The sequence below is a fragment of the Citrobacter farmeri genome (genome assembly GCF_019048065.1).
GTDB lineage: Bacteria > Pseudomonadota > Gammaproteobacteria > Enterobacterales > Enterobacteriaceae > Citrobacter_A > Citrobacter_A farmeri.
Genome location: NZ_CP077291.1, coordinates 2,125,575 through 2,240,917 on the forward strand (window position 1 = coordinate 2,125,575; position 115,343 = coordinate 2,240,917).

Here is a 115,343-nt window from a genome sequence, read left to right on the forward strand (position 1 = left end):
TGTTAATTTTTGCTCCTGACAGGTAGAATGCACGCCGTTTACCCATTTGCCCCCTTAGCAAGAAGGCCTGGTTATGACGTTAACTGCTTCATCTTCTCCCCGCGCTGCTACCGATTCTCCTGTCGTTGTTGCTCTCGATTATAATAACCGCGATCGCGCCCTGGCGTTTGTCGACCGAATCGATCCGCGCGACTGCCGTCTGAAAGTAGGGAAAGAGATGTTTACCCTGTTTGGACCTCAACTGGTTCGCGATCTCCAGCAGCGTGGCTTTGATATCTTTCTGGATCTGAAATTCCATGATATCCCAAACACCACGGCCCATGCGGTGGCTGCCGCAGCGGATCTTGGCGTCTGGATGGTCAATGTCCACGCGTCAGGTGGAGCGAGAATGATGACCGCAGCGCGTGAAGCATTGCTGCCGTTTGGTAAGGATGCGCCGCTGTTGATTGCGGTCACCGTGTTGACCAGTATGGAAGCCAGCGATTTAGCGGATATAGGCGTGACACTGTCACCTGCGGAGCACGCTGAGCGCCTGGCGGCATTGACGCAGAAATGTGCGCTGGATGGCGTGGTCTGTTCCGCCCAGGAAGCGGTGCGTTTTAAGCAAGTGTTTGGACATGATTTCAAACTGGTCACCCCGGGTATCCGCCCGCAGGGCAGTGCTGCTGGCGATCAGCGGCGGATTATGACCCCTGAGCAGGCGCTGGCGGCAGGCGTTGATTTTATGGTCATCGGGCGGCCGGTGACGCAGTCTGACGACCCGGCGCAGACGCTGAAGGCTATTAACGCGTCACTGAAACGGGAGGCGTAATGAACGATTCGAACAGTCGTCTGGTTTATTCCACGGAGAGCGGACGGATTGATGAACCCAGAGCCGCACCTGAACGCCCGAAGGGCGATGGAATCGTCCGTATCCAGCGCCAGACCAGCGGGCGTAAAGGAAAGGGTGTTTGCCTGATTACCGGCATCGATCTGGATGATAGTGAGCTCAACAAACTGGCCGCAGAGCTGAAGAAAAAATGTGGCTGTGGCGGTGCTGTAAAAGACGGCATAATTGAAATTCAGGGTGATAAGCGCGATTTAATTAAGTCGTTGCTGGAAGCCAAAGGTCTGAGAGTGAAACTGGCGGGCGGTTGATGAAAAAGCCACGATAGTTATATCGTGGCTTTAGTTTCTACTGCTAAATAAATTGTGTAGTGCTGCAGACCAGAAAAAAATAATCGTATTATTATATCGAGCCGGACAACCGTAGATTATTTACGATTATTTACCTACCTGGTGGCCGATAATACCACCGACAGCGGCACCACCCAGTGTACCCAGCGTGCTGCCATCTGTTAAGACGGCACCGCCTAATGCACCTGCACCTGCACCAATAGCAGTGTTGCGGTCACGTTTAGACCAGTTTGAGCAGGCGCTCAGAGACATTGCCAGGGCAATCGCCAGTACGGCGGCGGTCATTTTTTTGCTCGTAACAAACATAATACTTTCTCCTGAATTAACGATTCACGGAAGTAAGCTCTCTTTAACTATAGTTAAAATATCTGTCATTAAAGAGGCATCCGTAAAACCTTATTGCGCAGGGTAATATCACGCAGGTGATAGTCACTTCCTGTTATATCGCTAATATTAATTTTACGACTTTCGCCTGTGAACAACAGGTAAATAGTCTTAATTCGGGAGTCAGAATAGTCTCAGAGCGCAAATGATCTGCGGTGAGCAAATCATTTGCGGATATTTTACTCAGCGTCGACGATATTAACGGTCAGGCCGCGATGTTCCATTAGCTTACGGTCGCTGGCACTGATTTTGGCATCAGTAATTACGCGGCTAAACCGCTCGATAGGACCCAGCGTATACGGATGGACCGCGCCAAATTTAGAACTGTCGGTCAGAACAATGGCTTCCGACCCTTTCTCCAGCACGGCATTAACCACATCAGCGCGCATCATATCGCGACCCGTGAAGCCCGTTTCAGTCTGCCAGCCATCAATACCAATAAACGCTTTACTGAAATGGACCTGTTGAATGAACTGACGGGTAAGCGGTCCCACCATGCTTTCGCTCTTTTTCTGATAAATACCACCGAGCAGGATCACTTCACAGGGAGTCTCTTTCAACAGATGCGCAATGTAACTGCTGACCGTAATGATGGTAACGTCTTTTTGTTCCGCCAGCGTTCTTGCCAGCAGGGCATTGCTACTGCCATTTTCAATGAACACCGTTTCGCCAGGATTGACCAGCGACGCCGCGAACTCAGCAAGCTGACGCTTCAGGGTGTAGTTGGTCATCATTCGGGTTTCCACGTCTTCGCTATCCAGTGAGACGGCGAAACCGTGCGCACGGCGCAGAAAGCTCTGTTTCTCGAGGGTGTTCAGATCCTGTCGAATGGTGACTTCGGAAACGCCAGTGATTTTGGCCAGCTCAGAGACACTCATCTGGCCTTTATCAATGACCATTTGCAAAATTTTTTGTTGTCGGGAGTTCATAGCTTTAGTTTTTATAGCGGTAATACTACCGCGAAGATTAAACACATGCGGCGGTGCGACATCCTGGCGACACACGCCGGTAAACCGCGCGCGAAAAAATCAGATCTCCCACGGTGCCCGGGGTTTGTTCGGCGATGATACGATTTCATCCTGTACGTTACTCAACAATTCCGCCTTCAGAATTTCGAGATTATGGATAGCTGAGTGGACATCACCGGCCACCAGGATATCAAGCACGGTATCAATACGCTCGGCAACCCGTTTAGCATCGATATCAGACATGGGAGGGTCCTTTGTCAAAGAGTGAGAGAATTCAATGATGCAAAAAATGATGGCAAAAGAGAAGGGAAAATTCAGCCTCGCCAGAACCTTTAGGGAATATTATATATTCTGCTATTACATACAGATATGTATAAGGCGAAAAGCGAAACTTTCTGTTTCGCCCGGGGGAATCTTCTTAGCCACTTAACGCTTTTTCTTGTTGAGATAACGTCTGTACCAGCGCTCAAACACGGCGGCAGGCATCGGTTTGGCAAATAAAAAACCTTGTCGTTCATTGACGCCATTTTTTGTCAGAAAAGCATCCTCTTTGGCACTCTCCACCCCTTCGGCAATCACCTGTAAATTTAACGCCTGCGCCACCGCGACGATCGCACGGACCATTGACTGCGATACCGATTTTTTATGAATGTCATGGACGAAAACCTGATCCAGCTTGATGGCATCAATCGGGAACCGCGTGAGTTGCGAAAGCGAGGAATAGCCGGTACCAAAGTCATCGAGGTGTACCTGGGCGCCGAGTTGGCTGAACTGTTGAATGACGGACAGCGCAAGCGCTTCATTTTCAATCAGGCAACTTTCTGTCAGCTCGACGTCAATAGGGCAATATTCAAAATTGAGTTCGTGCAGCACTCGCTTCAGGTCGGTGAAAATTGTCTGATCGGCCAGTTGGCGGGCAGAGATGTTAACTGCCACGCGCAGGTTAATACCCTTATCACGCCATTTCGCCACCTGGCGCACCACGTCGAGGATCACCCAGCGGCCGAGTGGCACAATCAGCCCGGACTCCTCGGCGTAAGAGATGAACTCCAGCGGCGGGATAAGCCCGCGTTCTGGGGACTGCCAGCGCACCAGTGCCTCAAGACTGCGAACTTCACCTCGCCAGGTCACTTTCGGCTGGTAGTGAATCAGCAGCTGATCGTTTTCCAGTGCTTTGCGCAGGTTGGTGTCCAGCCACAGGTATTCGAATACGCGCTCGTTCATCTCCGGCGAGAAAACGCAGAACTGGCCGCGTCCGCCTTCTTTTACGGTGTACATCGCGGTATCGGCGTTGCGGATCAGGTCGCCGCTGCTCTCGCCGTGCTGAGGTGCCATTGCGATACCGGCAGAACAGCCTGTATAGACTTCTATCAGGCCGATACGGAAGGGCTGACGCAATCGGGTAAGGATCCGCGAGGCGACCGCCTCAAGCGAACTCTGCGACGTCTGGCTGGCCAGTACAATGAACTCATCACCGCCGAGACGCGCCAGCACTTGATTCTCTTCCAGGCAACTCAGGATCGCTAACGACACTGCCTGTAGAAGCTGGTCACCGAACATATGACCATAGGCATCATTCACCTTCTTGAAATTATCCAGGTCGAGATAAACAATGCCCACCTGGCTATCACCGGCTTTCCCGATAGCGTCATTGATCAGTTCATGGATAGCATTGCGGTTTGGCAGACCGGTAATCGTATCGGTATTCGCCAGCACGCGTAACCGCTCCTGCGCGCGCCGCTCTTCAGTGATATCAGTGCCGGAGCAGATCAGATAGATTTCATTCTTCCCGCTGCCGCTGTGGACAAATTTATTGCGGAACAGAAACAGTCGCTGGCCTTTGCGGGTTTGAACCCAGAGCTCAACTTCATACGAATTGCCGTTGCGAAAGAAGCCGCTGATGTTGCGACGTGAGGCGGCGGCCTCCCGACGACTCATAAAAAGTTTGAAGACGCTCTGGCCAATGACCTCTTGCTCTTTCAGCCCGGTGTACTCTTCACACAGGCGGTTGAAGCGCTGAATATTGCCCCGACTGTCGAGGATCACGATGGCTGAGTTGGCTTCAGACACCACCTGTTCAGCAAACGACAGTCCTTTGACCAGATCGCGCGCCACAGAAGGCGTATCATGCCAGGCCGATGCGCTGCCTGCCCATTCATGTTTACTGATTTTACGGCCCACCAAATGCACCGGAATATCGTTGTCATCAAAGGGGAGCGTCATCATCAGGCTGGATGTGATGACGGTCATTTCGCGGATCCGTTCGGCTTGCTCGGGCGCAAGTTCAACGCTCTCCGTACGATCGGTCGCTTCGGTAACGGACAAATGTAGGGTGTTGGAATCTTCTGACAAACGCCAGTAAGGCGTGTGAGTGCCCATATAGCTATACAACGTTGCGGACTCCAGAATGTCTTTCACAATGAACACCCTCCCGTAAAAGCACGAACAACCCTCATGGAAGGGGGTAGCTACCGTTCAGTTAAACTCGTGATGGCTGAACATCTTGTTTTGTTTATGTATTTATTTGTAATTCAGAACCGGGAAAAAGCATAGGTGCGCTTGAAAATATATCCGGCTGACAGTCAGAGTGTAGTGAGAGAATGGCGATTTGGGGAAAAGAAACGGCCTTTCCTGAAAAGAAAAAGGCCGTTACAGAGTGGGTTATCAGGCTGCCGGACGGGCGATGATGCTGCGGGTTTCCATCCGGACTTCGGCGATGGTGACATCAATCACATCAGTCACTTTATAAACGGCTTCACCCTTAATCTGGATGGTGCCGTTCTCCTGGCTGCAAACCAGTTCGTCGCGCACGGCGTGCAGGAATGGGGCAGGGATGAAAGCAACCGCGCCGTTATCCACCAGACGTACACGCATCCCGCCACGGCTGACATCGATAATCTCCGCCGCGAAGCGGGTATCCGTACCGGCCTTATCGCTCAGGAAACGGGCGTACAGCCAGTCACCAACATCGCGTTCTGCCATACGGTTCAGGCGACGGCGTTCTGCCATCTGCACGGTTACCTCTTCCTGCGGACGGCTAATGCTTTCGCCTTTGATGACGGCTTTCAGCAGGCGATGGTTGATCATATCGCCATATTTACGAATCGGTGAAGTCCAGGTGGCGTAAGCCTCCAGGCCCAGACCAAAGTGCGGACCTGGCTCAGTGCTGATTTCCGCAAAGGACTGGAAGCGACGAATACGGCTGTCGAGGAATCCCGACGGCTGTGCATCCAGTTCACGACGCAGTTTACAGAAGCCCTCCAGGGTCAATACCTCTTCGGCGTCCACATGCATCCCGTGGGATTGCAGCAGCGCGGCCAGCGCATCAGCATTAGCCGGATCAAAGCCAAGGTGAACGTTGTAAATGCCAAAGCCGAGCTTGTCGCGCAGTACGCGTGCGGCGCAGATGTTGGCGGCAATCATTGACTCTTCGACAATCCGGTTCGCGATCCGCCGCGGTTCCGCAACGATATCGAGCACTTCGCCTTTTTCGCCGAGAATAAAACGGTAGTCAGGGCGATCTTTAAATACCAGCGCATGGTGGTGACGCCACTCGCCGCGGCTCAGGCAGATACGCTGCAGCAGACGAATCTGCTGGGCGATTTCATCGCTCTCAGGCTGCCAGCTACCGCTATTTTCCAACCAGTCAGAGACGTTGTCGTAAGCCAGTTTTGCTTTTGACTCAATCGTCGCGGCGAAAAACGTGATGTCATCTTCAATGGTGCCATCTGCGGCTATGGTCATGCGACAGGCAAGCACCGGGCGCACTTCATGGGCGCGCAGTGAGCAGAGGTCGTCAGACAGTTCGCGCGGCAGCATCGAAATATTGAAACCCGGCAGATAGTTGGTGAACGCACGGATTTTCGCGGCGTGATCGAGCTTACTGCCTTCGGCGATCCAGGCAGTAGGATCGGCAATCGCCACGGTCAGTTGCAGCTTGCCGTCGGTCAGTTCTTCGGCATACAGCGCATCGTCCATATCTTCAGTGCTGGCACTGTCGATGGTGACAAAATTCAGTGCAGTAAGATCCTGGCGTTCCAGACCTTCATCCAGCATTTCTGTCGCCACGCCGTCCGGCGCTTCTTTTTCAAGATTGTGTCGCGCCAGGGTGACCCACCACGGCACGAAGTGGTCGTCAGCGAAAGTGATGAACTGGGTTAGTTCGGCGTAGAAAGTGCGGTCGCCTTTAAGTGGATGACGACGCATTTCAGCAACGGCCCAGTCACCCTCTTTAAATTCATGGTCCACACCGCGCGCGGCGCGGCAGGGGATAGCGTCTTTCAACAGCGGATGATCCGGCACGATGGACAGGCGATCGTTCTTACCCTGCACTTTACCGACAAATCGGGTCAGGAACGGCTCAACCAGTTCTTCCGGCTCCGCAGATTCACGATCTTTTTCAGTGTGGATAACGGCGATGATACGGTCGCCATGCATCACTTTTTTCATCTGCGGCGGTGGGATGAAATAACTTTTTTGCGCATCGACTTCCAGGAAGCCAAAGCCTTTTTCCGTGGCTTTTACCACCCCTTCGGCACGCGGCGTCTGGGAATGCAGTTGCTGTTTAAGCTGCGCTAGCAGCGGGTTGTCCTGAAACATATTTGTCTATTTTCGTGGCCATAAGAGCGGCTGACAGTTTTACGCGAAAGTACCTGATGCGGCAAGTGCTCTTTATGGCAATGAAGGGGTTAATGCGTCTCGCCCAGCGCGATTTTCAGACGATTTATCCATCCGCACAAACCCGACCAGGCTAACAGATTGATTGCCTGTTCAACGGACGTACAGTATTCGCTGAGCGGGTTGAACTGAGCGGCACTGAAACGATCGGGGGCGCGCGTCAGCCATTGTATCGCCTGGAACAACGGACGCTCAACCGGCTGTTGCCGTTCCCGACGCTCAATCTCATGTTCGCTCTGTCGCAGTGATTCAGCGATTTCCGATGATTTCGCATGTTGGTTAAAGCAGCTTGCACTACCGTTAATTCGAGACGTCAACAGCGTGGTGAAATCGTGCGCGGGGGACTCAACAGACAATGTGCTATTCAATAAGGTGCCGAGCAGAGTGAGTAATGTTGGTTGGTGAAGCAGACTGGGGGCGATCGGCTGAAGGAAAGTAATGGGCTGATAGCGTGACAGACACTCAAGCTGTTCCGCCGTTGCATAACGCAGTTCAATCTGTTCGTGCGCCGGATGCCAGGTCGCGTCGGGGTGCAGGAATAGGCCGACGTCGGCGAATGACTGTACGTCCAGGCCTGGCACCCAGCGCACCGGTCGTCCTAGCCATGCCTGAAAGGTAGCGACGACGCGCGCCTGAAAACCGATATAACCGATGATTTGGTTTATCAGCACGATATCCCAGGCGGAGAGACCCACGTCGCGTAGGTGCTGGCGTGCGCGGTTATCAATCACCGAGGGGGAACTGGCAAGCTGGCGGGCGTACTGGGTAATTTGTGCCAGTCGGTGATTACTCTCACGTGACGAATCGGGGCCGGGAAGCGGCGTCAGACGGGCGGCATAATGGTTACAGAGTCGCTGCACGCCGTACACCTGGGCGACCGTTAATGCGGTACTCATGCGTTCATAGGCGCTAAAGGTATGCAGGCGGTTTGGCAAAACGGTATCAGGGAACAGTTCGTGAGCCAACTGGCGGGCCGGTTGCAGCCAGGACTGAAAGGGAATAAGCACATCTTCAGGTATCACCAAATCCAACAGAAAGCGATCGTCAACGTGCGCGGCTTCGGGCACCAGCGGTAACACGTCCTGCGGGCCAGTGCTGGACTGGGTTTCATGATACCAGTGGCTTTTGCCGGTGAATCGGCGTTGTTCCATGGGCGTTCCTTGGTCTGTATGTGGCGACCCGGACACGTCGTCGTCGAATCACGCCGGATCGTTTTCGCTGCTTTATCCTGGCGTAAGCGGGGGAAGGGATGAAAGATTGTTGCGTGATAACAAAGATCAAAAAGCTATATTGCGGAGAAAGCGAGGGAACATGGGCGGCAGAGCGCCGCCCACAGAGGAAATCTGACCGATTATTTCAGTTCCAGTTCGTTCATTGCAGCGATGCTAAAGCCACCGTCAACATGAACCACTTCACCGGAGATACCGCCAGACAGATCGGAGCACAGGAACGCCGCAGAGTTACCCACATCTTCGATGGTCACAGTACGACGAATCGGGGTGACAGCTTCGCAGTGCGCCAGCATCTTACGGAAATCTTTAATGCCAGAAGCCGCCAGCGTGCGGATTGGACCCGCAGAGATCGCGTTCACACGCACACCTTCCGGACCCATCGCATTCGCCATGTAACGGACGTTTGCTTCCAGAGACGCTTTCGCCAGACCCATCACGTTGTAGTTCGGGATCGCGCGCTCAGCACCCAGATAGGAGAGCGTCAGCAGGGCAGAGCCCGGATTCAGCATAGAACGGCAGGCTTTTGCCATCGCCACAAAGCTGTAGGCGCTGATGTCGTGAGCGATTTTAAAACCTTCGCGGGTGACCGCGTTCACGTAATCACCGTCCAGTTGGTCGGCAGGGGCAAAACCGATAGAGTGAACGAAACCGTCAAATTTCGGCCAGGTTTTGGCCAGCTCTGCGAACATGGTGTCGATGCTTTCATCTTCTGCCACATCGCACTGCAGAACGATGTTTGAACCCAGCTGAGCAGCAAATTCTTCCACGCGGCCTTTCAGCTTTTCGTTCTGGTAGGTGAATGCCAGTTCCGCGCCTTCGCGGTGCATCGCCTGCGCGATACCCCAGGCGATGGAAAGTTTGCTGGCAAGACCGGTCACCAGAATGCGCTTACCGGAAAGAAAACCCATAGCTTAAATCCTTATGTTATTGCTTATTTTGGCTTTGTATTCATATGGTTATGGTATGAAAAGCCATAATAAATAGAGAGCAGGCCAAAATTATAGCCCACTATACGCATGAATTGTCACGTGATTTTTACATCGTGCTGAAAGTGGTTCGCGCCAAAGAGCAGAAAACCAGCACTTTTCTATTATACCAGCTGTCGCTGTCTGTACTGATCCAACCTCATTCAATCAATACTTTCTCCACGCATCCGCCGTTAAGGCCTCCCCAAAATGCCCGGCTATCAGGCGTTTCGTCAGTTCATGCAGCGGAGAGGCCAGTACATCCGCGGTACTGCCGCGTTCGACGACTTCCCCCTGGTGCATCACCAGCACCTGATCGCTGATGTGTTTCATCATGCCAAGATGCTGGGTGACGTAAATATATGAGATGCCCTGTTTCTCCTGCAATTCCAGCATCAGGTTGATTAACTGCGAGCGCATCGACATATCGAGTGACGCCAGCGCCTCGTCGGCAATAATCACTTTCGGACGCAGAATCATCGCGCGGGCAAGTCCCAGACGCTGTTTTTGTCCCGGTGCCAGCATATGTGGATAGTAGCTGACGTGATCGGGCAGCAGTCCCACCATCCGCATGGTCTCGATGATCTGTTTGCGTCGCTGTTCCGGCTCAAGATCGGTATTCAGGCGCAGGGGAAAATCGAGGATTTGCGAAATACGCTGACGGGGATTCAGCGAGGTTGACGGATCCTGGAAAATCATGCGGATACGCTGACTGCGAAACGAATAGTCACCAAATTCGAGCGGATGATCGTCAATCAGTAACTCACCGCCGGTCGGCTCCACCATTCCCGCCAGCATTTTGGCCAGCGTCGATTTACCGGAGCCGTTCTCACCAATGATAGCCAGCGTCTGGCGCTCGCGTAGTGTAAAACTCAGCGGCTTTACCGCTTCCACGGTCTGGCGACGAAACCAGCCCGTCCGATAGCGGAAGGTTTTACTCAGATTGCGGACTTCGAGTAAGGTCTCGACCATCTCACTCTCTCTCCATGTTTAGCGGGAAATGACAGGCGTAGAGATGGTTTTTCGCCCCGGTCAGACGCGGCGTTTCAATACATTCGCGCTGTGCATAGGGACAGCGCGGCCCCAGACGACAGCCGATGGGCAATTGTTCCAGCAAAGGGATGGCTCCGGGCATCGTGTTAAGACGACTTTTGTGCGGCATGGCGCTACCAAAGTCAGGAATAGCGCGGATCAGCGCCTGGGTGTAGGGATGGTGCGGCGTCGTCACCAGCTCTTTGCTCAGGGCGGTTTCTACCGTCTGACCACAGTACAGCACGTTAATTTTATCCGCCCACTGGCTGAGCATTTGCAGGTCGTGGCTGATCAGCAGAATGGTGGTATTGCTGTTCTGATTCAGTCGTGTCAGCAGACGGAAGATCTGCGCCTGGGTGGTTGGTTCCATCGCGTTGGTGGGTTCGTCCGCAATCAGCAGTCGCGGCTGATTCGCCAGTGCGATGGCGATCATCACCTTCTGACATTCACCGTCGGTCAGTTCATAGGGGAAGCTGCGCATGGCGTCTTTATGATCTTTAATGCCCACCCGGTGCAGCAGTTCAATGGCGCGACGTTTTCGCCAGCCAATGCGCTGCCACCAGCGGCCTTTATAGGTCCAGGCCGGAATGTTTTGCATCAACTGGCGACCCACACGCTCGGAAGGATCCAGACAGGACTGCGGCTCCTGAAAGATCATTGAGACGTTATGTCCCACCAGCTTGCGTCGTTCGCGGGGCGAAAGGCGCAGCAGGTCGATATCGTCAAAACGCATCCGGTCGGCGGTGACGCGCCAGTTGTCCTTGGCGACACCGCAGATGGCTTTGGCAATCAGGCTCTTACCCGAGCCTGATTCTCCCACCAGGCCGCGAATCTCACCTTCGCTTAAGGTCATGCTGACGCGGTCGACGGCTTTGACCCACTCTTCACCGGCTTTAAATTCAATGGTCAGGTTGCGGATATCCAGTAACGGCATTATTCCACCCCCGCAATGATGGCGCGGCGAACGCCGTCACCCAGCAGGTTAACCAGCAGGACGCTGATCATGATCGCCGCACCGGGCAGCATCACCGTCCACGGCGCAACGTAAATCAGCTCCAGCGCATCGCCCAGCATGGCCCCCCATTCTGGAGAGGGGAGCTGCGCGCCAAGATCGAGAAAACCCAGCGCGGCGATATCAAGGATCGCCATCGACAATGCGCGGGTGATTTCAGTAATCAGTCCGGCGGTAATATTGGGCAGAATGGCGAACCAGAGAATGTTGAGCGTTGAGGCACCATCAAGACGTGCCGCGATGACGTACTCTTTTTCCAGTTCGTCATGCACCATACTGTAGACCGAACGCACCATGCGCGGCAGCAGCGCCAGCCAGACGGCAAACATGGCGTGGGTCAAATGCGGCCCGGCGAAGGCGACGACGATAATCGCCAACAGCAGAGACGGAATCGACAGGAGCGTATCAAGAATATGGTTCAGCACCGCGGAACGCAGACCGTGCGTTGCCCCCGCGACGACGCCAAGCAACAGTCCGCACAGCGTTGCGGCGAGCGTAACGACAAACGCGCCGCCCACCGTGGGGGCTGCGCCGCTGAGCAGGCGGCTCAGGACATCACGTCCCAGATCGTCGGTGCCGAGGAAGAAGGAGACTTCGCCATAGCGTGACCAGGACGGCGGCAGCAACTGATAGCCGAGGAACTGCTGATCGATGCCGTACGGCGCAAACCAGTTGCCGAACACGCATAACACCACCAGTCCCGCACATCCGTACAGGCCGACCATTGCCGTGGTATCGCCGTAAAACTTGCGCCAGGCGGTGCGCAGCGTACCTGGCGGGCGCTTTTCGCTATAAACGCTATCGTAAGGCATACCATTCCTTATGTTTCAGAGGGTTAGCCATAGCACCCAAAATATCGGAAATCACGTTGACGATGATGACCAGCGAGCCAATCACCATCACGCCAGCGGAAATCGCGGCGTAATCCTGCTGGCGGATGGCGTTGATCAGCCAGCGCCCAAGACCAGGCCAGCTAAAAACCATTTCGGTGATCATTGCCAGCGTCAGCATGGTTGAAAACTGCAGGCCGAGACGCGGGATCACTGGCGGTAACGCATTATGCAGCACATGGCGGCGCAGGATCGTAAACCGTGACAGACCGCGCGTAGCCGCTGCCTTAACGTAGTTTTGATCGAACACCTCAATGGTACTGATGCGCATCAGGCGAATCACTTCCGTGGTCGGCGCAACTGCCAGCGTTAGCACCGGCAATACCATATGACGCACGGCGCTCATCAGCATCTCATCACGCCAGGGGGAGTCAGAGATCCAGGCGTCAACAATGGCGAGACCCGTGACCGGTTTAACTTCGTACAACAGGTCGAAACGGCCAGATACCGGCAGCCAGCCGAGGTTCAGCGAAAAGAAAAGGGTCAGCAGCAGTGCCAGCCAGAATACGGGGATCGAAAAACCGAGCAGGGCGAGGGCGCTGATCAGGCGATCCTGCCATTTGTTACGGGTGATACCCGCCAGCATACCCACCGGAATCCCCACCATCAGCGCAAAGCCGAACGCCAGCGTGCACAGTTCCATGGTGGCCGGGAACACTTCTTTGAGCTGTTCAGAGATAAGCTGTCCGTTGATGCTGGAGACGCCGAAATCCCAGTGGATGAGACCATTGAACCAGAACACCCACGCATTCCACAACGATGCCCCCTGAAGCGGCGCATGCGGCGTGAAATAGCTGAGACTGAAGCCGATAAAGGTCAGAAAAAACAGCGTGACCATCAACAACAGCAAACGACGCAGGGTGAAGATAATCATGGTTTTTTCACCTCATCGCTTTTTTCGCGCGACACGCCGGCGAAAGAGGCGTTACCAAATGGACTCAACACCAGACCTTTAATGTCATATCGATAGGCCTGCAGACGCAGCGACGAGGCGAGCGGTAGGATCGGCAACTCTTTGGCGAGGATGTTCTGCGCTTCATCATACGCATCAATACGTGCAGAAAGTTGCTGAGAAGAGAGCGCTTTGCGCAACACGTTGTCAAATTCCGGATCGCACCAGTGGGCGAAGTTGGTTTGTGAATTGATGGCCGCGCAGCTGAGTAACGGGCGGAAGAAACTGTCCGGATCGTTACTGTCGGTTGCCCATCCGGACAACGTCAGATCATGGTTCATGTCCATCAACCGCGCCTCCTGGAAACGACCTTCAACCGGTACAATCACCACTTTCACCCCAACCTGCGCCATATCCGCCTGGATCAGTTCCGCCGTTTTCAGCGGACTGGGGTTCCACGCCTGGGAGCTGGTTGGCACCCAAAGCCGCAACGTCAGATTCTCCAGCCCCAGCGCTTTAAGCTGCTCGCGGGATTTGGCCGGATTGTATTCTGTAATTTTAGCCTCGTTGTCATACGCCCACGAGGCGCGAGGTAGAATAGAGGCCGCTGTTTCCGCTGTGCCGTAATAAATGGACTGCATCAGGCGCTGGTTATTAATGGCCAGCGCCAGCGCGTGGCGAACCGCCGGGTTATTCAGCGGGGGTTTGTCAGTGTTAAACGCTAGGTAGGCGATGTTCATCCCCGGACGCAGTGTCAGACGCAGGCGCGGATCGTCACGCAGAATAGTCAACTGGCTGGCGGCAGGCCAGGCCAGGACGTCACATTCGCCGGTGAGCAGTTTAGATAAACGCCCGGTTCCGCCAGAGCCCAAATCCACCACCACCTGTGGCATCAGCGGTTTGCCCCGCCAGAATTTTTCATGCCGTTGCAGGCGAATATACTGTCCGGCGCGATACTCGGAAAGCTGGAACGGACCGGTACCGACCGGTTGGCGGTCAAGCTGTTCCTGGCGATCCTGTTTTGCCAGTTGTCCGGCATATTCAGCCGACATCACGGAGGCATAGTGGGTTGCCAGGTGCCATAAGAAAGACGCGTCCGGTTTCGTCAGACGAAATTCCACGGTGTTGCTGTCAAGCTTACGCACGCTCTGCACGTTATCGGCGAACTGTAGACTGTCGAAATAGGGGAAATTACCGCCGTTAACGTTATGCCAGGGATGGTTGCGATCAAAGATGCGCTGGAAGGTAAAAACCACGTCGTCAGCATTCAGTTTACGTGTTGGCGTAAACCAGGCCGTTTTTTGAAACGCGACATCGCGACGCAGATGGAAGCGGTAAGTTGCGCCGTCATCCAGCACTTCCCAGCTTTCAGCCAGTTCCGGGACCAGACGATAGGTATAGGGATCGACATCCAGTAGTCGGTCATAGAGCTGGGCGGCGAGGGTGTCAACAATAAGCCCGCTGCTCACTTTTTGCGGGTTGAAGGTATTGACCTGTCCACTTACGCAATAGACAAAACCACTGTCGCGGATGTCTTCCTGTGGGGCTGTTTCAGGCGCAGCAGCGGCCTGACCACTCAGAAGTCCAGCCATCACGATCAGAGACGATATAACCAGGCGCATAATTTTTAAGGTTTTTAGATACGATTTGCAAAGTGTATCGCACTATCGCCTGCCAGGTACAAATGTCTGCGGATAACTGGCGCAAATATGCGCAATCAAGAGGCGGAAAGCGCTAAATCTGATGTTTTTTGAGCAATGCGCGCAGTTGGTGATAGGTCAGGCCCAACAATTCCGCCGCCCGTTTCTGATTAAATTTTGCCTGTTGCAGGCTCGTTTGCAGTAATGTTTTCTCCTGCTGCTGCTGAAACTCGCGTAAATCGAGGGGAAGTGAAGGGCCCGGTGTCGAGGTTTCTGCGGCGGGCGGTGTCGGCATGTGGCGTTTAAACGGATCGATCACAATCTCATCAAGCGGCACCTCGCTAGTACCATGTCGGTATACCGAGCGCTCCACCACGTTCTTTAATTCACGGATATTCCCCGGCCAGGCATAGTTCAGCAGCGCCTCTCTGGCATGCGATGTGAAGCCGGGAAACAGCGGCAGGCGAATTTCACGACACATCTGAATGGCAAAGTGTTCCGCCATGAGCATGATATCGGCCTGACGCTCGCGCAAGGGCGGCAGTTGCACCACGTCGAAGGCCAGACGGTCCAGAAGATCCGCGCGGAAGGTACCTTCGTTGACCATCGCCGGAAGGTCCGCATTGGTGGCGCAAACCAGACGCACGTTCACCTGCAACGGTTGGCTGCCGCCGACGCGCTCCAGTTCGCCGTATTCAATGACTCTGAGCAGTTTTTCCTGCACCAGCATTGGGGCCGTGGCGAGTTCATCCAGAAAAAGCGTGCCGCCGTCGGCCCGTTCAAAGCGTCCCGGATGGCGTTTTTGCGCGCCGGTAAACGCGCCGGCTTCATGACCGAACAGTTCGCTGTCGAGCAGATTTTCATTCAGCGCTGCGCAGTTGAGTGAAATAAACGGTCCCTGCCAGCGAGAGGAGAGATAATGCAGGCGGTTGGCAATCAGTTCTTTACCGGTTCCGCGCTCGCCGATGATCAATACCGGCTTGTCCAGCGGTGCCAGACGGGAAACCTGCTCCAGGACTTCCAGAAAGCTGTTGGCTTCCCCTAACAAATTATCTTTGTATTCTGCCATGATGAATTTCGCCACATGTTGGTGTATTTCACCACTTTACGCTGTTTTCTTGTCGAGGTAAAACTGTACATCTTTTTCCAAATCAATGGATTAAAAAGTTGGCACGCAGATTGTATTAGTGAATCAGCAGGGCATCGCCCGACATCAGAAAAATGTGAGGATAGAATTATGGGTATTTTTTCTCGTTTCGCCGACATCGTGAATGCCAACATCAACGCGCTGCTTGAGAAAGCGGAAGATCCGCAGAAGCTGGTTCGTCTGATGATTCAGGAAATGGAAGATACGCTGGTGGAAGTGCGTTCCAACTCGGCACGTGCGCTGGCGGAAAAGAAACAGTTATCACGTCGCATCGAGCAGGCGACGGCTCAGCAAACTGAGTGGCAGGAGAAAGCGGAACTGGCGCTGCGCAAAGAGAAAGACGATCTGGCCCGTGCCGCCCTTATTGAGAAGCAGAAACTGACCGATCTGATTGGCTCTCTGGAACATGAAGTGACGCTGGTTGACGATACGCTGACACGCATGAAAAAAGAGATTGGCGAGCTGGAAAACAAGCTCAGCGAAACTCGCGCTCGTCAGCAGGCGCTGACCCTGCGTCATCAGGCGGCAAGCTCATCCCGAGACGTGCGCCGTCAACTGGATAGCGGTAAGCTGGATGAAGCGATGGCACGTTTTGAATCTTTCGAGCGTCGTATCGACCACATGGAAGCTGAAGCGGAAAGCCACAACTTTGGCAAACAGAAAACGTTGGATCAGCAGTTTGCCGACCTGAAAGCGGATGATGAAATCAGCGAGCAACTGGCACAGCTGAAAGCCAAAATGCAGCAAGACAAGCAATAATAATACCTGGCGGTGCCCGAACGCGCCGCCGCTCATCACCTGTAAGGAGTACTCATGAGCGCGCTATTTCTGGCCATTCCGTTAACCATTTTCGTGCTGTTTGTGTTACCGATTTGGTTATGGCTGCATTACAGCAACCGTTCCAGTCGCGGGGAGTTATCGCAAAGCGAACAGCAACGCTTAGTTCAGTTGACCGACGACGCGCAGCGTATGCGTGAACGTATCCAGGCGCTGGAAGATATTCTTGATGCGGAACATCCGAACTGGAGGGATCGCTAATGGGCGGTATTGATCTGAACAAAAAATTATGGCGCATTCCGCAGCAAGGCATGGTGCGGGGCGTATGCGCAGGGATCGCGCAGTATCTGGATGTGCCGGTAAAACTGGTACGCATTTTAGTGGTGTTGTCGATCTTCTTTGGGCTGGCCTTTTTCACTCTGGTCGTCTACATCATTCTGGCGTTTGTGCTTGATCCGATGCCAGACAATCTTGCCGCAGGTGAGCAGCAACCATCCAGCGGTGAACTGCTGGATATCGTCGATAAAGAGCTGGCGGCGGGGGAGAAACGCTTACGTGAAATGGAGCGGTATGTCACCTCGGATACGTTTACCTTGCGTAGCCGTTTCCGTCAGTTGTAAGTCATTAAAGAGGGCTGAGATGAACAATCGCTGGCAACGCGCCGGGCAGAAGGTAAAGCCCGGAATGAAAATAGCAGGTAAGCTGGTGCTTTTAACTGCACTGCGCTACGGCCCGGCGGGTGTCGCAGGGTGGGCGGTGAAATCCGTCGCCCGCCGCCCCCTGAAAATGTTACTGGCCCTGGCACTGGAGCCATTTCTAAGCCGCATGGCGGCGAAAATATCAAAACGCTATTCCGGAAGTTAATTTCCACCGCCTTCTTCTGTAACAATTAAATCACATCTAAGTTATTAATTTGCGGCAGCTCACAAAGTCGACTGTTGAGCTGCTGAAATTGTTTTAATTCCTCCTCTAAACCCCATTCACTGCATTGACAGCTAATTTTTGCAGGAGTAGTCTCCCTTTTCATGGGACCGCTACCACGGAAAAATAAAGTGAACCAGAAAATTAAAAGATGCCTCAGTAATGTCTATGGTGATACATGGACGGCGCTCCACAACGAGTCATTGAAAACACGAATTGAAAGGTCGCGTAAGATTATTAATAAAAAGCGTAAGCCACACTGGGATGAAAGTGATGTGGTACTCATTACGTATGCCGATCAATTTCATGGTGAAAAAGAAAAACCATTGCCGACATTTAATCAGATTTGGAAACATTGGTTTTGCTCTGTATTTTCACACGTCCACCTTTTGCCATTTTATCCCTGGTCATCAGATGACGGGTTTTCCGTTATTGATTACTATCAGGTTGCTCCCGGGACAGGTGAGTGGAATGATATTTCCGATTTAAACATGTCCTGCCGTTTGATGTTTGATTTTGTTTGCAATCATATGTCAGCGAAAAGTGACTGGTTTAACGCCTATTTGCAGCAGGCACCAGGATATGAAAACTTCTTTATTGCGATGGATCCTGCAACCGATTTACATGCCGTAACGCGTCCACGGGCATTACCGTTATTAACGCCGTTTACCTTACAGGATAAATCGGTTCGTCACTTATGGACGACGTTTAGCGAAGACCAGATTGATCTCAACTACAGTAATCCGGACGTGCTGCTCGCCATGATCGACGTGCTGTTGACTTACCTGGAGCGCGGGGCCGATTATGTTCGACTGGATGCTGTTGGCTATATGTGGAAAACACCAGGTACTACCTGTATTCATCTGGAAAAAACACATCAGTTGATCAAGCTGTTCCGTGCGATAGCTGATGAGGTCGCTCCTGGTACGGTCATCATTACTGAGACCAATGTCCCGCATAAAGACAATGTTTCCTACCTGGGCAATGGGCAGGATGAAGCGCACATGGTTTATCAGTTTTCTCTGCCGCCGCTTGTCCTGCACACCCTACATCGACAGGATTGCCGGGCTTTGTGCCAATGGGCGCAGTCGTTAACATTGCCTTCTAATGAAACAACCTGGTTTAATTTTTTGGCCTCGCATGATGGTATTGGATTGAATCCTCTGCGGGGATTGTTAGCGGAAGACGATATTCTGACACTGGTGAGTGCTCTGCAGAAAGAAGGGGCATTAGTGAACTGGAAAAATAATCCAGATGGTACCCGAAGTCCGTATGAATTAAATGTTACCTGGATGGACGCAGTAAGTCATAAGAACGACAGGGATGAAGAGCGGCTTGCAAAATTTATCCTCACCCATGTTCTTCTGTTAACCTTTCCCGGCGTTCCGGCTATTTATATTCAAAGTATTTTGGGATCGCGCAATGACTACCAGGGCGTCGAAACACAAGGGTATAATCGGGCCATCAATCGTAAAAAATATCAGCGAACAGCAATTGAAGAGGAGTTGATGGTTGAGGGTTCTCTTCGTCATGATGTTTATCACAAATTATCACGACTAATTGTCATTCGCAGAAGTAATAAAGCCTTTCATCCTGAGAGCTTTTTTGACATTAGCAGCCTGACGTCTTCTGTTTTGCGGATTATTCGTTCGGCCGATGAACATGAAACAATCAATGCATTTTTTAATTTTAGCGATCGCATACAAATCATTGATGCCGGTATTTATACGGGACTTGATTTAATTAGCGGGGTTAATGTTTCCGGAGAGACAATAACGCTGCAACCCTGGCAGGTTATGTGGATTAAAAAATAAAAAGGAACATCTGATGCTCAAAACTAAAATTATGCTGTTATCAGCACTGGTTTCCTGCGCCCTGATTTCAGGATGTAAGGAGGATAAATCCGCCCATGTCTCAATAGAGTTTATGCACTCTTCTGTTGAACAGGAGCGTCAGGCCGTTATTTCGAAACTGATTGCGCGGTTTGAAAAAGAGAACCCGGAAATTAGCGTCAAACAAGTACCGGTTGAAGAGGATGCTTACAACACCAAGGTGATTACGCTGGCAAGAAGCGGATCGCTACCAGAAGTTATCGAGACCAGTCATGACTACGCCAAAGTGATGGACAAGGAAGCCCTTATCGATCGTGATGCGGTGACGAGAGTGATCCATTCGGTAGGTGAAACGGCATTCTATGATGGCGTGTTGCGAATTGTTCGCACTGAGGATGGACGTTCGTGGACCGGAGTCCCCGTGAGCGCCTGGATCGGCGGTATCTGGTATCGCAAAGATGTACTGGCGAAAGCAAATCTCGAAGAACCCAAAAACTGGCAACAACTGCTGACGGTCGCACAAAAATTAAACGATCCGGGGAATAAAAAATACGGTATCGCGCTACCTACCGCGGAGAGCGTGCTTACCGAGCAGTCTTTCTCACAGTTTGCGCTGTCCAATCAGGCCAACGTTTTTGATGCGCAGGGAAAAATAACCCTCAATACAGCAGAAATGACCCAGGCGCTGGAATACTACCGGTCGCTTGCAGAGAACACGATGCCGGGTTCAAACGACATCATGGAAGTGAAAGATGCGTTCATGAACGGCACGGCGCCAATGGCGATTTATTCAACCTACATCCTCCCTGCGGTAATCAAAGAAGGTAATCCGCAGAATGTGGGGTTCGTGGTTCCGACGGAGAAGAACGCCGCCGTTTACGGCATGCTGACCTCACTCACCATCACGGCGGGTCAGAAGTCTGAAGAGACGGAAGCGGCTGAGAAGTTTGTCACTTTTATGGAGCAGGCGGACAACATCGCGGACTGGGTGATGATGTCGCCAGGTGCGGCCCTACCGGTCAATAAAGCCGTAGTGGAAACCGCCACATGGAAAGATAACGCGGTGATCAAAGCCTTAGGAACGCTGCCTGATCAACTCATTGCCGAGTTGCCTCATATCCAGGTGTTTGGGGCGGTTGGCGATAAAAACTTTACCCGGATGGGTGACGTCACCGGTTCCGGCGTGGTGAGTACGATGGTGCATAACGTCACAGTCGGAAAAGCCGATCTCTCAGCGACTATCAAGACCAGCCAGAAGAAGCTGGATGATCTTATTGCGCAGCACTAATGGATAAGTGGAACGCCGTGATGAACAGGTTCTTTTCAGGTCGCTCTGATATGCCGTTTGCCATGCTGCTCCTGGCGCCCAGTTTGCTTTTGCTGGGCGGCCTGGTGGTCTGGCCGATGCTATCGAATATTGAAATCAGCTTTATGCGGTTGCCGCTCAATCCACGAATTGAAGCCACATTTGTCGGGTTGAGCAACTATATCCGCATCTTATCCGATCCCGGATTCTGGCATTCGCTGTGGATGACCGTCTGGTATACCGCACTGGTGGTGCTGGGAAGTACGGTACTCGGACTGGGCGTCGCGATGTTTTTCAATCGCGAATTTCGTCTGCGTAAGACGGCGCGCTCACTGGTGATCCTCTCCTATGTCACGCCGTCCATTTCACTGGTCTTCGCGTGGAAGTACATGTTTAACAGTGGGTATGGCATCGTGAATTATCTCGGTGTCGATCTCCTGCATCTGTACGATCAAGCACCGCTGTGGTTTGACAACCCCGGCAGCAGCTTTGTTCTGGTGGTGTTGTTTGCCATCTGGCGTTACTTCCCGTATGCCTTCATTTCGTTCCTGGCGATTTTACAGACCATTGATAAATCGCTGTACGAAGCAGCCGAAATGGACGGCGCGAATGTCTGGCAGCGTTTTCGAATTGTCACTCTGCCCGCCATTATGCCTGTGCTGGCAACGGTCATTACGTTACGCACGATCTGGATGTTTTACATGTTCGCCGATGTTTATCTGCTGACCACGAAAGTCGATATTCTCGGTGTGTATCTCTATAAAACAGCATTTGCCTTTAATGACTTAGGAAAAGCCGCCGCGATTTCCGTGGTCCTCTTCGTCATTATTTTCGCTGTCATCCTGCTGACCAGAAAACGGGTGAACCTCAATGGCAACAAATAAGCGCAAGTTAGAACGTTTCGGTTTTTACTGCGGATTAATCGCTTTTTTGGTCATCACGCTGTTTCCTTTTTTTGTGATGCTGATGACGTCGTTCAAGAGTGCTAAAGAGGCGATATCGCTCCATCCCACGTTGTTACCGCAGCACTGGACGCTGGAACACTATATCGACATTTTTAATCCGCTGATTTTTCCCTTTGTCGATTATTTCCGTAACAGCCTGGTGGTGTCCGTCGTCTCGTCGGTGGTGGCTGTTTTTCTTGGCGTGCTCGGTGCCTATGCGCTCTCGCGTTTGCGCTTTAAGGGGAGGATGACCATTAATGCCAGTTTCTACACCGTATACATGTTTTCCGGCATTTTGCTGGTGGTGCCGTTGTTCAAAATCATCACGGCGCTGGGCATTTACGACACAGAAATGGCGCTGATCGTCACGATGGTGACCCAGACGTTGCCCACTGCGGTGTTCATGCTGAAAAGCTATTTCGACACGATCCCGGATGAGATAGAAGAAGCGGCGATGATGGACGGCCTGAATCGCCTGCAAATTATCTTTCGCATTACCGTGCCGCTGGCGATGTCCGGATTGGTGTCGGTGTTTGTCTACTGCTTCATGGTGGCCTGGAACGACTATCTGTTTGCATCAATTTTTCTCTCCAGTGCCAGCAATTTCACCTTACCGGTCGGTCTGAACGCCTTGTTCAGCACGCCTGACTATATCTGGGGACGCATGATGGCGGCGTCACTGGTTACAGCATTGCCGGTTGTCATTATGTATGCGCTTTCTGAACGTTTTATTAAGAGTGGTTTGACCGCTGGCGGCGTGAAAGGCTAAGGCGGCCTGTTTAATCAAGGAGTTGTGCATGAAAAAGTTAGTAGCTACTGCGCCGCGTGTTGCTGCACTGGTGGAGTATGACGATCGCCCGGTGCAGGCAAATGAAGTGAAAATTCGCGTGCAGTTCGGTGCGCCGAAGCACGGTACGGAAGTGGTGGATTTCCGTGCTGCCAGCCCGTTTATTGATGAGGACTTTAACGCGGAGTGGCAGATGTTTATGCCCCGTCCGGAAGGGGCACCGCGCGGTATCGAATTTGGCAAGTTCCAGCTCGGCAATATGGTTGTCGGTGAGATTATCGAGTGTGGCAGCGATGTCACCGATTACGCCGTAGGCGACAGCGTTTGCGGTTACGGTCCCTTAGCCGAGACGGTCATTATTAACGGTGTGAACAACTATAAACTGCGCAAAATGCCGCAGGGAAGTTCATGGAAGAATGCCGTCTGCTATGACCCAGCCCAGTTCGCGATGAGCGGCGTACGCGATGCCAATGTGCGCGTAGGGGATTTTGTTGTCATCGTCGGGCTCGGGGCTATTGGCCAGATCGCGGTACAACTGGCGAAAAAAGCGGGCGCATCGGTGGTTATCGGCGTGGATCCTATTGCACACCGGTGCGACATTGCCCGCCGACATGGCGCAAATTTCTGTCTGAACCCGACAGGAACGGATGTCGGTAAGGAGATCAAAGCGCTCACGGGTAAGCAGGGTGCGGACGTGATTATCGAAACCAGCGGCTTTGCGGATGCGCTGCAATCGGCGCTACGCGGACTGGCCTACGGTGGCACGATCTCCTACGTCGCGTTTGCCAAACCATTTGCCGAAGGATTTAACCTGGGACGCGAAGCGCATTTCAACAACGCCAACATTGTTTTTTCCCGCGCCTGCAGCGAACCAAACCCGGACTATCCGCGCTGGAGCCGAAAACGCATCGAAGAAACCTGCTGGGAATTGCTGATGAACGGTTATCTGAATTGCGACGATCTCATCGACCCGGTGGTGACCTTTGCCAACAGTCCGGAAAGCTACATGCAGTTTGTCGACAGGCATCCGGAGCAGAGCATCAAAATGGGCGTCACTTTTTAATTGTCAGGGAGAAAACAGATGAAAATCGGTACTCAGAATCAGGCATTTTTTCCGCAAAATATCCTGGATAAGTTTCGTTATATCAAAGAGATGGGTTTTGATGGTTTTGAAATTGACGGCAAATTGCTGGTTAATCATCTCGATGAAGTCAAAGCGGCTATCAAAGAAACGGGTCTGCCGGTGACAACCGCATGCGGCGGCTATGACGGTTGGATCGGTGATTTCATTGAAGAACGTCGCCTTAACGGATTAAAGCAAATCGAACGCATTCTGGAAGCGCTTGCTGAGGTGGGTGGGCAGGGCATTATCGTTCCAGCCGCATGGGGCATGTTTACGTTCCGGCTGCCGCCAATGGTCTCGCCGCGGAGTCTGGAGGGCGATCGCAAAGCGGTCAGCGACTCGCTACGTTATCTCGACAAGGTGGCGGAGCGGACGGGGACCACTGTTTACCTGGAGCCGCTCAATCGCTATCAGGATCACATGATCAACACCCTGGCGGATGCGCGCCGCTATATCGTGGAAAACGATCTGAAGCAGGTAAAGATCATCGGCGATTTCTATCACATGAATATCGAAGAAGACGACATGGCGAAAGCATTACACGACAACCGCGATCTGCTGGGTCATGTACACATCGCGGATAACCACCGTTATCAGCCGGGTACGGGGACGCTGAATTTCCGCGAACTGTTTGATCAGTTGCGCGACGATCGTTATCAGGGTTACGTGGTGTATGAAGGTCGGGTCCGCGCAGAGAACCTGCCTGAAGCCTACCGTCAGTCATTGGCCTGGTTGCGTACCTGCTAAGAGGTTACCGTGAAAAGTGCAATGACAAGCTTTCCACTGCGCGTCGCGATAATTGGCGCCGGACAGGTCGCGGATAAGGTTCATGCTTCGTATTACTGCACTCGTGAGGAGCTGGAACTGGTGGCTGTCTGTGACAGTCACCTGTCTCAGGCACAAGCGCTGGCAGAGAAATATGGTCAGGCGCAGGTTTGGGACGATCCACAGTTGATGCTGCAAACAGTGAAGCCCGATATCGTCAGCGTCTGCTCGCCGAATCGCTTTCACTACGAACACACGCTGTTGGCGCTGAAAGCGGGTTGCCACGTGATGTGTGAAAAGCCGCCGGCGATGACGCCGGAGCAGGCGCAGGAGATGCGTGATACTGCCCGTCGCATGGGCAAAGTGCTGGCTTATGATTTTCATCACCGTTTTGCACTGGATACACAGCTGCTGCGCGAACAGGTCACAGCGGGTGTGCTCGGTGAAATATACGTGACCAACGCCCGAGCGCTTCGCCGCTGCGGCGTGCCCGGTTGGGGTGTCTTCACCAATAAAGCGTTACAGGGCGGTGGGCCACTGATCGATCTTGGTGTTCATATGCTGGATGCGGCGATGTATGTGCTGGGCTTCCCCCTTGTGAAACGAGTGTGGGCACATAGTTTCCAGAGAATCGGCACCCGGAAAAATTGTGGACAGTTCGGTGAGTGGGATCCTTCGCGTTACACCGTTGAGGACGCGTTGTTTGGCACCATTGAGTTTCATAACGGCAGCATATTGCGACTGGAAACCTCCTTTGCGCTGAATATCCCTGAACAATCCATCATGAATGTGAATTTTTGTGGCGACAAGGCGGGAGCAACCCTGTTCCCGGCACAAGTGTATACCGACAGAAATGGCGAACTGGAGATATGTTGTGCGCGGGAGCAGGCTGATGATCATCGTCATTTTCGCAGTATGGAGGCTTTCGTGAACCATGTGCAGGGCGTACCGGTCACCATCGCGGATGCCGAACAAGGATTTGTGATACAGCAGTTGGTTGCGGCGCTTTATCAGTCAGCTGAAACAGGGATGTGTGTGGAACTATGAGCAAACCAGTCACCTTATCAGAACCGGGTTTTAGCCCGCACCAGTTGAATAAATACGCCTCTTTGCTGGCGTTGGGTAACGGTTATATGGGGATCCGCGCCAGCCACGAGGAGGCTTATACCCAACAGACGCGTGGAATGTTTCTGGCGGGTTTGTATCATCGGGCGGGTAAAGATGATATCACCGAGCTTGTGAATCTACCCGACGTCACAGGGGTTGACATCTTCCTGAACGGAGAGCCTTTTTCATTACTCAGTGGAACGCTTGAAGGCTGGCAGCGGGAAATGGATTTTTCCAGTGGCGAACTGATGCGGTCACTGATATGGCGGGCATCTGACGGCGCGCGATTTGCCATCGAAAGTCGTCGATTCGCGTCTGCGGAGCAGTTGCCGTTGCTGGCGATGACGTTATCCATTACCCCACTCGATGGTGATGCCTCTATCGCCCTTTCCACCGGTATTGACGCGACAATCACCAACCACGGTCGTCAGCATCTGGATGAAACGCAGGTACGGGTCTTCGGTCAACATCTCTTACAGGGGATCTATACGACCCAGGATGGTCACAGTGAGATCTCTGTCTCGACGCACTGTCTTATCAACGGGGAAGAGCAGTCTTGTTTTACCGCCAAAGAACGGCGGCTTATGCAACATACTCACGCGCAGGTGAAAGCGGGTGAGCGGCTGACGCTGGAAAAGCTGACATGGGTGGAGTGGACAACAGGACGCGATGTATCGCTGGAAACATGGGGGCAGCAGGGGCTTCGCCGTCTTGAAGCGTGTGTGGCGCAGGGGTATCAGGCGTTGCTGACGCAATCGGCGGTGAACTGGCAGAACTGGTGGCAGCATCGTCGGGTGCAGGTGAGCAGTGTAAACGAAGACGATCAGCGCGCCCTGGATTTTGCGCTCTATCATCTGCGGATCATGACGCCTTCCCATGATGAGCGTTGCAGTATCGGCGCGAAAGGGCTCAGCGGGGAAGGCTACAAGGGACATGTTTTCTGGGATACCGAAGTGTTCCTGTTGCCCTTTCATGTGTTCACTGAACCGGCTATCGCCCGGAACTTATTGCGTTATCGCTGGCACAACCTGGCGGGGGCACGCGAAAAGGCGCGCAAGAACGGCTGGCAGGGCGCACTGTTTCCGTGGGAAAGTGCGCGTAGCGGAGAGGAGGAGACGCCGGAGTTCGCCGCCATCAATATTCGAACCGGGTTACGTCAGAAGGTTGCTTCCGCACAGGCAGAACATCATCTGGTGGCCGATATCGCCTGGGCCGTTGTGAATTACTGGCAGGCGACAGGTGACGAACCTTTCATGTCCCGTGAAGGAGTCACGCTGCTGCTGGAGACTGCGCGTTTCTGGATCAGTCGTACCACTGACGTGAATGGCCGACTTGAAATTCATGATGTTATTGGACCGGACGAATATACCGAACACGTAAATAATAACGCCTTTACCAACTACATGGCGTATTACAACGTAAGTCAGGCACTGTATTTCGCCCGCCGCTATGGCTGTGGGGATGAGGCATTTATCCATCGTGCCGAGCACTTTTTGCAGCACCTGTGGCTGCCCGGCGCACAGACTGACGGTATTTTGCCACAGGATGACTCCTTCCTCAGTAAGCCCGTGATTGACCTGGCGATGTACAAGACAAAGGCCGGGAAGCAAACGATCCTGCTGGATTACTCTCGGGCAGAAGTTAATGAGATGCAAATCCTGAAGCAGGCGGACGTGGTGATGCTCATGTATATGCTCTCTGAGTTATTCACACCGGTGGTTTGTCAGGCCAACCTGAATTTCTATGAACGCCGCACCATTCATGATTCCTCTTTGAGCAAAGCCATTCACGGTATCGTGGCGGCACGTTGTGGCAATACTCATCAGGGATATCAGTTCTGGCGCGATGGCGCACGAATAGACCTTGGGGATGATCCGCACAGTTGCGATGACGGCATACACGCTGCCGCTACGGGGGCTATCTGGCTGGGGGCAATTCAGGGCTTTGCCGGGCTGAACGTGTGTAATGGCGAATTGCATCTCCATCCTCAGTTGCCTGAAGAGTGGCAAAAACTGACATTTCCTCTCTGTTGGCAGGGAAGTGAGATAACGATCGCCCTGAGCCAACAGAGTGTGCATATCGAGAGCTCGTCGCCGGTAACACTTTTCCTGAAAGGGACACCGGTGACCGTTGTGGATAAATACAGCGCTTCACTCACTGATTTTATTTCGGCTGTAAATGGGACCGCTACCACGCACAAGGAGGATGAATGAAACCCCTGGCAATCGTATTTGATCTGGATGGTGTGATCACGGATACCGCGCATTTGCACTTTCTTGCCTGGCGGAAAGTTGCCGGTGAGTTGGGGATTGTCATCGATGAGGTGTTCAACGACAGCCTGAAAGGCATCAGCCGCGGAGAATCACTGTTACGAATTTTGCGCCACGGCGGAAAAGAGGGGGCTTTCACCCGGGCAGAGCGCGAGCAGATCGCAGCGCGCAAAAATGCGTTGTATGTCGATTCATTGCGGACGCTGACACCACAAGCGGTACTGCCGGGCATCCGGGAACTGCTTAGCGCGTTACGTTCTGAACAGATTAAAACGGGGCTGGCGTCAGTTTCACTGAATGCGCCCGCGATCTTACAGGCGCTACAGTTAACGCCTTATTTTGATTTTTGTGCCGATGCCGCACGAATCCAACGCTCAAAACCCGACCCGGAGATTTTTCTGGCAGCGTGCAACGGTCTGCATGTTAGTCCGCAGGCATGCATCGGAATAGAAGATGCGCAGGCGGGAATTGATGCGATCAACGCCAGTGGAATGCGCTCGGTGGGCATTGGTTCCACCTTAACCGGCGCAGATCTGCTACTTCCGACAACGGAATTTTTGACGTGGCCGCGTTTATCGGCTTTCTGGCAACTCGACAAATAAAGGAATCAACATGGCACAGCTTTCGTTGCGGCATATATACAAAATCTATGACAACCAGGTGCATGTGGTTAAAGACTTCAATCTGGATATTGAAGATAAAGAGTTTATTGTCTTTGTCGGTCCGTCGGGCTGCGGAAAATCAACCACACTTCGCATGATTGCAGGTCTGGAGGAGATCAGTGCCGGCGAACTGTTGATTGACGGTAAGCGGATGAATGATGTTCCCGCAAAGGCGCGCAATATTGCGATGGTCTTTCAGAACTATGCGCTGTATCCGCATATGAGCGTCTACGACAATATGGCGTTCGGCCTGAAGATGCAAAAGATTGATGCGGGCATTATTGACGAGCGAGTCAACTGGGCGGCGCAGATCCTCGGTTTACGGGATTATCTCAAGCGAAAACCTGGCGCATTATCGGGTGGTCAACGCCAGCGTGTAGCCCTGGGACGCGCGATTGTGCGTGAGGCGGGCGTGTTTTTGATGGACGAACCGCTCTCTAACCTCGATGCCAAACTACGTGTCCAGATGCGCGCAGAGATCAGCAAACTGCACCAGAAGCTGAATACTACGATGGTCTACGTCACGCATGATCAGACTGAAGCGATGACAATGGCGACGCGGATTGTGATCATGAAAGACGGTATTATCCAGCAGGTTGGTGCGCCAAAAATGGTTTATAACCAGCCAGCAAATATGTTCGTTGCCGGTTTTATTGGCTCACCGGCAATGAATTTTATTCGTGGAGCGATCGACGGAAATAAGTTTGTCACAGAAACGCTTAAATTAACTCTTCCGGAAGATAAGCTACGAATATTAAAAGAGAAGGATTATGAGCATAAAGCGGTCGTGATGGGCATCCGCCCGGAGGATATCCATCCTGAGTCATCAGAGAGAAACTCTGTGGTGGCAAAAATTTGCGTCGCAGAACTGACTGGTGCTGAATTTATGCTGTACACCAGCATTGGGGGGCATGAGCTGGTGGTCCGTGCCGGGGCAATAAATGATTATTCAGCAGGAGATAATATTGCAATCCATTTTGATATGACAAAATGTCATTTCTTCGATATGGAGACAGAACTCGCAATTACATAATCACATTATCCAGGGCGGAAGCCCTGGCTCTAACAACATTTCATTTTTCTGTCATTTAACAAGGAATAGAAATGAAAACCTTATTATCCACTACTGCGCTAATGCTGTGCGCAGCGATATCTTGCGCACAGGCGGCTGAAAAAAATGACTGGCATTTTAATATTGGCGCCATGTACGAAATTGAAAACGTTGAAGGCTACGGCGAAGATATGGATGGCCTTGCCGAACCGTCAGTTTATTTTAATGCGGCAAACGGCCCATGGAGAATCTCGCTGGCCTATTATCAGGAAGGACCGGTTGATTATAGCGCAGGAAAACGCGGCACCTGGTTTGATCGCCCGGAACTGGAGGTACACTATCAGATCCAGGAAAGTGATGAATTCAGTTTTGGCTTAACCGGTGGTTTTCGTAATTACGGCTATCACTACGTGAATGAAGCGGGTAAAGACACGGCGAATATGCAGCGCTGGAAAGTGCAACCGGACTGGGATGTGAAGATCACAGACGATTTGCGTTTTAGCGGATGGTTGTCGATGTACCAGTTCGTGAACGATCTGAGTACCACCGGCTATGCAGATAGCCGTCTCGAAAGCGAAACGGGTCTGCACTATACCTTTAACGAAACGGTTGGCGTGATCGTAAACTATTACCTCGAACGCGGTTTTAACCTTGCGGATCACCGGAATAACGGTGAATTTTCAACTCAGGAGATCCGCGCGTATTTGCCGCTTTCTCTCGGTAATACAACGTTAACACCTTATACACGCATCGGTCTGGATCGCTGGAGTAACTGGGACTGGCGAGATGATCCTGAGCGCGAAGGTCATGACTTTAACCGCCTCGGATTACAGTATGCATATGATTTCCAGAATGGCCTGTCGATGACGCTGGAATATGCCTACGAGTGGGAAGATCACGACGAAGGTGAAAGTGACAGATTTCACTATGCGGGCGTAGGCGTTAACTACGCATTCTGATGATGGCGGGGCGGAATATTGCCCCGCTTTTTATGCAAGCGATCCCGTAAGAGTTATCTGCGTCTTAATGATGATATTTTGCATACGCTTTTTACCCCGTATTAAGTTAAAAAGCAGGGCGCAACTTTCTTCGCCTAACGCCTGAGTAGGCACATCAATCCCACCGGGGGGAGGGTTTAAAATAAATGACAACATTTCATTACTGTAACCGACCACTGCCATTTGCTGTGGAATAGAAATATTTAGTTCAGCCGCTGCACGATATAAACTCATCAGTTTTAAACTATCCGTAGCAAATACTGCATCGGGTAATTCTGAACGTTCTAATAATTCTCTCGCGGCACATAGCGCGCTGTCGTGGGTATAGCCTCCGTCAATAATCCATTCTTTACGAATATCGATGCTATGTGCGCTAAGGCTGGCTTTATAACCGTTAACACGATCGACTGAAACATGATATTCAAGCGGTGCATGCAGACAGGCGATACGGCGATGACCACTGTTAATAAGCGCATCAGTGAGTGCAATACTGTCCCGATAATTATCCGTATCGACTGAGCAAACGTGATTGTATTCTCCTTCAACTTTACCGATCACCACCACCGGAATATCATATTTATCCAGCCGCGCGAAAAATGATTCTTCGGCCGGTGAGCTGAGCATAATAATGCCTTTGATTAGCTTCTGCTTAATTTTGCTCTCGCACTTTTGCAGGTCATCTTCGGTACTGCGTGACGTTTGCAGGATCACGTCGAAACCTTCTTCCTCTGCTTTCGCGGTAATAGCGTGCAGCACTTCCGAGAAAAACGGGTTCCCGGCAGTGGTTTTGGTTGAACGGGTGGAGATCACCATAATGGCGTCAAACCCCGATGACGTCAGGGCGCGGGCCAGTTTATTGGGTTGGTATTGTAGCTCGTCGATCGCACGCAACACTTTCTCCCGCGCTTCCGGCGAGATGTTGGTTTGTTTGTTCAGAACGCGTGAGACAGTTGATTTCGATACACCCGCCACGCGAGCGATATCATAGATAGTGGGGGACATGCTCCTGCAACTCCATCGGAGAGTTAATGCCATACATCTTATGGAGTTAGTTCACGGATGACAACACAACGCGGTTTATTGTGCGGCCCAGGTAGTAAACGCGCTGGCTATTTTTTCCGGAACAACGCAGTTATCGCCGTCGCTAAAATCCCGATTAGCGGCATGGCAACCCCACCGGCTAAGAAGTTTTGCTGATCGATCTGTTTTTCCTTGCGGATATCGGCAAAACGGGCGAGCGCCTGTTCTTCGTCTGCGGCATTGATCTCTTCAAATTGCTTCTCGTAGCCTTGCTCCGTTAGTCGCAATGCGGCATCCGCGTCGGATCTTTTCAGCACTCTGGTGCGCTGCCCTTTCTGATAAAAACAGAACTCTGGCATAAGGTACTCCTGACGAAAAGGTGGGAGTGACGACTATACCTTCTCAGGAATAATGCCAGCAATATCTTATGGTCGCTTGTTGGACTATTTCCTGCCGCTCAGGTTTTAGCGACTCGCGCTGCACGTAGCGGACGGCAAATTAGCACCATGGCCACTGCGCTACAGAGCGGAAACAATGCTAATAAAAGCCAGGGATAAACGGCTTGCGTTGATGGTACAAGCGCCTTATCCAGTAAACCACCCAGCAACAAATTTCCCGCCAGCACTGCGCATCCCCCTGCGGTGGCAAGTGCACCGTAGTGTGCGCCCAGCGTCGATTCACTGGCGAAATGAGGGATCAAATCTTTTGCCGACGGGACCAGTAGCATCTGGCCCAGCGTCAATAGCGTGACCAGACAGACTGAAGGTATTAACCGTAATCCTCCCTGCGGCGGTTGTGTCGCGGCGAAAAAGGCCACACTCGCAAAAGCGGCGGAGAGCAACAAAAAGCCCACTGGCAGGATCCTGACGGCGCCTGCCCGCCTCGCGAAACGCGCAAGCGGGAGCTGAAATAAAATAATCAGCACTGAGGCCAGCATAAAGAGTGGCCCCAGATCTTTTTCACTGCCGCCCGAACGCTGAATCTCCACCGGCAGTGCCAGGTAGAGCTGGTTGTAACTCAACAACCACGAGCTGTAAGCGATGATAAAGGCAATGAATCGAGGCTGACGGAAGGTCGTCCACCAGGGAAGAATGTTGAGCGTCGGTTTGTTATGGTCAGCCGCAGGCAGACAGAAATAGAGGACGATCAATGCGATAAGGAATACCCCGGCCCCGGCGAGAGCGATCTGACGAAAACCGATCCCCGTCATCAGCGCACCGATAGCCGGGCCGAGCACCGCGCCAAGCTCTCCACACACCGCAAACAGGGCGAACCATTCTGCACGACTGCGCTTTCCGCGAGCTTCACTTTGTGTGCCGGCTTTCGCCAGCAATGCTTCGATTGACGGGGAGAACAACGCACCACCGATTCCCGTCAGACATGCGCCCAGAATGATCGGGCCCAGTGATTGTCCATAGGCCAGAAGCAGATAGCCCAGGACGCGAACCATGCAGCCGAAAAGAATAATGATCTTTGCCCCGAACCGATCGGAGAGTGCGCCGCCAACAATAAACATCCCTTGCTGCGAGAAAGTGCGCAGCCCCAGCACCAGTCCGATAAGCCCACCAGAAAGCAGCATATCGTCACGCAAAAAGAGGGCGAGAAATGGCACCACCGCGTAGAAACCGATATTAAAGGCAAACTGGCTACCCAATAGAACAGGTGGCCAGAGGGTTGTGGCGGGTCGCAGGAACAACGCAGAGAAACGCATTACACGGCCTTACACCATGAAGTGGATATGTTTTTTGCCATGAAAAGGAGAGATTTCGATTCGGGTTTTAACCCGAAAAACCTCCCAAAGCAGTTCCTCGCTCAGAATATCCTGCGGCGTTCCCGTCGCGACAATCTGCCCACGTTGCATAACCATCAGCGAGTCACAGAACATTGACGCGTGGTTGAGATCGTGGATAGCCACAATGCTGGTCACTGGCAACTCACTGATCAGATGCATTAATTGCATTTGATGGTGAATGTCCAGGTGGTTAGTGGGTTCATCCAGGAGAATTTCGGTGGGGGCTTGCGCCAGCGCACGGGCGATATGTACGCGCTGGCGTTCACCGCCGGATAAACTGAGCCAGCCTTGTTCACATTTTTCCAGCATATCAACGCGCTGTAATGCCTCGTTGACCGTTTCCTCGTCGCGCGTACTCCAGTTAGAAAAGGGGGAGTGGTGTGGAATACGGCCAAGTTTCACCACATCACGCACGCGCATGTTGGCATCGGTCATGCCGTGTTGTTCAACAAAAGCCACCCGACAGGCCAGTTGCTTTTTGGGAATGCGGGCAATGCTTTTTCCGTCCAGCGTCACGTGGCCGGCATCCGGTCGACGTAATCCTGCCAGAATGCGTAACAGTGATGACTTTCCACAACCGTTCGGCCCAAGTAATCCAACGGTTTTACCGGGCTCGACGTTGAGCGAGACATTGTTGACGATGACCTTTTTACCGACTTTCCAGGTAATATTTTCAGCGGAGATACTCATCACTTATTCCTTGAGCGGTAAATGATCACGGCAAAGAAGGGGACACCGACCAGGGCGGTCACCACACCAACCGGCAAACTTTGCGGCGCTATCAATAAACGCGAGGCGATGTCCGCCAGCACCATCAGGATCGCGCCAGCCAGTGCGCTGGCAATAAGCAATGTGCGATGCAGCGGACCAAAGAAGAAGCGCATAACATGCGGAACCACCAGTCCTACAAAACCAATTGAACCGGCCATGCTGACGATCGTGGCAGTAATGAACGCGGTGGTGGTGAAAAGGGCAAGACGTACCCAGGGAACGGCAATCCCTAAAGACGCGGCGGCATCATCGCCAAAGGTAAAGGCATCCAGTGCCCGAGAATAGTAAAGGCAGATGGCCAGCCCGGTCAGCACCACGACCAACGCTAACTGGAATTCCGGCCAGCGTACGCCGCTGAAGCTGCCCAGCAGCCAGAACATCACATCGCGTGCCTGCTGCGCGCTGGCGGAGGTGCTGATGGTATAAGCCGTAATGGCATTGAAGAGTTGGGAAGCAGCAACGCCAGCCAGAATCGTGCGTTCATTACCCCCTCGCGCGCCGTTCGTCAGAAAGGCGACAAATGCAAAGGCGGCAAATGCGCCGACGAATGCGCCTGCGGAGAGGGAGACCGCGCCCGTACCGATTCCCAGAACAACAACAGAAACGGCGCCGGTTGACGCGCCCGCAGAAACACCCAGCACATAGGGTTCCGCCAGCGCATTCTTCAACAGACTTTGCAGTACCGCACCACAGATTGCGAGGCCTGCGCCACAGCACGCCGCGACCAGCGCACGGCTCAGGCGAAAGTCCCAAATCACACTTTCATAAATACGGTTGAGCGGGGTGTCGGTGAGTCCCATTCTGTTGCTGATGGCGTAAAAAACATCCCGCAGTGGGATAGACAATTCCCCCACGCTGACCCCAACGGCAATCGTCAGAAACAAAAGCAAGATAGCAAGCAAACACGCGCTGGTAAGAAGCAGACCCGGTCGGGTCTGAAGTACCGCAGTGGTCATCAGTTCAGCCCCAGTTTTCTGAGCTGCTCGCCAACCTGCTCAGCGCCGTAAAGAGTACGGATAGTCGGGTTCATCGCCTGACCGTCCATAACCACGATATGGCCTTTTTTCACTGCGTCTAACTGGCTGATGGCAGGATCGCTTTTCAGGAATTTGATTTTCTCTTCCGCGTTATCCAGCGCCCAGCGGTTGCGATCAAGGCTGGACACCACGATGACGTCCGGATTCGCCGCGATAATGCTTTCCCAACTCACCGTCGGCCATTCTGTCTCAGAGGTGATTGCGTTGTGTCCGCCCAGCACGTTGGCTATGAATCCGGAGGCACTGTTTTTACCGCCAACATAAGCATCCGCGGAAGGGGAAGCACTGGAGAACCAAAAGACAAACGAGAGATCTTTCTTGTTTTTACCGAACTCCTGGCGGAGCTCGGCTTCACGCTTTTTAAAATCGGCAATAACCGCCTGACCCTTGTCTTCCACATTGAAAATTTTCGCGAAATCTTCAATTTCCTTATAGAGATACGTCATATCCCACAGCTTCTGACGACTGCCATATAAATCGCCTGCTGCTTTTTTCGTGGCGCACATGCCCGGGGATAAATAACTGTTTACGCCAACGGTAAGCAAATCTTCACGTTTCGCGACCTTACTTTCAGGCCCTAATAACAAGGGCAACTGTGCGGGAACGAAATCCGGGTTTTGCGCAAGGATAGATTCAAGCGTGGGAATTTCTACCGTGAGAGTTTTGATTTTCGCATTTTGTTCCGCCAGTTGAGGCAGCACTTTGGTCGGCCAGAAGGCACTGGCTTTCACGTTATTCTGCAAACCTAACAACAGCAGAATCTCAACGGTATTCTGTCCGAGAGCCACGACGCGTTCTGGCGCTTTGGTGAACGTTTCGGTGTAACCACAGTTCTCCAGAGTCAGTGGATAGGTCGTTGCCTGAGCAGAACTGACGGATGCGAACACCATGCCGAATGCGCAAATGACTTTTTTCATTAACCGCTACCCTTCGTTAAAATTATTATTAATGCAAATGAAACTCATTATTGAAGCGGGATTTTATACAATGCAATATATTTTGTGTCAACGGGAGGCATTGTCTGGCGCGGGATGAAGGGGGGATTGATAAGATTCGGCCAGAGAGATAAACGTGATGAAATTTAATTTAAAATAATTCTCTATTTGCATGCTTTAGCGGAAAACGCATCGCTTTGACATATTTATGCCAGTAAATCGCTTTTCCGTTGTCACGACCTCACACCTGTTTTCCAGTGCCACAACACGGTTGATAATCAACGACCTGCCCCCACAATAAAGGTATGCGTTATACTTTTTTCTGGTCTTCAGGCATAACGGGATGGCGATGAAGAGACTGACCAATGAACTTAATGCGCTGGTTAATCGCGGCGTAGACCGGCATTTGCGCCTCGCGGTCACCGGGCTGAGCCGGAGCGGAAAAACCGCATTTATCACCGCAATGGTTAACCAGCTACTGAATATTCACGCCGGGGCGCGATTACCGCTGCTCAGCGCCGTGCGTGAAGAGCGCCTGCTCGGGGTGAAGCGCGTTCCCCAGCGCGATTTTGGCATTCCTCGTTTTACCTACGATGAAGGCCTGGCTCAACTGTATGGCGATCCGCCAACCTGGCCGACGCCCACTCGTGGGGTCAGTGAAATTCGCCTGGCGCTGCGCTATAAATCCAACGATTCCCTGCTACGTCACTTCAAAGAGACGTCGACGCTGTATCTGGAGATTGTCGATTATCCCGGCGAATGGTTACTCGATCTGCCGATGCTGGCGCAGGATTATCTGAGCTGGTCGCGGCAGATGACAGGACTCCTTACCGGCCAGCGGGCAGAATGGTCGGCGAAATGGCGACAACTGACGCAAGGGTTGGATCCGCTGGCAACCGCCGATGAGAATCGCCTGGCCGATATCGCGGCGGCGTGGACAGAATACCTGCATCAGTGCAAACAGCAGGGGCTGCATTTCATCCAGCCAGGGCGGTTCGTGCTGCCCGGTGATATGGCTGGCGCACCGGCACTGCAATTTTTCCCCTGGCCGGATGTCGACGCGTGGGGCGAATCCAGACTGGCCCAGGCGGATAAACAGACCAATGCCGGAATGCTGCGCGAGCGCTTTAACTACTATTGTGAAAAGGTGGTGAAAGGGTTCTATAAGAACCACTTTTTGCGTTTCGACCGCCAGATTGTGCTGGTGGATTGTCTGCAACCGCTCAACAGCGGGCCGCAGGCGTTCAACGATATGCGCCTTGCATTAACGCAACTGATGCAAAGTTTCCATTACGGCCAGCGCACGCTGTTTCGCCGGCTGTTTTCTCCGGTGATCGACAAACTGCTGTTTGCCGCCACCAAAGCGGACCACGTGACGATCGACCAGCACGCCAATATGGTGTCGCTGTTGCAACAGTTGATTCAGGATGCGTGGCAGAACGCGGCGTTTGAAGGGATCAGCATGGATTGTCTGGGGCTGGCTTCCGTCCAGGCAACCACCAGCGGATTGATTGACGTTAACGGCGAGAAGATCCCGGCGCTGCGTGGAAACCGCTTAAGTGACGGATCTCCGCTGACGGTCTACCCCGGAGAAGTACCGGCGCGACTGCCGGGACAGGCGTTCTGGGATAGTCAGGGATTTCAGTTTGAAGCTTTTCGACCGCAAAAGATGGATGTCGATAAGCCATTGCCGCACATTCGCCTGGATGCCGCGCTGGAGTTTTTAATAGGAGATAAATTGCGATGAGCGAACCGATAAAACCGCGGATTGATTTCGCCGGTCCGCTTGAAGTCGAGCAGAACCCGGCTTTTAAAGCGCAACAAACGTTTAGCGAGACACAGGCTCAGTCATTTGCCCCGGCCACCGTCGATGAGCCGCTGGAAGAAGAGGGGCAGGCCGAAGCGGTAATTGATGCGGCGCTGCGCCCGAAGCGCAGCTTGTGGCGCAAGATGGTGATGGGCGGGCTGGCGCTGTTCGGCGTAAGCGTGGTTGGACAGGGCGTACAGTGGACGATGAACGCCTGGCAAACGCAGGACTGGGTGGCGCTCGGTGGCTGCGCGGCCGGGGCACTGATTATCGGTGCGGGCGTGGGGTCGGTGGCAACCGAGTGGCGGCGTCTGTGGCGATTACGTCAGCGTGCTCACGAGCGTGATGAAGCGCGCGACCTGTTGCACAGTCACGGTGCCGGGAAAGGGCGGGCCTTCTGCGAGAAACTGGCGCAGCAGGCCGGAATCGACCAGTCGCATCCGGCGCTACAGCGCTGGTACGCCTCGATTCACGAAACACAAAACGATCGCGAGGTGGTCAGCCTCTACGCTCATCTGGTTCAGCCGGTGCTGGATGCCCAGGCGCGGCGCGAAATCAGCCGTTCGGCGGCGGAATCGACGCTGATGATAGCGGTCAGCCCGTTGGCGCTGGTGGATATGGCGTTTATTGCCTGGCGCAATCTGCGACTGATTAACCGCATCGCCACGCTGTACGGGATTGAGCTTGGCTATTACAGCCGTCTGCGTCTGTTCCGCCTGGTCCTGCTCAATATCGCCTTTGCCGGGGCCAGCGAACTGGTGCGGGAAGTGGGGATGGACTGGATGTCGCAGGATCTCGCCGCACGCCTGTCGACCCGCGCCGCGCAGGGGATCGGAGCCGGGCTGTTAACCGCACGACTGGGAATCAAAGCGATGGAGCTTTGCCGTCCGCTGCCGTGGCTGGATGATGACAAACCGCGTCTGGGCGATTTCCGGCGTCAACTGATCGGGCAGCTCAAAGAGACGTTGCAGAAAAACGGCTCAGCGCGAGAAAAGTAATGTTGTCGCAGGCGTTGACCGCGTAACTTTACGCCGAAACGCCTGTTTTTCCGTCATGCTGTCAATATTTGTTGACAGAATCCTTCCTGCTTCCCCATTCCTGGCTTATCATCTTATCTATAGCTCATTATTCAGGTGAAGGTCCCCCATGCGTCTGGAAGTCTTTTGTGAAGACCGACTCGGTCTGACTCGCGAATTACTCGATTTACTGGTGCTACGAAGCATCGATTTGCGCGGTATCGAGATTGACCCCATTGGGCGAATCTACCTTAACTTTGCCGAGCTGGAGTTCACTAACTTCAGTAGCCTGATGGCAGAAATTCGCCGCATTGCGGGCGTCACTGACGTACGCACCGTACCGTGGATGCCATCCGAGCGTGAGCACCTGGCGCTCAGCGCGCTGCTTGAGGCGCTGCCTGAGCCGGTCTTATCGCTGGATCTGAAAAGCAAGATTGAGATGGCGAACCCGGCGAGTTGTCAGCTGTTTGCGCTCAATCTGGAGCGGATGCGTAACCACACCGCTGCACAATTGATTAACGGTTTTAACTTCCAGCGCTGGTTGGAGGGGAATCCGCTGACCTCTCACAACGAACATGTGGTCATCAACGGGCAGAATTTCCTGATGGAAATCACGCCGGTCTATCTGCAAGGGGAAACCGACGAAACCATGCTCACCGGAGCGGTGGTGATGCTACGTTCAACTATCCGGATGGGGCGTCAGTTGCAGAATCTGGCCACTCAGGATGTGAGCGCCTTCAGTCAGATCATTGCCGTCAGCGGCAAAATGAAACACGTTGTTGAACAGGCGCGCAAACTGGCGATGCTGAGTGCACCGCTGCTGATTATCGGTGATACCGGCACCGGGAAAGATCTGTTTGCTCATGCCTGTCATCAGGCCAGCCCGCGTGCGGGTAAACCGTATCTGGCGCTCAACTGCGCCTCGATTCCTGAAGATGCGGTGGAAAGCGAACTGTTCGGTCATGCGCCGGAAGGCAAAAAAGGCTTCTTCGAGCAGGCGAACGGCGGTTCGGTGCTGCTTGATGAGATTGGCGAAATGTCGCCGCGCATGCAGACCAAACTGCTGCGATTCCTGAATGACGGCACGTTCCGTCGGGTGGGGGAAGATCATGAGGTCCATGTTGATGTACGCGTAATCTGTGCGACGCAAAAGAATCTCGTCGAACTGGTGCAGAAAGGACTGTTCCGGGAAGATCTCTATTATCGCCTTAACGTGCTGACGCTGAATTTGCCGCCGCTGCGCGATTGTCCGCAGGATATCATGCCGCTGACCGAACTGTTCGTGGCGCGTTTCGCCGATGAGCAGGGCGTGCCGCGTCCCAAACTGGCTGCCGATCTCAGTACGGTGTTGACCCGCTACGGTTGGCCTGGCAACGTGCGACAGTTGAAAAACGCGGTCTACCGCGCGCTGACACAGCTTGAAGGTTACGAACTGCGACCGCAGGATATTTTACTGCCGGATTACGACGCGACGACGGTTGCGGTAGGTGAAGATGCGATGGAAGGTTCGCTGGATGATATCACCAGCCGCTTTGAGCGCTCGGTGCTAACTCAGTTGTATCGCAGTTATCCCAGTACGCGTAAGCTGGCGAAACGTCTGGGGGTTTCTCATACCGCGATTGCGAATAAGCTGCGCGAGTATGGCCTGAACCAGAAGAAGGGCGAAGAGTAAAGAAATGCCTCCAGGAATGGAGGCATTTTTGTATGCCGGGATGACTTACGCTTTCAGCACTTCCAGTGCAGCGGCATAGTCAGGTTCGTTAGTGATTTCATTCACCAGTTGGCTGAAGATGACATTGTCATTTTCATCCAGAACGACAACCGCGCGAGCGGCCAGGCCTTTCAGCGGGCCTTCAGCGATTTCAACGCCGTAGTTTTTCAGAAACTCAGCGTTACGCAGCGTGGACAACGTGATGACGTTGCTCAGGCCTTCTGCGCCGCAGAAGCGCGACTGGGCAAACGGCAGGTCAGCAGAAACACACAGTACGACGGTGTTATCGATTTCGGTGGCCAGTTGGTTAAACTTACGTACCGATGCCGCGCAAACGCCGGTATCGATGCTCGGGAAAATGTTCAGCACTTTGCGTTTGCCTGCAAACTGGCTCAGTGCGACGTCAGACAGATCTTTTGCCACGAGGGTAAAAGGCTGCGCTTTGCTACCCGCTTGAGGAATGGAGTTGGCGACTGCAACCGGGTTGCCCTGGAAATGAACGGTTTGTGACATGGTTATCTTCCTGTTTACATATAGTTAACGTCACAGCTAGTTTATGCCAACAGCCGATAACACGGCAAACGCTATTTCGGCGTAGCGCACAAACCACCACGTCATGGTTTAAGGAGAAAAAATGCGTTCTGTGAAGGTCTACGAGGAAGCCTGGCCGTTACATACCCCTTTTGTGATTGCCCGTGGCAGCCGCAGTGAGGCGCGTGTCGTGGTGGTTGAACTGGAAGAAGAGGGCGTGAAAGGGACGGGGGAGTGTACGCCCTATCCGCGCTACGGAGAAAGTGATGCGTCGGTGATGGCGCAGATCATGAGTATTGTGCCGCAACTGGAAAAAGGGCTGACCCGGGAAGCACTACAGAAACTGCTCCCTGCCGGCGCGGCGCGCAACGCGGTTGACTGTGCGTTGTGGGATTTACAGTCGCGTCAGCAGCAACAAACGCTGACGGAAAGCCTTGGAGTGACATTGCCCGAGACAATTGCCACTGCCCAGACCGTGGTGATCGGTACGCCGGAACAAATGGCGGCCAGCGCGGCAGCGCTGTGGGAAGCCGGAGCCAGACTATTGAAAGTGAAACTGGACGATCGGCTGATCAGCGAACGCATGGTGGCGATTCGGTCGGCGGTACCGGAAGCGACCCTGATTGTTGATGCCAATGAGTCATGGCGGGCGGAAGGGCTGGCGGCGCGCTGTCAGCTATTAGCCGATCTCGGCGTGGCGATGCTGGAACAACCGCTTCCGGCACAGGATGACGCGGCGCTGGAAAATTTCATCCATCCGCTACCGGTCTGCGCGGATGAAAGTTGTCATACCCGTAGCAGCCTGAAGGCGCTGCACGGGCGCTATGAGATGGTCAATATCAAGCTGGACAAAACCGGTGGACTGACCGAGGCGCTGGCGCTGGCTGCTGACGCGCGCGAGCAGGGATTTGCGCTGATGCTGGGCTGTATGCTTTGCACGTCGCGGGCGATTACGGCTGCATTACCACTGACGCCGCAGGTTAGCTTTGCCGATCTTGATGGTCCCACCTGGCTGGCTGTTGATGTCGAGCCCGCGCTGCACTTTACGACCGGACAGCTTCATCCTTAGGATGCCAGCGCAGAAGCGTGGACATCGCCTGTAGGTATTTTTCGCTGGCCTCATCTGAAGAGATCGGCGGAAATTCAGCCGTGATGCAGGGCAATTCGAGATCTGCGCACCAACTGCCGAAAGAGCCGGGCGTTTCGTAACCCACGCTGGTCACCAGCGGCAGTTCGAACGCCTGCGCCAGCCATTCACCGAGTTCGCTGCTTCCGGGATCTTCAATACAGGCCAGCGGGTCATGGAAGGAGACCACCCACGCGGGGTGGATGCGATGTATCAACTGACATAATGCCTGAGTTTCTGGTTCTGAACCCGGATGTTCTCCCGTCAACAGAACGACGTCACGCGCTTGCGCAGCGCTGTTCCAGCGATATACCGTCTCTCCGGCTTTCCAGTTGGCTGACGGAAAATTGCGATTGAGATCGACGCCGTTAGCGTTTGCACGCAAACCGAGCTGACAGCCGTCCGGGTTTACCGCGAGGATCACATGGTGGCGGCGCAGCGAGGGCGTCAGCGTGCGCAGTGCGCAGGAGAGCGTGACCACCGACGCGTTTTCGTCGCCGTGCGTTCCCGCGATAATCAAACCACTGTCGCGACTGGCGGCGGAAGCCGGAAACCAGATCAGCGGAGCCCCCAGCAGTGAACGTCCATAATGTTCGGTTCCTGGCGGAAAGGCGCCGCGTTGTGCACGGGGGCGGGTAACGGTCATAAGCGTCTCTGAATTCAGGGATTATTACTCGCAGTGTTGTGCAAATCTGGTCGATAATCAAATCGTTTTCGCACGCACGGATTTTTAGTCGTAATATCAATTTTCTGCAGGAAGATGTTTGCATTTCCTTAAGGCGAAACAAATAATTACGCCATCGTGAATAAGCCGGATTGAGGGGACTCTATGAAGCACTCTGTTTCAGTAACCTGTTGTGCGCTGTTGGTTAGCAGCATTTCTCTGTCATATGCTGCGGATGTTCCCGGCACGGCGGTACTGGCGGAGAAGCAGGAGCTGGTTCGCCATATAAAAGATGAACCCGCGACGCTGGATCCGGCAAAAGCAGTCGGGTTGCCGGAAATTCAGGTTATTCGCGACCTGTTCGAAGGACTGGTTAACCAGAACGAGAAGGGTGAAATTGTGCCTGGCGTCGCCACGCAGTGGAAAAGTAACGACAATCGGATCTGGACGTTTACGCTGCGGGATAATGCACGCTGGTCTGATGGCACGCCGGTAACCGCGCAGGATTTTGTCTATAGCTGGCAACGGCTGGTGGATCCGAAAACGCTGTCGCCTTTTGCCTGGTTTGCCGCGCTGGCAGGGGTGAATAATGCCCAGGCGATTATTGATGGCAAAGTAACGCCCGATAAGCTCGGCGTGACCGCCATTGACACCCGAACCCTGAGAGTGCAACTGGATAAACCGCTGCCGTGGTTTGCTAATCTTACCGCCAGCTTTGCGTTTTATCCGGTGCAAAAAGCCAACGTGGCAAGCGGTAAAGACTGGACCAAACCGGGCAATCTGATTGGTAACGGCGCCTATGTGTTACAGGATCGCGTAGTGAATGAAAAGCTGGTGGTGGTGCCGAATACCCATTACTGGGATAACGGAAAAACGGTACTGCAAAAAGTGACTTTCCTGCCAATCAATCAGGAGTCCTCCGCCACCAAACGTTACCTGGCGGGGGATATCGACATTACCGAGTCGTTCCCGAAAAATATGTACCAGAAGCTGTTAAAGGACATCCCCGGACAGGTTTATACGCCACCTCAATTGGGAACCTATTACTACGCCTTTAACACACAAAAAGGCCCGACTGCGGATTCCCGCGTGCGTCTGGCGCTGAGCATGACCATCGATCGCCGCATTATGGCGGAGAAGGTGTTGGGAACCGGGGAAAAACCGGCCTGGCATTTTACACCGGACGTCACCGCCGGCTTTACGCCTGAACCGTCACCTTTTGAGCAGATGAGTCAGGAAGAGCTGAACGCGCAGGCGAAAACGCTGTTGCGAGCGGCGGGATACGGTCCGCAGAAGCCGCTTAACCTGACGCTGCTGTACAACACCTCCGAGAACCACCAGAAAATCGCCATCGCGGTGGCCTCGATGTGGAAGAAAAACTTAGGTGTGGATGTGAAGCTGCAAAACCAGGAGTGGAAAACCTACATCGACAGCCGCAACACCGGGAACTTCGATGTGATTCGTGCTTCCTGGGTGGGGGATTACAATGAACCTTCTACCTTCCTGTCGCTGTTGACCTCAACACACTCCGGCAATATTTCCCGTTTTAACGATCCGGCGTATGACAAAGTCATCACCCAGGCGACGATGGAAAATACCGATAAAGCGCGTAATGCCGATTACAATGCGGCGGAAAAAATCCTTATGGAGCAAGCGCCGATCGCACCAATTTATCAGTACACCAACGGGCGCTTAATCAAACCGTGGCTGAAAGGGTATCCGATCATGAACCCGGAAGACGTGGCCTACAGCCGGACCATGTATATCATTAAGCACTAACCATCCGTCAGCAGGCGCGGGATCGCGCCTGCTGATTACACCGTGTAAATGCGAATGTCATGTTCGCGAAACGCCTCGCAGTATTCTTTGCTAATGTTCGCCTCAACCACAATGACGTCGATTTCACTGCTTCGGGCGACAACATAGCGAGCCACCGCCGGGATTTTGTCCGCCGTCAGCGCCACAATGGTTTCATTGCACTGTTGGAGCACCGCACGCTTAAATTCACAGTCGGCATAATCGAACCCGGTCAGACCGGATTCTGGCGCCATCGCACAGCCGCCGATAAAGCCCTGGTCGAATAACATACCCTGAACCTGCGCGATCGCCGATGCGCCGACGCAACCGCCGGAAGAACGCTGCAACTGGCCTCCGAGCATGATGACGTCGTACAACGGCTTTTTCAGCAGTACGGCGGCAATTTCCGGTGAGTTGGTGACCACGGTCAGAGAGAGTTCTGCCGGGAGAGCCTCCGCCATCGCCAGGTTGGTCGTGCCGGTGTCGATAAAAATACAGCTGCCTGATTTGACCAGTCGTGCGCATTTTTGCGCGATGTTGCTCTTTTGATCGGGTTTCTTCGCTTTTCGCACTGAATAGTCACCCGCCTCTGGCAGCATCATCACCGCGCCTCCATAGACTTTTTTGCAAATTCCTTCCTTACTGAGTTCGTGAAGATCGCGGCGTATGGTGTGCTCCGACACGTTCAGTCGGGAAGCGAGGTCACTGCATACCACGCGCCCATTCTCTTGCAGGATCTGCTGAATCAGGGCTTGTCGTTGTTCCGGGAAAGCTGCATAATCGAGCATAATGAATCCTGAAAACTCTATCATCGAGCAATAAAAGGCATGATCGGGCAAAACGGTGGGTACTGTCAATCTTCTGACGGATTAAGACGAGGTGAAATATGAAAATCGCACACATGGCGCTATGGACCACAGAGCTGGAGGCGCAGGCACGTTTCTGGACGGATTTTTTTGATGGTACGCGCAATGAGAAATACAGCAGCAAGAACAATCCCGGATTCGAGTCTTACTTTGTGCGCATTGGGGATGATATTGCGATTGAACTGATGACGAAACCCGCCCTGCGTGCTCTGCGTCCGGATAACCAAACGACCGGCTGGGTACATCTGGCTATCGCAGTTGGCAGCGCTAAAAAAGTCGATGCGCTGGCACAAAAGGCACGGGTGCAGGGGATTCTGGTTTCACCGCCGCGTACTACCGGGGACGGGTATTATGAAGCGGTCATTAAAGACCCGGACGGAAATTACATCGAAATCGTTGAATGAACAGATAATAACGCCTTGTTTGAATATAGTGCCTCAGGCAGATATCTCCTGAGGCAATCATGTGTAGGGCAGGGGCGTTTTGCTTTAACTCTGACTGCTATTATCGATATACAGCGTCTGGCTTGGGAAGGCGAAATCCGCGCCGTGATTCTGGACAATATCAATAATATTAAGATAAACCTGTTGCTGTACGGCCAGCCACTCTTCCCAGACCGTCGTGCGGGTAAAGCAATACACCATAATATTTAACGAGGAGTCGCCAAAGCCATTGAAATAAACCAGTAGCGTTTGTTGTTGATCGATATCGGCATGGGTTTGTAGCATCTGCCTTATTTCAGTGACAATAGCACCGATTTTGCTGGCATCTTCGTAACGTAGCCCGACGACCGTGTTGATTCGGCGGTTGCTCATGCGGCCTGGATTTTCAACGCTAATCGAAGAAAACACGGAGTTAGGGACGTATAGCGGACGATGATCGAAAGTGGTAATTTTGGTCATCCGCCAGCCAATTTCCGCCACGGTGCCTTCAATATTGCGATCCGGAGAACGGACCCAATCCCCGATACTGAACGGGCGATCAAAATAGAGCATAATACCTGAAAAGAAATTACTCAGAATATCTTTCCCGGCCATCCCGACCGCGATACCGCCAATTCCGCCAAAGGTGAGTAAACCCGACAGACTCATACCGAAGTGTTCGCCATAAAGCAAAACAATAACAATAACGAGCGTGATCTTGATAATCCGCGATAAAATACGCGCACGGGTAACATCCCGACCTTTATTAATTTGCGATTTTTCAAACTGGTTAATGAGCAGAAACAGTTTCAGGGTCAGAATCAGCGCAATGAGCGACGTACAGATAAAGTCAACAAAGCTGGATGAGATCGCGCTGATATGATAATGCGCAATGACCGTGTTAGCGACGCTACCCAATGTGCTAATGATCAGAGTGTAAATAAGGAACTGGGTGACATGCAGAATAAATCCTTTCTTCTTTTTATTGCCGTGGCGAAACAAAAAGTTCATCAGAATTAAGCTGAAGAGACTACTTAAAATAACTGTCACATTGAAAATATTTTTTACGAACAGGTCAGTAAACATAGTTATCACCGGCTCTCCGGTTCCTTTTAAATAACAGCAATATAGCCACAATCTTAATCATGATACTCAGGATAAACAGCGGCGTCATCAAAGAATCGTGGCGATAAATAGTGTTATTGGCGTTTTCATGCCAACAAGATTTCAATGTGACGTATTTGTGAGTGAAGACTTTTGCCTGTTGTCATGGTATTGTTGCGATAAAGTAACGTAAAATCAGTAACAGAAGGGCACTATGATGATGGAAAAGCTAAAGACGGCGAAGGGCAAAAAGTTTCTGCTGTGCCTGCTGGGGGTGTTTATCATTGCCGCATCGGTTGTCACGCGCGCCACGATTGGCGGGGTGATTGAACAGTATGATATTCCGCTTTCTGACTGGACGACGTCGATGTATATCATTCAATCATCAATGATTTTTGTCTATAGTCTGGTTTTCACCGTGCTGCTGGCCATCCCGTTGGGGATTTATTTTCTCGGTGGCGAGGACAAACGCTAAAAGCAAAGGCCCGTTCATTCGGGCCTTTGCTTGCTGTTACGACGCGTTAATCGTCTTCATCGTCGTCGAGTTCAACAGGCGTCTGGTACTGATCGGGTTTGATGACCAGCAGGTCACATCGCAGGTGATCGATGACCTGTTCCGCCGTGTTGCCCAGGAACGCGGCGGAAATCCCGGTCCGGCCTACCGTCCCCAGAACCACAATCCCTGCCTGCAGATGCTCCGCTAAATCGGGGATCACTTCTTCCGGCAATCCTTTTTCGACATGGGTGACTTTCTCGTCGATGCTGAATTTTTGCCGCAGCGCTTTCATTGCCAGCAGGTGCTGACCACGAATGGCATCGTTATAGACGCTGGGATCAAATTCCGGCAGCTCGATGGCGATATTGATAGGGGTGACGGGGTAGGCGCCGACCAGATGCACCTCTGTATGGTTGACCTGCTCGGCGAGTTGCAGCGTCTCTTTCACCAGCTTTTCATTCAGCGCATTGTGGTAAGGCTCTTCGCTGGCAAGGTTTACTGCCACCAGCGCTTTACCGCCTTCCGGCCAGGGTTGGTCTTTCACCATCCACACCGGGCTTGGGCATTTACGCAGCAGATGCCAGTCGGTCGGGGTGAAGATCACCGCTTCCAGCCTGTCATGCTGATGCGCCATCTTCAGCACCAGATCGTGCCCGGCGCTGATCACTTCCTGGATAATGGCTTCAAAAGGACGGTTGTGCCAGACCACTTTAATTTCAACAGGAACGCCTGCTTCGATGTAGTATTTTGCTTGTTCGCGTATCCAGGCCGTCCGTTGACTAATGACGCCCTGACGCATGGCGGTGCGCTCATCAGGCGACAGCAGGGTGGTCATTTCGTAGGAAAAGTCATAGATCGGCAAAAAGGCTTTAATTTTGCCACCAATCCGTTGATGCAAATAAACCGCACGCCGTAACGCAGGTTGATCGTCCTGATTCGGATCGATAACCACCAGCATGTTTTGATACATAGCCATACAGGGTCTCCTTACAACTGTCATCGCAGTTTGTAACTAAAAGAGTAACCCAAGAATGTGAATTGAAACAGGGAAGAACCTTCTGTCAGATCAATAAATCAGGAAAATTTAGCGATTCGACAGAAGGGTTTCAGAAGGTTGCGGAAAGATTAAGCAACGTTGCGGGTGTGTCCGGCGAGTACCGCCAGCGCATCACTGTTTTCGATAGTGATGTATTTTCCTTTCACCGCCAGCATTCCGCTCTTCTGGAAGCGACCCAACAGGCGGCTGATCGTTTCAACGGTCAGGCCAAGGTAGTTACCGATATCACCACGGGTCATGGTCAGACGGAATTCACGTGGAGAGAAACCTCGCTGCGCAAAGCGACGGGACAGATTATAGATAAATGCTGCCAGGCGCTCTTCCGCGTTTTTCTTCGACAGCAACAGAATCATATCCTGGTCGCCTTTGATCTCACCGCTCATCAGTCGCATCATCTGCTGACGCAGATTCGGCATTTTGCCGGACAGATCGTCGAGTGTCTCAAACGGGATTTCGCAGACCATTGAGGTTTCCAGTGCCTGCGCAAAACTCGGATGATGCCCGCTACCGATGGCGTCGAAACCGACCAGGTCACCCGCGAGGTGAAAGCCTGTAATCTGCTCATCGCCTTGTTCAGTAATGGTATAGCTCTTGATCGTACCGGAACGAATGGCATAGAGCGATTTCAGCTCATCACCCGCTTTAAACAGCGTCTGGCCTTTCTGGATCGGCTTTTTACGCTCGATAATATTATCAAGCTGATCAAGCTCATGCTCGTTAAGTGTGAACGGGATGCAAAGCTGGCTGATACTGCAATCCTGGCAATGGATAGCACAACCGCCAGACTGAATGCGCCGTATAATTCGCTTTTCCGGGATCATAGGTCTGCTCAAGCCGTAATTGATATTTGTCAATTTTAACATCTTTTTGGTGAGCACGTAAGTCTGAGCTAACCCCAATAGCGGATAATTCCGGCATGTGTGAGCAAATTATTTCTATCCCTTTGAAAATCCGAACGTTCCGTGTAACGTCTTTACGTAAAAGTGTGAGCAAGAAGGCACGAATTGCCTGGATATTACAGCAACAGGTAACCTTCATGGCGCAATAGCCACTCTTTCCGCTGCACGCCGCCAGCATAACCGGTCATGGTGCCGTTGCGTCCGATGACGCGGTGGCAGGGCACCACAATGCTGATTGGATTCGAACCGTTCGCCGCGCCAACCGCACGCGCTGCGCCAGGACGACCCAGCTGTTCGGCCAACTGGCCGTAATGCATCACCTGACCACAGGGAATAGTGCGTAACGTCTGCCAGACTTCCCGCTGAAAAGGGGTTCCGCCGGTAGCGGTAGGCAGCGTATCGATCGCGCTGAGGTTGCCGGCAAAGTAGTCGGCCAGTTTATCGCACAGGCCGCCCGGATTCGTCTCGCTGATGCGGGTATACCCTTCGGCACGGTAATGGATATCCAGCAGTTGCACCATACGCTCACTGTACTGTTCCCACTCGATGGCGCGCAGCCTGTACTGCTCATCGCAAATCACCCAAAGCGGACCCAGCGGGGTCGCCATTTTTTCTTCCAGTAGTGTCAGCATCGGTTGCCTCATTGGCATGCAGTCGGTGGGCGTCAACGTATCATGGTCGTTAGCAGCAGTGCTATACCTCTGATTTAGGATAAAAAAATAGAGCCTGTCGACATCCGCCAGACTCTACAGTACACACAGCAGTATATCCTTCATGTGTTCCCGTTATTATTCCGTGTGGCGGGTAATGTCTTATAGCAAGAACCGTTTACTGATGCCAGCCATCATGGGTGATTGATTTCACGAAAATCTAAGTTAAATCAAACGGATTTAAGAATCACTCAATATGAGTTAATCACGGTTAAAATTGACAGGACTTAGTGAACCATGGCTGTATGACAACCCGATGTTAACTGGAAACATCTGTAAACCGTTGTCGCCCTTATGGGGGACGGCTATGATAGTGGCTGTCTTTAAAAGCGGGAGGACACAACATGAACCTTGACGACAAATCGTTATTTCTTGACGCCATGGAGGATGTGCAGCCGCTGAAACGTTGTGCCGACGTTCACTGGCAGCCCGTGCGCAATGCGCGTACCCCGCAGCGCATTGATACCCTCCAGTTGGATAATTTTCTCACCACCGGTTTTCTGGAGGTTATCCCGTTGACGCAGCCGCTGGCGTTTCGTCGTGATGGGGTGCAACAGGGCGTGCTCGATAAACTGCGCTCAGGGAAGTACAGCCAGCAGGCGAGCCTGAATCTGTTGCGTCAACCCGTGGAAGCGTGCCGTCAACAGTTGTTCAGTTTTCTTCTCCAGTCGTTAGAGGATGGTCTGCGCAACGTGCTGATCATTCATGGTAAAGGGCGGGACGATAACTCACATGCCAACATCGTGCGCAGCTACGTGGCGCGTTGGCTGACCGAATTTGACGACGTTCAGGCTTACTGCACGGCGCTGCCGCATCATGGCGGCAGCGGGGCGTGTTACGTGGCGTTGCGCAAATCCGCGCAGGCGAAGCAGGAAAACTGGGAGCGCCACGCCAAACGCAGCCGTTAATGCAGTAAAAGTGACAACTCCTGCGCGGCTTTCTGCAACTCAGGCAGCACCCGGCTGCGCAGCTCGTCCGCCGTCACCTGACCGGCATGCACCCCCACGTTCAACGCGGCCTGTACCTGACCCTGACTGTTCATCAGCGGTACGGCAATTGAGCGCAGTCCCATCTCCAGTTCCTGATCGTTTAACGCGTAGCCTTGTTGTCGTACTTTCTTCAGTTCGGCGCGCAGGGCGGGAACGGAATCCACGGTTTGCGAGGTGTAGCGGATCATCGTGATCCGCCCGAGCATATCGTTCAGTTTATCCTCAGAAAGATGGCTGAGCAGAACGCGTCCCATCGAGGTGGACCACGCGGGCAGCCGACTGCCGATGTCCAGATCGATGGTCATAATGCGTGAACTGGAGGCGCGGGCGATATACAAAATATCGTCACCGTCGAGGGTGGCGATGGAACAGGACTCATTGAGCATTTCACTCAGATGCTTCAGCACCGGTTGAGTGGCGCGAACCAGCGGCGTGGAGGCCAGGTAAGCATGTCCCAGCGCCAGGATACGCGGGCGTAATTCAAAGTTTTTCCCATCTTCGGCATAGACAAAACCCAGTTTTCCCAGCGTATACAGACAGCGTCTGACCGCCGCGCGTGGGATCCCGGTTTTCTGGCTAATCTGCGAGATCGACATAACCCGCCGTTGTGGCGTAAACGCCTGAATCACCTCCAGCCCGCGGGCGAGTGAGGCCATGTAATTAGGGTCGCCCTTGAACGGATCGGCCTCATTGTTCAGTCGGTCATCAGGATGTTTTTCCACTGTTTTCCTCTCGTTGTTCGCCACGGATCACATTCTTCGCACAAATATAAATGATGTTCGATAATCGCACCATATTTCGATTATCGCCCTTGCCTGACTTCGTTAAGTGGGTCACATTTTGTGCGAACAACGCAAAAACGTGCGAAATACGCACCACAAGGAGCGAGCTGATGATTGATAAAAGTGTGCCTTCGCTGGAGGAGGCCATCGCCGGGATCCCGGATGGTGCCACCATCATGATTGGTGGCTTTGGTACCGCCGGACAACCCACCACGTTGATCGATGCGCTGATTGCGCAGGGGGCTCGCGACCTTACCATCATCAATAACAATGCGGGCAATGGTGAGGTCGGTCTGGCGGCGCTGTTGAAGGCCAGACGCGTGCGCAAAATGGTTTGCTCCTTTCCGCGTCAGGTGGACTCACAGATTTTTGACGCCCTGTATCGCCGTGGCGAGGTTGAGCTGGAACTGGTGCCGCAGGGCAATCTGGCGGCACGGATTCAGGCCGCCGGGGCTGGACTGGGGGCTATTTATACCCCCACGGGCTATGGCACTCCGCTGGCGGAAGGGAAAGAAACCCGCCATATCGAAGGCAAAGACTATGTGCTCGAATACCCGATCAAAGCCGATTTTGCTCTGATTAAGGCACACCAGGCCGATCGCTGGGGGAATCTGGTGTACCGCAAAGCGGCACGAAACTTTGGCCCGATCATGGCGACTGCCGCGAAAACCACCGTGGTAGAGGTGAATCAGATAGTGCCTCTCGGTGAACTTGACCCTGAGCACGTCATCACGCCGGGTATTTTTGTCCAGCGCGTGTTTTCTCTGGAAAACCTCACCCACGCAGCGCGGCGCGCGTAAGGAGTAAACGATGAAGAAATTATCTCGTGACGAAATGGCCAGACGCGTGGCACAGGATATCCCGGAAGGGGCATACGTCAATCTGGGGATCGGCTTGCCGACCCGCATCGCCAACTACCTGCCACCGGAAAAAGAGATTTTCCTGCACAGCGAAAATGGTCTGCTCGGGATGGGACCGAAACCCGCAGAAGGGGAAGAAGACCCCGAACTGATTAACGCCGGGAAAGAGTTTGTCACGCTGCTACAGGGGGGGTGCTATTTCCACCACGGCGACTCTTTCGCCATGATGCGCGGCGGGCACCTGGATATCTGTGTGTTGGGGGCGTATCAGGTTTCCGCATCCGGGGATCTCGCCAACTGGAGTACCGGGGCGCCGGATGCGATCCCGGCCGTGGGGGGCGCGATGGATCTGGCGATCGGTGCGCGCCAGGTGTTTGTGATGATGGACCACCTGACCCGCGACGGTGAGTGCAAACTGGTTGAGCACTGCACCTATCCACTGACGGGCATGGGCTGTGTCAGCCGTATTTATACCGATCTGGCGGTGATCGATATTACCGACACGGGCCCGGTAGTCCGGGAAATTTTCAACGGCCTCTCTTTTGAAGAATTGCAACGTTTGACGCCGGTAACGCTGAGCCGTGAACCGCTGGCGCAAAGCGCATAAGGAACTATGATGAATCAGGCATTTATCTGCGATGCAGTGCGGACACCTTTTGGGCGTTTCGGCGGAGCGCTGGCGAGCGTCAGGGCTGACGATCTGGCTGCTATTCCGCTTAAAGCGCTGCTTGAACGCCATCCAGGCCTCGATCCGGCGCTGATCGATGACGTGATTTACGGCTGCGCAAATCAGGCGGGGGAAGATAACCGCAACGTCGCGCGGATGGCGCTGCTGCTGGCCGGGTTGCCGGAAAGCGTTCCGGGCAGTACGGTAAACCGTTTGTGCGGTTCCAGTCTCGATGCTATTGGCATCGCCGCGAGAGCGATTAAAAGTGGCGAAACGCAGCTGATGATCGCGGGCGGAGTGGAGAGCATGTCGCGTGCGCCATTTGTGATGGGTAAAGCAGAAAACGCCTTCAGTCGTAACATGAAAATCGAAGACACCACGATTGGCTGGCGCTTTATCAACGCGCAAATGAAAACACGCTATGGTGTCGATTCTATGCCGGAAACGGCGGAAAACGTGGCGCAGGAGTTTGGCATATCGCGCGCCGATCAGGATGCCTTTGCCCTGCGCAGCCAGTTACGCACTGCTGCCGCTCAGGAGCAGGGACTGTTTGCGCAAGAATTGATTCCTGTGACAGTGTCACAGAAAAAAGGCGATCCGCTGATCTTTCGCGAGGATGAGCATCCGCGAGCAACGTCGCTGGAGGCGCTCGCCAGGCTGAAAGGGGTGGTTCGCGCTGACGGTACGGTATCGGCGGGCAACGCGTCTGGCGTCAACGACGGTGCCTGTGCGTTGCTCATCGCCAGTGAACAAGCGATGGCGCAGCAGGGGTTACAACCGCTGGCGCGCATTGTTGGTGTGGCAACCGCTGGTGTCGCCCCGCGAATTATGGGCTTTGGCCCGGCACCGGCGGTCCGCAAGGTGCTGGCGCAAACAGGCTTAACGCTCAGCCAGATGGATGTTATCGAACTTAACGAAGCGTTTGCCGCGCAGGCGCTGGCGGTGATGCGTGATCTGGGTCTGGCCGATGATGCTGCGCAGGTGAACCCTAACGGCGGCGCGATTGCGCTTGGCCACCCATTAGGGGCATCGGGCGGTCGTCTGGCGATGACCGCCGCATACCAGCTACAGCGCACCGGCGGTCGCTATGCGCTCTGTACGATGTGCATAGGCGTTGGCCAGGGGATCGCATTAATCCTTGAACGTGTGTAAGGAGCAGGAATGACCTTGCTAACCCCGTTGATGCGCGGCACCGCGCTCACGGCACAATTTTCAGACATACAGCTTCTTCAGGGGATGCTTGATTTCGAGGCCGCGCTGGCCCGCGCGCAGGCCGCCTGTGGCGTAATCCCGGCAACGGCCGTCGGGCCTATCGTCCAGGCCTGTCGCGCGGAGTTGTTTGACAGGCACGCGCTGGCGGAAGCGGCGCGGGCAGCCGGCAATCTGGCTATTCCGCTGATAAAACACGTAACCGCACGGGTAAAGAACGCGGATCCCGATGCGGCACGTTATGTTCACTGGGGCGCAACCAGTCAGGACGTGATTGATACGGGTTTCGTGCTGCAACTGCGTGCCGCGCTGAATCACACGCAACGCGCACTGGGTCAATTGACAGACACTTTTGCCCGCCAGGCATTGCGCTACCAGCACACCGTCATGCCCGGACGCACCTGGATGCAGCAGGCGCTGCCGGTGACCTGGGGGGCAAAACTGGCGAGCACGCTTGATGCGCTGCTGCGCTGGCAGGAACGCCTGCAACAGCTGCTGCCGCGCGTCCAGGTTCTGCAGTTTGGCGGTGCGGCGGGAACGCTGGCGTCACTTGGGCAGGATGCTCTACCGGTGTCCGCGCGGCTTGCTCAGGAACTGGCGCTGACGCTACCGGATACCCCCTGGCATACTCAGCGCGATCGGTTACTGGAAGTCGGGGCATGGTACGCCGGCGTCGGCGGTACGCTCGGTAAGTTTGCTCAGGACTTCGCGCTGCTGATGCAAACCGAAGTGGCGGAGGTCAGCGAACCTGTCGCCGCCGGTCGGGGCGGATCGTCGGCGATGCCGCATAAGCGAAATCCGGTGAGTTGTGCTGCGATCCTGACCTCCACGCAGCGAACGCCAGGGCTGATGGCCACACTGTTTAGTTGTCAACTGCAGCAGCATGAACGCGCGCTCGGCGGCTGGCAGGCCGAGTGGGAGGTCCTGCCGGAGATCGTTATGCTGGTTGGACATGCACTGGAGGAAACGCAACTGCTCGCCATGAATATGCAGGTCTTCCCGCAAAAAATGCGTAACAACCTGGACATCACCCACGGCCTGATGATGGCGGAAGCGGTCACTCTGGCGCTGGCGGCATTTATCGGCAAACAGGACGCGCATCATTTGATTGAAGGTCTGTGCCATCGCGCGATAGAAAACGATTGCTCCCTGCATGCGGTACTTGTCGATGACCCGCAGGTGATGGCGCATCTTAATGAATCTCAGCTGGCGGCATTACTGGACCCCAACACGGCGACCGGCAGCGCGGCACAATTTGTTCAACGTGTGCTGGCACGTTATGAGGAACGACAACATGGAACTGAATTACCAGATTGATGGCCCGGACGATGCGCCGGTGGTGGTGTTATCTAATTCCCTGGGCACCACGCTTGCCATGTGGACGCCACAACTTGCGGCGTTGAGCGCACAGTATCGGGTCTTGCGCTATGACACGCACGGACATGGGGCTACGCGTAAAACGGGGCCCACCGATCTCGCCCGGCTGGGGCAGGATGTGATTGCGTTGCTTGACCACCTGGACATTCCGACAGCGCATTTTTGCGGGATCTCGATGGGAGGGCTCACCGGGCTCTGGCTTGCCTGCCATCAGCCTCAGCGACTGCTGAGCCTGACGGTGATAAACAGCGCGGCACGCATCGGTGATGAGGCGGGCTGGCACGCTCGCGCGCAAAGCGTTCGTCAGAACGGACTGCACGATATTGCCGTCAGCGCACCTGAACGCTGGTTCAGCCCGTCTTTTTGTCAGTCTGCACCGCAAACGGTCGCTGCACTGTCTCAGCAACTCGCGGACGCATCTGCAGAAGGATACGCTGCCTGCTGTGATGCGCTGGCAACGGCGGATTTGCGTGAACAGATTAGCTGCATTACGCGACCCGTACTGCTGATCGCAGGAGAGGATGACCCGGTCACCACCGTGGCTGATGCCCGGTTTATGCATCAGCATATTGCTGGTTCTGTGCTGGCGGTGGTGAAGGCGTCCCACTTATCCACTATTGAAGCACCGGCCGCTGTGAACGCGGCGTTATTATCGTTTCTGGGAGATCACCATGCAGGATGAAGAACGCTATCAGCAGGGAATGGCCGTGCGCAGGGCGGTGCTGGGCGATGCGCATGTTGACCGCACCGTGCAAAATCTGACGCCGCTGAACGAAGAATTTCAGGACTTTATTACCCGTTATGCCTGGGGGGATATCTGGAGCCGCCCCGGGCTGGATCGGCATACACGCAGTATGATAACCATTGCGATGCTGATTGCGCTGAATCGAGAGGCGGAGTTGAAAATGCATCTCAATGCCGCGTTCAACAACGGCGTGACGCGTGAGGAACTGAAAGAGCTGATTATGCATTCGGCGCTTTACTGCGGACTGCCCGCCGCCAATGCGACGCTGCATTTGGCGCAGCAGGTTTTTGACCAGCGCGACGCCGCCGGGAAGTGAGTCCGGATTTCCCCGGCGACGGTGCGCGTCGTCGGGGAGCATCGTTTTCAGGCTGCGAGCACCCGGTTTCGCCCATCGTTTTTGGCCCGGTATAGCGCCGCATCTACCCGTTTAAACAACTCATCGATACTTTCATTTGGCTCGTGATGGGCCACCCCGATGCTTACGGTAAAGCGCGGCAGGCCGGGAAGGCCAATTTTCGCCACCGAGGCGCGAATGGATTCGGCTAACTGCAGCGCGGTTTCCAGCGGCGTGCGTGGTAACAGCAGAACAAATTCCTCGCCGCCCCAGCGGAACACCAGGTCGCCTTTGCGAGCACTGGACTCCAGGTTTCGCGCCAGTTCGCAGAGAACCTCATCCCCTTTCAGGTGGCCATACAGATCGTTAATGCTTTTAAACCGGTCAGTATCAATGAGCAGCAGGCTGTAATCCTGGGGCAGGGACAGATGTTGCATCTGTCCCTGTTCAGTCAGTTGATAGAACTGACGACGGTTGAGCAGTCCGGTCAGCGCATCGTGCAGCGCGGCGCGCTCCAGTTCTTGTTCGAGGCGTTTTTGTTCAGTGATGTCGTGAATGATGCACAGCATTAGCCTGTCGCCGTAGATTTCAATCGGTCCGGCATAGGTCTGCACATGACGGGTGGTGCCATCGGCAATTTTATGGACAAAATTTAACGGCTTATGTCCGCCGGGAAGTCGCGCAATCTCATGCATAATCGGCAGAATCTGCCGCCCCAGCATATTGATTTCCCACGTATGCTTCTGGCACATCGCTTCCAGACTGTAACCGTAGAAATTAAGGGCCGCCAGGTTAGCATCGACAATCAGGCCATCTCTGGATGGGTCGATCAGCAGCATGGGGGCGGAGTTAGTGAGAAAGAATCGGGCGTAAAATCCCTGCTTCTTACGTTGATAGGTTGCCGAGCGACTGGCCTTTAACCCCTGCGCCGCCGGGGTATCAAGGCCTTCGAAAAGAATCACTTCCCCGGAATCCGGTAGATCTTTAATCGACAACCGGCAAGTGAGAGCAGCCTGATTATTTTCACGAAGCACCGTCAGAATCTCGACAATATCCCGGTGGTTGCGAAGATCCGTAATATAGTTTGGTAAGGCAGTCTGCGCGTGAGTGGAATACACCCCCTTACGCAATTGGCTGAAGGTGTATCCCTGCATTACCTCTCTGGCGATGCGATTGGCAAAGAGTAATTCCTCGGTGTCTGGAGAGACGATCCAGACCGGGAGTGTTAATAAATCCAGTGCATTCAGGTTATGTGCAATCATCAGTAATCCTGTTATTTTTATTAATTATTTTGCGCCCAGGCGAGAATGGTTTTTATAGTGTAATAGAGCGTTGTTGCGGTAAACAGGAAACAACGTTTAGCTGCTTAATGAGACTATCCCTTTGTAATAGCGCCGGTATTTTCTGCGCGGGTAAGGGTTGAGCATATAAAAAGCCCTGCAGTACGGCACAGCCCATTTGCGTCAGGAGTCGCTCTTGTTCTGGCGTTTCGATCCCCTCCGCGACGACGCGCAAATTCATAGAATGGGCGATATCAATAATCGTCGAGACAATTTTGCTGTTCTTGTTGTTCTCATTGATATCTTTAATAAAGATACGATCAATTTTCAATTCCCGCGCCGGGAGTGATTTCAACATTAGCATATTTGAATATCCGGTACCGAAGTCATCAATTGAAACCGTGATCCCGGCTGCTGAAAAGATATTAAGGATCTCAATGCCGCGTCCAGGATTCTTCAGCGCGACACTTTCCGTTATTTCCAGCGTTAACCGGGACGGTGGGATCTGGTAGCGGGCAAGCGCGCCACAGACGATATCGACAATGTCATGCTGCTCAAACTGCGTCGCAGAGAGGTTGACCGCGAGCGACCAGTCGGGATGCCCTTGCTGGGTCCATTGAGAAAGCTGTGAACACGCCTGCTGAATCACCCATTTCCCGACCGAAAGCATGAGGCCGGTATCTTCAAGCGTGGGGAGAAATGCGCCCGGTAGCAGTAACCCTTGCTCAGGATGCCGCCAGCGCAGCAGCGCCTCAAATCCGGTAAGCGTGTGGTTGCCGGCGGTGTATTTGGGCTGATACCAAAGCTCAAATTCATTACGCGCCAGCGCCTGCGACAGATCCTGTAAAAAGGCTGGCGCGGTGGTGACAATGGCCTCCATTTCCGGTTGGTAGATGGCCCAGCCATCGCGACCCTGCTGTTTCACATGATACATGGCGACGTCCGCTTTCACGCGTAACTCATGGGTGGTTGTGCCATGTTCGGGATAGACGCTCAGTCCGGCGCTGAGTGAAACATGAATGCTATGGCCTGAGAGGGAGAAAGGCATTCGCAGGGCGGTGGTAATACGGTCCATCCGCGTGGATATAGATTCGGTATCGTTCTCGGGCATCAACAAAATAAATTCGTCGCCACCTAAACGGGCAAGCGTCATGGTGTCATCAAGACAGGCAAGGATGCGCTGGCTACTGGCGACCAGCAGCTGGTCGCCAATATGATGACCCCAGGTGTCATTGACGACTTTAAAGCGATCAAGATCGATAAAAGCAAGGACAAACCGATGCTGGTGGAGGGCCGTGTCTTCCATAAAAGCCAATAAACAGGTGTCGATTTGTGCGCGGTTCGGCAACCCTGTCAGGGCATCAAAATGACTTTGTTGCGTCAGCTTCTTATTGAGATGGGAGAGATTTTCCGCCAGTTGCGACGCCCGCACCTGTGAGTCAAGCATGGAGATCACCAGCATCATACCCAGCGTCACCAGCGTGATGCCCGTGACGCAGATGGCGAGTTCACCCTGGCTGAGCCCCGTGTGAAGTGCGTGGCTGTGATGGTTAAATGTGGCCGCGCTCATGCCGGTGTAATGCATGGCGGAGATAGCCAGGGCGACAATCAATGCCGCTGCCAGCCGGCTAAGCAACGTCTGGCGCGTATTCTGGTGCGGTGAAAAAGCCAGTCGCAGGCCGAAACCGGAAGCCACGACGGCAATGAGCACGGACAGCGCAACCAGCCCAGGATTCCAGACGATAACACCATGTCCGATGACGGCTGCCATCCCAACATAATGCATGGCGACCATTCCCATGCTCAGAACAAGAGTCGCGGCGATCAGCCTGACGCGTGAGAACGGGGGACCAGAAATTGCAATGTGCATCGCAAGCGATGCCGCGAGCAGGGCGATGGTAAAGGAGAGGAAGGTCAACGGCAGGTGATAGTTAAGGGGCATGCTCATTTTCATCGCCAGCATTCCGATGAAATGCATCGACCAGATCCCCATTCCGAGCGTAATACCGCCCGACAAGCGCCAGAATGTTGATTCCCGACGCACAGAAATAGCCACTTTACCCGCGCTATCGAGGGAGACAAATGCAGCGATGAAGGCAACAAGAAACGAGATGCCGATTAATACCGGATCCCATGATACGTGCAACATCAGGCTTTCCATCGAGAGTCTGTCGTGCAGTTAAATTTAGCAGGGATTCATCCATTCGCATGAGAAAAGAGAGGACAAAGATCGAATTTTTTACCTTCCTCATTAGCGTCCAAAGGCGATAAACGGCAGGAGTACGAATGTACTTATCAAAACATTATGATATCTAATCATTTAAGTCAGATTTAACGCCCATTACTTAGAATGTCGTAGCGCTTAATTGTTAAGTAGTGGAATAGCTTAGGGCCGGAGGAAAAAACGCGCTCATGTCATGATTAACAGTAAGCATAAGGCAAACTTAATCGATATTATCCTTCTTTAAGGTAAATTTAATGAATCTCAGCGTGAAGATTGAACGGAGAGCCGAACGAGAAGAATATATGCTTTTCTGATGCTATATAAATATGACCTGCCATATTACTCTCTAACAGGTTTAAAATGTTAAAACACATTAGCGTCAGAACATTTATTATCGTATTTCTGCTATTAACTTTTTGTCTGATTAATACCGTGCAAATAATGTACTCGGTGAAGTTGCCGGTATTCATTGCAATGAATATCATTTTTCTGTTGGCGTTATTGTCATTATGGTGCTACATGACAATATATCTTGTCACGCCCATCAATACAGTGAAAAGAAGTATTGAAGCGGTGACCGCCGGAAATCTTGCCATTCATATTCCTGAATTTGGTAATAACTGTGCCGGGAGACTCATTCCGGGCATCAACAGTTTATCCGGCAGTATCGCGACGCTGGTGCGAGAGATCCGGCTATCTTCGAAAACAGCGCTGTCGCTGTCAGAACAGTTGGCCGCTCGTAGCGCTGAATTATCAGTAAAAACAGAACAGCAGTCAGCCTCATTAATCCAGACCGCCGCCAGTATGGAACAGATGGCAGCCAGCACCCGCAACAATGCCGACCACACACGACTTGCTAACCAACAGGCCGACAGTGCGATGCAATGCGCGTACAAGGGCAGTGAATTAATGGTGCAGGTTGCCAGTAATATGCATTCGATTACGGCGTGTGCACAGCAAATGACCGAAATAATCACTCTGATTGATGATATTGCGTTCCAGACCAATATTCTGGCTCTGAACGCCGCGGTAGAAGCTGCGCGCGCAGGTGAGCACGGAAAAGGATTTTCCGTTGTGGCAACGGAGGTTCGAAATCTGGCACACAGAAGCGCAGAGGCGGCAAAAAATATCCGGGGGCTCATCGACGTCACGCATCAAAATGTGCAGCAAGGCGCAATGGTTGTGGGGGAAACAGAAAAAAACATGCAGGAAATTGTTCAGGGAGCAGGACAATTAAGCCAGCTGATGAGTGAAATATCGATCACCACGGCTGAACAGGAAAAAGGGATCGATCAGATAACCCAGGCGATGAGTGAACTGGAAAAAGTGACTCAAAGTAACGCGCTGATGGTGGATGAATTATCCGGATCGTCGGATGTTCTGAAATCACAGGTTGTCGACCTCCAGTCTAAAACACATCAATTCCGTTTAAGTGAGCCGACAGAAGAGATTTCCCCCCCTGTGCATAAGCACTTTGTTCGGGGGTATTCATGAACCCCGGCACCACATTGGGAGAATGAGTAGTTGCTTAACATACGTCGACGGCTAGACTAACCAGAAAAGCGCGAGGTATGGAGGCGAAATGGAAGCCATTAAAGGGTCGGAAGTCAGTGTGCCGGATGCGGTGTTTGCCTGGTTGCTGGACGGCAAAGGCGGGGTAAAACCGCTGGAAGATGATGATGTGATCAGCAGCGAACATCCATGCTGGCTGCACCTGAACTACACGCATCCGGACAGCGCGCAATGGCTGGCAACGACGCCGCTACTACCGAATAACGTCCGGGATGCGCTGGCCGGTGAAAGTCTCCGTCCGCGCGTCAGCCGCCTGGGCGAAGGGACGCTCATTACGCTGCGCTGTATTAATGGCAGCACCGATGAACGCCCGGACCAACTGGTGGCCATGCGTCTGTATATGAATGAACGGCTGATCGTCTCCACGCGACAGCGTAAAGTGCTGGCGCTCGACGATGTGGTCAGCGATCTCCAGCAAGGCAGCGGGCCTACCGATTGCGGCGGCTGGCTGGTGGATGTATGCGATGCGCTGACGGACCACGCCAGTGAATTTATCGAACAGTTGCACGATAAGATCATCGATCTCGAAGATAATCTGCTCGATCAACAAATCCCGCCGCGCGGATTCCTTGCGCTACTGAGAAAACAACTGATTGTGATGCGCCGTTATATGGCACCGCAGCGGGATGTGTACTCGCGTCTGGCCAGTGAGCGTCTTCCGTGGATGACGGACGATCAGCGACGCCGGATGCAGGATATTGCCGATCGACTGGGAAGAGGGCTGGATGAAATTGATGCCTGCATTGCCCGTACCGGCGTCATGGCGGATGAGATTGCTCAGGTGATGCAGGAATCTCTGGCAAGACGCACGTATACCATGTCATTGATGGCGATGGTTTTCCTTCCCAGCACGTTTCTGACCGGACTGTTCGGCGTTAATCTCGGCGGCATACCTGGCGGAGGATGGCAATTTGGTTTTTCACTCTTTTGTATTCTGTTAGTGGTTCTGATTGGTGGTGTTACTTTATGGTTGCATCGTAGTAAATGGTTGTAAAAACGGGTGTTTTAAGAGATTTCCTTGCCTAAAAACGGCTTTAAGATTGAGCGAAGTCAATAAACAGGACGCCTGTTAGGGGCAATATCACTCTTGCAGGTGAATGCAACGTCAAGCGATGGGCGTTGCGCTCCATATTGTCTTACTTCCTTTTTTGAATTACTGCATAGCACAATTGATTCGTACGACGCCGACTTAAATAAGTCGGCTTTTTTTTGTCTGCCCGTTTTCAGCAGCTACCCTATAAGGGAGTCAATGACAGACCGGAGGCAACGATGTTTCAACTGTTAACCTTGCACGCTCGGGCGATTCATTTGTCTGATTCTGTGCCAACCGACCCCATTCCTGTTCCTGATCCGATTCCCCGCCCGCAGCCGATGCCGGATCCGCCGCCGGATGAAGAACCGATTAAATTGTCGCATCGCACGCGCAGATCTGCGAGGATACGCGCCTGCTGACTGTGAGTCGTTTACCGTGAGATGAAATTGTGACTGCTTTTGCTACCCTGAATGTATTACCCGCCGCCCAGCTTGAGAATCTGAATGAGTTGGGATATCTGTCCATGACGCCTGTACAGGCAGCGGCGTTGCCGGCGATCCTTGGCGGACAGGATGTCCGGGTGCAGGCGAAAACCGGCAGCGGTAAGACGGCAGCATTTGGTCTCGGGCTGTTACAACATATTGATGTCACCCTGTTTCAGACGCAGTCGCTGGTTCTGTGTCCGACGCGCGAACTGGCGGATCAGGTCGCTGGCGAACTGCGTCGGCTGGCGCGTTTTTTACCGAATACCAAAATCCTGACCCTCTGCGGCGGACAACCTTTCGGTGCGCAGCGCGATTCTCTTCAGCATGCGCCGCATATTATCGTCGCCACGCCTGGTCGTTTGCTCGACCACCTGCAAAAGGGCACTGTTTCGCTGGAGGCGCTGACCACGCTGGTGATGGACGAAGCCGATCGGATGCTGGATATGGGATTCAGTGAGGCGATAGACGAGGTGATCCGCTTCGCACCCGAATCGCGTCAGACGCTGCTGTTTTCTGCCACCTGGCCGGAAGCGATCGCGGCAATCAGCGGTCGCGTGCAGCGAAATCCGCTCTCTATCGAAATTGATTCGGTGGATGCGCTTCCTGCTATCGAACAGCAGTTCTTTGAAACCTCCGCGCACGGCAAAATTCCGCTATTGCAAACGTTGCTTAGCCAGCATCAGCCAGCCTCCTGCGTGGTGTTCTGTAATACCAAAAAAGATTGTCAGGCGGTGTGTGATGCGCTGAATGAGGCCGGACAAAGCGCGCTTGCGCTTCACGGCGATCTGGAACAGCGCGACCGCGATCAGACGCTGGTCCGCTTTGCCAACGGCAGTGTGCGCGTGCTGGTGGCAACTGACGTTGCGGCGCGCGGACTCGATATCAAATCCCTGGAGTTGGTGGTGAATTTCGAGCTGGCGTGGGATCCGGAAGTCCATGTTCATCGCATTGGACGTACCGCGCGAGCCGGGAACAGCGGTCTGGCTATCAGCTTTTGCGCACCGGAAGAAGCACAGCGGGCGAATATTCTCTCTGAAATGCTCCAGATCCCCCTCAACTGGGTCTCCGCGCCGACTCAACGTCTGCTCACGCCGCTGGTGGCTGAAATGGCGACGCTGTGTATCGACGGAGGCAAGAAAGCCAAAATGCGTCCGGGCGATGTGCTGGGTGCCTTAACCGGAGATATTGGTCTGGATGGCGCGGATATTGGCAAGATCACCGTTCATCCGGCGCATGTCTATGTGGCGGTCCGTCAGTCGGTGGCGCATAAGGCGTGGAAACAATTGCAGAATGGAAAAATTAAAGGTAAGACCTGCCGGGTTCGGCTACTGAAATAAACCTCTGTTGGGCCGGAGACGAAAAGTGTCCGGCCCATTTCACATTACTTCACTTCAACGACGTTCAGGCGGAGTTCATCAAGCTGATTGTCGTCTTCTTCCGGTTGCCAGCCTGCAGGCTGGAGAGGGATCTCTTCACGATCAAACGCCAGATCGCCGCCATCGACAACGTCCGAACCGTGTTTAATACCTTTGAAGTCGAAAAGGTTAATATCGCTCAGGTGTGAAGGCACCACGTTCTGCATGGCGCTGAACATGGTCTCAATACGGCCTGGATAGCGTTTATCCCAGTCACGCAGCATATCGGCAATGACCTGACGTTGCAGATTCGGCTGCGAACCGCACAGATTACAAGGGATAATCGGGAAGCCTTTGGCTTCGGCAAAGCGTTCAATATCCTTTTCACGGCAGTAGGCCAGCGGGCGAATCACGATATGTTTGCCATCATCGCTCATCAGCTTAGGTGGCATACCTTTCATTTTCCCGCCGTAGAACATATTCAGGAACAGGGTTTGCAGAATATCGTCGCGATGGTGGCCCAGTGCGATTTTGGTGGCACCCAGTTCCGTCGCCGTGCGGTAGAGAATACCGCGGCGCAGGCGTGAACAAAGAGAGCAGGTGGTTTTGCCTTCCGGAATCTTATCTTTCACGATCCCATACGTGTTCTCTTCAACAATCTTGTACTCAACGCCAAGCTGCTCAAGATAGCCAGGCAGAATATGCTCAGGGAAACCGGGCTGTTTCTGGTCCAGGTTAACCGCAACCAGCGAAAAACTAATGGGGGCGCTTTGCTGCAAATTGCGCAAAATTTCCAGCATGGTGTAGCTGTCTTTACCGCCGGACAGGCAGACCATGATACGGTCGCCATCCTCAATCATATTGAAATCGGCAATCGCTTCGCCCACGTTACGACGCAGACGTTTTTGCAATTTGTTCAGGTTGTACTGTTCTTTTTTACTAATATCTTGATTTTGCGACATGTAATAGAGGCTCAATTCATTGTGTGGCATCAGAAGAGTAGGCGTCACGGTAAAAAGACCGGCAAAGCTGTCTGATTTAAAAATAGTGGCCCGTATGGTACGGATAAGCGAGAAAAATGTCAGCACATTTATAGAACGTAGCTGGTGTGATGGTAGAGGCGGGTCCAAAAAAGCCCGCAGCGGTGTGCGGGCTGAAAATGTTAGCGTACAACCAGTACGGAACACTCTGCATGGCGTACCACGGCGGCAGCGTTCGACCCTAACAGATACGTTGTAATGTCCGGGCGATGCGAGGCGATAATCACCATATCTACCGCTAATTTTTTCGCCATTTCCAGAATCTTGTCTTTTGGCGAACCTTCAGCGATATGGATCTGTACTCTGTCTGACGGGATAGTGAACTTCTTGATTATCTCTTCCAGTTGAGATTTCGCTTCGGCTTTCAGATCGTCCATGGCAGGCAACTCCGCAGAGTAGGCCAGGCCCAGTGCAGAATAGTAAGGCAGAGACGGAATGACGGTCAGAAAATGAACCTGCGCATCGTCAATTTTCGCCTCGGCTTCGACATGATTAATCACACGTTGAGTTAATTCCGAGTCTGAAATATCGATAGGTACAAGAATTGTTCTGTTCATTAAACCTCCTGTTTGAGTATCCATATAAAGTGTAACGTCTTATCGCAGATTCAGTACAATGACAGTGATCACATTTCAACATTATTTGTTTTTAATTTCCGGGTATTTACCCTTAATAACACCGTCATAAAATCGGCCTTTAGAAACCACAGAAAGGAAATTTTGGTAGATATGCGCCGGGACGCCGCGATATTGCAGAACACCAGACTGATAGAAACGGATTTCCAGCGTAGAAGATTTCTCGTCATAGCCGACGGATGCGATTCGTGATGATTTTACGGGCTGATGGTTCATGGCGGGCATCCTCGACGGCAGGTCATACAGTGAATATATCATCTAACTGAAGGGGATTTTAGTCTTCAGGATATCGCGTTTTGTTATAGCTAAAGCGGATGGGTTATAACGGCGGGAAAAGGATAACAGCCCGCTGTAAGCAGCGGGCTATGGGGCTTAGAACTGATAGACCATACCGAGTGCGACGACATCATCGGTATTAATATTATTACGAGAATAGAAGCTGTCGTCGTTATCCAACAGGTTAATTTTATAATCCACGTAGGTGGACATGTTTTTGTTGAAGTAGTAAGTCGCGCCAATATCCGCGTATTTCACCAGATCTTTGCTGTCGTCATTGCCCTGGCCGGTCAGATCTTTTCCTTTTGACATCAGGAAGGAAACCGCCGGACGCAGACCGAAATCGAACTGGTATTGCGCAGTGACTTCAACGTTTTGGGTTTTGTTTGCTACGCCGTCATCACCGTACGGGGTCATGTTACGGGTTTCAGAGTACATGGTGGCCAGATAGATATTGTTGGCGTCATATTTCAGACCCGCCGTCCAGGCATCCGCCTTATCACCACCCGCAACGCGACCGCCGGTGTTGACCTGCTCGTTGGTCCGATCGGAAGTGGTGTAGGCTGCACCGAAGCTGATTCCCATCCCGAAGTCATAGGTTGAAGAGATACCGAAACCGTCGCCGTTCGAGTTCTGAACCGCGCGATCGCCGCCATTACCGGTACCTTCCTGTTCATTGGTAATCTGATCTTCGTTGGCTCCCTGATACTGCAGGGCAACGTTCAGGCCGTTAACCAGACCGAAGAAATCAGTATTACGCCAGGTCGCGACACCGTTAGCGCGACCCGTCATAAAGTTGTCAGAACGGGTGTAGGAGTCGCCGCCAAATTCAGGCAGCATATCGGTCCAGCCTTCCACGTCATACATGACGCCGTAGTTACGACCGTAGTCGAATGAACCGTAATCGCCAAATTTCAGGCCAGCGAAAGCAAGACGAGTAAAGCTGTTGCCGTGGTCGCTTTCGGTGGTGTTGGCATTAACCTGATATTCCCACTGGCCGTAACCGGTCAGTTGGTCATTAATCTGTGTTTCACCTTTAAAACCCAGACGTACATAAGTTTGATCGCCATCACTGTTAGCATCATCAGAGAAATAATGCAGGCCATCAACTTTGCCATAGAGATCTAATTTGTTGCCGTCTTTATTATAAACTTCAGCGGCATGCACTGCGCCAGCGGCTAACAGAGCAGGGATAACAAGGGCCAGTACTTTTCTTTTCATCGAAATAATCCTTTAGTTTTTTATTTACCTGTAACTCCCTCTGTTGGGGAGTAAAAACATGCTAAAGGAGAAGTTCCGTAAAGAGATAAGTATCAATCGTTACGTCTTAAGTTAAACCTTAAATAAATAATTCTATAGAAATGATAATAATTGGCATGAATATAATTGTATGAATTATATAAAATAAAAATTATACAAAATAAAGACGATGCGATATTCTGCGCCTGTTATATGCCTTTATTGTCACATACTGCTTTTTTGTTGGTCCATTGCGAAACGTACTGATTTGCCGACAAGAAACTGACAAGCCCGAACAGATGTTCGGGCTTTTTTTTGCGTTCAGGCAATGATACCGGCAACCGGGTCAGTCGGTACTGCTCTTCTCTGCTTTACCAGCCAGTTGCGCCAGGAAGTCATAGCGTTTTTGCAGATCCGCCGTGGCGTCTTTCCATAACTGTTCGGCTACTTCCGGCTGCTGCGCGTTCAGGCGACGGAAACGTTGTTCGTTGAGCAATGTCTCCGCCAGCGCATCTGACGGCGGGCGAGAGTCCAGCGCCAGCGGCAATTTACCTTCATCCGCACGGCGCGGATCAAAGCGGTAGAGCGGCCAGAAGCCGGTCGCCGTTAACTGACGCATCTGATCGTGACTCAGCGCGAGGTCATAGCCGTGTTCTTCACACGGGCTGTAGGCGATGATCAGCGACGGCCCCGGATACGCTTCCGCTTCCTGAATCGCCTTCACGGTCTGGTTGAGTTGTGCACCGAGCGAAATCTGCGCCACATAGACATGACCATACATCATCATGCTGACACCCAGATCTTTACGCGCCTTACGCTTACCGTGCTCACCAAATTTCGTTACGGCACCGAGCGGTGTGGCTTTTGAGGCTTGACCGCCAGTGTTGGAGTAGCACTGCGTATCCAGTACCAGAATATTGACGTTTTCAGTCAGGCTAAGTACATGATCCAGACCGCCAAAGCCAATATCGTAGGCCCAGCCGTCGCCGCCAATCAGCCAGATCGATTTTTCAACCAGCGCATCAGCGTCAGTAAGCAGTTCACGCGCACCATCGACATCCTTCAGATGCTGACGCAGCGCGGCAACCTGCTCACGACGCACTTCAGGTGTGGCTTCTGCATGCAACGCCTCGTTCAGTTCGGCCGGGATCTGGTCGGCAAACTGTTCAAGCAGGCGCAGAACGCGTACCCGATGTTGATCGACCGTCAGACGGAAACCCAGACCGAACTCTGCGTTATCTTCAAACAGCGAGTTCGCCCACGCGGGGCCGCGACCATTAGCATCGGTCGTGTACGGCGTCGAAGGCAGGTTACCGCCGTAAATAGACGAACAACCCGTGGCGTTGGCGATCAGCATTCTGTCACCGTAGAGTTGTGTCAGTAACTTGATATACGGCGTTTCGCCACAGCCCGAGCAGGCGCCGGAATATTCAAACAGCGGCGTAATCAACTGTGACGTACGAATATCGATGCGCTCAAGCGTGCTGCGGTCAATTTCCGGGAGGTCGAGGAAAAAGTCATAGTTCACTTTTTCTTCCTCTACGTGTTCAAGGCGGGACATCATATTGATGGCCTTGATTTCCGGATTCTGCCGATCTTTCGCCGGACACACTTCCACGCACAGATTACAGCCGGTGCAATCTTCCGGTGCGACCTGCAGAACGTATTTCTGCCCGCGCATGTCGCGTGATTTCACATCCAGCGAATGCAGGCTTGAAGGGGCGTTTGCCATGGCTTCCGGCGAGACCACTTTGGCGCGAATCGCCGAGTGCGGGCAGGCGGCAACGCAGTGGTTACACTGGGTGCAAAGCTCTTCTTTCCAGATGGGGATCGTTTCGGCAATGTTGCGTTTTTCCCAGCGCGTGGTGCCCATAGGCCAGGTGCCGTCGGGCGGGAGCGCCGAAACGGGAAGGGCGTCGCCGAGTCCCGCGAGCATGGCGGCGGTGACCGTTTTTACAAAGTCAGGCGCGGCGTCAGACACCACCGGAGGACGGTTGGCGCTGTGCGGATCAACCGCTTGCAGCGGCACCTCAACAACGGATTCCCGCGCCAGTGCCAGCGCCTGCCAGTTGCGCTCCACCAGGTCCTGTCCTTTGCTGCTGTAGCTTTTGGCGATCGCGCCCTGAAGCTCAGCCAGCGCGCTGTCGCCAGGCAGGATTTGAGTCAGATGGAAAAACGCCATTTGCATGACGGTGTTAATACGTGCCGCCAGTCCACATTCACGGGCGATTTTCGCCGCATTGATGACGTAAAAACGCGCTTTCTTCTGATTCAGTACCGCCTGTACTTCCTGCGGTAACCGCGACCATACCTCATCGGCGGGATAAGGTGTATTCAGCAGGAAAATGCCCCCAGGTTTCAGACGCTCAGCCATCTGGTACTTGTCGATAAACTGCAGCTGGTGGCAGCCGACAAAATCGGCCTGAGAAACCAGGTAAGCGGATCGAATCGGCTGTTCACTCACGCGCAGGTGAGAAACCGTCAGACCGCCAGCCTTTTTAGAGTCATAAACGAAGTAACCCTGGGCATACCACGGCGTCGAATTGCCGATGATCTTGATATTGTTCTTGGTTGCCGAAACGCTGCCGTCACTGCCGAGGCCGTAAAACAGCGCCTCCAGTTTAGCGGTAGACGGTAAGGTGTTATCAGGTAGCGGCAACGACAGGTTGGTCACATCATCGTAAATACCAACGGTAAAGCGCGGTTTGGGTTTGGCGTGGTTCAGCTCATTAAAGACCGCCAGCACGCAGTCCGGACCAAATTCTTTTGACGAGAGGCCATAACGGCCGCCAATCACACGCGGCAACGTTTCGCGTTCGCCGCAGTTGAAGGCTTCCGCCAGCGCGGTCATCACATCGAGATACAATGGTTCGGCCTGTGCACCCGGTTCTTTGGTGCGATCGAGCACGGCAACCGCGCGGACGGAATCAGGCAAGGCCCGCAGCAGATGCGTAGCCGAGAAGGGGCGGAACAGACGGACTTTCAGTACTCCGACTTTTTCACCACGCGTCAACAGTTCATCGACCACCTCTTCGCTGGTACCAATGGCGGAGCCCATCAGAATGATGACCCGCTCGGCCTGCGGATGGCCGTAGTATTCAAACGGCTGATACTGACGACCCGTTGCCGCGGCGAAGTCATTCATCGCCTGTTGGACATGGTCATATACCGCGTCATACCACGGGTTGGTTGCCTCCCGGGACTGGAAGTAAGTATCCGGATTCGCAGAGGTACCGCGGATCACCGGGTGTTCCGGATTGAGCGCCCTGGCGCGGTGCGCCTCAATTTCAGCCTGCGGCATCAGGCCGCGAATTGTGTCATCCGCCAGCGGAATGATTTTGTTGATCTCATGCGATGTGCGGAAACCATCAAAGAAGTGAATAAAGGGAACCCGACTTTTCAGGGTGGCGATTTGTGAGATCAGCGCAAAGTCCTGCGCTTCCTGGACGCTTGCCGCGCACAGCATGGCGCAGCCGGTCTGGCGGACGGCCATAACATCAGAATGATCGCCAAAAATGGACAGCGCATGGGTTGCCACCGTTCGTGCGGCGACATGCAGTACAAAGGGGGTTAACTGGCCCGCCAGTTTGTACAGCGTGGGGATCATCAGCAGTAACCCCTGTGAAGAGGTAAAGGAGGTGGCAAGCGCGCCGGTTTGCAGCGCACCGTGAACGGTCGCAATAGCGCCACCCTCCGACTGCATTTCGACGACGCGTGGCGTATCCCCCCAGATATTTTTAAGCCCGTTGCCTGCCCAGGCATCTGCCTGTTCGGCCATCGTTGAACTGGGCGTAATGGGGTAGATGGCGATAACTTCACTGGTACGAAACGCCACCGAAGCGACTGCACCATTACCGTCAATTGTTTGCATATGACACCCTTACATTGCGCAAAAAAGAGGGACGCAGGAAACGACTTAGCGCCCTGATAGTTATTTCTTTAGTATAGGACTTTCCTGTATTCCCTTGAAGTTGTGCCGCTTTCGAGTGCACAAATTGACACAAGGATCGCAAAATGAATGGCCATGTTATTGCACGGCGATAAACCCCGTCTTGTATATTTTATTGTGATTTTATGTTACGAATTGGTTATTGCGCGTGAGGTCGGAAATGAATTTTTTATTACTCATCACGATAATATTATCGTTGACACAATAATATAAACTGCATTGTCCAGAAATGGATTTGGATTTTCTTTGAGAATTTCCTTAATGAATTTATTATCTTCGCGATTATCGTTGCAACGTACATTTCTTAATAAGGCTTTTTAAGTTCGGTATCAGTCAGTCCACGCCTATACTGAGCGCAGTTCAGGACAAGAAGCGCCAGGAAATCTTCTTGTTACTGAATATCGATAATCTCTATTTAATCGCGAATACGCGTTATAACAAAAATGACCCTTTTATTTATCACTATCGATAAATTTGTTTTCGTGCGCAAAAAGTCTGGATGTGTTCATGTAATTAATTGTTTTGATTAGGTTATGTTTAGAATATTTCTACTTGCTTTACTGGTTTCTGTTTCGTCATCGTCATTTGCCATGATGAAGAGCCAGCTTAAAAACATAAGTTTCAATGCCGTATCTCATCTGACTTATTCTGAAGGGTACTTTTCGCAAGCGCCTGTTCCGAATAAGAGAGCGCAACTGAAGCGTCGCATTATGAGTGAATTTGCGGCGTGGAGAGGAACCGATTACCGACTGGGAGGGGATAGCCGCAGGGGAATTGATTGTTCCGCGTTCACGCGCAGAATCATCGCGTCGGTGATCAACAGACGTTTACCGCGTACGGCGCTGGAGCAAAGCCATACCGGTCATCCTGTCAGTCAGCGTGAACTCAACGTCGGCGATTTGGTGTTTTTTAAAACGGAACCGAATGTGCATCATGTGGGCGTCTATATCGGCAATGACTCCTTTATTCATGCATCCAGTTCGCAAGGCGTGACGCTGTCACATCTGTCAAATCAATACTGGCAACAGCATTATCTGACCGCCCGTCGGGTTAGTGCGTAGCGGCTGAACCGGTCCGTGGGATCAAAAACTCCGTGAAAAAGCGCAATAAAATGCGGCGAGGCCGCATAAATGCGCGTTTTGGCTCTCGACGCAGCGGATTCGGATGCCTATTATTAGTGCGGCTTGTTTACGCTTACAGAATATGAGGGGAGTCAAATGCGCGCAGCGTTTTGGGTAGGATGTGCCGCGTTATTATTGTCGGCTTGCAGCAGCGACAATGAACCTGTTCAACAGGCGACAGCAGCGCATGTCGCACCGGGTTTAAAAGCGGCGATGACCAGTTCCGGTGAGGCCAATTGCGCCATGATTGGCGGTTCACTCTCCGTTGCTCGTCAACTGGATGGATCGGCAATCGGCATGTGTGCGCTTCCCAACGGCAAACGTTGCAGCGAGCAATCCCTCGCCGCGGGAAGTTGTGGTAACTACTGAGCAGCCATTACTGCACTAAATCGGCAAGTTTATAGCTTAACGTGTGTTCCGCGGTGGCCAGAGTGAGCTGGTTTGCGGTCAGGTCTACTTGTGCGCCCTGTTTCAGCATGGTGCTGAGGGTATTGTCCAGCTCGCTGAGCTGGGGATCGGCGCACATCATGCGGGTCATCACCATCTCTTTAACCTTCAATGCGCCGTCAGAGAGTGATGCCTGACCGTTGAAGCGATTACACATATTGCCTGAAATCGTCATCTTTTCGCCAAAGCTCAGCTCAAGGGGATGACCTGTTGCATTGACCGGTTTACCGTCCACACTCTCCAGAACAAAGCGGTGATGCTGTAATTGCTCACGGCTGACCGATACTTTTCCATTGCTTACACAACCTGCTACCAGCAGGCTCAGCGCGACCAGCGCGATGACCTTCTTCATGTTAACTCTCTGCATTAAAGCGTAATCGCCACCGACAGCATACCGATCTTATCGCCAGTGGCTTTGGGGAAATTCTGAAAACCCCTCCTGCGAACAGGAGGGGGTGGATCAGAACAGGGCGTTAGGGCAGGTTTCTCCGTTCGCCAACTGCTGTAAATTCTGTAGCGTAGTCTCAGAAATACTGGTCAGCGCTTCGGCGGTCAGGAAGGCCTGATGTCCGGTGAACAGGACGTTGTGACAGGCCGACAGACGACGGAAAACATCATCCTGGATAACGTCGTTCGACTTATCTTCGAAGAACAGATCGCGCTCGTTTTCGTAAACGTCCATTCCCAGCGAACCAATTTTCTGATTTTTCAGCGCTTCAATCGCCGCCTGAGAATCAATTAGCGCGCCGCGACTGGTGTTAATGACCATCACGCCGTTCTTCATCTGATCGAACGCGGCATGGTTTAGCAGGTGATAGTTTTCCGGTGTTAACGGGCAGTGCAGCGAAATCACATCGGATTCGGCGAACAGCGTCGGCAGATCAACATATTCCACGCCGAGTTCGAGCGCAGCCGCACTGGGATACGGATCAAACGCCAGCAGACGCATGCCAAAGCCTTTCAGTATACGCAGGGCGGCGATACCAATTTTCCCGGTGCCAATCACCCCCGCGGTTTTCCCGTGCATAGTGAAACCCGTTAACCCTTCAAGAGAGAAATTGGCGTCGCGGGTACGCTGGTATGCGCGGTGAATGCGGCGGTTGAGGGTCATCATCATACCAACCGCGTGTTCCGCGACCGCTTCCGGAGAATAAGCCGGAACACGAACGACCTGCAGACCCAGCTCTTTTGCCGCATCCAGATCGACGTTATTGAAACCCGCGCAGCGCAGCGCAATATACTTAACACCATGGTTTTTCAGCTCTTCGAGTACTGGCCGGCTGCCATCATCGTTCACGAAGATACAAACCGCTTCGCAGCCATGTGCGGTTTTAGCCGTTTTCTCCGTCAACAGAAAATCAAAGAATTCAAGCTCAAAGCCAAAAGCCTCGTTAACCTGTTGCAGGTACTTCTTGTCGTACTGTTTTGTACTGTAGACGGCGAGTTTCATAAGACTTTCTCCAGTGATGAGGAATCACAGTTATCTAATTCAAATTATTCTACAAAATATAAAATATCATTGAAAGTGATACGTATAATGAATAATTCTAGAGCATCTATTCTGACTGCGTTTATCATACTAAATTTCAACAACTTTCTTAAACCTATGTCTACTTTTGTGGCGTCATGAGGGGCGTGTTGTTCATCTCTGCGATCCGCCTTGATCAGCCCTCGTAAACCGTCAGCGCATCGTCATGACCGACTTCCATTTCACCGGCAAGTTTGCCGGGGGAGGACTGTGTAGGAACCCTTGCATTTCCGGCACTCTGTTCCAGAACGATGCCAGGGGCGCTGACGAGAGTAATGTGACGTCTTTCCCCAATTATTCGAAGGTGACCTGATAGTCTGGATCTATTTGACCGACACGATAAACGCCGCGGATAGTAGCGATAATTTCATTCAATTCTGAATTGTTCTTTCTTTTTCTCTGTTCCAGAGAATAAATATATTACATCAACCTTCACAAGGTACGCTTCCTGCTATAAACGTACCTGATATTCTGCATTTTTTGATGGTATTTCAGTTGTCACGACCCATTTGAATCAGATCTCCTGGCCTGGTGAGAAAAACAGTCTGTCTGTAGGCAAAGATTCGTGGACCGCATGTTCTGGTCGCAGGTGTGGATGATCTAAAGATGTGACAGAATTTTATGGATAAAACAGCTCAAGCATTTCACCTGTCTGCGATTTTTTCATCATTCACCTTGCCATTTTACCAGTGTTTAATTCTTCAATTTCACATTTATTGGTTAAACAAACTAAATATTGATGGCTTTGCGACTTTAGATACCAAAAAAGAACGGCAAAAGCGAAGCTACACCCAACTGATGCAGAACAAGGAAATGAACAAAAGAACACTTGCCAGTGAATTAATGAAACAATCCATTAACAAAGACGCTAAGATTTTTTTTAAGGCCAATATAAAATATTAATGACTTCATTGAACAATGTTTCATTTCACGAACAATACAGGTAATCAATTTCGTTTTGTAGAAATTTTTGATGGCTTACCATTCACTGTTTGGCACTTTGTTTTGATTGTGATTGTTTTTTTGGTTTTTAAATCTTCATGCGCGTTTTTAATTAGGATGGGTTTAATTAGGAAAATCGATCGTTATGATAACAAAAAGAAATGGAGTGTCAGAATATGGAGCGGTAATGGACCAGCATATGAATAAACCGTATGGATATCTTATCGATTCCACAGTTCTCTATTTGCCCTCTCAGCAGCAACTTATCAGCAACCGTGGAAATGCCTGCCAGCTGAGGCATACGATGAGCGAGCTGCTCAGTTACCTGATGCAGCATGCTGAAAAAGGTGTGATTACCGATGACGAAATAATATATAACGTTTGGGAAAGAAATAATCTTTTAGGTACCCATAGCCGCCTCTGGCAGGTTATGCAAAATTTAAAAAGAAGCTTAAATAAAGTGGGTATCGAAACCGAACTGTTTATACGTGTCAGAGGGAAAGGATACTATCTGAGGAGTGACATAATAACGCCGCTGTATACATGGACTGATAAAGTTAATCACGGGTTTAACGACGATGATAATTAAATCGATTTGCCGTGATACTGCGCAATAAGAATTCATCATGTGAAGTGCACTGTTATCTCGCCAGGAATTTCGCCATTTAACGAGGGAGTATTACTGTCGGCATAATAAAGCAATTCAGGATGATAATAAATCTGCAGGAAAACCAGCAGATATAGGTATATCAATAAAATGGAGTTTTACATATGAAAGCAAATCGTTTGTTTATTTCTGCACTGGTCTCTTCTGCACTGATGTCTGCAGGGGCGATGGCGGCGGATGGCACCATTAACTTCTCGGGCAGCATCACGGCATCCGCCTGTGAAACCATTGTTGGCGCTGTTCAGGATGGCAACAGCACCCCAAGCCTGACCGCCACGGTTAACCTGCTCAGTGCAACCAGCGATGCATTCACTGCCGTCGGCGACATTGTGAACAAAACCCCGTTCTCAATCCAGCTGTCGGGCTGCACCGCATCCACTGGCGCTGAAAACGTCAGGGCACTGTTCTCCGGCACGGCGCCCGTGGCGGGCGAGCCTAACCTGCTGGCAAACACCGGTGTGGCCACCAACGTGGGCATTGTGATCCTGAACTCCGCCGGGACCGATGAAATCAGCCTGAACCAGACGAACCCCAGCCCGGATGATACCACCATCAACCTGGATGAAGGTGCGGCAATGCCTACCACAACCGGCGACGTCACGCTCAGATACCAGGCGGGGTGAAGGGAGTGTTTTATGCGTGAGTTAAAGCCAGAGTCTTCTGCCATCAACAGCCTGCAGGTGATGGTCAGGTTGTTGTTGACAGCGGGCTTCATCAGCGCCGGCTGTGCTCTGCCTGGATATGCACTTGCCGAATCTGGTTTTGAAGAAGCTTTTCTGCTGAAGGATAAAAATGGCGTGTCACCGGAAGTATTTATCACCCGCAACGCCGTGTCTCCCGGGTTAAAGCAGGTAGATATCCGGGTTAACGATCAGCTTGCAGAAAACTGGGAAGTCCTGTTTGTGGTGAACAAAGAGCAACTGACCGTACCCTGCCTGACATATTCACAGCTGAAAATGCTGGGACTGAAGGTCAGCCTTTATGAGGGCTGGATCACCCGCGATCGGGACAGTGCGACTACCGCGTCTGACGCTGAACCACAGCAGTGTGAAGATCTCCTGCAACGGATACCGGCGTCTCTCATCCGTTACGATGATGCCAGCCAGGTTCTGCAAATTACTGTGCCTCAGGAAGCGGTCGACAGGCAGCGCTTCGCCATGATTTCTCCCCTCGAATGGGACGAAGGGGTGCCCAGTCTGCGTACGGCTTATCGGGGGTATTACTACTCTTCCAGCCTCAAGGGGCATTCAGGTAATGGGGGAAAAACGAATGACAGCACGTTCCGTAGCGCCTACATCAGCCTGAACAGCGTGGGAACGCTCGGCGCATGGCGTTTTTACAGTATCGATTCCTTCTACCGGAATCCGGGAAAGGGCTGGGATTCAAATCATGACCGAAGCTACATTGCGCGGGACATCGCAGCGCTACGCAGCCAGTTCCAGGCCGGGGAAATTTACTCCAGAACGTCAGGCTACATGACAGGAACGGTGCCGGTCAGCGGTGTTTCGCTGGCTACCAGTGAGCGCATGCTGCTGGACAACCAGTTCCGTTACGCGCCGGTGATCCGGGGCGTTGCGCGGACTAACGCCCGTCTGGTGGTCCGCCAGCGGGGGAACATCATCTACAGTAACACGCTGACCCCTGGGCCGTTTGCCATTGATGACCTGTACAGTGCGCAGGTTGGTGCGGACCTTGATGTCACCGTGGAAGAATCTGACGGTCAGTTCCAGGTGTTCCGCGTCCCCTATACGGCGCTGCCGAATATGATCCGCCCGGGGGCATTTCGCTACAGCGCCACCGCAGGGAAATACCGTAGTCAGAATGCCGGAACCGAAGAGCCACTGCTGGCCACCGGCAGTCTGGAATACGGCTTTGAGCATTTCACGCTCAACAGTTCCCTGTTGACCTCGGAAGATTATCAGTCGCTGAGTACCGGACTGGCCTGGAATATTGGCAATATCGGCGCTTTCTCCACGGAGGTTGCCTATGCACGCCACCGGGAAACCTGGAATAAGGACCAGTCCCAGGAAGGCTCGGCGGTGCGTTTTCTTTATGCCCGCTATTTTGACCTGACCGCCACCTCCCTGCAGATTCTGGGCTACCAGTACCGTTCGAAGAATTATCTCGATTTCTCCGAATTCATCTCGCGGCACAGCCATACTGACATCGACGGCTTTGAGCCGGGACAGTCGGAATGGAATCGCCGTAAGCGCAGCCGGGTGGAGATGAACGTCAACCAGAATCTGTACGATTTTGGCAACCTGTATCTGTCCCTGAGCCAGGACCGGTTTTACGGTACCGGCCGTAAAAGTACCTCGATAAGCGGTGGGACAGGAACGACCATCGGCCCGGCCAGCGTGTCACTCTCCTGGACGCATACCCGCGACAGCAGCATCAATGACAATATTCTGAGCCTGTCCGTCAGCCTGCCGCTGGGAGGCTACGATGAGCGGAGAAGTAACTACGGCTCAGTGAACTACGGACTTACCCGTGACCGGGATAACCGTTACAGCCAGTCGCTGGGGTATTCCGGCAGCGCTCTGGACAATGCCGTGAGCTATTCCGCCAACGTCCAGCGCAGCAGCCAGGGGAAATACAGCGAGTCCGGCTCGCTGGGGTATAACGGCAGTATGGCGAATCTCAGCGGCGGCGTGAGCCACAGCAGCGATTACAACCAGTATTCAGCGGGGATGAGCGGGGGCGTTACGCTGTACAGCGGAGGCGCCATTCTCTCCCCGGCGCTTGGCGATACTATCGCCATTGTGGAAACCCCCGGGGCATCAGGAATTGGGGTGTCAGGAAACAACCGCGCCCGGACCGATTATTTCGGCCATGCCGTCGTGACGTATCTCACGCCTTACCGCTACAACACCGTCAGCCTGGATACCAGCGGAACGGAGAATGTGGAGCTGAAAGAGTCCTCCCGCAAAGTGGTGCCGACCCCGGGAGCGGCAGTTCACCTTAAATTTGCGACCCGTGTAGGGCGCCGGGCGATGGTGGAAATCCGTAGTGCCAGATCGGTTCCGCTGGGTGCCATGGTGTATCTGGATGGAGAAAAAGATGAGGCCGGCATCGTGGGGAATAAGGGACTGACCTATCTCAGCGGCCTGGATGCCCGCCAGGCGCAGACGCTTCGCGTGGTCTGGGGAGAAGGACAAAACGAACACTGCACGTTTACGGTACCTGCTGCCACTGAGGAGCAGCGTAAACCGGAGAACTGGCATCATAAGATTGTGGTGGACTGCCGGTGAGGCAGCCACAGCCGTCACACGTTAAGGAGATAATATGATGAAATTCAAAAAGGGAATTTTGGCAGGTCTGCTGATGGCCGGTGTGCTGGTCAGTTATACGGTCAATGCCGGGGTGCGCCCGCAGCTAACCCGCATCGTGGCGTACGCTACTGATAAAGAAACGCCGGTGGAGGTGATTAACGACAGCAGCGAAACCTATATGCTGCAGTCGTGGCTGGAAGATCTGCAGGGCCAGGACAACAATATTCCCCTGGTGCTGACGCCTCCGGTGATGAAGATAGAGGGGAAAAAACACGGCAAGCTGCGCCTGGTGGTGATGAAAAGCGAAATCCCTCAGGACCGGGAGTCGGTGTACTGGCTGTCCCTGCAGGAAATCCCCCCGAAGGCAAAAAACGGCGCGGATAACCGTCTGGTGGTGGCTGTACGCAGTCGGCTGAAGGTATTTGTCCGCCCGGACGGTCTGAATGCGGCGGGGGCCAGGGAGGCAGCCAAACAGCTGACCTGGCGTGTGGAGCAGGAGGGTGGGAAGCGCTGGTTAACCGCCACCAATCCGTCGGCCTATTACATCAGCTTTGGCGAGCTGTCGATAAGCCAGGGGGGCGGGAATAAAGTCAGCGTGGCCGGTAAAACCCGGATGCCGCCGCCGAAGGGCAGCCAGCGCTATCCGCTGCCGGAATCGATGAAGGGCGGAAAACTGACCGTGACCTGGACGGCCACCCATGACTGGGGCGGGCAGGGGGAAACGCTGAAAGCGGAGGTCGGGTTGTGAGTATGAACAGGGTCTCCGGGGTTATCAGAAGCAGACTGTCCGTTGTCGCAATTGCTCTGCTGTCTTCAGGGATAGTGGGGTCCTCTTACGCCGGCACAAGAACCGGGATTCTTAACTGGAACGCATACGATACCATTTCTCCGGGGCAGATGGCTGTCACCTGTACGCTCACCTGGAGCGATCTGCGGCCATTTCAGGTTCCGCGTACATTGGTGGTGGACAACACGGCGCCAGCAGGAACGGTACTTCATCGTTGGGGATATGGAGAGTTTGCTGATTATCAGTACAATTGCACTGGCGGAGCGAGAGGAAGTGATGGTTATTATGTGAGCTCAGCCAGTGCGGTTATTGCCGACGTCAGGGCTCAAGGGCAGTATATAGAGGGGCCAGAAGGGGGGGGAATAGTCAGCCCGGGAGGATATGTATTTTCTACAAGCGTTCAGGGTATTGGTCTGAAAATTTATGCGACACCATACTATCATTCTGATTTTTCCTCGGAAAGTGTCAGGAGATGGGCATTAACTATCTATAATGCTCAGGGAAGCGCCCCGTATGATAGTGGTGTGGAGTATGGAACTAATACGCTGAATAATGGTGTGTTTGGTATCGGTTTTAAGACGAACTCTCCACGCGGTTCTGATTCGGTGAACAGTAACTATTATCAGTTTCAGGACACGTCAGTGAGCGTTTCGCTTCGGGCTGAGTTAATCAAAACAGGGACTATAACGGCCTCTGATTATGGTACGCCTGTTTCTCTGTCAATGCGTACCTCAAATAACGTTTTTGGTGCAACCACCTCGCAAACAGGAGATGTTTATTCAGCGCAGGAATTCAGCGGCAGTGGTATTACGCTTGCGTCGCCTGCCTGTATGCTGAATAACGAAAACTATGACGTGAATATGGGGGACTGGGTGGCTTACACCTGGGGTGGCGCGGTTCGCACAGGCAACGAAAAGCTGGTTGATATTTCTCTGAAGTGTACGGGTGCCGCAAATAACGTCTATTTTCGCTTTGAAGATGCCGGAACTGCCACAGCAAGTACAGACAAGAATATCCGGGTTTATAAAAGTGCCGGATCCGGAACCGATGTTGTTGACGGGCTGGAAATAGAGCTGCTGTACAACGGGGAACACGTTGATGTGGACGGAATAACGTTAACCGATACCGGTACGCATGGCAGTTATGTGAGCACCAACAACAGTGAAACACAACTATATTCATCGCAGAGCACGGCGCGTTTTACCGCCCGTTTTTTGCAGAATGGCCAAATAAGCTATCTGGGACCCGTCACCGGGAAAGTGAATATGTGGGTGACCTATGAATGATGTCTGCCGTGTGAATATTCCAGCGCAAGTCATTAGTCGCATTCTTATCACTATCGAATAACTCTCCAGACACGAAAGTCGTCAGGCCGGGGGAAACGTTGAAACGGGAAGTAATATTATGAATACAAATAAAATGAAAAATAAAGGGGGGCTGTTCACGCATAAATCAGCACCACTCATCTTCCCGGCAATAATCTATTTTGTGCTCATCACCAGCTGCGATGCGGGCATGAAAACAGGGGGCGTGTATTGGCCAGATACAGACAGATATGCGCCGGGACAGGTCGCAGAGACCTGCACATTCAGCTGGAGTGATACCAGACCCTTTCAACAGACACGAACCCTGATCGTTGATAATACCGCGCCTGTCGGGACGGTACTTCATCGCTGGGGGTATGGCGAGTTTGCTGATTATCAGTTCAATTGCACAGGCGGTGAGTTAGGTAGCTCCAGTAATTTCAGTTCCGGTACGGCAACAACCTATTTTTCTATCATTCCATTTTCTGACTCCGCGTCGATAGATGGCGGCGAGGACTCACCGATACCAACGAATATTAATGGGATAGGACTTAAGTTATATTATACGTTTCATACTGTCGGCGATGACTTCAGTTCAGGAACAAACGTATACACTTCTCAAATATATCCCCCTGATGCGGGTGTTGAGTATTATGCATATAGCCGGACGGCAGTCGTCTTTAAACACTGGACAAGACCTAAATCGGTATCCGGAATAGGGTCTGGCTATATTTTTAATCCGGCAAGTACAAGTTTTTCGTTCAGGGCTGAATTAGTAAAAACAGGCGATATCAGCTCTGATGACTATGGCAGAACGTTAACAGTGTCATTGAGTGATGGATCGTTGAGGGTTTTTACGTATAAACCTGAAGTAATAGAAACGGGTGATAACTTCTCTGTTGCCTCGCAATTTAGTGGCAATGGCATCACGATAACGTCTCCGGCATGTATGTTAAATAACGAAAACTACAATATTAACATGGGGGATTGGGTGGCTTACGCCTGGGGCGGCTCTGTACGCAGAGGAGACGAAAAGCTGGTTGATATTTCACTGAAATGTACAGGTGCGGCAAATAACGTCTATTTTCGCTTTGCCGATGCCGGGGGTTCCTCAGTCAGTCCTGACAAGAATATCCGGGTCTATAAAAGTGCGTCCTCCGGAACCGATGTTGTCGACGGGCTGGAAATAGAGCTGCTGTACAACGGGGAACACGTCGATGTGGACGGAACAACATTAACCAATACCGGTACGCGTGGCAGTTATGTAAGCACCAACAACGGTGAAACACAGATATATTCATCGCTGGATACGGCGCGTTTCACCGCCCGTTTTTTGCAGAACGGTCCAATAAGCTACCTTGGTCCCGTCACGGGGAAAGTGAATATGTGGGTGACGTATGAATGATCATAGTGGGCCGCTATTGCCCACTATCAGCCTTTAGATTTATCTGATAACCCACTGTTATTTATCTGACTTTCTGATTCTGATGAAGGTGAAAAATTGTGTATGTCATCCCGGAGCATCTATTCTTAATCTGGGCATGTTTCACTAAACATGACACAATAGCGGCCTAATTCGGCTTAATTTTTTGCTAAATCAGGATATTAACTGCCCATGAAGGGTAAATATAAAGCCGTTCTGGCGCTTCTGTTACTCATGATCCTCGTGCCGCTGACGCTGGTGATGACGCTGGGGCTGTGGGTTCCCACGCTGGCGGGCATCTGGCTGCCGGTCGGAACGCGTATTGCATTGAATGAGAGCCCCCGATTCACGCGCCACGGTTTACAAATTCCTGAGCTCCGCTATCTGGTGGGTGACTGCCAGTTAGCCCGTGTCAGTCAGGCCCGGTTGTCGCATCCCAGTCGCTGGCTGCTGAATATTGGTACGCTTGAACTCGACTCCGCCTGTCTGGCAAAACTGCCGCAGGCGGAACAATCTCCCGCCGCGCCACGAACGCTTGCTCAATGGCAGGCCATGTTGCCCAACACGTGGATCTCTATCGACAACGTCATTCTTTCGCCCTGGCAGGTGTGGCAGGGCAAACTGGACCTCTCGCTGAGCGCTTCGGTGCAGCAGCTTCGTTATCAGGGTGACAAGGTGAAATTTCAGGGTCAACTGCGCGGTCAGACACTGACGGTAAGTGAGCTTGATGTTATGGCGTTTGATGGACACCCCCCCGTCAAACTGGTGGGTGAATTCACAATGCCGCTGGTGCCGGATGGACTGCCGGTGAGCGGGCATACCGTCGCCACGCTCAGCCTGCCACAGGAGCCGTCGCTGGTCGATGCGGAACTGGAGTGGCGCGAGAATGCCGGCCAGTTGATCGTGATGGCGCGGGATAATGCCGATCCGCTGCTCGACCTGCCGTGGGAACTCACGCGCCAGCAGTTAACCATCAGCGACGGGCGCTGGTCGTGGCCTTATCAGGGCTTCCCCCTCAGCGGGCGTCTGGGCATGAAGGTGGATAACTGGCAGGAAGGCACAGAGAACGCGGTGATCAGCGGTCGGTTTAATGTGCTGACCCAGGGGAAAGCAGGGAAAGGGAACGCCGTGCTCACTTTTGGTCCAGGAAAACTGAGCATGGACAACAGCGCCATGCCGCTGCAACTGACCGGTGAAGCCAAGCAGGATGACTTGATTTTCTATGCCAGACTACCCGCCCAGTTGACCGGCAGCCTGACCGATCCGGAGCTGGCGTTCGAACCTGGCGCGCTGTTGCGTTCGCGTGGGCGGGTCATCGACTCGCTGGATATCGACGAAATCCGTTGGCCGCTGGCGGGCGTGAAGGTGACTCAGCGCGGAGTGGACGGACGACTGCAGGCGATTCTGCGCGCCCATGAGAATCAGATGGGGGATTTTGTCCTGCATCTGGACGGTCTGGCGAATGATTTTCTGCCCGATGCCGGGCGCTGGCAGTGGCGCTACTGGGGCGAGGGCAGTTTTACCCCGATGCACGCGAAATGGGATGTGGCCGGCAAAGGCGAGTGGCATGACAGCACCATCACGCTGACCGATTTGTCCACCGGATTTGATCAGCTCCAGTACGGTACCATGAAGGTTGAAACGCCCCGTTTGATCATGGACAAACCGGTTGAATGGGTGCGCGATGCGGCGCATCCCCGCTTTAGCGGAGCGCTCTCGTTCGATGCAGGGGAAACGCATTTCTCGGGTGGCAGCGTTTTGCCGCCCTCAACCCTCAAGTTCAGCGTGGAAGGGCGCGATCCGACTTTTTTCCTGTTCAAAGGCGATTTGCATGCCGGCGCGATCGGCCCCGTGAGGCTCAACGGCCGTTGGGATGGCCTGCGTTTACGCGGCCAGGCCTGGTGGCCGAAACAGTCGCTGGAGGTATTCCAGCCGCTGGTGCCGCCTGAATGGAAAATGAAGTTACGTGAGGGTGAACTGTATGCCCAGGTGGCGTTTTCGGCGGCCGCGGAACAGGGATTCGAGGCCGGCGGTCACGGCGTCTTAAAAGGTGGCAGCGCATGGATGCCGGATAACCAAATTAACGGCGTCGATTTCGTACTGCCGTTCCGCTTTAGCGCGGGCGCATGGCAACTTGGGACGCGCGGACCGGTTTCGCTGCGAATTGCTGAAGTGGTCAATCAGGTGACCGCCACGAATATTACCGCCGATCTGGAAGGGGCCTATCCGTGGAGTGAAACGGATCCGCTGTTGCTCACGGATGTGAGTGTGGATGTGCTGGGCGGCAAGGTTTCCATGCAACAATTACGCATGCCGCAGCACGATCCGGCACTGGTGCGGGTGCAAAACATCTCCTCGAGCGAACTTATCAGCGCGGTTAATCCGAAACAGTTTGCGATGTCCGGGCCGGTGAGCGGTGCGCTCCCTCTGTGGTTGAACAATGAAAAATGGATTATCAAAGACGGCTGGTTAACCAATCCCGGTCCGATGACGCTGCGTATCGACAAAGACACGGCAGATGCGGTGGTGAAAGATAACATGGCGGCGGGGGCGGCCATTAACTGGTTGCGATACATGGAGATTGCCCATTCATGGACCAAAATCAATTTAGACAATCTGGGCGTATTGACGATGCAGGCGCAAATTCGTGGCAACAGCCATGTCGATGGCAAGGTCGGCACGGTGAATCTCAACTATACCCACGAAGAGAATGTCTTTACGCTGTGGCGCAGTTTGCGTTTTGGCGACAATCTACAGGCATGGCTTGAACAGAACGCGGCGCTGCCAGAAAAAAACTGTCCGCAAGGCAAGGAATGTGAGGAACCCCAATGAAAACAATGACAGCCATGCTGGCGCTTCTCCCGCTTTGGTTAGTAACGGGCTGTACGCCGCGCATTGAAGTCGCGGCGCCAAAAGAGCCCATCACCATCAATATGAACGTCAAAATTGAGCATGAAATTCATATCAAAGTGGATAAGGACGTTGAAAGCCTGCTCAAATCCCGCAGCGACTTGTTCTGAGGTGATGATGAAGAAAACCTTTATCCTGGCGACGCTCATTCTGAGTTTGCTGAGTGGGAGCGCTCTGGCGCTGACGTTAAATGAGGCCAGAACCCAGGGCCGGGTCGGTGAGACGTACAATGGCTATCTGGTGGCCCTGAAACAAGACGCGCAAACGCTGACGCTGGTCAGTGAAATCAATAAAGCGCGAGCCGACAGCTATCGGCAGTTGGCTGAAAGCCACCAACTTCCCGTTGATGAAGTGGCGAAAATGGCCGGACAGAAACTGGTTGAGCGTGCGAAACCGGGAGAATATGTCCAGGGCATTAACGGCAAGTGGTTGCGCAAGTAATTAATCGTTATCTGCGAACTGCGGCTTTTCGTTTTGTTGGGTTGGGCGTAATAATTTGCAGGGTAAGTTTCTATACTCTCTTTTCTTACGCGCTATTCAGCAGAAGGGGCAGTTATGGCAAGTCACGGTAAATCTGACACGTTTTCTCTTGGTTCCCGGCAGGTCAAACGCTTAGGGTATGGGGCGATGCAACTGGCGGGGCCAGGGGTTTTTGGTCCTCCGAGGGACCGTCATGTTGCATTGACAGTGCTTCGGGAAGCGATCGCGCTGGGGGTCAATCATATTGATACCAGCGACTTTTACGGTCCACACGTCACGAATCAAATCATTCGCGAAGCGCTGCATCCTTACCCGGACGATCTGGTGATTGTCACTAAAATCGGCGCTCGTCGTGGAGACGATGCCTCCTGGTTGCCGGCGTTCTCGCCAGAAGCACTCAGACAGGCGGTTCACGATAATCTGCGCAATCTCGGTCTGGATGTGCTGGATGTTGTTAACTTACGCATTATGCTGGGCGACGGTCACGGCCCGCATGAAGGCTCTATTGAAGCGAGCTTCAGCGTGCTGGCTGAGCTTCAGCAGCAGGGACTGATCAAGCACATCGGACTGAGTAATGTGACCGCCAGCCAGGTGGCGCAAGCGCGCAGTATCGCAGACGTGGTCTGTGTACAGAATGAGTACAATGTTGCCCATCGTCAGGATGATGCGCTGATCGACTCGCTGGCAGAAGACGGCATTGCCTACGTTCCCTTTTTCCCGCTGGGCGGATTCACGCCGCTGCAATCCTCAACGCTTTCCGCCGTGGCCGAAAGCCTCAATGCAACACCGATGCAGGTCGCTCTGGCATGGCTACTGCACCGTTCGCCAAATATTTTGCTGATACCCGGCACCTCGTCGGTGACCCATTTACATGAAAATATGGCCGCAGGCGATCTGATTCTTTCAACGGACGTGCTGGCGACGCTGGATGGAATATCGAAGGAAGGACAAGTCGATGACTGAAAAAAGAGCAGCACAATGCCACTGCGGCGCCGTCAGATTTACCGTTCAGCTCAGTGACGGCTTTAATACCGTCCGGCGCTGTAATTGTTCATTTTGTCGCATGCGGGGAGCGGTGGTGGTCTCTGCGCCACTGATGGGGATAGAGATCGTCACGGGAAAAGACAAGCTCACGGAATACCGCTTCAATACCGGCACCGCCAGGCACTTCTTTTGTTCCGTATGCGGGATTTATACCTTCCATCAACGTCGATCCAGCCCGGATCAATACGGGGTTAACGTGGCATGTATTGAAAACGTGTCGCCGTTTGATTTTCCCTGTGTAGAAGTCACAGACGGAGTGAACCATCCGAGTGATGGTGTGAGTCAGGGTGTGGTGGGTTATTTATGCTATCAGAGCAAATAAAAAAACCTCCCGCACTGGCGGGAGGTCAATATGTTAGGCCGCGACGACGCTGTCAATGGCGGCTTTCGCGTCAGACTGAGCTTTAGACGCCACTTCCGGACCGTAGGCGATCCCTTCTGCGAACACGAAGTTCACGTCGGTGATGCCGATAAAGCCGAGGAAGATTTTCAGGTACGGCGCAATCAGGTCGGTCGGCGTATCTTTGTGGATACCGCCACGGCTGGAGAGGATCACCGCACGTTTGCCGGTGACCAGACCTTCCGGCCCTTTCTCGGTGTAGCGGAACGTCACGCCAGCACGAGCAATCAGGTCGAAATAGTTTTTCAACTGCGTCGGGATGTTGAAGTTGTACATCGGCGCGGCGATCACAATCACATCGTGCGCATTCAGTTCAGCAATCAGCTCATCAGACAGCGCCAGCGCGTCCTGTTGACGAGGCGTAAGCGGTGCGTCGCTCGGGCGCAGGGCTCCCACCAGTTCGCCATCCAGTACCGGAATTGGATTGGCAGCCAGGTCACGAACGGTGATTTCGTCAGCAGAGTGCTTTTCACGCCACTGTTCAACAAAATAATCAGACAACTGACCAGACTGAGAGTACCCTGCCAGAATACTGGATTTGAGAACTAAAACCTTGCTCATGGGTGTTTCCTTATAGGTGTTTGAATGGGCTGTGCCCCGTTGCTTGTTGACACTTTATTCACAATCCTGTTGCAGAGAAAGCGCAATATATCGAATCCTATGTTCGAATTTATTGAACAACACACAAAATGCGCTGATGTGGTACTCTATACCTATCATTTAGAAGAGATTTAACCAGGCAGAGCACTGCCTTTTAACGCTATGACAGAACAACAAAAACTCACCTTCCACGCGTTACAACAGCAGCTGGACACACTGATGCTGCGTGACCGGCAGCGCTTTTCACGTCGCCTGCACGGCGTGAAGAAGGTTAAAAATCCTGATGCACAACAGGCCATTTACCAGGAGATGGCGAAAGAGATTGAACAGGCGGCAGGTAAAGTTGTGCTACGCGAAGCGGCGCGACCGTTGATTACCTACCCGGAAAATTTACCTGTGAGCCAGAAGAAGCAGGCGATCCTCGAGGCCGTTCGCGACCATCAGGTGGTGATCGTCGCCGGGGAAACCGGTTCAGGTAAAACCACCCAGTTACCGAAAATCTGCATGGAACTGGGGCGTGGAGTGAAAGGGCTGATCGGCCACACTCAGCCGCGTCGTCTGGCGGCGCGTACGGTGGCTAACCGTATCGCCGAAGAGTTGCAGACGGAGCCGGGCGGGTGTATCGGCTACAAGGTGCGTTTCAGCGATCACGTCAGCGACAACACCATGGTCAAACTGATGACCGATGGGATCCTGCTGGCGGAAATTCAGCAGGATCGTCTGCTGATGCAGTACGACACGATCATTATCGATGAAGCGCACGAACGTAGCCTGAACATCGATTTCCTGCTGGGTTATCTGAAGGAACTGCTGCCTCGTCGTCCGGATCTGAAAATTATCATCACCTCCGCGACTATCGATCCGGCGCGTTTTTCGCGCCATTTCAATAATGCGCCGATCATCGAAGTGTCGGGGCGCACGTATCCGGTGGAGGTTCGTTATCGGCCGATTGTCGAAGAGGCGGATGACACCGAGCGTGACCAGTTGCAGGCCATTTTTGATGCAGTAGACGAACTCGGGCGTGAAAGTCCCGGCGACATCCTGATCTTCATGAGCGGTGAGCGAGAGATCCGCGATACTGCCGATGCGCTGAATAAACTGAATCTGCGCCATACGGAAGTGCTGCCGCTGTATGCGCGACTGTCGAATAGCGAACAAAACCGCGTCTTCCAGTCGCACAGCGGGCGGCGTATCGTGCTGGCGACTAACGTGGCGGAAACCTCGCTGACGGTGCCGGGTATCAAATATGTGATCGATCCTGGTACGGCGCGTATCAGTCGCTACAGCTATCGCACCAAAGTGCAGCGTTTGCCCATTGAACCGGTATCGCAGGCCTCCGCCAACCAGCGTAAAGGGCGTTGCGGTCGTGTATCCGAAGGCATCTGTATTCGTCTCTATTCCGAAGACGACTTCCTGTCGCGCCCGGCGTTTACCGACCCGGAAATTCTGCGCACCAACCTGGCGTCGGTCATTTTACAGATGACCGCGCTGGGGCTGGGTGATATCGCCGCGTTCCCGTTTGTCGAAGCGCCGGATAAGCGCAACATCCAGGACGGCGTGCGTCTGCTGGAAGAACTGGGCGCGATTACCACCGATGAACAGGCGACGGCCTATAAACTGACGCCGCTGGGGCGCCAGTTGAGCCAGTTGCCGGTGGATCCGCGTCTGGCGCGAATGGTGCTGGAAGCGCAAAAACACGGCTGCGTGCGTGAGGCGATGATCATCACCTCGGCGCTGTCGATTCAGGATCCGCGCGAACGCCCGATGGACAAACAGCAGGCGTCCGATGAGAAACACCGTCGCTTCCACGATAAAGAGTCCGATTTCCTCGCGTTTGTGAATCTGTGGAACTATCTCGGCGAACAGCAAAAAGCGCTGTCGTCAAACGCGTTTCGCCGCCTGTGCCGGACGGATTATCTGAACTATCTGCGCGTGCGTGAGTGGCAGGACATCTACACCCAACTGCGTCAGGTCGTGAAAGAGCTGGGGATTCCGGTGAACAGTGAACCGGCGCAGTACCGCGAGATCCATATTGCGTTGCTGACCGGGCTGTTATCGCATATCGGCATGAAGGATGCCGACAAGCAGGAATATACCGGTGCGCGTAACGCGCGCTTTTCGATTTTCCCCGGTTCCGGCTTGTTCAAAAAACCGCCGAAGTGGGCGATGGTCGCGGAACTGGTGGAAACCAGCCGCCTGTGGGGACGCATCGCGGCGCGGATCGATCCCGAGTGGGTGGAACCGGTCGCTCAGCATCTGATTAAGCGTTCCTACAGTGAACCGCACTGGGAGCGGGCGCAGGGTGCGGTTATGGCGACGGAAAAGGTGACCGTTTATGGTCTGCCGATTGTCGCCGCGCGTAAGGTGAACTACAGCCAGATCGACCCGGCGCTGTGCCGCGAACTGTTTATCCGCCATGCGCTGGTGGAAGGTGACTGGCAGACGCGCCATGCTTTCTTCCGTGAAAACCTCAAGCTGCGCGCCGAAGTAGAAGAACTGGAACACAAATCGCGCCGCCGCGACATTCTGGTGGACGACGAGACGCTGTTTGAGTTTTACGACCAGCGTATCAGCCATGACGTCATTTCCGCCCGGCACTTTGATAACTGGTGGAAAAAGGTCAGTCGCGACACACCGGATCTGCTCAACTTTGAAAAGAGTATGCTGATCAAAGAGGGCGCGGACAACATCAGCAAGCTGGACTACCCGAACTTCTGGCATCAGGGCAATCTGAAGCTGCGGTTAAGCTATCAGTTTGAACCGGGCGCGGATGCGGACGGGGTGACCGTACATATTCCGCTGCCGCTGCTCAATCAGGTCGACGAAAGTGGCTTTGAATGGCAGATCCCGGGGTTGCGCCGCGAACTGGTGATTGCGCTGATCAAATCGATGCCGAAGCCAGTGCGGCGCAATTTTGTTCCGGCACCGAACTATGCCGACGCGTTTTTAGGCCGCGTGACGCCGCTGGAACTGCCGTTGCTGGACGCCCTGGAGCGCGAGCTGCGACGGATGACGGGCGTGACGGTTGACCGCGAAGACTGGCACTGGGATCAGGTGCCCGATCATCTGAAAATCACTTTCCGGGTGGTGGATGATAAAAACAAGAAGCTGGAAGAAGGGCGCTCGTTGCAGGTGCTGAAAGACCGGCTGAAAGGGAAAGTGCAGGAGACGCTCTCGGCGGTGGCCGATGACGGTATTGAACAGAGCGGGCTGCACATCTGGAGCTTTGGACAACTGCCGGAAAGTTACGAGCAGAAACGCGGCAACTATAAAGTGAAAGCGTGGCCTGCGCTGGTAGATGAGCGCGACAGCGTGGCGATCAAGCTGTTCGACAACCCGCTGGAGCAACAGCAGGCTATGTGGTCAGGCTTGCGCCGTTTGCTGCTGTTGAACATCCCGTCGCCGATCAAATACCTGCACGAAAAGCTGCCGAACAAAGCCAAACTGGGTCTGTACTTCAACCCATACGGGAAAGTACTGGAACTGATTGATGACTGTATTTCCTGCGGCGTGGATAAGCTGATTGACGCCAACGGTGGCCCGGTCTGGACGGAAGAAGGTTTTGCCGCGCTGCATGAGAAGGTTCGCGCCGAGCTAAACGAGACGGTGGTGGAGATTGCGAAGCAGGTCGAACAGATTCTGACCGCCGTCTTTACCATCAACAAGCGGCTGAAAGGGCGCGTGGATATGACGATGGCGCTGGGGCTTTCTGATATCAAAGCGCAGATGGGCGGGCTGGTGTATCGCGGATTTGTCACCGGCAACGGCTTCCGTCGTCTTGGCGATACGCTGCGTTATCTGCAGGCGATTGACAAACGTCTCGAGAAACTGGCGATTGATCCCCACCGCGATCGCGCGCAAATGCTGAAAGTCGAAAGCGTACAACAGGCATGGCAGCAGTGGTTGAACAAACTGCCGCCGGCACGCCGCGAAGACGAGGACGTGAAAGCGATCCGCTGGATGATTGAGGAACTGCGGGTCAGCTATTTTGCCCAGCAGCTGGGGACGCCGTATCCGATTTCGGATAAACGCATCCTGCAGGCGATGGAGCAGATTAGCGGCTAATTCAAGGCCGGAATGGCGGTTTCGTTATTGGGTCTGCGAAGAGTTACCCTCCCAGGCCCGTAAGCGAAGCCGTCATCGGACGTCGGTCAGGCAGTCCACCCGCCACCCAGGGCTTTATACAAATCAATCTGCGCCAGCAGCAGGTTATTTTTCACCTGAACCACACTGGTTTGTACGGAGAACAGCGTACGCTGGGCATCCAGTACGTCGAGATACGAGGAATAACCGTTGCGATAGCGATTTTGCGCGATACGCAAGGTTTCCTGCGCGACCGCTTGCTGGGCCTGTAGCTCCAGCAACTGCTCCTGATAACGCGTGATGGCATCCAGGCTGTCGTTCACTTCTCTGAAGGCGTTGCGCACGGTTTTCTCATAGCCGTACAGCGCCTGATTACGCTGCGACTGCGACATATCCACCTGCGCGTTCAGCGCCTGGCGGTTCAGCAGCGGCGCAAGAATGCTGCCGCCGAGACTCCATAGCTGGAGGGGATTATCGAGAAGACCGGGCAGGGTGCGATCCTGTATCGATCCGCCCGCGGTGAGATTGATCGACGGCAGCAGGCTGGCGCGGGACGCTGCCAGCGAGGCATCAGCAGCAACCAACTGACGCTCGGCCTGGACAATATCCGGGCGGCGATTAAGCAAGGTTGACGGCAGTTGAGAGGGCATTTTCAGCGCTGTCAGCGCCCCGAAATCCGCGCTGCGCTCGACGCGTTGCGGGTTATCACCGAGCAAAATACTTAACGCGTTCTCCTGGCGGGCAATCTGATGTTGCAGGAGCGGGATTTGCGCTCGCGTGGAGCGCAGTTCAGAGTCGGACTGCATTAACTCCAGGCGTGAACTGTAGCCCGTTTCATACTGGCGCCTGGCCAGATTCAGCGCCTCCTCGCGGGATTTCACCGTCGCCTGGGTCACCTCCAGCTGTTCGTCAAGCGCCAGCAGCGTAACATACCCGGAGGCGACCGATGATGCGAGGGTCAAATCTGCCGCGGCGGCGGCCGCTTTTTGCGCCTCCAGCGAGGCCTGCGCCGCGCGTGCCGTACTGCGGTTAACCCCCCAGATATCGACATCATAGCTGGCGGTCAGGCTACCTTTATACAGCGTACTGTAGATGGGGAGTCCGGTTGCGGCGGACTGCGCGCGTGCGCGGGTTCCAGCGAGGCCCGCATCCAGTGAGGGAAACAAGCTGCCTTCGGCGGCATAAACCTGCGCCTGGTATTCATTGATGCGCTCGCGGGCGATCAGCACATCGCTGTTATTCTCGAGCGCCTGATCGACATACTGGTTCAGATAACGGTCATGAAAATTCCGCCACCACACCTGCTCTGCGGGACTGGCAGGGCCGCTGGTTGCTCGCCAGGCGGCGGGGATCGCCAGGGACGGTTTCGCGGGCTGAACATCGACCGACTGACAGCCGATCAGCAGCAGGGCAACTGCCACGCCAGGCAGGAAACGAAGGATCATGGCTTCGCCTCCCGGGTATCAATGTGAACCTGCACCGACATACCGGGGCGCAGTAGCGCGATATCTTCTGGCTTGCCAAGCACTGCCACCCGGACCGGGATGCGCTGGGCAATTTTCACGAAGTTGCCCGTCGCGTTATCCGGCGTGATGGCGCTAAATTCCACGCCCGTTGCCGGTGAAATGCTCTCAACGCGGCCTTCAAACTGTTTATCATTTAACGCATCGACGCTAAATTTCACCGGTTGTCCGACGCGGAGATCGGCCAGCTGTGTCTCTTTGATATTCGCGATGACCCAGTGTTGAGACGGGACCAGGGTGGTGAGATGCGTACCGGCAGTGACGTATGCACCAAGCCGTACCGAGATTTGTCCAAGCTGACCGTCGCGTGGAGCGGCGATCCGTGTGTTTTGCAAATCAATTTCCGCCAGTTCCAGCGCGGCTCTGGCGTTTTCGACATCCGCCTGCAATGCGTCGCGGTTAACAATCACGGTCTGCAAATCCTGTCGTGACATCTCCAGCGTCGCCCTGGCCTGATCGATATCCGCGCTGCCCTGCGCGGCACTGGCGAGTGCAGCATCACGTTCACGAATCGACAGTGAGCCATCAGCCGTCAAATCTTTAACTCGCTTCAGGTCGGCCTGAGTCTTAAGACTTTGCGCTTTGGCATTTTTCAGGATGGCTTCGTTGCGTTCAATAACGGCTTCCGCGCTTTTACGCTGCTGCTGGTTATTGTTGAGCGCGGCAATTTTCATCGCCAGTTGCGCCTGGGCCTGATGCACCCGCTGGCGATAGATGCGGTCATCTATCTGTAACAGCAGATCGCCTTTTTTTACCTGCTCAAAATCCTGTACATTCACCTGAGTGATGTAGCCGTTCACCTGCGGGCTGATAAACGTCGTTTGCCCGCGTACATAAGCGTTATCGGTAAACTGCGTATGGCGAGTAAACGGCGGAAGCTGCCACGCATAGAGGATCACCAGCACGCCGACGATGCCAATCGCTGCCGCGGCGAAAATGGAGACAATACGCAAATTATTGCGGGTGTGGGCCTGCTCTTTGGCGGCATCCTGCTGACTCATAACTGCTCCTGAGAGAACGCTTTTGACATCATTATTTTCCGTTATTTAGTACCTGTGGCTTTCTTCAGCGCCAGATGCGCAGTCACGCGCAGACGCAGCAGACGCCAGAAAATCCACACCAGCGTGGCGGTGGCAATGCTGGCCGTCAGCAGGTAGGTATCGTTGTATGCGAGAATATTGGCTTCAAGGGCGCTGGCGTTCTGGAGTTGTAGCGCGGCCTGGGTGTCCAGCAGCGAGTTGTCGCCAATCAGACCCTGGTACATCTGCGTATAGCGCTGTAGCCGCTCAGTTACCAGCGGATTGAGCGTGGTGAGCTGATCTGCCAGCAGACTGGAGTGGTATTTTTCGCGCCAGGTCTGAAAGGTGCCGAGGATCGCCGACCCTAACAGGCCGCCGATGTTCTGACTCATCCCAAACAGCACTGAAAAGCTGACCAGATTTCGCGGATCGGCGACAACGCCACCGATCCCGGCCAGCATCGCCGGGGCAAGGAAGAACGCGCTGCCGAAACCAAGCAGAAATTGACTTATCATCAACTGATCCGCCCGCGTCAGGCTGTTCGACTGGCTGTCCAGTAGCGAGGCGATGATCATCAGTACCAGCGAGGTCACGATGGGCCAGGCAAGCCGCGTCGGCTTAATCGTCAGACAACTGGCGACAATGCCGCATACAATCCCGGCAAAGATCGACCACGCGAGCCAGGTCATCTGCTCATTCTGCAGCCCGACGTACTGCAACCAGCCGATCACGCCGGTATTTTGCTCCGCCAGCACAATGCGGATCAGCAGCATAATCAGCCCCAGCCGTAAGATACTGCCACTCGACAACCAGCGGGTGTTGAGCAGGGGATTGCTGCGGTTATGTTCAAACGTAATGGCGGCGATGATGAGCACCGTTGCCAGCGCCAGCGACCAGCCGATCCACGGCGCTTCAAACCACCAGTCCAGGCGACCCAGCGACAGCACCGCGCAAAGTAATGCCATCCCCGGCGCCAGTAAAATAAATGTGATGAAGTCTTTCTTTTCAAACACCTTTTTACGGTCGCCCGGCGGCAGTTTCAGGGCGATGACGCAACCAAGCGAGATCAGTGCCAGACCCAATTCAAAAAAGTACAGGCCACGCCATTCATCAAGCTGTAGCAGTTCGGTCGAAAACAGGCGGGCTATCGGGATCGCCAGCGATGAGCCGGTAATGCCTATCGTCAGCGCCTTGAGGCGATGTTTCGCCGGCCACGCCTGAATCTGATAATAAATGCCCAGCGAACTGAGCGCGGCGGCGACCATGCCGTGCGCGGCACGCACCATCAGTGCAGAACTCAGGTCGTTGACAAACAGGTGGAAGAAGGTGACCAGCACGTACAGCACCAGAAACCCTTCGGTGAACGCCCGCAATCCGTACTGCTGACGAAATTTCACCAGCAACAGGTTGATGGAGACGTTTGTCATCACGTAGACCGCTGGCAGCCAGGCGATTTCTGTTGACCACGCGGCAAAGGTCCCCTGCAAATTTTGCAGATTCGCGGAAACCATCGCGTTGCCCAGCGCCCCCGTCAGGCACACCAGTAATCCAACGACGCCGTAAGCGATGCGTTTGGGGGGGCTGTGAACCGGTGTTGAGGGGGAACCTAACAGGGCTGGTTTTTCGTGTGGCTGCCAGTCGCGAGGCGCGTAGGGATCGCGTTGCGGCAGACGCATAAGGTTTTTTACCTTCATTGAATCTATTGGTTAGCAGGCTAATGGTAATGTATGTTACGTAAATTATAAATCAAGTGAATAGGAAAACGCCTGGTAAATCAAATGTTCCGTGCAGGTATTAAATCAAAGCGGCCAAAGAATCTGGCCGCGAAGGGATTACAACTCGTTGGGCTGGGCGTTAATCGCCGGACTACGTTTCACCCGGCTGGCAAAGAAAATGGCAACCAGGGAAATCGCTACGGTCGTAAGCAGGTACCACGCCACGGGTACCCAGTCGCCATCGTATTTCGCCAGCAACCCTGTGGCGATAAGAGGAGCCGTACCGCCTGCCAGCGCCGCGCCAATCTGGTAGCCAAGCGTGATGCCGGTGTAACGGACGTTGGCGCTGAAAATTTCGGAGCACAGCGTTCCCAGTACCGCCGTTACCGGCGCCCAAAGCACGCCGAACATCACGATTGTCGCCAGCATAATGCCCCAGGTGGTGCCGGTATTAAGCAGCAGGAACCACGGCACGATAAACAGGCCAAGCAGGGAGACGCTGATGGTGTACATCCGTTTACGCCCGATTTTATCCGACAGCAGCCCCATTAACGGGATCATCACGGTGGCGATCAGCGCGCCAACGGTGACCGCTTCCAGCACCTGGGATTTCTGATAGCTGAGGGTGCTCGTGGCATAGCTGACTACGAAGGTCGAGAAAATATAGAACGGTGCGGTTTCGACCACCTTCAACCCGGCGGCAATCAACACTTCACGCCAGTGATGGGTCAGCGTATCGCGCAGCGGCGCTTTGGCAACCTGGCCAGAAGCTTTCACTTTCTTAAAGTCCGGCGTTTCGTCGATATCGCGACGGATCCATAACCCTAACAGTACCAGTACGGAGCTCAGCAGGAACGGGATGCGCCAGCCCCAGGAGAGAAAATCTTCTTCGCTAAACAGCGTCATCAGCGAGACGATAAACGTCGCCATCAGCATCCCAATGGTCACGCCTGCCTGCGGAATACTGCCAAAGAAGCCTTTGCGTTTTTCCGGCGCGTACTCATAGGCCAGCAGCAGCGCGCCGCCCCATTCGCCGCCTATCCCCATTCCCTGGATGATGCGCATCAGAATAAGCAGAATGGGGGCCCAGATACCGATCATGTCATAAGTGGGCAGCAGACCGATCATCACCGTCGCGCCGCCCATCAGGGAAAGCGTCAGTACCAGCGTCTTTTTACGCCCGATGCGATCGCCAATGTGGGCGAAAATCACCCCGCCAATCGGACGGATAAAAAAGGTCAGTGAGAAGGAGAGATATGAGAGGATCAGACCAATCACCGGGTCGACCATCGGGAAGAAAATTTTGTTGAACACCAGTGCTGCTGCGGTGCCATACAGGAAGTAGTCGAACCATTCAATCGCACTGCCGGTCAGACTGGCGACGAGGACCTTCTTATTTTTCTTCAGAATAGCCGTACTATTTTCATGGGTTGTCATTAACTTAAAACCTCCGCCAGAGAACAAAGAAGGTGCCACCCTGCAGCGCGCCAGGTGCAACCTGTTACGTTAAATAGTTGTAAAATTGTTAATCAAACTAGGTGTGTTCTTAACATTTAACAAGCGGCGTCACGCGGGAATGGGCTTGAAAGAGAGTGATTTACCCGTGTTATTTTCTGTAAAAATAAAAAATACAGCGTTAATCATTTATAAAATGGCCGTCAGGCAGGATAACATGCAGGTGCAACCGCCCGATTTTTAGACGTTTTGTGTTATTTCACGCCGATGGTAAAAAAAGCGTCGAAATATCAATCATCAGCCTTTCAGAGAGATCTGCTGTTTATTCAGGGCGGGTGCGGTACTCTGCTGAAATGAGAGGAGGAGCCTAATGATGCAACCGTTCCCGAAACTTTCCGCCACCACCCTTGAGGCGATCAATACCGTGGGGCAGTGGCTGGCGCAGGACGATTTCTGCGCAGGGGCCGCTTATCCGGCAGACTGCGTGGTGCTGGCGGGGAATGCCGTCATCCCGACAATTGACGCCGCATGTCGAATTGCTCAGGAGCAATCAATTCCGCTGTTGATCGCCGGTGGGATTGGTCATTCCACAACCTTCCTGTACGCCGCCGTCGCTCAACATCCGCGCTATAACACGATTCAGACAACCGGTCGCGCCGAAGCTGCCGTTCTGGCGGATATTGCCCGGCAGTTCTGGCATATTCCCGCCGATAAAATTTGGCTGGAAGATCGGTCCACCAACTGTGGAGAAAACGCGCGTTTTAGCGCGCAGATGATTGCTCAGGCCGCAGAACCCATTAACACCGCTATCGTGGTACAGGATCCCACCATGCAGCGGCGTACGGTGGCGACATTTCGCCGGGTGACCCGTGACGATCCAGACGCGCCGCGCTGGTTGAGCTATCCGGGGTTTACACCAGTATTGTGTCAGCAGGAAGACGGTATCGCGTTCGCCAATGACCCTGACGGCCTGTGGACCGTCGATCGCTATTTAGCGCTGGTGGTGGGTGAAATCCCGCGCTTGCGCAATGATGAAACCGGCTATGGTCCTCGCGGGCGCGACTTCATTGTGCATGTGGATTTCCCGCCAGAGGTCGAGACCGCGTGGCAGCTCCTGCAACAGGATCCGGCGCTCAATGACGCGATGAACAACCGGTCGCTGCGCTAATGCCTGCCCGTTTGGGAGTCTTTTTTCCCAAACGGGCAAAACACGAATGCCTGCTGTTTCTTTCTCCCCAGCCCGATCTTCTTCTTTTATGAAGCAGTTCACAGAATCACGACGACAGTCGGGATCGTTGCGGCATGATTGATATTTATTAACAATGATTTTACTTGTTAAAAACAATTCAATCACAGGAGTAGCGCATGTCAGTACCCGTACAACATCCTATGTATATCGACGGACAGTTTGTGACCTGGCACGAAGATGCCTGGATTGATGTCGTCAATCCGGCGACCGAAGAGGTGATTTCACGTATTCCTGATGGTCGGGCTGAAGATGCGCGTAAAGCCATTGACGCCGCCGACCGCGCTCAGGCGGACTGGGAAGCGCTACCGGCTATCGCTCGCGCGGGCTGGCTGCGAAAAATCGCCGCCGGGATCCGCGAGCGTGCCGACGAAATCAGCGCCTTAATCGTCGCGGAAGGAGGCAAAATTCAGCAACTGGCGGCAGTAGAAGTCTCCTTTACCGCCGATTACCTCGACTATATGGCGGAGTGGGCTCGCCGTTATGAAGGCGAAATTCTGCAAAGCGACCGCCCCGGCGAGAATATTTTGCTGTTTAAACGCGCGCTGGGGGTCACTACCGGGATCCTGCCGTGGAATTTCCCGTTTTTCCTCATTGCCCGTAAGCTGGCTCCGGCGCTGCTTACCGGGAATACCATCGTGATTAAACCCAGCGAATTTACGCCTAATAACGCCATTGCGTTTGCCAAAATCGTCGATGAGATTGGCCTGCCGCGCGGTGTGTTTAACCTGGTGCTGGGGCGTGGCGAAACTGTCGGCCAGGAACTGGCTGGCAACCCGAAGGTGGCGATGGTCAGTATGACCGGTAGCGTTACTGCGGGTGAGAAGATTATGGCGACGGCGGCGAAGAATATTACCAAAGTGTGTCTGGAACTGGGCGGCAAGGCACCGGCCATTGTGATGGATGATGCCGATCTTGACCTAGCGGTCAAAGCGATTGTGGATTCCCGCGTCATCAATACCGGGCAAGTCTGTAACTGCGCTGAACGTGTATATGTACAAAAAGGGATTTATGACCAGTTTGTGAACCGTCTGGGCGAAGCCCTGAAAGCGGTGCAGTTTGGCAATCCTGGCGAGCGTAACGACATCGCCATGGGACCGTTGATTAATGCTGCCGCTCTGCAACGCGTGGAGCAGAAAGTGGCGCGTGCCGTTCAGGAAGGGGCGCGAGTGGCGCTCGGCGGTAAAGCCGCTGAGGGCAAAGGCTACTATTATCCACCCACGTTGCTACTGGATGTTCGTCAGGAGATGGCCATCATGCATGAGGAGACCTTTGGTCCGGTACTGCCCGTTGTGGCCTTCAACACCCTGGAAGAGGCCATCACGATGGCAAATGACAGCGACTACGGTCTGACGTCGTCTGTTTATACGCAGAATCTCAACGTGGCGATGAAAGCTATTAAAGGGCTGAAGTTTGGTGAGACCTATATTAATCGCGAGAACTTTGAGGCGATGCAGGGCTTCCACGCTGGCTGGCGCAAGTCGGGAATTGGCGGTGCTGACGGCAAACACGGGCTAAACGAGTACCTGCAAACGCAGGTAGTCTATTTGCAGTCCTGATCATCAGAAGAAGGGCGGAGGTTTCCCTCCGCCTTTACGCTTAGAGTTTAATGAACTTATCAAGGGTACGGATCAGTTGCGTCACAAAGCCGTATTCGTTGTCGTACCAGGCCACGGTTTTCACCAGTTGCAGATCGCCCACCTCGGTGATTTCAGTCTGGGTCGCATCAAACACGGAACCAAAGTGGGAACCGATGACGTCAGAGGAGACGATTTCTTCATCGGTATAGCCAAAAGACGCATTGTTATGCGTCGCTTTCTTCAGGGCGTTGTTGACCTCTTCCGCCGTCACCTTTTTAGCCAGAATCGACACCAGTTCGGTGACGGAACCGGTTTTCACCGGAACGCGCTGAGCATGACCCTTCAGCTTACCGCTGAGATCCGGGATGACAAGACCGATCGCTTTCGCCGCCCCCGTGGTATGCGGGATGATGTTTTCGGCTGCCGCACGCGAGGCGCGCAGATCCTTCCCACGCGGACCATCGACCAGCGACTGCGTGCCGGTGTAGGCGTGAATCGTGGTCATGGTGCCCACCTTAATACCAAAGTTGTCGTGCAGGGCTTTGGCCATCGGTGCCAGGCAGTTGGTGGTGCAGGAGGCCACCGAGACAATCACATCACTGGCATTTAGCGTGTCATCGTTAACATTGAAAACGATGGTCTTCATGTCGCCAGCAGGTGCCGAGATCAACACTTTCTTCGCGCCTGCATCGATGTGTGCCTGAGATTTCTCTGTGGAGGTATAGAAGCCGGTGCATTCAATGATGACTTCCGCACCTTTGGCTTTCCACGGAATATTTTTAGCGTCTTTCTCTGCATAAACCGCGATCGTCTTTCCATCAACAATCAGCGCGTCTTCCGTAAAGTCAACGCTCCAGGGGAACGGACCGTAGTTTGAGTCATGCTTAAGCAGATAGGCGAGGATCTTAGGGGAGGTGAGGTCGTTGATCGCGACCACCTCAACATCGCTTTTAACTTCCAGTAACCGACGCAGCACCAGACGACCAATACGACCAAAACCGTTAATGCCAATTTTACGCATAATGAACTCCTGTGAGGTTGTAGCGGACATTCTTTTTTCCCTTCCAGGCATAGTCCAGTATAGCGGGGGGAGCAATCGCACTTCTTGCCGTTAAGCCTAACTGACTGATAAGCGGTGAAGAAAAGTTAATGAATTTTTAATAAAAGCTCGTTATGTTGTCGCTTTATTGTTTTTACTCAGGAAGTGATATGGGCAATAAGTACTCAAGCCTGCAGATTGGCATCCACTGGCTGGTCTTTTTACTGGTAATTGTCGCCTACTGCGCGATGGAATTTCGTGGTTTTTTCCCGCGCAGCGACCGGCCCGTCATTAACATGATTCACGTTTCTTGCGGGATCTCCATCCTGGTTCTGATGGTTGCGCGTTTGCTGATCAGACTGAAGTATCCGGCCCCCGCCATCGTGCCAAAGCCTAAACCGATGATCACCGGACTGGCGCATCTGGGGCACCTGGTGATTTATCTGTTGTTCATTGCATTGCCTTTGATCGGCCTGGTGATGATGTACAACCGCGGGAATCCGTGGATGGCGTTTGGCCTGGTGATGCCGTACGCGACGGAAGGCAATTTCGATCTGGTCGATACGCTGAAATCCTGGCATGTTACGCTGGCGAATCTCGGCTATTTTGTCATTGCGCTACATGCCGCCGCTGCGCTGATGCACCATTATTTCTGGAAGGACAATACGCTACTGCGGATGATGCCGCGTAAGCGATAGGGTGATTTCCGCCGGTGTGGGGATCCCCCCACACTGAGCGGTAACTGAAGACAGATTCAAACCGTTGTCCTGACGTTTTATTTTGTCCGAGATAAAGATGACCACGAACAGGCTCCTTTTCTTTGTTGTATATAGGTAGGGATACTCTGGTAATGTTCCGTACCATCCTGAACCCAGTTGCAGGAACTATTATCGCTGCAATACCCTGTGCCACTATTTAATCCGCGATTCCGTAAAGAATAGAATGAACGTGATTTCCAGGCAGGGCTGTAATAACAGTTCATTTAATAATAGCTATGCACGGTCAGCTAATCATCACAGTAACAGTCTTCAAAAAATTCTGCTAATCTAGTTAAAATTTCTCTGTTGGCAATAAGCATGCATAACCATTTAGATATTATAGGGATGTCAGGATCTCTGTGTACCCGTGTAGACCCCTCTCATTTGAAGGTTCTTCTGAATACGCTCGAACCGTATTTAACGTACACGGTCTTTCCCGCAGGGAAACGATTCAGTTTCAACGCAACCAATCAGTCAAAGTGTTATCTTATACGCAGTGGCGTGATGTCTCTTAGCCGGCAACCCGATGATATCCTTCTGGATATTTTCGAAGGCCCAACGCTGCGCGGGATTATCCCTGTCCATAAAACATCAGAATCTCAGTTTATTCTGCGGGTGCTGGAACCCACTGAAATCGCCATTGTAGATAAAGAACAATGGTACTCCCTGCTGACGCAGCATAACTTGTGGCAAGAGTATGCCAGGTACCTTGAGTTAGTGGTGGCCGTGGGAGGTGAGGTATTGTTCAAACTCGTGACGCCAACCGTCTTTGAGAAGGTTCGTTACCAGCTTTACGAATTGATGAGTAAACCACAGACGGTCAGAGAGGGTGTTACGGCAGAAAGTTACATTCGCAGTAAGACGCGCCTTTCACGTTCTGCAATCATGAACACACTTTCAACCTTAAAAGAGGGGGGATACATTTGTATTGAGAACGGGCATCTGAAGGAGATTAAACACATTCCAGCAGAATTATGAGATCGTCGTTATCTGCGGCGCGAAAAGGTTGCCTGGTTATCTATTTGATAACTTAATTGCAATACCCTAAATTCTTAATTCTTTCCCAATAACCTCTAACCCATAAAATAACGAATCCTCCTCTCTTGAAAAATAAGCCTCAGCCGCTTCAAAAGCTGTTTTGAAGCATAATCTGCATCGGTCCAGATTCAACCAAAAGTATGTTATTGCTATTTAAATAATCAGAAATTTTACAATTGATTAAAATTACTGATAGTATACCCCCCTATAGTATCAAGGAGGGCATATGCCGCATTCACCCGAAGATAAAAAACGTATTCTGACTCGCGTCCGGCGCATTCGGGGCCAGGTGGACGCCCTGGAGCGTGCGCTGGAGTCTGGCGAGCCTTGCCTGGCTATCCTGCAACAAATTGCAGCAGTTCGCGGCGCGTCCAATGGTTTAATGGGCGAAATGGTTGAGATCCACCTGAAAGATGAACTGGTGAATGGTGAAACCACGTCCGACCAGCGCGCCGTGCGCATGGCCGAAATCGGCCACCTTCTTCGCGCTTATCTAAAATAAACCCATCACCTCGCAATAAAGGGAAGAGACAGATGAAATCACGTGCAGCAGTCGCGTTTGGCCCTGGTCAGCCGCTTAAAATTGTTGAAATTGACGTCGCACCGCCGAAAAAAGGCGAAGTTCTGGTCAAAATCACCCATACTGGTGTATGTCACACTGACGCGTTTACGCTTTCTGGCGACGATCCGGAAGGGGTATTCCCGGCGGTTCTGGGACATGAAGGTGGTGGCGTGGTGGTCGAGGTCGGTGAAGGCGTTACCAGCCTGAAACCGGGCGATCATGTCATCCCGTTGTATACCGCCGAATGCGGCGAGTGCAAATTCTGTAAATCCGGCAAGACCAACCTCTGTCAGGCCGTGCGTGCCACCCAGGGGAAAGGCGTAATGCCGGATGGGACTACCCGTTTTTCCTATAACGGCGAACCCATCTATCACTACATGGGGACCAGTACCTTCAGTGAATACACCGTGTGTGCGGAAATCTCGCTGGCGAAGGTCAATCCGCAAGCGCCTCTGGACAAGGTCTGTCTGCTTGGTTGCGGAGTGACCACGGGCATTGGTGCTGTGCATAACACCGCAAAAGTCAAAGAGGGCGATACCGTTGCTGTGTTTGGCCTCGGCGGAATTGGCCTGGCGGTGATCCAGGGGGCAGTGCAGGCGAAAGCCGGACGTATTATTGCTGTCGATACCAACCCGGAAAAATTCAAACTGGCGGCTGAAATGGGCGCAACCGACTTCATCAACCCGAAGGACTATGACAAACCGATCCAGGAGGTGATTGTTGAGCTCACCGACGGTGGCGTGGACTTTAGCTTCGAATGTATTGGTAATGTAAACGTGATGCGCGCGGCGCTGGAATGTTGCCATAAAGGGTGGGGCGAAAGCATCATCATTGGCGTTGCCGGGGCGGGCCAGGAGATCAAAACCCGTCCATTCCAGTTGGTGACGGGGCGTGTCTGGCGCGGCTCCGCATTTGGCGGCGTTAAAGGGCGTACCCAGTTGCCGGGGATGGTGGAAGACGCGATGGCCGGGAGAATCCAGTTGGATCCGTTCATTACCCACCGCCTGCCGCTGGATCAAATCAACGACGCGTTTGACCTGATGCACGAAGGTAAATCCATCCGTACCGTTATCCATTTCGGCGATAACTGATTCATCCGCCAGCGGAAATTTCCGCTGGCGCTTTCCTGTTTTTAACATAAATGTTGTCAAACTGTGACGAAATCGGCGCTTTTCCCGGTAAGTAAACTTCGCGGAATGCCGATGACTATCTAACGGGCGCGTATTACGCATTAATCCTACAAGAGAGTCGACGGTCATGGACAACACATCATCGATGCAAGCACCACATAAGCTGGGCTTTTTGCATCACATCAGGCTGGTTCCGCTGTTTTCCTCCATTCTCGGTGGCATCCTTTTACTGTTCGCGCTGAGCTCAGGTCTGGCGGGTTACTTTCTCATGCAGGCTGACCGCGATCAGCGGGATGTGACGGATGAGATCCAGGTGCGCATGGGATTATCGAACAGCTCGAACCATCTGCGTACGGCGCGAATTAACATGATCCACGCAGGCGCGGCCAGTCGGATAGCCGAAATGGATGACATGAAGGCCAACATTGCCGCAGCGGAAAAGCGGATCAAGCAGTCTGAGGACGGGTTTGCCACGTACATGGCACGCAAGGTGAAAACCCCTGCGGATGAGGCACTGGATGGCGAGCTGGAGAGCAGTTTCAAAGCCTACGTTGCCGGGATGCAACCGATGCTCAAGTACGCTAAAAACGGCATGTTCGAAGCGATCATTAACCACGAAAGCGAACACGCGAGACAACTGGATGACAGCTACAACAAAGTGCTGCTGAAAGCGATTGAACTGCGCATGGCGCGCGCTAACCAGTTAAGCGAGCAGGCGCATCAGCGCACGCAACTGGGGATGATGTTCATGATTGGCGCCTTTGGTCTGGCACTGTTACTGACGCTGATGACGTTTATTGTTCTGCGTCGTACCGTCATTCAACCTTTGCAGCATGCTGCGCAGCGTATTGAGCAAATTGCCGCCGGTGACCTCACCATGCAGGATGAGCCGACCGGGCGCAGCGAAATTGGACGTCTGAGTCGCCACCTGCAACAGATGCAGCGTTCGCTGGTGCAAACGGTGGGAGCCGTGCGTCAGGGAGCAGAAGAGATTTATCGCGGCACCAGTGAAATCTCGGCGGGCAATACCGACTTGTCCTCACGCACGGAAGAGCAGGCTGCGGCGATCGAACAGACGGCAGCCAGCATGGAGGAGTTGACCGCAACGGTGAAGCAAAACGCCGATAACGCGCACCACGCCAGCAAACTGGCGGAAGATGCGTCCGGTAAAGCCAGTCGTGGTGGACAGATGGTCTCCGGTGTGGTCCAGACGATGGGCAATATTTCGACCAGTTCGAAGAAAATCTCTGAGATCACCGCCGTCATTAACAGCATCGCCTTCCAGACCAATATTCTGGCGCTGAACGCCGCCGTAGAGGCCGCGCGTGCCGGTGAGCAAGGGCGTGGATTTGCCGTTGTTGCCAGTGAGGTCCGTACGCTGGCCAGTCGCAGCGCCCAGGCGGCGAAAGAGATTGAAGGGCTGATCAGCGAGTCTGTCCGTCTGATCGATCAGGGTTCCGGTGAAGTGGTCGCGGCGGGCAACACCATGACCGATATTGTGGAGGCGGTTAAACGCGTCACCGATATCATGCTGGAAATCGCGGCGGCGTCGGATGAACAGAGTCGAGGCATCGTACAGGTCAGCCAGGCCATCTCTGAGATGGATAAAGTGACGCAGCAGAACGCCTCGCTGGTAGAAGAGGCCTCTGCGGCGGCGGCATCGCTGGAAGAGCAGGCCGCACATCTGACGGAAGCGGTGGGGACATTTCGCTTGCACGGCGGACGGACGAGCAAACGCGTATCGACAACAAATACGCCCGTCCAGCCTTTAGCGCAGCCCGTTACCGATCGTGGGGATAACTGGGAAACGTTTTAATCGCCATTACCGGATGATGGCGCAACGGCGCCTCATCCGGCCTGTCTGACAGGTTATAACGGCATTGATTTGCGAATGGCGGAAATTAAGGTCTGCGCGCCAGAAGAGAGCGGTGAGTCCACGCGGGTCAGAATACCGATCGGCTCGCCAGCTCCCTGCGTTGGTACCGGCAGCGAAACCAGCGTCGCCTGGCGTAAATCCTCTTTTACCGCGCCCGACGGTACAAACCAGACGTAGTCATAATCGACAGTTAACTGGCGCGACAGCGACGCGGAGAGCGTTTCAATGCAGCCGGTTGGCATCTTGCAGCCCTGACTTTGCAATAAGGTCTCGGCATTCTGCCGGGGAACCGTCCCTTTTGGTGAGACAACCACGGGCCACTCCATCACGCGACTCAGCGTCACATTTTCCTGCAACAACGGGTGATTGGGGCGCACGACCAGCTTTAACGATTCGAGAAACAGCAGCTCATAATTGAGGCCGCTCATCAATTCCGGATCCGACATCCGGCCAATGCCGATGTCGATCTCGCCGGATTTCAAACCTGCCAGCAGCATGGTGTTGTTCATCGTCGCCACCTGCAGCGTGGTCTCTTTTTGTTGCTGATGAAACTGCCCGATGACCGATGGAAGAATACCCAGCGCGGCAGTCGGTAAAGCGCCTATTCTTACCACATCATTGTTAAGACCTTCTTTACGATTCAGCGCCTGTCCGGCGGTGTTGAGCGCATCAAGCACTTTCACCGCGTGCGTTAAAAACTGCTCGCCAGGTAGCGTCAGCTGTGCGCCAAGCCGTCCGCGCTCGAAGAGGCGGGTACCGGTCAGTTGCTCCAGTTCGTTAAGCGTCTTGGAAAGCGCCGGCTGGCTGAGGTTAAGGGTTTCGGCTGCGCGCCCCAGGGTTCCTTGTTGAGCGACAGCGACAAATGTATGAAGATGGCGCAATCGGATGCGCTGACTGAACAGACTATTTTTTTCCATAAGCGATGTTAAGAACAGAGCGGTGCCGGTGACAAGTAAAGTTGTTTGTTTTTGATAACTTGATTGCAAAATATTATTAACATTTAACTTATTTAAGTAACAGCACTTTCTCTTCGGAGGCGAAAATGATCCATGTCGTAGGCCATCTTAATCCGGACAGTGATGCCATTTGCACCGCGTTTATGGCAGCGCGCTGGTTGAACATGCGCGGACTTCAGGCCACCGCCTGGCGTCTGGGTGAACCCAATCGCGAAACCCGCTTTCTGTTCGGGCGTGCCGGGCTGACATTACCGCCGTTGCTGGAGATGCCGCTGACAGACCTTGACGTCTGGCTGGTGGATTTCACCGAGCCAACGCAGGGGCCGGAAACCCTGCTGGCGAGCAATATTGTCGGCATTATCGATCATCACCGTCTGGGGGGACTGGTCACGCGTTTGCCGCCTGAGGTGTGGATAAAGCCGGTGGGGAGTAGCGCTACGCTGCTGTGGCAACTGATGAGCCAGGAGAACAGGGCGCAGATAACCCCTGCGCAGGCACTGTTGTTGCTGGGGGCTATGCTGAGTGACACTGTCACGCTGCGTTCGCCCACCACCACTGCGGATGACCGTCTGGCTGTTGAAGAACTGACAACGCTTGCCGGGGTTGATCTGGCCGCGTTCAGCGCCGATCTGCTGAGCGCGAAAACCAGCGTCGAAGGATTGAGCGCCAGCGAGCTGCTGCAAAAGGATATCAAGCGTTTTACCATTAACGGTCAACAGGTGAGTGTTGCGCAGATTGAATTATACGCGCTGAGTCAGGTTGCCTGCATGATGGACGCCCTGCGTGAGGAGATGACCGATTACGCGACCGGCAGTGGGGCGGATTTGGTTGTATTGATGCTAACCGATATCAATGCCGGTAATTCACAACTCTGGTTTGCCGGCCCACGCCAGCCTGAACTGACGCAACCGGTCACGGTGGAAGGGATGTTGAGTCGTAAGAAACAGATGTTGCCGTGGCTGGAAAGTCATGTCGCGCAGACAGACTAGCTAAAACGGGCTGACAGTGTCAGCCCGCTCTCTTTTCTAGACGTCAAAAAAGACGGTTTCGTTTTCGCCCTGCAAGTGAATATCGAAGGTATAGACGGTCTCGCTACCGCGCTGCTCGCGTCGGGCAATCAGGGTCTGACGACGAACTTCCCACTCGATCAGATTGAGCACCGGATCGTGCTGATTAGCCTCTTGTTCATCAGAAAAATAAAGACGAGTATTCAGGCCAATGTTAATGCCGCGCGCGACAATCCACAGATTGACGTGCGGTGCCATTGTGCGGCCATCGCGACCCACCACGCAGCCTGGTTTGATGGTGTCGAAGCGCCACACGCCGCTGTCGAAGTCTGAACAGGTTCGTCCCCAGCCGCGAAAATCCGCGTCGATCGGCTTTTCTTCCTGACGGTCAGCCGGATGGTTATAGCGTCCGTGCGCGTTAGCCTGCCAGATCTCCAGCAGTACATCGCGTACCGGCGTGCCTGAACCGTCAATGACCCGACCTTCAATCACAATGCGCTCGCCTTCGGTGTGGCTGTTGGTCAGCGTGGAGCTGAAGTTTTTCTCAAAGATGTGAAACCCAGCGGCGTCAGGCGCAAGTCCAATATGCACATACGGCCCAGCCGTTTGCGAGGCGGTTTCCTGCAGATAGTCTTTCATCGCGAACCTCCCTGAGTACGATTTTCAAACAAGGTGGCGCGCTGCCCGCGGAGCACAAGATCGAAGCGATACGCAAGGCAGTCGAGCGGGACGGCGGCGTGCGTATCCAGTTCAGCAATCAGCGTGCGGATGGCATCATCGTTATTGATGGTTTTCACGATCGGGCACTGCCTGATGAGCGGATCGCCTTCAAAATACATTTGTGTAATCAAACGTTGGGCAAAGGCCTCACCGGAGAGTGAAAAGTGAATGTGCGAAGGGCGCCAGTCGCTGACCTGATTGCGCCAGGGATAGGGACCAGGCTTGATAGTACGGAAAAAGTAATAGCCGTTTTCATCGGTTAACACGCGCCCACAGCCGCCAAAGTTCGGGTCGATCGGCGCGAGATACTGGTCCTTTTTGTGACGATAGCGACCGCCGGCATTGGCCTGCCAGACTTCAACCAGCGTATTTTTCAACGGGCGGCCAAAGCCATCACGCACATAGCCGTGGACGATAATGCGCTCGCCAATCGGCAGGCCGTCTTTGGCGTAATTCATGATCAGGTCATTATCCAGCGGGCCAAGATCGTTGTTGCTGAACACCGGGCCGGTAATTTCAGACAAGGAGTTTTGTAAGGAGATCAGCGCGTTGCGCGGCGAACGCAGAACGCTGGTTTTATAGCCGGGGGCAAAGGCCGGCGGATGGCTGTTATAGTCGCGATGGATCACCTCGCGAGAGGTCACTTTTTCACGCATAGCGGACTCCGGTACAGGGAAGAGCATTATTGTTTTAGGGTTACCTGACGCAGTGTGTGTAAATGTATTGTTAATTAAAAGTGAATTTATGCCGTTTATTACATAACCAAAGGCTATATAAGTGCACAGGGACAGATGCAGAGCGAATTCAGGTGAGATCACACTTTGTAAATTCTTCCCCCCAGAGTGAATGGCGTTTCCTACACTCCAGGTAACATTCACTGGAGGCATGACATTATGGCGAACACCATCACGGCAGATGAGATTCGGGAACACTTTTCGCAGGCAATGTCAGCCATGTACCAGCAGGAAGTTCCGCAATACGGCACGCTGCTGGAACTGGTGGCGGATGTGAATCTGGCGGTCCTTGAAAACAATCCCTCTCTGCATGAAAAACTGGCCAATGCGGATGAACTGGCGCGCCTCAATGTGGAGCGGCACGGTGCTATTCGCGTCGGTACGGCTGAGGAATTGTCCACCCTGCGACGCATGTTTGCGATCATGGGGATGTTTCCGGTCAGCTATTACGATCTCTCTCAGGCCGGGGTGCCGGTGCATTCAACGGCGTTTCGTCCCATTGACGATGCCTCGCTGTCGCGAAATCCGTTTCGCGTTTTTACCTCGTTGCTGCGTCTTGAACTGATTGAAAACGCTACGCTGCGCCAGCGCGCGGCGGAGATCCTCGCTCAGCGCGATATTTTTACGCCACGCTGTCGTGAACTGCTCGATGTCTGGGATAGCCAGAATGGGTTTAATGCGTCACAGGCCCGCGAGTTTGTAAAAGAAGCGCTGGAGACCTTCCGCTGGCATCGCCATGCCACCGTGGATGAACAAACCTATCATGCGCTGCATAACGAACATCGGCTGATCGCCGATGTAGTCTGTTTCCCTGGTTGTCATATCAACCATCTGACGCCCAGGACACTGGATATCGATCGGGTGCAGTCGATGATGCCTGAATGCGGCATTGAACCGAAAATCCTGATCGAAGGTCCGCCGCGTCGTGACGTGCCCATTCTGTTGCGTCAAACCAGCTTCAAAGCGCTGGAGGAACCGGTGCTGTTCGCCGGGGAAATGCAGGGGACGCACACGGCTCGTTTCGGCGAGATCGAACAACGCGGCGTGGCGCTGACAATAAAAGGACGTCAGTTATACGATGAATTATTGCGCAAGGCCGGTACGGGTAAAGATAACCTGACACACCAACTGCATTTGCAGGAGGTGTTTAACGCCTTCCCGGACAGCGAGTTCCTGCTGCGCCAGCAGGGTCTGGCCTGGTTCCGCTATCGTCTGACGCCGTCAGGGGAAGCGCACCGCAAGGCGATTCATCCCGGTGACGATCCGCAACCGCACATTGAACGCGGCTGGGTACAGGCGCAGCCAATTACCTATGAAGATTTCCTGCCGGTCAGTGCGGCGGGGATTTTCCAGTCAAATCTGGGTAATGAAACCCAGGCGCGGAGTCACGGTAATGCCAGTCGCGACGCTTTTGAACAGGCGTTGGGGTGTCCGGTGTTTGATGAGTTTGTGTTGTATCAGGAAGCGGAAGAACGCAGCAAACGGCGTTGCGGCCTGCTTTAATCCAGGTATCCTGTAGGGATCTGCGATTAACGGGTAAACATGGACATGGTAAATCCCTGCATTCCACTGATTGAAACGGTACAGGGCCAGTTGATGGGTGTCGTACAGGATGACATCCATCTCTGGCGCGGTATTCCCTACGCCGCGCCGCCGACGGGTGAACGCCGCTGGCGGGCCCCTCAAGCGGTCACGCCCTGGTCCGGGATTCGTGACGCCAATACTTTCTCCAGCGCAAGCTGGCAGGACATTGAGTACTGCAAAGAGTTGGGCGGCGGCGATCCTGGCGCTTTTTCTGAGGATTGTCTCTATCTCAACGTCTGGTCTCCGGCAGAACGCGATCGGCCACTTCCGGTAATGGTCTGGTTGCATGGCGGTGGCTACACCATCGGTGCAGGCAATCTGCCGCCTTATGACGGCGTTGCGCTGGCAAAGCGTGAGGTCGTTGTCGTTACCGTTAATTATCGTCTCGGTCATCTCGGTTTTTTTGCTCACCCGGCGCTGGAAGGCGAAGAGGGCGAGGTCCTCAATAACTTTGCGCTACTCGATCAGATTGCCGCGCTGCGCTGGGTACAGGAAAACATCGCGGCGTTCGGCGGCGATCCGCAAAACGTCACGCTGTTCGGTGAATCGGCCGGGGCACGCAGCGTACTTTCGCTTTTAGCCTCGCCGCGCGGAAAAGGACTATTTCATAAAGCGATTGTGCAGAGCGGCTACACGTTGCCTGACACGCCTCGCGAGATTGCCCTGGAAAACGGCGTTGCGCTGGCCGGGTACTTTGGTTTGCAGAACGCGACGGCGGAACAACTTCGCGCCATTCCGGCTGAGGCATTCTGGCCGCTGGGTGCACCGTATAAAATTGCGCCGACGCCCATCTCCGGTGATGCAATACTGCCGGAACCGATGCTGGACGTCTTTTTTGCCGCCAGACAACACCCGATGCCCGTTATGATTGGTTCTAACAGCGATGAAGCCAGCGTGATGGCCGTCTTCGGCATCGACCTCGCCGGGCAAATCCAGAAGCTGCGTCGAGAACGCAGGCTGGGACTCGGCCTGATTAAGCTGCTGTATCCGGGGGTGAAGGGCGATGAAGAGCTGGGACGGCAGGTGTGTCGGGACATGGCGTTTACGGCGTTGGGCTATGTGGTGATGCAGGCGCAGCAGCGGGTCGGGGAACCGTGCTGGCGATACTGGTTCGATTACGTCGCGGAATCAGAACATCACACTTACGCCAACGGCGCATGGCATGGCAATGAAGTGCCCTATGTCTTTGATACGCTTATGCTCGCTGAGCCCTCGCGCAATTACGTGAACGAAAACGATCTCGCTTTTGCCACCCACGTCGCGGATTACTGGGTTAATTTCGCCCGGCATGCCAGCCGGTCCTGCGATGTACTTCATGGGCCGGTCCGCTGGCCTGCCTGTATTCGGGGGCGCGATCGGTTGTTACGCATTGGGCTGAACAAGTTCGCTGGATTTAAGGTTGAAAACCGGTTCATGCGGGCGCGACTTTCGCTCTTTAAACGGGTGATGACCCACCATGTTAGTCTCGACTAGCTTTGCATAAGCTGAAAGTTTGTGCGGGAAAATTTACGTGGGAATCAGTCTGTTCTCATCGACACGAAATATTTTCCGTTTTGTTCAGATAATCAGCGGCCAACAATTGGATTCTTAATGAATTTTGTCTAGAGTGAGCGGTCAGAATTATGCATCTTCTTGCCGCTGTCGAGCGCCAGCGCGGGACCCTTCACATGACCAGAAGGATTTACTTTCAGGTATGAATCGCAGACGATTTATTAAAGGTTCAATGGCAATGGCCGCCGTGTGCGGTACCAGCGGTATTGCTTCACTCTTCACCCGTGCTGCTTATGCGGCGGAATCCGATATTGCGGACGGACAAACCGTCCGCTTTGATTTTTCCGTACTGCAATCGATGGCGCACGATCTCGCGCAGAAACCGTGGGGCGGTGCGCCGCGCGCGTTGCCCAATACGCTGGCGAATCTGACGCCGCAGGCCTACAACAGCATTCAGTACGATGCCGCGCAATCGCTGTGGAACAACGTCGAAGGCCGCCAGTTGGATGCGCAGTTCTTCCACGTCGGGATG

105 protein-coding genes and 1 pseudogene (1 of these 106 only partly in view) are annotated in these 115,343 nt (G+C 53.4%); 61 read left to right on the forward strand and 45 right to left on the reverse strand.

The features are described 5' to 3' along the window. Window positions 1-73: 73 nt before the first annotated feature. The gene (pyrF, locus tag I6L53_RS10025; RefSeq protein WP_042318735.1) at window positions 74-811 is read left to right on the forward strand and encodes an orotidine-5'-phosphate decarboxylase; all 738 of its coding nucleotides are present in this window, start codon (window positions 74-76) and stop codon (window positions 809-811) included. Then, the gene (yciH, locus tag I6L53_RS10030; RefSeq protein ID WP_042318737.1) at window positions 811-1,137 is read left to right on the forward strand and encodes a stress response translation initiation inhibitor YciH; all 327 of its coding nucleotides are present in this window, start codon (window positions 811-813) and stop codon (window positions 1,135-1,137) included. The genes pyrF and yciH overlap by 1 nt, the downstream gene beginning before the upstream one ends. A gap of 126 nt (window positions 1,138-1,263) precedes the next feature. Here yciH and osmB read toward each other — a convergent pair whose 3' ends face one another. The 13 genes from osmB to pspF form a co-directional block, all read right to left on the reverse strand. After that, window positions 1,264-1,482 carry an osmotically-inducible lipoprotein OsmB gene (gene osmB, locus I6L53_RS10035; protein WP_042318738.1) on the reverse strand — a complete coding sequence of 73 codons (219 nt, stop codon included), beginning with the start codon at window positions 1,480-1,482 and terminating at the stop codon, window positions 1,264-1,266. Between the two features lie 257 nt (window positions 1,483-1,739). Further along, the gene (gene yciT, locus I6L53_RS10040) at window positions 1,740-2,489 is read right to left on the reverse strand and encodes a DNA-binding transcriptional regulator YciT (RefSeq protein ID WP_042319029.1); all 750 of its coding nucleotides are present in this window, start codon (window positions 2,487-2,489) and stop codon (window positions 1,740-1,742) included. A gap of 99 nt (window positions 2,490-2,588) precedes the next feature. After that, window positions 2,589-2,771 (reverse strand): YciZ family protein, encoded by a 183-nt coding sequence (locus I6L53_RS10045; protein WP_042318740.1) that lies wholly within the window; start codon window positions 2,769-2,771, stop codon window positions 2,589-2,591. 183 nt (window positions 2,772-2,954) lie between these two features. Beyond that, window positions 2,955-4,946 carry a cyclic di-GMP phosphodiesterase gene (pdeR, locus tag I6L53_RS10050; protein ID WP_042318742.1) on the reverse strand — a complete coding sequence of 664 codons (1,992 nt, stop codon included), beginning with the start codon at window positions 4,944-4,946 and terminating at the stop codon, window positions 2,955-2,957. Between the two features lie 246 nt (window positions 4,947-5,192). Continuing rightward, entirely contained in the window at window positions 5,193-7,127 is a 1,935-nt protein-coding gene (locus tag I6L53_RS10055) for an exoribonuclease II (protein WP_042318743.1), read from the reverse strand. Between the two features lie 89 nt (window positions 7,128-7,216). After that, window positions 7,217-8,356, reverse strand: a complete 1,140-nt coding sequence (locus I6L53_RS10060) for a carboxymuconolactone decarboxylase family protein (RefSeq protein WP_042318746.1) — start codon at window positions 8,354-8,356, stop codon at window positions 7,217-7,219. A gap of 200 nt (window positions 8,357-8,556) precedes the next feature. Beyond that, complete coding sequence (gene fabI, locus I6L53_RS10065; RefSeq protein ID WP_042318748.1) at window positions 8,557-9,345, reverse strand: enoyl-ACP reductase FabI; 789 nt, start codon at window positions 9,343-9,345, stop codon at window positions 8,557-8,559. A 225-nt stretch (window positions 9,346-9,570) separates the two neighbouring features. After that, entirely contained in the window at window positions 9,571-10,374 is an 804-nt protein-coding gene (gene sapF / locus I6L53_RS10070; RefSeq protein ID WP_042318750.1) for a peptide ABC transporter ATP-binding protein SapF, read from the reverse strand. Between the two features lies 1 nt (window position 10,375). Continuing rightward, entirely contained in the window at window positions 10,376-11,368 is a 993-nt protein-coding gene (gene sapD / locus I6L53_RS10075; protein ID WP_042318753.1) for a peptide ABC transporter ATP-binding protein SapD, read from the reverse strand. Continuing rightward, a complete protein-coding gene (gene sapC / locus I6L53_RS10080) occupies window positions 11,368-12,258 on the reverse strand; it encodes a peptide ABC transporter permease SapC (protein ID WP_042318754.1) in 891 nt (296 codons plus the stop codon). Before sapC ends, sapD begins: the two co-directional genes overlap by 1 nt. Further along, window positions 12,245-13,210: a peptide ABC transporter permease SapB gene (gene sapB / locus I6L53_RS10085; RefSeq protein WP_042318755.1), complete on the reverse strand. Its 966-nt coding sequence runs from the start codon at window positions 13,208-13,210 to the stop codon at window positions 12,245-12,247. Before sapB ends, sapC begins: the two co-directional genes overlap by 14 nt. Beyond that, entirely contained in the window at window positions 13,207-14,850 is a 1,644-nt protein-coding gene (gene sapA, locus I6L53_RS10090; protein ID WP_042318757.1) for an ABC transporter substrate-binding protein SapA, read from the reverse strand. The genes sapB and sapA overlap by 4 nt, the downstream gene beginning before the upstream one ends. 112 nt (window positions 14,851-14,962) lie before the next feature. Next, a complete protein-coding gene (pspF, locus tag I6L53_RS10095) occupies window positions 14,963-15,937 on the reverse strand; it encodes a phage shock protein operon transcriptional activator (RefSeq protein ID WP_042319031.1) in 975 nt (324 codons plus the stop codon). A 168-nt stretch (window positions 15,938-16,105) separates the two neighbouring features. On the opposite strand from pspF, the gene pspA reads away from it, so the two are divergent. From pspA to I6L53_RS10170, 15 genes are all read left to right on the forward strand, one after another. Next, window positions 16,106-16,774: a phage shock protein PspA gene (pspA, locus tag I6L53_RS10100; RefSeq protein ID WP_042318759.1), complete on the forward strand. Its 669-nt coding sequence runs from the start codon at window positions 16,106-16,108 to the stop codon at window positions 16,772-16,774. 54 nt (window positions 16,775-16,828) lie between these two features. Then, complete coding sequence (gene pspB / locus I6L53_RS10105) at window positions 16,829-17,053, forward strand: envelope stress response membrane protein PspB (protein ID WP_042318763.1); 225 nt, start codon at window positions 16,829-16,831, stop codon at window positions 17,051-17,053. After that, window positions 17,053-17,412 carry an envelope stress response membrane protein PspC gene (gene pspC / locus I6L53_RS10110; protein ID WP_042318765.1) on the forward strand — a complete coding sequence of 120 codons (360 nt, stop codon included), beginning with the start codon at window positions 17,053-17,055 and terminating at the stop codon, window positions 17,410-17,412. The genes pspB and pspC overlap by 1 nt, the downstream gene beginning before the upstream one ends. Window positions 17,413-17,431: 19 nt before the next feature. After that, window positions 17,432-17,656 (forward strand): phage shock protein PspD, encoded by a 225-nt coding sequence (gene pspD, locus I6L53_RS10115; RefSeq protein WP_042318766.1) that lies wholly within the window; start codon window positions 17,432-17,434, stop codon window positions 17,654-17,656. A 161-nt stretch (window positions 17,657-17,817) separates the two neighbouring features. Further along, entirely contained in the window at window positions 17,818-19,527 is a 1,710-nt protein-coding gene (locus I6L53_RS10120) for a sugar phosphorylase (RefSeq protein WP_042318768.1), read from the forward strand. A 13-nt stretch (window positions 19,528-19,540) separates the two neighbouring features. Beyond that, complete coding sequence (locus I6L53_RS10125) at window positions 19,541-20,833, forward strand: ABC transporter substrate-binding protein (protein WP_042318770.1); 1,293 nt, start codon at window positions 19,541-19,543, stop codon at window positions 20,831-20,833. Between the two features lie 20 nt (window positions 20,834-20,853). Continuing rightward, window positions 20,854-21,735 carry a carbohydrate ABC transporter permease gene (locus tag I6L53_RS10130; protein ID WP_042319032.1) on the forward strand — a complete coding sequence of 294 codons (882 nt, stop codon included), beginning with the start codon at window positions 20,854-20,856 and terminating at the stop codon, window positions 21,733-21,735. Then, window positions 21,722-22,564, forward strand: coding sequence for a carbohydrate ABC transporter permease (locus tag I6L53_RS10135; protein WP_042318772.1), 843 nt, complete (start codon window positions 21,722-21,724; stop codon window positions 22,562-22,564). The genes I6L53_RS10130 and I6L53_RS10135 overlap by 14 nt, the downstream gene beginning before the upstream one ends. Before the next feature lie 28 nt (window positions 22,565-22,592). After that, the gene (locus I6L53_RS10140; protein ID WP_042318774.1) at window positions 22,593-23,645 is read left to right on the forward strand and encodes a D-guloside 3-dehydrogenase; all 1,053 of its coding nucleotides are present in this window, start codon (window positions 22,593-22,595) and stop codon (window positions 23,643-23,645) included. An 18-nt stretch (window positions 23,646-23,663) separates the two neighbouring features. Next, entirely contained in the window at window positions 23,664-24,452 is a 789-nt protein-coding gene (locus I6L53_RS10145) for a 3-dehydro-D-guloside 4-epimerase (protein WP_042318777.1), read from the forward strand. 9 nt (window positions 24,453-24,461) lie between these two features. After that, the gene (locus I6L53_RS10150) at window positions 24,462-25,517 is read left to right on the forward strand and encodes a D-glucoside 3-dehydrogenase (protein ID WP_042318778.1); all 1,056 of its coding nucleotides are present in this window, start codon (window positions 24,462-24,464) and stop codon (window positions 25,515-25,517) included. Continuing rightward, a complete protein-coding gene (locus I6L53_RS10155) occupies window positions 25,514-27,790 on the forward strand; it encodes a glycoside hydrolase family 65 protein (protein WP_042318780.1) in 2,277 nt (758 codons plus the stop codon). The genes I6L53_RS10150 and I6L53_RS10155 overlap by 4 nt, the downstream gene beginning before the upstream one ends. Further along, complete coding sequence (pgmB, locus tag I6L53_RS10160) at window positions 27,787-28,449, forward strand: beta-phosphoglucomutase (protein ID WP_042318782.1); 663 nt, start codon at window positions 27,787-27,789, stop codon at window positions 28,447-28,449. The genes I6L53_RS10155 and pgmB overlap by 4 nt, the downstream gene beginning before the upstream one ends. A gap of 10 nt (window positions 28,450-28,459) precedes the next feature. Then, window positions 28,460-29,542, forward strand: a complete 1,083-nt coding sequence (locus tag I6L53_RS10165) for an ABC transporter ATP-binding protein (protein WP_042318784.1) — start codon at window positions 28,460-28,462, stop codon at window positions 29,540-29,542. A gap of 71 nt (window positions 29,543-29,613) precedes the next feature. Continuing rightward, entirely contained in the window at window positions 29,614-30,519 is a 906-nt protein-coding gene (locus I6L53_RS10170) for an OmpG family monomeric porin (protein ID WP_042318786.1), read from the forward strand. 30 nt (window positions 30,520-30,549) lie between these two features. On the opposite strand, the gene I6L53_RS10175 is transcribed toward I6L53_RS10170, so the two are convergent. The 6 genes from I6L53_RS10175 to eitA form a co-directional block, all read right to left on the reverse strand. Then, window positions 30,550-31,560, reverse strand: coding sequence for a LacI family DNA-binding transcriptional regulator (locus tag I6L53_RS10175; protein WP_042318787.1), 1,011 nt, complete (start codon window positions 31,558-31,560; stop codon window positions 30,550-30,552). Between the two features lie 107 nt (window positions 31,561-31,667). After that, entirely contained in the window at window positions 31,668-31,937 is a 270-nt protein-coding gene (locus I6L53_RS10180) for a hypothetical protein (RefSeq protein WP_042318790.1), read from the reverse strand. A gap of 98 nt (window positions 31,938-32,035) precedes the next feature. Beyond that, window positions 32,036-33,289 (reverse strand): MFS transporter, encoded by a 1,254-nt coding sequence (locus I6L53_RS10185; protein WP_042318793.1) that lies wholly within the window; start codon window positions 33,287-33,289, stop codon window positions 32,036-32,038. Between the two features lie 9 nt (window positions 33,290-33,298). Next, the gene (gene eitC, locus I6L53_RS10190; RefSeq protein WP_042318794.1) at window positions 33,299-34,060 is read right to left on the reverse strand and encodes a siderophore ABC transporter ATP-binding protein EitC; all 762 of its coding nucleotides are present in this window, start codon (window positions 34,058-34,060) and stop codon (window positions 33,299-33,301) included. Beyond that, window positions 34,060-35,097, reverse strand: coding sequence for a FecCD family ABC transporter permease (locus I6L53_RS10195; protein WP_042318797.1), 1,038 nt, complete (start codon window positions 35,095-35,097; stop codon window positions 34,060-34,062). Before I6L53_RS10195 ends, eitC begins: the two co-directional genes overlap by 1 nt. Beyond that, window positions 35,097-36,095 carry a siderophore ABC transporter substrate-binding protein EitA gene (gene eitA, locus I6L53_RS10200; RefSeq protein WP_042318799.1) on the reverse strand — a complete coding sequence of 333 codons (999 nt, stop codon included), beginning with the start codon at window positions 36,093-36,095 and terminating at the stop codon, window positions 35,097-35,099. The genes I6L53_RS10195 and eitA overlap by 1 nt, the downstream gene beginning before the upstream one ends. A gap of 367 nt (window positions 36,096-36,462) precedes the next feature. Here eitA and I6L53_RS10205 point away from each other — a divergent pair, with 367 nt between their 5' ends. From I6L53_RS10205 to tyrR, 3 genes are all read left to right on the forward strand, one after another. Further along, complete coding sequence (locus tag I6L53_RS10205) at window positions 36,463-37,860, forward strand: YcjX family GTP-binding protein (protein WP_042319033.1); 1,398 nt, start codon at window positions 36,463-36,465, stop codon at window positions 37,858-37,860. Beyond that, window positions 37,857-38,918 (forward strand): YcjF family protein, encoded by a 1,062-nt coding sequence (locus I6L53_RS10210; RefSeq protein ID WP_042318800.1) that lies wholly within the window; start codon window positions 37,857-37,859, stop codon window positions 38,916-38,918. Before I6L53_RS10205 ends, I6L53_RS10210 begins: the two co-directional genes overlap by 4 nt. Before the next feature lie 148 nt (window positions 38,919-39,066). Then, a complete protein-coding gene (gene tyrR, locus I6L53_RS10215; RefSeq protein WP_042318801.1) occupies window positions 39,067-40,608 on the forward strand; it encodes a transcriptional regulator TyrR in 1,542 nt (513 codons plus the stop codon). A gap of 45 nt (window positions 40,609-40,653) precedes the next feature. Here the strand turns inward: tyrR and tpx are convergent, their stop codons facing one another. Next, on the reverse strand, window positions 40,654-41,160 hold the full coding sequence (gene tpx / locus I6L53_RS10220; RefSeq protein ID WP_042318803.1) for a thiol peroxidase: 507 nt from the start codon (window positions 41,158-41,160) through the stop codon (window positions 40,654-40,656). A gap of 121 nt (window positions 41,161-41,281) precedes the next feature. On the opposite strand from tpx, the gene ycjG reads away from it, so the two are divergent. Beyond that, window positions 41,282-42,247, forward strand: a complete 966-nt coding sequence (gene ycjG, locus I6L53_RS10225) for an L-Ala-D/L-Glu epimerase (protein ID WP_042318806.1) — start codon at window positions 41,282-41,284, stop codon at window positions 42,245-42,247. On the opposite strand, the gene mpaA is transcribed toward ycjG, so the two are convergent. Continuing rightward, window positions 42,222-42,950, reverse strand: a complete 729-nt coding sequence (gene mpaA, locus I6L53_RS10230; protein WP_042318808.1) for a murein tripeptide amidase MpaA — start codon at window positions 42,948-42,950, stop codon at window positions 42,222-42,224. The two genes, ycjG and mpaA, sit on opposite strands and share 26 nt — an antisense overlap. A 183-nt stretch (window positions 42,951-43,133) precedes the next feature. On the opposite strand from mpaA, the gene I6L53_RS10235 reads away from it, so the two are divergent. Next, complete coding sequence (locus tag I6L53_RS10235; protein ID WP_042318811.1) at window positions 43,134-44,747, forward strand: peptide ABC transporter substrate-binding protein; 1,614 nt, start codon at window positions 43,134-43,136, stop codon at window positions 44,745-44,747. A gap of 35 nt (window positions 44,748-44,782) precedes the next feature. Here the strand turns inward: I6L53_RS10235 and I6L53_RS10240 are convergent, their stop codons facing one another. After that, window positions 44,783-45,553, reverse strand: coding sequence for a DeoR/GlpR family DNA-binding transcription regulator (locus I6L53_RS10240; protein WP_042318813.1), 771 nt, complete (start codon window positions 45,551-45,553; stop codon window positions 44,783-44,785). 98 nt (window positions 45,554-45,651) lie between these two features. On the opposite strand from I6L53_RS10240, the gene I6L53_RS10245 reads away from it, so the two are divergent. Beyond that, window positions 45,652-46,035, forward strand: coding sequence for a VOC family protein (locus I6L53_RS10245; protein ID WP_042318815.1), 384 nt, complete (start codon window positions 45,652-45,654; stop codon window positions 46,033-46,035). Between the two features lie 84 nt (window positions 46,036-46,119). Here the strand turns inward: I6L53_RS10245 and I6L53_RS10250 are convergent, their stop codons facing one another. After that, window positions 46,120-47,139 (reverse strand): mechanosensitive ion channel family protein, encoded by a 1,020-nt coding sequence (locus I6L53_RS10250; RefSeq protein WP_042318817.1) that lies wholly within the window; start codon window positions 47,137-47,139, stop codon window positions 46,120-46,122. Between the two features lie 232 nt (window positions 47,140-47,371). On the opposite strand from I6L53_RS10250, the gene I6L53_RS10255 reads away from it, so the two are divergent. Continuing rightward, window positions 47,372-47,632, forward strand: coding sequence for a DUF2534 family protein (locus I6L53_RS10255; protein ID WP_042318820.1), 261 nt, complete (start codon window positions 47,372-47,374; stop codon window positions 47,630-47,632). Window positions 47,633-47,678: 46 nt separating this feature from the next. On the opposite strand, the gene uspE is transcribed toward I6L53_RS10255, so the two are convergent. The 3 genes from uspE to ogt form a co-directional block, all read right to left on the reverse strand. Beyond that, window positions 47,679-48,629, reverse strand: coding sequence for a universal stress protein UspE (gene uspE, locus I6L53_RS10260; protein ID WP_042318822.1), 951 nt, complete (start codon window positions 48,627-48,629; stop codon window positions 47,679-47,681). A gap of 149 nt (window positions 48,630-48,778) precedes the next feature. Continuing rightward, window positions 48,779-49,531 carry a fumarate/nitrate reduction transcriptional regulator Fnr gene (gene fnr, locus I6L53_RS10265; protein ID WP_003020397.1) on the reverse strand — a complete coding sequence of 251 codons (753 nt, stop codon included), beginning with the start codon at window positions 49,529-49,531 and terminating at the stop codon, window positions 48,779-48,781. Between the two features lie 194 nt (window positions 49,532-49,725). Next, window positions 49,726-50,241, reverse strand: coding sequence for a methylated-DNA--[protein]-cysteine S-methyltransferase (gene ogt / locus I6L53_RS10270; RefSeq protein ID WP_042318826.1), 516 nt, complete (start codon window positions 50,239-50,241; stop codon window positions 49,726-49,728). 422 nt (window positions 50,242-50,663) lie between these two features. Here ogt and smrA point away from each other — a divergent pair, with 422 nt between their 5' ends. Beyond that, on the forward strand, window positions 50,664-51,227 hold the full coding sequence (gene smrA / locus I6L53_RS10275) for a DNA endonuclease SmrA (RefSeq protein ID WP_042318828.1): 564 nt from the start codon (window positions 50,664-50,666) through the stop codon (window positions 51,225-51,227). Here the strand turns inward: smrA and I6L53_RS10280 are convergent. Further along, window positions 51,224-52,030 carry an IclR family transcriptional regulator domain-containing protein gene (locus tag I6L53_RS10280; RefSeq protein WP_042318829.1) on the reverse strand — a complete coding sequence of 269 codons (807 nt, stop codon included), beginning with the start codon at window positions 52,028-52,030 and terminating at the stop codon, window positions 51,224-51,226. The genes smrA and I6L53_RS10280 overlap by 4 nt on opposite strands. A gap of 170 nt (window positions 52,031-52,200) precedes the next feature. Between I6L53_RS10280 and I6L53_RS10285 the strand changes: the two genes are divergently transcribed. The 6 genes from I6L53_RS10285 to pcaC are packed head-to-tail and all read left to right on the forward strand — an operon-like array spanning window position 52,201 to window position 57,264. After that, window positions 52,201-52,890: a 3-oxoacid CoA-transferase subunit A gene (locus tag I6L53_RS10285; protein WP_042318831.1), complete on the forward strand. Its 690-nt coding sequence runs from the start codon at window positions 52,201-52,203 to the stop codon at window positions 52,888-52,890. Window positions 52,891-52,900: 10 nt separating this feature from the next. Continuing rightward, window positions 52,901-53,557 (forward strand): 3-oxoacid CoA-transferase subunit B, encoded by a 657-nt coding sequence (locus tag I6L53_RS10290; protein WP_042318834.1) that lies wholly within the window; start codon window positions 52,901-52,903, stop codon window positions 53,555-53,557. Between the two features lie 9 nt (window positions 53,558-53,566). Then, entirely contained in the window at window positions 53,567-54,769 is a 1,203-nt protein-coding gene (pcaF, locus tag I6L53_RS10295) for a 3-oxoadipyl-CoA thiolase (protein ID WP_042318837.1), read from the forward strand. Between the two features lie 9 nt (window positions 54,770-54,778). Continuing rightward, on the forward strand, window positions 54,779-56,143 hold the full coding sequence (locus I6L53_RS10300; RefSeq protein WP_042318840.1) for a 3-carboxy-cis,cis-muconate cycloisomerase: 1,365 nt from the start codon (window positions 54,779-54,781) through the stop codon (window positions 56,141-56,143). Next, complete coding sequence (pcaD, locus tag I6L53_RS10305) at window positions 56,121-56,885, forward strand: 3-oxoadipate enol-lactonase (protein WP_042318842.1); 765 nt, start codon at window positions 56,121-56,123, stop codon at window positions 56,883-56,885. Before I6L53_RS10300 ends, pcaD begins: the two co-directional genes overlap by 23 nt. After that, on the forward strand, window positions 56,875-57,264 hold the full coding sequence (gene pcaC / locus I6L53_RS10310) for a 4-carboxymuconolactone decarboxylase (RefSeq protein WP_042318844.1): 390 nt from the start codon (window positions 56,875-56,877) through the stop codon (window positions 57,262-57,264). The genes pcaD and pcaC overlap by 11 nt, the downstream gene beginning before the upstream one ends. A 47-nt stretch (window positions 57,265-57,311) precedes the next feature. Here pcaC and I6L53_RS10315 read toward each other — a convergent pair whose 3' ends face one another. Both I6L53_RS10315 and I6L53_RS10320 read right to left on the reverse strand, forming a co-directional pair. After that, complete coding sequence (locus I6L53_RS10315) at window positions 57,312-58,544, reverse strand: GGDEF domain-containing protein (protein ID WP_042318845.1); 1,233 nt, start codon at window positions 58,542-58,544, stop codon at window positions 57,312-57,314. 52 nt (window positions 58,545-58,596) lie between these two features. Continuing rightward, entirely contained in the window at window positions 58,597-60,711 is a 2,115-nt protein-coding gene (locus I6L53_RS10320) for a putative bifunctional diguanylate cyclase/phosphodiesterase (protein ID WP_042318847.1), read from the reverse strand. Window positions 60,712-61,146: 435 nt separating this feature from the next. Between I6L53_RS10320 and I6L53_RS10325 the strand changes: the two genes are divergently transcribed. From I6L53_RS10325 to dbpA, 4 genes are all read left to right on the forward strand, one after another. Beyond that, window positions 61,147-62,280: a methyl-accepting chemotaxis protein gene (locus I6L53_RS10325; protein WP_042318849.1), complete on the forward strand. Its 1,134-nt coding sequence runs from the start codon at window positions 61,147-61,149 to the stop codon at window positions 62,278-62,280. Between the two features lie 88 nt (window positions 62,281-62,368). Further along, a complete protein-coding gene (gene zntB / locus I6L53_RS10330) occupies window positions 62,369-63,352 on the forward strand; it encodes a zinc transporter ZntB (RefSeq protein ID WP_042318851.1) in 984 nt (327 codons plus the stop codon). 275 nt (window positions 63,353-63,627) lie between these two features. After that, window positions 63,628-63,810 carry a proline-rich small protein YnaL gene (ynaL, locus tag I6L53_RS23635; RefSeq protein ID WP_072015686.1) on the forward strand — a complete coding sequence of 61 codons (183 nt, stop codon included), beginning with the start codon at window positions 63,628-63,630 and terminating at the stop codon, window positions 63,808-63,810. 29 nt (window positions 63,811-63,839) lie between these two features. Further along, on the forward strand, window positions 63,840-65,213 hold the full coding sequence (gene dbpA, locus I6L53_RS10335; RefSeq protein ID WP_042318853.1) for an ATP-dependent RNA helicase DbpA: 1,374 nt from the start codon (window positions 63,840-63,842) through the stop codon (window positions 65,211-65,213). Between the two features lie 44 nt (window positions 65,214-65,257). On the opposite strand, the gene ttcA is transcribed toward dbpA, so the two are convergent. The 5 genes from ttcA to nifJ form a co-directional block, all read right to left on the reverse strand. Beyond that, complete coding sequence (gene ttcA, locus I6L53_RS10340) at window positions 65,258-66,193, reverse strand: tRNA 2-thiocytidine(32) synthetase TtcA (RefSeq protein ID WP_042318854.1); 936 nt, start codon at window positions 66,191-66,193, stop codon at window positions 65,258-65,260. 200 nt (window positions 66,194-66,393) lie between these two features. Next, entirely contained in the window at window positions 66,394-66,828 is a 435-nt protein-coding gene (gene uspF, locus I6L53_RS10345; protein WP_042318856.1) for a universal stress protein UspF, read from the reverse strand. 81 nt (window positions 66,829-66,909) lie between these two features. Next, a complete protein-coding gene (locus I6L53_RS10350; protein ID WP_042318857.1) occupies window positions 66,910-67,122 on the reverse strand; it encodes a KTSC domain-containing protein in 213 nt (70 codons plus the stop codon). Window positions 67,123-67,278: 156 nt separating this feature from the next. Further along, a complete protein-coding gene (gene ompC, locus I6L53_RS10355) occupies window positions 67,279-68,403 on the reverse strand; it encodes a porin OmpC (RefSeq protein ID WP_042318858.1) in 1,125 nt (374 codons plus the stop codon). 364 nt (window positions 68,404-68,767) lie between these two features. Continuing rightward, a complete protein-coding gene (nifJ, locus tag I6L53_RS10360; RefSeq protein ID WP_042318859.1) occupies window positions 68,768-72,292 on the reverse strand; it encodes a pyruvate:ferredoxin (flavodoxin) oxidoreductase in 3,525 nt (1,174 codons plus the stop codon). Window positions 72,293-73,080: 788 nt separating this feature from the next. On the opposite strand from nifJ, the gene I6L53_RS10365 reads away from it, so the two are divergent. Both I6L53_RS10365 and I6L53_RS10370 read left to right on the forward strand, forming a co-directional pair. Then, window positions 73,081-73,431, forward strand: coding sequence for an NlpC/P60 family protein (locus I6L53_RS10365; protein ID WP_232231072.1), 351 nt, complete (start codon window positions 73,081-73,083; stop codon window positions 73,429-73,431). Between the two features lie 156 nt (window positions 73,432-73,587). Further along, window positions 73,588-73,860, forward strand: coding sequence for a putative hemolysin (locus tag I6L53_RS10370; RefSeq protein WP_042318861.1), 273 nt, complete (start codon window positions 73,588-73,590; stop codon window positions 73,858-73,860). Window positions 73,861-73,867: 7 nt separating this feature from the next. Here I6L53_RS10370 and hslJ read toward each other — a convergent pair whose 3' ends face one another. Both hslJ and I6L53_RS10380 read right to left on the reverse strand, forming a co-directional pair. Continuing rightward, complete coding sequence (gene hslJ / locus I6L53_RS10375; protein WP_042318862.1) at window positions 73,868-74,290, reverse strand: heat shock protein HslJ; 423 nt, start codon at window positions 74,288-74,290, stop codon at window positions 73,868-73,870. A 108-nt stretch (window positions 74,291-74,398) separates the two neighbouring features. Continuing rightward, window positions 74,399-75,388: a 2-hydroxyacid dehydrogenase gene (locus I6L53_RS10380; RefSeq protein WP_042318863.1), complete on the reverse strand. Its 990-nt coding sequence runs from the start codon at window positions 75,386-75,388 to the stop codon at window positions 74,399-74,401. 699 nt (window positions 75,389-76,087) lie between these two features. On the opposite strand from I6L53_RS10380, the gene I6L53_RS10385 reads away from it, so the two are divergent. The 12 genes and pseudogenes from I6L53_RS10385 (at window position 76,088) to I6L53_RS10440 (ending at window position 88,703) form a co-directional block, all read left to right on the forward strand. Next, entirely contained in the window at window positions 76,088-76,369 is a 282-nt protein-coding gene (locus I6L53_RS10385) for a hypothetical protein (RefSeq protein WP_042318865.1), read from the forward strand. 226 nt (window positions 76,370-76,595) lie between these two features. Further along, window positions 76,596-76,997, forward strand: a complete 402-nt coding sequence (locus I6L53_RS10390; protein ID WP_052425372.1) for a winged helix-turn-helix domain-containing protein — start codon at window positions 76,596-76,598, stop codon at window positions 76,995-76,997. Between the two features lie 182 nt (window positions 76,998-77,179). After that, window positions 77,180-77,698 carry a fimbrial protein gene (locus I6L53_RS10395; protein ID WP_042318866.1) on the forward strand — a complete coding sequence of 173 codons (519 nt, stop codon included), beginning with the start codon at window positions 77,180-77,182 and terminating at the stop codon, window positions 77,696-77,698. Between the two features lie 12 nt (window positions 77,699-77,710). Then, window positions 77,711-80,326, forward strand: coding sequence for a fimbria/pilus outer membrane usher protein (locus I6L53_RS10400; protein WP_052425373.1), 2,616 nt, complete (start codon window positions 77,711-77,713; stop codon window positions 80,324-80,326). Window positions 80,327-80,360: 34 nt separating this feature from the next. Next, entirely contained in the window at window positions 80,361-81,095 is a 735-nt protein-coding gene (locus I6L53_RS10405; protein ID WP_052425374.1) for a fimbrial biogenesis chaperone, read from the forward strand. Window positions 81,096-81,097: 2 nt separating this feature from the next. Next, on the forward strand, window positions 81,098-82,420 hold the full coding sequence (locus I6L53_RS10410) for a fimbrial protein (RefSeq protein WP_084196564.1): 1,323 nt from the start codon (window positions 81,098-81,100) through the stop codon (window positions 82,418-82,420). 118 nt (window positions 82,421-82,538) lie between these two features. Next, the gene (locus I6L53_RS10415; RefSeq protein WP_156970463.1) at window positions 82,539-83,843 is read left to right on the forward strand and encodes a hypothetical protein; all 1,305 of its coding nucleotides are present in this window, start codon (window positions 82,539-82,541) and stop codon (window positions 83,841-83,843) included. Window positions 83,844-84,053: 210 nt separating this feature from the next. Continuing rightward, window positions 84,054-86,693 carry a YdbH family protein gene (locus I6L53_RS10420; protein WP_042318872.1) on the forward strand — a complete coding sequence of 880 codons (2,640 nt, stop codon included), beginning with the start codon at window positions 84,054-84,056 and terminating at the stop codon, window positions 86,691-86,693. Then, window positions 86,690-86,881 (forward strand): YnbE family lipoprotein, encoded by a 192-nt coding sequence (locus I6L53_RS10425; RefSeq protein ID WP_042318873.1) that lies wholly within the window; start codon window positions 86,690-86,692, stop codon window positions 86,879-86,881. The genes I6L53_RS10420 and I6L53_RS10425 overlap by 4 nt, the downstream gene beginning before the upstream one ends. A 7-nt stretch (window positions 86,882-86,888) precedes the next feature. Beyond that, complete coding sequence (locus I6L53_RS10430) at window positions 86,889-87,212, forward strand: YdbL family probable chaperone protein (RefSeq protein WP_042318875.1); 324 nt, start codon at window positions 86,889-86,891, stop codon at window positions 87,210-87,212. Window positions 87,213-87,326: 114 nt separating this feature from the next. Further along, window positions 87,327-88,214 carry an aldo/keto reductase family oxidoreductase gene (locus I6L53_RS10435; RefSeq protein ID WP_042318876.1) on the forward strand — a complete coding sequence of 296 codons (888 nt, stop codon included), beginning with the start codon at window positions 87,327-87,329 and terminating at the stop codon, window positions 88,212-88,214. After that, window positions 88,207-88,703 (forward strand): annotated as a pseudogene (locus tag I6L53_RS10440) (GFA family protein). Before I6L53_RS10435 ends, I6L53_RS10440 begins: the two are co-directional and overlap by 8 nt. Here the strand turns inward: I6L53_RS10440 and azoR are convergent. After that, window positions 88,651-89,256, reverse strand: coding sequence for an FMN-dependent NADH-azoreductase (gene azoR, locus I6L53_RS10445; RefSeq protein ID WP_042318881.1), 606 nt, complete (start codon window positions 89,254-89,256; stop codon window positions 88,651-88,653). The pseudogene I6L53_RS10440 and the gene azoR overlap by 53 nt on opposite strands. Window positions 89,257-89,457: 201 nt before the next feature. On the opposite strand from azoR, the gene hrpA reads away from it, so the two are divergent. Continuing rightward, entirely contained in the window at window positions 89,458-93,360 is a 3,903-nt protein-coding gene (gene hrpA, locus I6L53_RS10450) for an ATP-dependent RNA helicase HrpA (RefSeq protein ID WP_042318882.1), read from the forward strand. Between the two features lie 86 nt (window positions 93,361-93,446). Here hrpA and I6L53_RS10455 read toward each other — a convergent pair whose 3' ends face one another. From I6L53_RS10455 to I6L53_RS10470, 4 genes are all read right to left on the reverse strand, one after another. Then, window positions 93,447-94,823, reverse strand: coding sequence for an efflux transporter outer membrane subunit (locus I6L53_RS10455; protein WP_042318883.1), 1,377 nt, complete (start codon window positions 94,821-94,823; stop codon window positions 93,447-93,449). Then, window positions 94,820-95,902, reverse strand: a complete 1,083-nt coding sequence (locus I6L53_RS10460) for an HlyD family secretion protein (RefSeq protein ID WP_042318884.1) — start codon at window positions 95,900-95,902, stop codon at window positions 94,820-94,822. Before I6L53_RS10460 ends, I6L53_RS10455 begins: the two co-directional genes overlap by 4 nt. Before the next feature lie 41 nt (window positions 95,903-95,943). Then, complete coding sequence (locus I6L53_RS10465; protein WP_042318885.1) at window positions 95,944-97,596, reverse strand: MFS transporter; 1,653 nt, start codon at window positions 97,594-97,596, stop codon at window positions 95,944-95,946. Window positions 97,597-97,752: 156 nt separating this feature from the next. Then, window positions 97,753-99,072, reverse strand: coding sequence for an MFS transporter (locus I6L53_RS10470; protein ID WP_042318886.1), 1,320 nt, complete (start codon window positions 99,070-99,072; stop codon window positions 97,753-97,755). Window positions 99,073-99,463: 391 nt separating this feature from the next. On the opposite strand from I6L53_RS10470, the gene I6L53_RS10475 reads away from it, so the two are divergent. Beyond that, window positions 99,464-100,258, forward strand: a complete 795-nt coding sequence (locus I6L53_RS10475) for a YdcF family protein (protein ID WP_042319039.1) — start codon at window positions 99,464-99,466, stop codon at window positions 100,256-100,258. 197 nt (window positions 100,259-100,455) lie between these two features. Then, window positions 100,456-101,895 carry an aldehyde dehydrogenase gene (gene aldA / locus I6L53_RS10480; RefSeq protein WP_042318887.1) on the forward strand — a complete coding sequence of 480 codons (1,440 nt, stop codon included), beginning with the start codon at window positions 100,456-100,458 and terminating at the stop codon, window positions 101,893-101,895. A 40-nt stretch (window positions 101,896-101,935) separates the two neighbouring features. Here the strand turns inward: aldA and gap are convergent, their stop codons facing one another. Next, window positions 101,936-102,937, reverse strand: coding sequence for a type I glyceraldehyde-3-phosphate dehydrogenase (gene gap, locus I6L53_RS10485; protein ID WP_042318889.1), 1,002 nt, complete (start codon window positions 102,935-102,937; stop codon window positions 101,936-101,938). A gap of 188 nt (window positions 102,938-103,125) precedes the next feature. Between gap and cybB the strand changes: the two genes are divergently transcribed. The 5 genes from cybB (at window position 103,126) to I6L53_RS10510 (ending at window position 108,259) form a co-directional block, all read left to right on the forward strand. Next, window positions 103,126-103,653, forward strand: a complete 528-nt coding sequence (gene cybB, locus I6L53_RS10490) for a cytochrome b561 (RefSeq protein WP_042318892.1) — start codon at window positions 103,126-103,128, stop codon at window positions 103,651-103,653. Window positions 103,654-104,031: 378 nt separating this feature from the next. Beyond that, entirely contained in the window at window positions 104,032-104,691 is a 660-nt protein-coding gene (locus I6L53_RS10495; RefSeq protein WP_084196565.1) for a helix-turn-helix domain-containing protein, read from the forward strand. A gap of 286 nt (window positions 104,692-104,977) precedes the next feature. After that, window positions 104,978-105,253 carry a metal/formaldehyde-sensitive transcriptional repressor gene (locus I6L53_RS10500; RefSeq protein ID WP_042318893.1) on the forward strand — a complete coding sequence of 92 codons (276 nt, stop codon included), beginning with the start codon at window positions 104,978-104,980 and terminating at the stop codon, window positions 105,251-105,253. 32 nt (window positions 105,254-105,285) lie between these two features. Beyond that, a complete protein-coding gene (locus I6L53_RS10505; RefSeq protein WP_042318895.1) occupies window positions 105,286-106,404 on the forward strand; it encodes an S-(hydroxymethyl)glutathione dehydrogenase/class III alcohol dehydrogenase in 1,119 nt (372 codons plus the stop codon). A gap of 166 nt (window positions 106,405-106,570) precedes the next feature. Next, entirely contained in the window at window positions 106,571-108,259 is a 1,689-nt protein-coding gene (locus I6L53_RS10510; protein ID WP_042318896.1) for a methyl-accepting chemotaxis protein, read from the forward strand. Between the two features lie 53 nt (window positions 108,260-108,312). Here the strand turns inward: I6L53_RS10510 and I6L53_RS10515 are convergent, their stop codons facing one another. Beyond that, on the reverse strand, window positions 108,313-109,236 hold the full coding sequence (locus tag I6L53_RS10515; RefSeq protein ID WP_042318897.1) for a LysR substrate-binding domain-containing protein: 924 nt from the start codon (window positions 109,234-109,236) through the stop codon (window positions 108,313-108,315). A 125-nt stretch (window positions 109,237-109,361) separates the two neighbouring features. Here I6L53_RS10515 and I6L53_RS10520 point away from each other — a divergent pair, with 125 nt between their 5' ends. Further along, on the forward strand, window positions 109,362-110,264 hold the full coding sequence (locus tag I6L53_RS10520; RefSeq protein ID WP_042318899.1) for a manganese-dependent inorganic pyrophosphatase: 903 nt from the start codon (window positions 109,362-109,364) through the stop codon (window positions 110,262-110,264). 36 nt (window positions 110,265-110,300) lie between these two features. Here I6L53_RS10520 and pcaG read toward each other — a convergent pair whose 3' ends face one another. Further along, window positions 110,301-110,921 (reverse strand): protocatechuate 3,4-dioxygenase subunit alpha, encoded by a 621-nt coding sequence (gene pcaG / locus I6L53_RS10525; protein WP_042318900.1) that lies wholly within the window; start codon window positions 110,919-110,921, stop codon window positions 110,301-110,303. Then, the gene (gene pcaH / locus I6L53_RS10530; RefSeq protein WP_042318902.1) at window positions 110,918-111,658 is read right to left on the reverse strand and encodes a protocatechuate 3,4-dioxygenase subunit beta; all 741 of its coding nucleotides are present in this window, start codon (window positions 111,656-111,658) and stop codon (window positions 110,918-110,920) included. The genes pcaG and pcaH overlap by 4 nt, the downstream gene beginning before the upstream one ends. A gap of 237 nt (window positions 111,659-111,895) precedes the next feature. Between pcaH and hglS the strand changes: the two genes are divergently transcribed. The 3 genes from hglS to I6L53_RS10545 all read left to right on the forward strand — a co-directional run. Next, window positions 111,896-113,239 (forward strand): 2-oxoadipate dioxygenase/decarboxylase HglS, encoded by a 1,344-nt coding sequence (hglS, locus tag I6L53_RS10535; protein WP_042318905.1) that lies wholly within the window; start codon window positions 111,896-111,898, stop codon window positions 113,237-113,239. Between the two features lie 45 nt (window positions 113,240-113,284). Then, window positions 113,285-114,793: a carboxylesterase/lipase family protein gene (locus I6L53_RS10540; protein ID WP_042319041.1), complete on the forward strand. Its 1,509-nt coding sequence runs from the start codon at window positions 113,285-113,287 to the stop codon at window positions 114,791-114,793. A gap of 220 nt (window positions 114,794-115,013) precedes the next feature. Then, window positions 115,014-115,343, forward strand: the start of a protein-coding gene (locus I6L53_RS10545; RefSeq protein ID WP_042318906.1) for a glucan biosynthesis protein D. 1,326 nt of this gene lie beyond the right edge of the window; 330 of the gene's 1,656 nt are visible here — the first part of the coding sequence; its start codon is at window positions 115,014-115,016; its stop codon lies off the right edge, out of view.

What these genes read in the sequence shown, in the direction of transcription:
- ycjG (WP_042318806.1), top strand. Translation starts at nt 41,282, where the DNA reads ATGCGTTCTGTGAAGGTCTACGAGGAAGCCTGGCCGTTACATACCCCT.
- I6L53_RS10135 (WP_042318772.1), top strand. Translation starts at nt 21,722, where the DNA reads ATGGCAACAAATAAGCGCAAGTTAGAACGTTTCGGTTTTTACTGCGGA.
- I6L53_RS10430 (WP_042318875.1), top strand. Translation starts at nt 86,889, where the DNA reads ATGAAGAAAACCTTTATCCTGGCGACGCTCATTCTGAGTTTGCTGAGT.
- I6L53_RS10155 (WP_042318780.1), top strand. Translation starts at nt 25,514, where the DNA reads ATGAGCAAACCAGTCACCTTATCAGAACCGGGTTTTAGCCCGCACCAG.
- I6L53_RS10250 (WP_042318817.1), bottom strand. Translation starts at nt 47,139, where the DNA reads ATGTTTACTGACCTGTTCGTAAAAAATATTTTCAATGTGACAGTTATT.
- I6L53_RS10185 (WP_042318793.1), bottom strand. Translation starts at nt 33,289, where the DNA reads ATGCGTTTCTCTGCGTTGTTCCTGCGACCCGCCACAACCCTCTGGCCA.
- I6L53_RS10350 (WP_042318857.1), bottom strand. Translation starts at nt 67,122, where the DNA reads ATGAACCATCAGCCCGTAAAATCATCACGAATCGCATCCGTCGGCTAT.
- I6L53_RS10240 (WP_042318813.1), bottom strand. Translation starts at nt 45,553, where the DNA reads ATGCTCGATTATGCAGCTTTCCCGGAACAACGACAAGCCCTGATTCAG.
- I6L53_RS10415 (WP_156970463.1), top strand. Translation starts at nt 82,539, where the DNA reads ATGAATACAAATAAAATGAAAAATAAAGGGGGGCTGTTCACGCATAAA.
- sapD (WP_042318753.1), bottom strand. Translation starts at nt 11,368, where the DNA reads ATGCCGTTACTGGATATCCGCAACCTGACCATTGAATTTAAAGCCGGT.
- I6L53_RS10510 (WP_042318896.1), top strand. Translation starts at nt 106,571, where the DNA reads ATGGACAACACATCATCGATGCAAGCACCACATAAGCTGGGCTTTTTG.
- I6L53_RS10060 (WP_042318746.1), bottom strand. Translation starts at nt 8,356, where the DNA reads ATGGAACAACGCCGATTCACCGGCAAAAGCCACTGGTATCATGAAACC.
- I6L53_RS10495 (WP_084196565.1), top strand. Translation starts at nt 104,032, where the DNA reads ATGCATAACCATTTAGATATTATAGGGATGTCAGGATCTCTGTGTACC.
- fabI (WP_042318748.1), bottom strand. Translation starts at nt 9,345, where the DNA reads ATGGGTTTTCTTTCCGGTAAGCGCATTCTGGTGACCGGTCTTGCCAGC.
- yciT (WP_042319029.1), bottom strand. Translation starts at nt 2,489, where the DNA reads ATGAACTCCCGACAACAAAAAATTTTGCAAATGGTCATTGATAAAGGC.
- mpaA (WP_042318808.1), bottom strand. Translation starts at nt 42,950, where the DNA reads ATGACCGTTACCCGCCCCCGTGCACAACGCGGCGCCTTTCCGCCAGGA.
- I6L53_RS10145 (WP_042318777.1), top strand. Translation starts at nt 23,664, where the DNA reads ATGAAAATCGGTACTCAGAATCAGGCATTTTTTCCGCAAAATATCCTG.
- osmB (WP_042318738.1), bottom strand. Translation starts at nt 1,482, where the DNA reads ATGTTTGTTACGAGCAAAAAAATGACCGCCGCCGTACTGGCGATTGCC.
- pspA (WP_042318759.1), top strand. Translation starts at nt 16,106, where the DNA reads ATGGGTATTTTTTCTCGTTTCGCCGACATCGTGAATGCCAACATCAAC.
- I6L53_RS10385 (WP_042318865.1), top strand. Translation starts at nt 76,088, where the DNA reads ATGGATAAAACAGCTCAAGCATTTCACCTGTCTGCGATTTTTTCATCA.
- I6L53_RS10380 (WP_042318863.1), bottom strand. Translation starts at nt 75,388, where the DNA reads ATGAAACTCGCCGTCTACAGTACAAAACAGTACGACAAGAAGTACCTG.
- I6L53_RS10405 (WP_052425374.1), top strand. Translation starts at nt 80,361, where the DNA reads ATGATGAAATTCAAAAAGGGAATTTTGGCAGGTCTGCTGATGGCCGGT.
- pspC (WP_042318765.1), top strand. Translation starts at nt 17,053, where the DNA reads ATGGGCGGTATTGATCTGAACAAAAAATTATGGCGCATTCCGCAGCAA.
- sapF (WP_042318750.1), bottom strand. Translation starts at nt 10,374, where the DNA reads ATGGTCGAGACCTTACTCGAAGTCCGCAATCTGAGTAAAACCTTCCGC.
- sapA (WP_042318757.1), bottom strand. Translation starts at nt 14,850, where the DNA reads ATGCGCCTGGTTATATCGTCTCTGATCGTGATGGCTGGACTTCTGAGT.
- hglS (WP_042318905.1), top strand. Translation starts at nt 111,896, where the DNA reads ATGGCGAACACCATCACGGCAGATGAGATTCGGGAACACTTTTCGCAG.
- I6L53_RS10410 (WP_084196564.1), top strand. Translation starts at nt 81,098, where the DNA reads ATGAACAGGGTCTCCGGGGTTATCAGAAGCAGACTGTCCGTTGTCGCA.
- ompC (WP_042318858.1), bottom strand. Translation starts at nt 68,403, where the DNA reads ATGAAAAGAAAAGTACTGGCCCTTGTTATCCCTGCTCTGTTAGCCGCT.
- I6L53_RS10325 (WP_042318849.1), top strand. Translation starts at nt 61,147, where the DNA reads ATGTTAAAACACATTAGCGTCAGAACATTTATTATCGTATTTCTGCTA.
- I6L53_RS10165 (WP_042318784.1), top strand. Translation starts at nt 28,460, where the DNA reads ATGGCACAGCTTTCGTTGCGGCATATATACAAAATCTATGACAACCAG.
- I6L53_RS10300 (WP_042318840.1), top strand. Translation starts at nt 54,779, where the DNA reads ATGACCTTGCTAACCCCGTTGATGCGCGGCACCGCGCTCACGGCACAA.
- yciH (WP_042318737.1), top strand. Translation starts at nt 811, where the DNA reads ATGAACGATTCGAACAGTCGTCTGGTTTATTCCACGGAGAGCGGACGG.
- I6L53_RS10500 (WP_042318893.1), top strand. Translation starts at nt 104,978, where the DNA reads ATGCCGCATTCACCCGAAGATAAAAAACGTATTCTGACTCGCGTCCGG.
- I6L53_RS10290 (WP_042318834.1), top strand. Translation starts at nt 52,901, where the DNA reads ATGAAGAAATTATCTCGTGACGAAATGGCCAGACGCGTGGCACAGGAT.
- azoR (WP_042318881.1), bottom strand. Translation starts at nt 89,256, where the DNA reads ATGAGCAAGGTTTTAGTTCTCAAATCCAGTATTCTGGCAGGGTACTCT.
- I6L53_RS10045 (WP_042318740.1), bottom strand. Translation starts at nt 2,771, where the DNA reads ATGTCTGATATCGATGCTAAACGGGTTGCCGAGCGTATTGATACCGTG.
- I6L53_RS10130 (WP_042319032.1), top strand. Translation starts at nt 20,854, where the DNA reads ATGAACAGGTTCTTTTCAGGTCGCTCTGATATGCCGTTTGCCATGCTG.
- I6L53_RS10055 (WP_042318743.1), bottom strand. Translation starts at nt 7,127, where the DNA reads ATGTTTCAGGACAACCCGCTGCTAGCGCAGCTTAAACAGCAACTGCAT.
- I6L53_RS10425 (WP_042318873.1), top strand. Translation starts at nt 86,690, where the DNA reads ATGAAAACAATGACAGCCATGCTGGCGCTTCTCCCGCTTTGGTTAGTA.
- cybB (WP_042318892.1), top strand. Translation starts at nt 103,126, where the DNA reads ATGGGCAATAAGTACTCAAGCCTGCAGATTGGCATCCACTGGCTGGTC.
- smrA (WP_042318828.1), top strand. Translation starts at nt 50,664, where the DNA reads ATGAACCTTGACGACAAATCGTTATTTCTTGACGCCATGGAGGATGTG.
- I6L53_RS10140 (WP_042318774.1), top strand. Translation starts at nt 22,593, where the DNA reads ATGAAAAAGTTAGTAGCTACTGCGCCGCGTGTTGCTGCACTGGTGGAG.
- I6L53_RS10235 (WP_042318811.1), top strand. Translation starts at nt 43,134, where the DNA reads ATGAAGCACTCTGTTTCAGTAACCTGTTGTGCGCTGTTGGTTAGCAGC.
- pcaH (WP_042318902.1), bottom strand. Translation starts at nt 111,658, where the DNA reads ATGCGTGAAAAAGTGACCTCTCGCGAGGTGATCCATCGCGACTATAAC.
- I6L53_RS10465 (WP_042318885.1), bottom strand. Translation starts at nt 97,596, where the DNA reads ATGCGTCTGCCGCAACGCGATCCCTACGCGCCTCGCGACTGGCAGCCA.
- I6L53_RS10320 (WP_042318847.1), bottom strand. Translation starts at nt 60,711, where the DNA reads ATGTTGCACGTATCATGGGATCCGGTATTAATCGGCATCTCGTTTCTT.
- I6L53_RS10400 (WP_052425373.1), top strand. Translation starts at nt 77,711, where the DNA reads ATGCGTGAGTTAAAGCCAGAGTCTTCTGCCATCAACAGCCTGCAGGTG.
- I6L53_RS10455 (WP_042318883.1), bottom strand. Translation starts at nt 94,823, where the DNA reads ATGATCCTTCGTTTCCTGCCTGGCGTGGCAGTTGCCCTGCTGCTGATC.
- pspB (WP_042318763.1), top strand. Translation starts at nt 16,829, where the DNA reads ATGAGCGCGCTATTTCTGGCCATTCCGTTAACCATTTTCGTGCTGTTT.
- eitC (WP_042318794.1), bottom strand. Translation starts at nt 34,060, where the DNA reads ATGAGTATCTCCGCTGAAAATATTACCTGGAAAGTCGGTAAAAAGGTC.
- I6L53_RS10170 (WP_042318786.1), top strand. Translation starts at nt 29,614, where the DNA reads ATGAAAACCTTATTATCCACTACTGCGCTAATGCTGTGCGCAGCGATA.
- pspD (WP_042318766.1), top strand. Translation starts at nt 17,432, where the DNA reads ATGAACAATCGCTGGCAACGCGCCGGGCAGAAGGTAAAGCCCGGAATG.
- I6L53_RS10180 (WP_042318790.1), bottom strand. Translation starts at nt 31,937, where the DNA reads ATGCCAGAGTTCTGTTTTTATCAGAAAGGGCAGCGCACCAGAGTGCTG.
- gap (WP_042318889.1), bottom strand. Translation starts at nt 102,937, where the DNA reads ATGCGTAAAATTGGCATTAACGGTTTTGGTCGTATTGGTCGTCTGGTG.
- I6L53_RS10420 (WP_042318872.1), top strand. Translation starts at nt 84,054, where the DNA reads ATGAAGGGTAAATATAAAGCCGTTCTGGCGCTTCTGTTACTCATGATC.
- I6L53_RS10540 (WP_042319041.1), top strand. Translation starts at nt 113,285, where the DNA reads ATGGTAAATCCCTGCATTCCACTGATTGAAACGGTACAGGGCCAGTTG.
- ynaL (WP_072015686.1), top strand. Translation starts at nt 63,628, where the DNA reads ATGTTTCAACTGTTAACCTTGCACGCTCGGGCGATTCATTTGTCTGAT.
- I6L53_RS10255 (WP_042318820.1), top strand. Translation starts at nt 47,372, where the DNA reads ATGATGATGGAAAAGCTAAAGACGGCGAAGGGCAAAAAGTTTCTGCTG.
- I6L53_RS10395 (WP_042318866.1), top strand. Translation starts at nt 77,180, where the DNA reads ATGAAAGCAAATCGTTTGTTTATTTCTGCACTGGTCTCTTCTGCACTG.
- I6L53_RS10390 (WP_052425372.1), top strand. Translation starts at nt 76,596, where the DNA reads ATGGACCAGCATATGAATAAACCGTATGGATATCTTATCGATTCCACA.
- hrpA (WP_042318882.1), top strand. Translation starts at nt 89,458, where the DNA reads ATGACAGAACAACAAAAACTCACCTTCCACGCGTTACAACAGCAGCTG.
- I6L53_RS10515 (WP_042318897.1), bottom strand. Translation starts at nt 109,236, where the DNA reads ATGGAAAAAAATAGTCTGTTCAGTCAGCGCATCCGATTGCGCCATCTT.
- I6L53_RS10460 (WP_042318884.1), bottom strand. Translation starts at nt 95,902, where the DNA reads ATGAGTCAGCAGGATGCCGCCAAAGAGCAGGCCCACACCCGCAATAAT.
- I6L53_RS10435 (WP_042318876.1), top strand. Translation starts at nt 87,327, where the DNA reads ATGGCAAGTCACGGTAAATCTGACACGTTTTCTCTTGGTTCCCGGCAG.
- I6L53_RS10210 (WP_042318800.1), top strand. Translation starts at nt 37,857, where the DNA reads ATGAGCGAACCGATAAAACCGCGGATTGATTTCGCCGGTCCGCTTGAA.
- I6L53_RS10370 (WP_042318861.1), top strand. Translation starts at nt 73,588, where the DNA reads ATGCGCGCAGCGTTTTGGGTAGGATGTGCCGCGTTATTATTGTCGGCT.
- pcaC (WP_042318844.1), top strand. Translation starts at nt 56,875, where the DNA reads ATGCAGGATGAAGAACGCTATCAGCAGGGAATGGCCGTGCGCAGGGCG.
- ogt (WP_042318826.1), bottom strand. Translation starts at nt 50,241, where the DNA reads ATGCTGACACTACTGGAAGAAAAAATGGCGACCCCGCTGGGTCCGCTT.
- sapB (WP_042318755.1), bottom strand. Translation starts at nt 13,210, where the DNA reads ATGATTATCTTCACCCTGCGTCGTTTGCTGTTGTTGATGGTCACGCTG.
- I6L53_RS10175 (WP_042318787.1), bottom strand. Translation starts at nt 31,560, where the DNA reads ATGTCCCCCACTATCTATGATATCGCTCGCGTGGCGGGTGTATCGAAA.
- pcaD (WP_042318842.1), top strand. Translation starts at nt 56,121, where the DNA reads ATGGAACTGAATTACCAGATTGATGGCCCGGACGATGCGCCGGTGGTG.
- zntB (WP_042318851.1), top strand. Translation starts at nt 62,369, where the DNA reads ATGGAAGCCATTAAAGGGTCGGAAGTCAGTGTGCCGGATGCGGTGTTT.
- pspF (WP_042319031.1), bottom strand. Translation starts at nt 15,937, where the DNA reads ATGGCAGAATACAAAGATAATTTGTTAGGGGAAGCCAACAGCTTTCTG.
- nifJ (WP_042318859.1), bottom strand. Translation starts at nt 72,292, where the DNA reads ATGCAAACAATTGACGGTAATGGTGCAGTCGCTTCGGTGGCGTTTCGT.
- aldA (WP_042318887.1), top strand. Translation starts at nt 100,456, where the DNA reads ATGTCAGTACCCGTACAACATCCTATGTATATCGACGGACAGTTTGTG.
- I6L53_RS10470 (WP_042318886.1), bottom strand. Translation starts at nt 99,072, where the DNA reads ATGACAACCCATGAAAATAGTACGGCTATTCTGAAGAAAAATAAGAAG.
- I6L53_RS10120 (WP_042318768.1), top strand. Translation starts at nt 17,818, where the DNA reads ATGGGACCGCTACCACGGAAAAATAAAGTGAACCAGAAAATTAAAAGA.
- eitA (WP_042318799.1), bottom strand. Translation starts at nt 36,095, where the DNA reads ATGAAAAAAGTCATTTGCGCATTCGGCATGGTGTTCGCATCCGTCAGT.
- ttcA (WP_042318854.1), bottom strand. Translation starts at nt 66,193, where the DNA reads ATGTCGCAAAATCAAGATATTAGTAAAAAAGAACAGTACAACCTGAAC.
- uspF (WP_042318856.1), bottom strand. Translation starts at nt 66,828, where the DNA reads ATGAACAGAACAATTCTTGTACCTATCGATATTTCAGACTCGGAATTA.
- tpx (WP_042318803.1), bottom strand. Translation starts at nt 41,160, where the DNA reads ATGTCACAAACCGTTCATTTCCAGGGCAACCCGGTTGCAGTCGCCAAC.
- fnr (WP_003020397.1), bottom strand. Translation starts at nt 49,531, where the DNA reads ATGATCCCGGAAAAGCGAATTATACGGCGCATTCAGTCTGGCGGTTGT.
- I6L53_RS10520 (WP_042318899.1), top strand. Translation starts at nt 109,362, where the DNA reads ATGATCCATGTCGTAGGCCATCTTAATCCGGACAGTGATGCCATTTGC.
- hslJ (WP_042318862.1), bottom strand. Translation starts at nt 74,290, where the DNA reads ATGAAGAAGGTCATCGCGCTGGTCGCGCTGAGCCTGCTGGTAGCAGGT.
- I6L53_RS10315 (WP_042318845.1), bottom strand. Translation starts at nt 58,544, where the DNA reads ATGATTGCACATAACCTGAATGCACTGGATTTATTAACACTCCCGGTC.
- I6L53_RS10195 (WP_042318797.1), bottom strand. Translation starts at nt 35,097, where the DNA reads ATGACCACTGCGGTACTTCAGACCCGACCGGGTCTGCTTCTTACCAGC.
- pgmB (WP_042318782.1), top strand. Translation starts at nt 27,787, where the DNA reads ATGAAACCCCTGGCAATCGTATTTGATCTGGATGGTGTGATCACGGAT.
- pyrF (WP_042318735.1), top strand. Translation starts at nt 74, where the DNA reads ATGACGTTAACTGCTTCATCTTCTCCCCGCGCTGCTACCGATTCTCCT.
- I6L53_RS10205 (WP_042319033.1), top strand. Translation starts at nt 36,463, where the DNA reads ATGAAGAGACTGACCAATGAACTTAATGCGCTGGTTAATCGCGGCGTA.
- pcaG (WP_042318900.1), bottom strand. Translation starts at nt 110,921, where the DNA reads ATGAAAGACTATCTGCAGGAAACCGCCTCGCAAACGGCTGGGCCGTAT.
- I6L53_RS10505 (WP_042318895.1), top strand. Translation starts at nt 105,286, where the DNA reads ATGAAATCACGTGCAGCAGTCGCGTTTGGCCCTGGTCAGCCGCTTAAA.
- tyrR (WP_042318801.1), top strand. Translation starts at nt 39,067, where the DNA reads ATGCGTCTGGAAGTCTTTTGTGAAGACCGACTCGGTCTGACTCGCGAA.
- I6L53_RS10365 (WP_232231072.1), top strand. Translation starts at nt 73,081, where the DNA reads ATGAGTGAATTTGCGGCGTGGAGAGGAACCGATTACCGACTGGGAGGG.
- I6L53_RS10245 (WP_042318815.1), top strand. Translation starts at nt 45,652, where the DNA reads ATGAAAATCGCACACATGGCGCTATGGACCACAGAGCTGGAGGCGCAG.
- pcaF (WP_042318837.1), top strand. Translation starts at nt 53,567, where the DNA reads ATGAATCAGGCATTTATCTGCGATGCAGTGCGGACACCTTTTGGGCGT.
- sapC (WP_042318754.1), bottom strand. Translation starts at nt 12,258, where the DNA reads ATGCCTTACGATAGCGTTTATAGCGAAAAGCGCCCGCCAGGTACGCTG.
- I6L53_RS10475 (WP_042319039.1), top strand. Translation starts at nt 99,464, where the DNA reads ATGCAACCGTTCCCGAAACTTTCCGCCACCACCCTTGAGGCGATCAAT.
- I6L53_RS10125 (WP_042318770.1), top strand. Translation starts at nt 19,541, where the DNA reads ATGCTCAAAACTAAAATTATGCTGTTATCAGCACTGGTTTCCTGCGCC.
- uspE (WP_042318822.1), bottom strand. Translation starts at nt 48,629, where the DNA reads ATGGCTATGTATCAAAACATGCTGGTGGTTATCGATCCGAATCAGGAC.
- I6L53_RS10285 (WP_042318831.1), top strand. Translation starts at nt 52,201, where the DNA reads ATGATTGATAAAAGTGTGCCTTCGCTGGAGGAGGCCATCGCCGGGATC.